This window comes from Streptomyces sp. CB01580, assembly GCF_001905795.1.
Classification (GTDB): domain Bacteria; phylum Actinomycetota; class Actinomycetes; order Streptomycetales; family Streptomycetaceae; genus Streptomyces.
Genome location: NZ_LIXJ01000001.1, coordinates 171,656 through 286,998, shown reverse-complemented (window position 1 = coordinate 286,998; position 115,343 = coordinate 171,656). Strand labels below are relative to the sequence as shown.

Sequence of the window (115,343 nt, the reverse complement as noted above, 5' to 3'; positions counted from 1 at the left end):
GAAGAACGCGTCGAGCGCGACGTGCGCCTCCCGGCCGCCGTCGAATCCCCGCCACAACGTGCGCAGCCGGCCGGCCAGTTCGTAACAGGCGTCGATCGGCACCAGGTGGCACGAGGACACGCCCTCACGACCACCCCCGTCGTTCCGGCGGACGAGGAGCGCCTCGACGTCGGGACGCACCGTCGACAACGCGGGGTCGGCCTCCACCAGTGCCGCCCAGGAGTCCAGCGGCAGTTCGGACTCCGTCGCCCCGGCCGGGCCGGGATAGAAGGCGACGGTGCGGTCCCGTGTCGAGTCGCGGAACAGGAAGGCCAGGCCCACCGGGATCCGCAACGCGTCCCACGCCCGCGCGTCCGGCGAGAGTCCCTCGAAGCGCAGATACCGGTCGGGGACCGCGCGATAGCGCTGCCGCGCCCCCTCGTCCGTGAACAGCAGATGGCAGGACCGGCAGCAGCACATCAGGGAGCGGCTCTCCAGGTCCACCACGTGCCGGTGCTCCTCCGCGGCCGGAGCCGCGCACATCTCGCAGCGCTCGCCGGTGACCGGCTCGGGACGGTCACGGCCGATCCGGAGCAGCACCGCGGCCGGGGATCCGGAACGGCCCCTGGGCGCGCTCACGGGGCGGCCACGGGTGCGGACGGCACGGCGACCGAGGCGGAGGCCCCGTCCACCAGCAGGGGCAACGGGTCCAGGTGTGCCCCGTCGGCGTCCGCGTCGAGGCAGGCGCCTGCCCGCCGGACGTCGTAGTGGGCACGGCAGGTGGCACAGCGCAGGACTCCGTCGTCCGGACCGCCGCCCAGGCGCCGGGCCAGCGTCGCGCCCTCCATGGGCCGCTCGCACCGGGCACACCGGTCGTGGAACGCGAACAGGTCGGTGCCGATCCGGCAGGCGATCAAGGGGAATCCGCCGGTGCTGAGCCGTTCGACCTCGCCGGAGCCCAGCGCGACCAGGGCCGGGACCGGTTCCCAGACCGCGCCGGCGTCCTCGCCGCTGCCGTCCGGCGGCCCCGCCTCGCGCAGCCGGGAGTACAGCGAGTCCACCGCCACCAACGGCCCCGGAGCCGCGGTGGTCCCCGTGCTGCCGCTCGCGGGTTCGACCTCGATCATGGTGATCTCCGGTGCCGCCGCCTCGACCGCGCCGCGCACGGCGAGCGCGAGCGTGGCGGAGGACGACGGGCAGCCGTCGCAGGTGCCCAGCAGCCGCAGCCGTACGGCACCGTCGTCCGTGACCCCGAGCAGTTCCACATCGCCGCCGTGCGAGCCGAGATACGGACGCACGCTCGCCAGCGCGCTCTCGACCCGGTCCTCCACACCGTAGGGGTGCAGCCCGTGCACCAGGAGCATGCCGGCCACCAGGTCGTCGGCGGCGAGGGCGGCCAGGAGCGGGTCGTCCAGCCGGCCGTGCGCGTGGACCAGGTCGAGGAGCCGTTCGAGTCCGGCGCCGTAGAAGTCGGTCACGAGCCGGACCAGTTCCTCGCCGCGTTCACGGGCCGCGGTCCCTCCCGCCGCACAGGCGGTGAGCAGGCTCTCGATGCGCTCGCCGGTCGTCCGCCAGGGCTCGGAGGCCGGGGGAGGGGACGTCTGCGGCTCCGCCACGTCACTCACTGCCCGCGGACTGGGTGGGGGAGTGCAGCAGCTCCAGCTTCTTGCCCTGGCCGAGGTACATGTGCACGCCGCACGGCAGACAGGGGTCGAAACTGCGCACCGTGCGCATGATGTCGATGCCCTTGAAGTTCTCCCGGTCGTTCTCCTCGAAGATCGGCTGGCCCTGCACCGCGTCCTCGTAGGGCCCGGGCGTCCCGAACGTGTCGCGCGGACTCGCGTTCCACGGGGTCGGCGGGTACGGGTGGTAGTTGGCGATCTTGCCGTCCCTGATCACCATGTGGTGCGACAGCACTCCGCGCACGGCCTCGGTGAAGCCGCAGCCGATGCCCTCCTCCGGCACCTCGAACTTCTCCCACGTCCGGGTCCGGCCGGCCCGGATCTCCGTGAGCGCCTTCTCCGCGAAGTGCAGCGCGCAGGCGGCGGCGTACGCCTGGAAGTAGGTGCGCGCCCGGTTGCGTTCGATGGTGTTGCTCCATCGCGGGATGTGCCACTCCAGCTCGACCGGGCCCTTGAGCGCGGTCTTCGGGAGGTTGATCTTCACACTGCTGCCGGTGGCCCGGACGTATCCGATGTCGACGAGGCCCGCGAGGGCGGTGACCCAGAGCCGGGCCAGGGGACCGCCGCCGGTGTCGAGCGCGAGGTAGTCCTTGCCGTCGAACCAGCGCGGCGACATGACCCAGCTGTACTTGCCGTCCAGATCGCGCTTCTGGGGCTGCGGGTTGGTGTGCTGGTTCCAGGGGTGGCGCCGGTCGACCGGATTGCCGAGCGGGTCGTTCGTCACGAACATCTCCTGCTCCTCCCAGTCCCGGTAGTACGAGGAGCCGAGCAGGATGCGGATGCCGAGGTTGATCTTCACCAGGTCGGTGGTGACGAGCTTCCCGTCGACGACGACACCGGGGGTCACGTACATCTTCCGGCCCCAGGAAGTCATGTCCCCGTACGAGAAGTTGCAGTGCTCCGGGTCCTGGAACGAGCCCCAGCAGCCGAGCATGACACGGCGGTTGCCCACCTGCTCGTACCCCGGCAGGGCCTCGTAGAAGAAGTCGAAGAGGTCGTCGTGCATGGGCACGACCTTCTTCATGAACTCCACGTACCGCTGGAGCCGGGTCATGTAGTCCGTCATCAGCTGGACGGTCGCGACCGTGCCCACACCGCCCGGGTAGAGCGTGGACGGATGGACGTGACGCCCCTCCATCAGGCAGAACATCTCACGGGTCATCCGGCTGACCTGGAGGGCCTCGCGGTAGAACTCACCGGTGAAGGGGTTCAGCGAGCGCATGATGTCGCCGATGGTCCGGTACCCGTGGTCCCCAGCGTGCGGGGAAGGCGTGCGGTTGGCCTGTTCGAGCACGCCGGGATTGGTCTCGGCGACCATCTTCTCGCAGTAGTCGACCCCGACCAGGTTCTCCTGGAAGATGTTGTGATCGAACATGTACTCGGCGGCCTCGCCGAGATTCACGATCCACTCGCCGAGGTGCGGCGGCTTCACCCCGTACGCCATGTTCTGCGTGTAGCAGGAACACGTGGCGTGGTTGTCGCCGCAGATTCCGCAGATCCGACTCGTGATGAAGTGGGCGTCGCGCGGGTCCTTGCCCTTCATGAAGACCGAATAGCCGCGGAAGATCGAGCTGGTGCTGTGGCACTCGGCAACGATCTTCTGCTTGAAGTCGATCTTCGTGTAGATGCCCAGACTTCCGACGATCCGGGTGATGGGATCCCACGCCATCTCCACCAGTTCGTCCTTGCCCTGGCTGATCGCCGTCATGGGGCCGCCTCTTCTTCCGTGTCGGTGCGTTTCCGGCCGGGCCGGTTCATGGATACGCGGTCACCAGGTGCGCGTGGCCCCGGTCGTCAGTTTTTTGCCGCGCTTGCGCCACTTGGGTTCGCGGTCGAGCGTGTGCGTGGTGATGCCCCGCAGTCGCCGCATCGTCGTGCCGTACGGCTTCACCGCATTCGACGAGAGCCGGGCTCCCGGCGGCTCGTCCATGAACGGCATGAATTTGTCGGGGAATCCCGGCATGGTGCAGCCGATGCAGATTCCACCGACATTGGGGCAGCCGCCGATGCCGTTCATCCAGCCCCGCTTGGGCACATTGCATTTCACGGCGGGGCCCCAGCAGCCGAGTTTCACGATGCATTCGGGTGAGCCGTATTCCGTCGTGAAATCGCCCTGCTCGTAGTAGCCGGCCCGGTCGCATCCCTCGTGCACCGTGCTGCTGAACAGCCAGACCGGGCGCAGCGCCTCGTCGAGGGGGATCATGGGGGCCTGGTCGGTGGCCATGTAGAGCAGGTAGGTGAGCGTCTCCGAGAGGTTGTCCGGCTGGATGGGGCAACCCGGGACGCACACGATCGGCACCCCGGCCCGGGACTTCCAGTCCCAGCCCAGGTAGTCCGGCACCCCCATCGCGCCGGTCGGATTGCCCGCCATGGCGTGGATCCCGCCGTACGTGGCGCAGGTGCCGGCCGCCACGATCGCGGTGGCCTTGGGGGCCAGCCGGTCGAGCCATTCACTGGTGGTCACGGGCTGACCGGTGTCCGGGTCGTTGCCGAAGCCGCACCAGTACCCCTCGTCGTGCAGCCGCTCGTTGGGGATCGACCCCTCGACCACCAGGACGAACGGGTCCAGTTCGCCGCGATCGGCCTTGAAGAACCACTCCATGAAGTCGTCGGCGCCCCCGTGCGGCCCGCTCTCGAAGTCGATGAGTGGCCAGTGCACCGCGATCTGCGGCAGCCCGGGCAGTGCGCCGAGCGCGATCTCCTCGATGCTGGGCTGCGTGGCGGCGGTCAGGGCGACGGAATCCCCGTCACAACTCAGCCCCGCGTTGATCCACAGCACATGGATGAGAGTGTTCTCCGCTTTTATCGCTGCTTCTGTCGGCATGGCCCGCTGCCTTCCGGTCTCGAACCGCTTGCTGTCGGACGTGAGGAATGAGGTGTCGGACGTGGGGATGGTGCTGCCACCTGTGGTGAATGCGGCGTCACGCGAATTGTTACCATCTAGGATCAGCCGTGATCTCCTGTCAACATAAGATTCTCCGGCGGGGAATCGCTTTCCTCTCGGTGGTCGCGTCCACGTGAGTGAATTCCGGAGAGTGAGGCAGAGTGAGGCGCTGATGCATGAATTGTCAATCACTCAGGGCATCGTCGAAGCGGTGTGCGAGCGCGCCGACGGAAGGCCGGTACGGGCAGTCAGGGTGCGGGTGGGGATACTGACCGCCGTGGTGCCCGAAGCGATGCGGTTCTGTTTCGACCTGACGACCGCGGGAACGGCCGCGGAGGACGCGCTCCTGGAGATCGATCACGTGCCCGGAAGGGCGCACTGCCGGGCGTGTGAGACCGACTTCCTCCTGAACGATCTTGTATTGCTGTGTCCGTGCGGCAGTTCCGACGTGGACGTCACGTCGGGCCGGGAGTTGCAGATCGTCTCTATGAGAGTGGGCTGACGGCATGTGCGGTACTTGCGGTTGTGCGGACGGTGGCGGCGAGGGCGGCGGAGGTACCCGGATCACCGGATTCACCCGACCGCACGCGCACCCGAACGGCGGGCACGCTCAGGGCGGTCATGACGGCCACGGTCATGACCACGAGGCACACGGCCATGACGGCCACGACCACGGCCATGACCACGGCGGGCACGGCCACGGCCACGTCGGGCACGGCCACGACCTCGCGCGGGGACCCGCGCCGCTCACTCCGTCGGCCGCCGCCCACGGGGCGACCGGGGGAGGCGGGACCACCACGCCCGACGGGGAGACCGTCACGCTCGAAGAGAGGGTGCTCGCCAAGAACGAGAAACTGGCCGCGCGGAACCGTGGCTGGCTCGCCGAACGGGACATCGTGGCAGTGAACATGATGAGCTCGCCCGGTGCGGGCAAGACCACCCTCCTCGAACGCACCGTCAGGGAGCTGACCGGTCGGGGCCGTTCGGTCGCGGTGATCGAGGGGGACCAGGAGACGACGCTCGACGCGGAGCGCATCGGGGGCGCGGGCGGTGACGTCGTACAGATCAACACCGGTGCGGGCTGTCACCTCGACGCGGAGATGACGCGGGACGCGCTCACGGCCCTCGCCCCGCGGCCCGGATCGCTGGTCCTCGTCGAGAACGTGGGCAACCTGGTCTGTCCCGCACTCTTCGACCTCGGGGAGGACGGCCGGGTCGTGATCATCTCGGTCACGGAGGGTACGGACAAGCCGATCAAGTACCCCCATATGTTCGCGGTCGCGGACCTCTTGATCATCAACAAGATCGACCTGCTCCCGTACGTCGACTTCGACCCCGACCAGTGCGAGAAGTACGCCACGTCCGTCAACCCGGGCCTGCGGGTGCTCAGGGTCTCGGCGACCACGGGAGAGGGGGTGCCGGACTGGTACGACTGGCTGGACGAGCGGCATCGTCGGGCAGTGCGCTGACCCGGCCTCGGTCGGACCCCGCTCCCGCGGTGGCCCGTTCTCATGAGTCTCGAAGCGAGGCGGACGGGCGCTCCGCGATCTCCGAGACCGGGGCGGTGGACGAAGCCGACGGCCGGGCGGCGGAAGGCGGACGGGACGGCCGACGCTGCCGCCGCGGAGGGTCGGCTGTACGGGGTGCTCGGTGGGGCGGGGCGTGGACGGCACCGGGGTCGCCGTGCGAACCCACCCCTTGAGCCGGTCCTTTCCCGGGGTGGCGCGAAGTCCCCTGCCGTGCAGGCTGGTTGTGGCAAGGCATCGGCAGAGCGCGGTCCCGTGACGAGCGGGACACGCTCGGGCAACGGACGCTTCTTCAACTCTTGACACCAGCCCCTTGGAGGCAGGAACCTTCCGACATCGGGTGTGGGAGCGCTCCCACGCCCGGCGCTCCCCACGCCGTGCAGTCCCCGTGCCGTGCGGTCCGCGCACCATGTGCTCCCCACGCCGTGTGGTCTGCGCACCACGTGATCCCCGCATGAACGGCTCGTCCGCGTTCTTCCCGTACCCCCTTGTGCGCCCGGCACCACGCCCGCACCCGTCGGCGCACAGACACTCGCACCGTCACGCGTACGCGTCCTGCACATCGCCCGTACGTCCGAGCACGCATCGCACGCACACCGGGAGGCGCACCCCGGAACGCACGCCTGGCGCCACCTGTATGACGACCCCTCAGTCGTCCTCACGCCCCAGAGCAAGGAGTAGCGGAATGCGCATCACCCGTACCGCCGTGGGCCGGAGCCGCAGGGCCGCGGTTCTCGTCACCACGGGGCTGACGGCCCCGGCCCTGCTGCTGACCGGTTGCGGCAGCGGCTCGGACTCATCGGGCAGCAAGGGTCCCGACGAGAACGGGAACGTCACACTGATCGTCGCCGACTACGGACAGTTCGGCTACAAGGAGGCCGGGCTCTTCGAGAAGTACCACGAGCTGCACCCGAACATCACGGTCAAGGAGGACGTCACCACCGACGAGAAGGTCTACTACCCGAAACTCCCGCAGCAGTTGAACGCGGGCAGCGGCCTCGCCGACGTCCAGGGCATAGAGGTCGGCCGCATCAAGGAGATCGTGGACACCCAGGCGGACGCCTTCGTCGATCTCGGCGATGCGATCGACGTCGGTGACTGGGTCTCCTGGAAGGAGAAACAGGCCACCACGCCCGACGGCGCCGTGATCGGGGCGGGCACCGACATCGGGCCGATGTCCCTCTGCTACAACACCGAACTCTTCGGGAAGGCCGGCCTGCCGACCGACCGGGCGAAGGTCGCCGAGCGGGTCGCCGGCGGCTGGAAGGACTACCTCCAACTTGGGGAGGAGTACCGGAAGAAGGCACCCGAGGGCACATTCTTCATGGACTCCGCGAGCGCCATGTTCAACGCCGTGGTGAGTTCCAGCGCGGAGCAGTACTACGACGAGGGCGGCAAGCCGGTCTACAAGGACAGCCCCAGTGTCGAGCAGGGCTGGAACCTCGCCGCCGAGGCCGCGTCGAAGAAACTCACCCAGGGGCTCGCCCAGTTCAGCGACCCGTGGGTCGCCGCCCTGCGCAAGGGCACCGTCGCCACCGTCGCCTGCCCCGCGTGGATGGCCGGGCAGATCTCGGCCAACGCCGGTGAGGCCAACAAGGGCAGGTGGGACATCACCACCGCGCCCGGTTCGACCGCCGCCAACTGGGGCGGCTCCTTCCTCGCCGTTCCCAAGCAGGGCAAGAACATCGACGAGGCCACCGAGCTGGTGAAGTGGCTGACCGCCCCCGAACAGCAGGCCGCCGTCTTCAAGGCCATCGGTGTCTTCCCGTCCAACGCGCGCGCGTACGAACTGCCCGAGGTGAAGGACGCCCGGCTCCCGTACTTCAACGACGCGCCCATCGGCCGGATCTACGCCGACGAGGCCAAGTCGATCCCCGAGGCGGTGCTCGGCCCGAAGGACGGCGTCATCAAGGACACCATCTCCACCCAGATCAACAACATGGAGCAGCGCGGCACGGGTCCCGACGACGCATGGAAGGCGGCGACCGACGCCATCGACAAGGCACTCGGCTGACGTCGTCGACAAGGCGCTCGGCCGACCGTGCCGGGTCGCATCGGGGCACCACATCGCCGTGACGCGCCGACCCGGCACGCGGCGACACGACATCGGAACACCGCAGCAACGCAGGGAAGGACTCCCGCCCGTGGCCACCTCGACTCCCCACCGGAACGCGTACGCCCCGCCCCCGGGCGGCCCCCGGCGGACCGCCGCGGACCCGGTCCCGCGACCGTCCTGGCGGAGCCGGCTGTGGCGATTCGACGACAAGGCTTCGCCGTACGCCTACATCGCCCCGTTCTTCCTCGTCTTCGGCGCCTTCGGGCTCTACCCGCTGCTGTACACCGGGTGGATCGCCCTGCACCGGGTGGAGATGACCGGCCTGGACCGGATGGAGTGGGTCGGCTGGGACAACTTCGACCGGATCCTGCACGATCCGGAGTTCTGGACGGCCGTCGGCAACACGTTCCTGATCGGCGTCATGTCGACGGTGCCGCAACTGCTGGTCGCGCTCGGGCTGGCCCATCTGCTGAACTACCGGCTGCGCGCCAGCGCGTTCTGGCGCACGATCGTGCTCACCCCGTACGCCACATCGGTTGCCTCCGCCGCACTCGTCTTCGCCCTGGTCTTCCGGGCCGACGGCGGGCTGCTGAACTGGCTGCTGCACTTCGTCGGCCTCGGCGACACCAACTGGGCCAATGGTCACTGGACCTCGAAGATCGCCATCTCGATCATCGTGATCTGGCGCTGGACCGGCTACAACGCGCTGATCTACCTGGCCGCCATGCAGGCCGTGCCCACCGACCTGTACGAGGCCGCCGCGCTGGACGGCGCCTCGCGCTGGCAGCAGTTCCGCAAGGTGACCATCCCCTCGTTGCGGCCGACGATCCTCTTCACGATCGTCGTCTCGACCATCGGTTCCATGCAACTGTTCGGGGAGCCACTGCTGTTGGAGGGTGGCAGGCTCGGGGCGACCGGCGGCAACGAGAATCAGTACGAGACCCTGAGCGTCTATCTCTACAACTACGGCTGGAACCTGGGGCATCTCGGCCCGGCCGCCGCAGTGGCCTGGGCGATGCTCGCCCTCCTGCTGATCATTGCCGCGGTCAACTGGCTCGTCGGCCGCTTCGTACGCACATCCGCGGTCTGACCGGGAGCGATTTCCATGACCATGTCCACGTCCTCGATCACGTCCACGACCGGAAGCGATGCCGCCCCGGCCAAGGGCCCGGCCCTCCGGGACAGGGCACGGACGGCCGGGCGGCGCCCGATGCGCTTGCGGCCCGGTGCGGGCGAACAACTCCGCGGCGGCCCGTTCGCCTACGTCGCGCTGGTGCTCGTCGGCATCGGCTCGCTGCTGCCGCTCTACTGGACACTGGTGGCCGCGTCCCACACCCAGGACGAAGTGCTCGCCACCACACCGCCGTTGCTGCCCGGCGGGAGGCTGCCGCACAACCTCGAAGCGGCCTGGACCCAGGCGAACCTCGGCAAGGCGATCGTCAACAGCGTCGTCGTCGCCGGCTGCGTCACGGCGGCGACGCTCTTCTTCTGCACACTCGCCGGGTACGCCTTCGCCAAGATGCGCTTCCGGGGCCGCGGCGCACTGATGACCGCGGTCGTAGCCACGCTCACCATCCCGCCCCAACTCGGCGTGGTGCCCCTGTTCATGGTGATGTCCGGCCTCGGCTGGGGCGGCAGGCTGGAGTCGGTGATCTTCCCGACCCTGGTGAGCGCCTTCGGTGTCTTCTTCATGCGCCAGTACCTGAGCGAGGCGCTGCCCTACGAACTCGTCGAGGCGGCCAAGGTCGACGGCGCGAACAACTTCCGCATCGTGCGCAGTGTGGTGCTCCCGGTGGCCCGCCCCGCGATGATGGTGCTGGGCATGCTCACCTTCGTGCAGGCGTGGAACGACTTCTTCTGGCCCTACCTCGCCCTCAATCAGCAGAATCCCACACTCCAGGTGGCCCTCGGCCGACTGAGCGCCTCCTACACGCCGGACCAGAGCATTGTGATGGCTGGTGCGTTGATCAGCACACTGCCGCTGCTCGTGGTCTTCGTGATCTTCGGCAAGCGGATCGTCGGAGGCATCATGTCCGGCGCGGTCAAGGGGTGATGGAGCGTCATATGGGCGTCGGTGAGGGCCGGTCGGCCCGTCGGCCACCCGCCGCTCCCTCTGACCGACCTCCCGGGCCCGACCCCGTACCCACCTCGTGACTCCATCGTGAAGCCGCGCCCCGAGATCCCGCGCCGAAGTCACACCCCCGAAGTCCCACCTCGAAGCCCCACCCGATCCGGGCCCATGCGATCCGGGCCCTGCTCGCGCAGGGGCACCACCACCCCCCGTCCGACCAATTCTGGGAGCGCTCCCTATGCCTGTCGCACGCCCCGGCACCGGCCCGAAGCAGGCCGCCGAGACCCAGCAGTTCCCGCCCGGTTTCCTCTGGGGGGCGGCCACCTCGGCCTACCAGGTCGAGGGCGCCGTCGCCGAGGGCGGTCGTACCCCGTCCATCTGGGACACCTTCAGCCACACCCCCGGCAGGGTCCTTGACGGGGACACCGGTGACATCGCCGTGGATCACTACCACCGCTACCGGGACGACGTGGCCCTCATGAAGCGGCTCGGTCTGACGGCCTACCGCTTTTCCGTCTCCTGGTCCCGGGTACAGCCCACCGGCCGCGGCCCGGCCGTGGAGCGCGGGCTGGACTTCTACCGCGCGCTCGTCGACGAACTGCTCGAAGCGGGCATCACGCCTGTCGCCACCCTGTACCACTGGGACCTGCCCCAGGAACTGGAGGACGCGGGCGGCTGGCCCCGGCGGGCGACCGCCGAGCGTTTCGCCGACTACGCCGCCCTCGTGGTCCGCGTCCTCGGCGACCGCGTCCCCACCTGGACCACCCTGAACGAGCCGTGGTGCTCGGCCTTCCTCGGCTACGGCTCGGGCGTGCACGCCCCTGGGCGCACCGAACCGGCCGCCGCCCTGAGTGCCGCACACCACCTCAACCTCGCGCACGGCCGCGCGGTCGATGTGCTGCGCGAACACCTCCCCGCCACCGCGCGGACCTCGGTCTCCCTCAACCTCCACCAGGTCCGCCCGCTGACCGGCAGCGCGGCCGACGCGGACGCCGCCCGCCGGATCGACGCGGTGGGCAACCGGATCTTCACCGGCCCGATGCTGCACGGGGCGTACCCCGAGGACCTGATCGCGGACACCGCGCACCTGGTGGACTGGTCGGCGCTCGTCCGCGACGGTGACCTGCCCGTCATCTCCCGCCCCGTCGACGTCCTCGGCGTCAACTACTACACGCCGACCGTGGTCTCCACGCCCGCCGACGGTCGCGGCGACGCGCGCGACGACGGACACGGCCACAGCGACCACTCCCCGTGGCCCGGCTCCGAGCACATCGCCTTCCACCTCGCCGACGGCCCGCGCACCGCGATGAACTGGGCGATCGACCCGGACGGGCTGTACCGCCTGCTCCTCGACGTCGCCCGGGACCACCCCGGGCTGCCGCTGATGGTCACCGAGAACGGCGCCGCCTTCGACGACCACGTCTCGCCCGAGGGCCGGGTCGACGACCCCGAGCGCATCGCCTACCTGCACGATCACCTCGACGCGGTGCGACGCGCCGCCGCCGACGGCGCGGACGTCCGGGGCTACTTCCTGTGGTCCCTGATGGACAACTTCGAGTGGGCGTACGGGTACCGGAAGCGGTTCGGCACCATCCACGTCGACTACGCCACCCAGCGCCGCGTCCCCAAGGCGAGCGCCCACTGGTACGCCGACGTCATCCGCCACCACTCCCTGCCGCCGCGCCCCGACGCCGACTGACCGCTGCCGCACCGGTGGGCGGGACCCGGTAGGCCGCGCCGGGCTCTCGTCCATTAGCGCGAACCGGCGCGAACCGGCGCGGACCGTCCGGCCTAGGCACGCGGAACCAGCACACCCGCACCCACTGCGGCCGCCCGGTGCAGCGACGTCCGTCTCCGCCGTTCCCGCCTCGTTCCGGCCGGACTTGGACCGGTCATCACGGCTGTGAGAAATTGACCGCGAACGGGAGGCAGCCATGGCGGCAGCGCGAGTACGGAGCGGCGGGCGGCCCACGCTCGAAGAGGTCGCGGCGCGGGCGGGGGTGGGGCGTGGCACGGTCTCACGGGTCATCAACGGCTCCCCGCGGGTCAGCGCACGCACCCGGGAGGCCGTCGAGGCGGCCGTCGCCGAGCTGGGCTACGTACCCAACCGCGCCGCTCGCGCACTCGCCGGGAACCGCACCGACGCCATCGCGCTCGTCGTGCCCGAGCCGGAGGCCCGGTTCTTCACCGAGCCGTACTTCTCCGACATCGTGCGCGGGGTCGGAGCGGCGCTCGCCGACACCGACATGCAACTGCTGCTCACCTTCGTCGGCAACGACCGCGAGCGTCGGCGGCTGGCCCAGTACCTGACCGCGCACCGGGTCGACGGCGTGCTGCTGGTCTCCGTCCATGCCGACGACCCGCTGCCGGATCTGCTGGAGCAGCTCGGCATGCCCGCCGTGACCAGTGGCCCCCGGTCCGCCGCGGAACCGCTCGCCTCGGTCGACTCGGACAACTTCGCGGGCGCCCGCGCCGCCGTCGGCCATCTGGTCGCACGAGGGCGTCGCACCATCGCCACGATCACCGGCCGACTGGACGTCTACGGGGCCCGGCGGCGTCTCGACGGTTACCACGAGGCGGTCGGCGCGGCCGGTCTCGCCCCCGACGAGGATCTGGTCGCCGCGGCGGACTTCACCGAGGAAGGCGGTGCCCGCGCCATGCGCGCGCTGCTCGCCCGGCGCCCCGGCGTCGACGCGGTGTTCGCCGCCTCCGACGTCATGGCCGCGGGCGCCCGTCAGGTGCTGCGCGAGGCCGGGCGGCGCATCCCGGACGACGTGGCCCTCGTCGGCTTCGACGACTCGGCGGTGGCGCGCCACATGGACCCGGCGCTCACCAGCGTGCGCCAGCCGATCGAGGAGATGGGCCGCACCATGGCCCGTGTACTGCTCCAGGAGGTCGCCGGCGGCAGCCCGGAGCGTCCGCACGTCGTGCTCCCCACCGAACTGATCGTCCGCGACTCCTCCTGAGTTCCCGCGGAGCCTCACGGCACCGTCGGCCCGGCGGGCGGACGTCAGGGGGAGTGAGAGGAACTCTGCCCCTGTTGTCGGCGGGCGAGCCGATGTGGCAAACCTGGAGGAGCCGACGGCCGGGACCCCGGCACTTCGGCCGACGATTCGCGAAGGGCTGGACGCATGGGAGACAGAGGCCCCCTCGCCGCAGACGACGGGGACGGAGCGGGATCCGGCCCGGCCGTCGCGGCAGACCCGCCGGTCATCATGAGCGACGAGCCCGGCTCGTTCGCCCGGGGTGTCCTTGCCGAGCGCCACCCTGCCATCATCCGGCAGGTACGAGCGGCCTTCCCGTACGAGCGCCGGCAGCACGAGGCCCTCGATGCCTTGCTGGACGAGATCACCGGTGGCGTCGTGGAGCCGCTCGGCCCCGAGGACCACGACCGCGAGCAGTGGGCGGAGTGGGGGCGAGGGCACTTCGGGCGCTCCTGGTACGACGTGCCCTTCCTGTGGGCCGAGAGCTACTTCTACCGGAGGCTCCTCGGCGCGGTCGGATACTTCGGCCCCGGGGCGTGGCAGGGAGTCGACCCTTTCGCGCCGTTCAAGCGGGCCGAACTGCGGGGCGAGGCGGTGGAGGAGGAACTGTGGGCCCTGGACGCGCTCGCGGACGCGCCGGCCGACGAGAGGGCCACGGCCCTGCTCCGCGCCTCGCTCTGGGGCAACCGCGCGGATCTCGGCTTCCGCGTCTCGGCGGGGGAGCCGACGGCCGGTGCGGCCGCCGCGTCCGATCTGGTCGCCGACGACAGCGCGTCGCTGTGGCAGCTCCTGCCCGCCGGAGGGTCTTCGACCACCGCCGTGGTGGCGGACAACGCGGGGCGCGAGCTGATCCCGGACCTGATCCTCGTCGACCACCTTCTCGAACACCGGCATGCCGAGCGGGTCGTGCTTCACGTCAAGCCCTACCCGTACTACGTGTCCGACGCGATGACGGCGGACGTGGTCGACTGCCTCCGACGGCTCACCGAGGCGCCGGGCGAAGCCGGCCGGATCGGCGGCCGACTGTGGAGGGCCATGGCGACGGGAGGTCTGGAGGTTCGCACCGACCCGTTCTTCTGTGCCCCTTTGCCGTACGACGAGATGCCCGAAGACCTCCGGAAGCAGTTCGCGGACGTCACGCTCACCATCCTCAAGGGCGACCTCAACTACCGCCGCCTGGTGGGCGATCGGCTGTGGGACGCCACCATGCCCTTCCCCGCCCGTACCGCGCACTTCCCGGGGGCCGTCGCGGCCTTGCGCACACTGAAGTCCGACGTGATCGTCGGTCTCGATCAGGCGACCTCGGACACCCTTGAGCGCTCCGGCGCCGCGTGGCGTACGAGCGGCACGCACGCGCTGGTTCAGGTGCGCGGGTAACCGCTGTTCTCGCGACATCGGGGTGGCCGATGCGCTGGTGCACGAAGTCACCCCGGCCGGCGCCGTGCAACGCAGGCCCCGGGACCTGCGTTGAGCCGATCCCCGTGACGGCACAGCGGGATCGCCCGCCCGAGCAGAGTGAGGACAGCCCGTGCGAGGGGCGCACCCCGGAGAGCCGAGCCCCCGCCGATGACGCAGCACGGCCCGGAGCGTCGGTCACCCCATCGGGCCAGTCGTGCCGGTCCGCTCGCGCCGACACTCGACCGGCGGGACGGCCCCCGCGCGCGGCGACCGCCCGCACCGCGCGGTGGGGCGCGGACGGTGCTGGGCCCCGTCGTCGAACTGCCACCTGCCGTGCGAAGCCTGCCACCTCCCCAGGTCTCGGCCTTGCCCGGCCAGGGGAGACCCCATGGCTCGCGGTGTTGTCGGAGGCGTCCCCGTACGTCCCGTACGAGAACGATCCTCCGCCTCCCGATCGCACGCACCGGACGCCGCACGGCCCGGCCTCCGGCCGACCGGCGGCACTTCGACGACAGGGCCCGGGAGTCCTTCGCCCGGAGTACTCCGGCAACGCGCCCCCGGGTCGTCTGAGGCAGCCTGATGACGCCCGGCACGTGCCGTCGGTTTCGGGGAGACCGCAGGGCCGGGCCGGGAGGACGACGGTGAAGAGGCCGGTCCGAGGCACACCGGAGGGTACGGATGGTCACGAGACGCAGGGTTGTCCAGGCGGCGGCCGGAGGAATGGCCGCGCTCCTTCCAGTCGGTACCGCTCGTCCGAAGCTGTGGACGGCGTCCCGAGGGAACGTCCTCGACCCTCGGAAGGTGGGCAAGTACGTCGAGCCTCTCGTCGTCCCGCCCGCCATGCCTTCGATGCGTGGCGCCCTCGGTGCTCCGGTCGAGAACTACGTCATCGGCGTGCGGCAGTTCCGGCAGCAGGTGCTGCCACCCGGTCTGCCCGCGACAACAGTGTGGGGATACGGCTCCACCGGGCATCCGGACACCTTCCACTACCCCGCTTTCACCATCGAGGCCCGGTCGGGAACGCCCGTGCGCGTGAGGTGGCAGAACCAGTTGCGGAGTCGTGACGGCCGGTACCTGCCGCATCTGCTGCCGATCGACCCCACGCTGCACTGGGCGAACCCTCCGGGTGGACTCCGGGGCCGGGACGCGAGTCCCGTGTTTCGCTCGACGCCCGGACCGTACACCGGCCCCGTGCCGATCGTGACGCATCTCCACGGCGGGCTGAACACCGAGGAGAGCGATGGCTACACCGAGGCCTGGTACCTTCCCGACGCACTCGACGTTCCTGCGGGGTACGCCGAGGTCGGCTCCTTCTACGAGGAGTTCAGGGGAAAGTTCGAAGACCGGTTCGGCGAGGTCTGGAACCGGGGCGAAGCCGTGTTCCAGTACGCCAATGAGGAGAGGGCCTCGACGTTCTGGTTCCACGATCACGCCCTGGGCGTCACACGCCTGAACGTCTACGCCGGGCTGGCCGGGTTCTACCTCCTGCGAGGGGGCCCCGCCGACCTTCCCGAAGGGGTGCTGCCCGGCCCCGCGCCCCGGCCCGGGGACCCACCCTGGCGGAAGTACTACGAGATCCCCGTCGTCGTCCAGGACCGCTCGTTCCATGCCGACGGCAGTCTCCACTACCCGGCCGGGCGCCGCGATTTCGACGGGTTCGGCGGACCCTACATCCCGGGCAGCGACATTCCCCCGATCTGGAATCCGGAGCTCTTCGGCAACACGATGGTGACCAACGGCAGAACCTGGCCTTTCCTCCGCGTCGAGCCCCGTCGGTACCGTTTCCGGATCCTCAACGGGTGCAACTCGCGGTACCTGATCCTGAAGATCACCACCCACGCGCTCGCCCACAGGCCCGCGCATGCCGCACTTCCGTTCTGGCAGATCGGCAGCGAAGGCGGCTTCCTCCCGGCACCCGTCCAGCTCGACCAGCTGCTCATCGCTCCCGCCGAACGCGCCGACGTCATTGTCGACTTCACGTCCCTCACGGCCGGGACGGAGCTGTACCTCATCAACGAGGGGCCCGACAAGGCGTTCCAGGGCGGGAAGGCGGGGACCGATTTCTCCCCCGCGGACCCGGCCACCACCGGGCAGATCATGAAGTTCGTGACGGGGACACTCACGGCGCCGGACAAGACCGTGCCTCCCGGCCGGCTGTCGCTTCCGCCGTTCGAGCCGCTGGGGGAGGCGAGCCGTGTCCGGCGGCTCTCCCTCAGCGAGCAGAACTCCGCCTCGCTGCCGCACATCGGTCCCCGGCAGATGCTGCTCGGCACCCTGGACCGAAAAGGCGCCGCCGTGCCGATGCACTGGGACGACCCCGTCACGGAGAACCCGGCGCTGGGGGCGACCGAGGTATGGGAGATCCACAACTTCACGAAGGACGCCCACCCGATCCATGTCCACGAGGTGCAGTTCCAGGTTCTCGGCCGACAGACGGCCGGCCGCCCCGCACAACCCGCCGAAGCGTGGGAGAGCGGCCTCAAGGACACGGTGGTCGCCTACCCAGGCGTCACGAGGCTGAAAGCGACGTTCGACCGGCCGGGCCGGTACGCCTGGCACTGCCACATGCTCGAACACGAGGACAACGAGATGATGCGCCCCTACACGATCGGGTGATGGCGGTGGCTCCGCTGCACTCCGATGCCTTCGCGCGTTTCGCCGGGACCGGCACGCTCCGGTCGGGGATCAGGTCGGGCGAAATGCGGGCGACGGCCGGGCGCGGCCCACCATGAGCGCGAACACACCCCAGCCGTCCATGACGCGGACCGCCGCCATCACCGGCCCGGGTCCGCCCGCCCCTTCCCGAGGACGGCCACGGTCCGCCGGCGGTCCCCACCGAGGACCGCCGGGGAGCCACGCCGCCCGACCTGCTCGGCGCATTCATGGACCGCTTTCACCTCCGACGACGTCGTCGCTGGTCATCGCCGAGTCACCCACGGCCTGGAGTCGCAACGAACGTTTCACGCCCCCGCCGGCGGAGCAGCGTGCATCGGAATTGTCCACAATGTACTTACCTTGAAGTAACTCCGCAGAGGCGAGGGCAGCGGGATGGGCGCATCCACTGATGACCCTTGGGGTCGGTCGTTCTCGTTCGACGACATCGCGACGGCCGTGCTCGACGACCGGGGCATCGTGCTGCGCTGGTCGCGGGCGGCCACAGACCTGCTCGAACGCACGGCCGAGGAGGTCTGCGGCTCCTCGGTGTGCGACCTGCTCGCCGCCCCCTCCCGAGGACGGTGCCAGGGCCGTCCCCGGCGCACCGGGATCCCGTCGACGGGCCGGGTGCCGCTTTGCAGCCGCTCCGGTCACCGATTCGAGGTCGTCTTTCGGACGGTTCCGATGGAAGGCTCGTCGGAGTGCCTCGTCCTGGCCCTCCCCGCCGAGCAGCTGGACATGTGGAATCAGGACACCGCCCTTGTGCGGGCACTGTTCGCCCAGAACCGGATCGAGGTCGCCATCCACGGTCCGGATCTGAGCACGGAGCGCAGCAATGTCGCCTCCGGGGTGCCCGGCGGGTCGTCCGGGCTCCTCGGAGGCCGACTGTGGGAGGTGCTCTCCCCGCAGAACGCGGACGAGGTCGAGTCGGCGCTGCGCCGGGTCCTGGACACCGGGGTGCCGCTGATCGAGTGGGAGCAGCGGGTGCGGGCCCCACGGGTTCCCGACAGACAGTGGTTCCTCTCCGCCTTCCGGCTGGAGGACGCGCAGGGGCGCCCGACAGGTGTCGCCACGATGCTCACGCCCACCACCGCCCGGCAGCGGGACCACCAACACCTGGACCTGCTCCACGAAGCGTCCGAGCGGATCGGTACGTCCCTGGACGTCCTCCGCACCTCCCAGGATCTGGCCGAGGTCCTCGTCCCGGCCTTCGGCGACATGGCCTGGGTGGAACTCGCGGACGCCATGTTCCAGGGCGACGAGCCGCCCAAGCTGGCCGGCGCCGGGCTGTGGTACCTGCGCCGCGCCGCAATCGTTTCGGCCACCGGCTCCGTGCCGAGCAGCCTCCTGCAACCGGGGAAGCCGGTTCCTCCGCTGCCCGACCCGCCTGTTCTGCGGAAGCTGCGGTGCGGCGAGACCGTCCTGGCCTCCGGGCAGGAGGCGAGGGAGCAATTGGGACCGGAACTGGCCCCGCTGTTCGTCCCCGAGCACGGCCACTCGGTCCTCTACGCTCCTCTGTTCGCGCGCGGTCTGCTGCTCGGCGCCGTGGTGGTCTGGCGAACCGAGTACCCCGATCCCTTCGTCGAGGAGGACCGGAAGCTGCTGACGGAGATCGCCTCCCGTGCCGCGCTGGGCGTGGACAACGCCCGCCGGTACACCCGGGAGCACCGCGCGGCCGTGGCACTGCAACAGCGCCTGCTTCCCCGTGCCACCAGCGACATCCCCGCGGTCGAGGCGGCGGGCAGCTATGTGCCGGCCGGGGGCGGGGCCGGCATCGGCGGCGACTGGTTCGATGTGATCCCGCTGCCGTCGCTGCGTGTGGCGCTCGTGGTGGGAGACGTCATCGGTCACGGTCTGCATGCCACCGCGACCATGGGGCGGTTGCGTACGGCGGTGCAGACCCTCGCGGATCTCGAACTGGAGCCCGACGAGCTGCTCACGCACGTGGACGGCCTGGTCCAGCAGCTCGCCGAGGAGGCGGGTCCCGCCCAGCGGGACGCCGTGGGCGCGACCTGTCTGTACGCGCTGTACGACCCGGTCACCCGCCAGTGCGCGGTGGCCAGCGCCGGACATCCACCCCCTGTACTGCTCCGCCCCGACGGTACGACCCGGGCGATCGAGATCGCCCCCGGCCCGCCACTCGGGGTGGGCGGAATGCCGTTCGAGGTCACGAACCTCCGGCTGGAGCCCGGCAGTGTCCTCGCCCTGTACACCGACGGGCTCGTGACCCTCGACGGACAGGACATCGAGGACGGGGTGTCGCGGTTGGCGGACGGTCTCGCGGCGCTGTGCGACGGCGGCGGATCACCGTCCCTGGACGGGGTCGGCCGGTCCTTGCTCTCCCGGGCCGCCGAGGCCCCGTCCCGCGACGACGTGGCCCTGCTGCTTGCTCGTACCAGGGCGCTGCCGGAGGACTCGACCGCCGTCTGGCAGTTCCCCGCCGACCCCGCCATCGTGACCGAGGCCCGGGAAGCCGTCACCGGGCAACTGGCTTCCTGGGGACTGGACCACCTCGCGTTCACCACCGAACTCGTCGTCAGCGAACTGGTCACCAACGCCATTCGTTACGCGGGCGGCCCGGTCGCCCTGCGGCTCATCCGCGACAACGTACTGATCTGCGAGGTGTCCGACCCCAGCAACACCCAGCCGCGGCTGTGCCGGGCCCGCTGGACCGACGAGGGCGGCCGCGGCCTGTACCTCGTGGCCCAGCTGACCACCCGCTGGGGCAGCCGCTACGGTCGGCGCGGCAAGACCATCTGGACCGAGCAGCCCCTCGTCCCGGCCGCGGAATAGCGGGCGCGACGGGTACGCGGCCGCGAGTCGCGCCGGGGAGAAGCCCCGCGAGCGGACGCGGCGCCGACGGGAGAAGGCCGCCGGGCCGGCACGCCTCGCAAGGGCGGCGGGTTCCGGCGACGATCACGTATCCGTCCACCACGACAACTCCGGTGACCGACACGGGGGCCGGTGGACCGTCAGCCGTTCCGGCTCACCGGGGCGGAACCGGTGGGATAGTTGGTGCCGGTCTCCACGGAGTTGGGGATCTCGCGGCTGCGCTGGCTGTCGCAGTACACGACGTTCCAGTGCAGATGCGGGCCCGACACGTTCCCCGTGGCGCCGGAGGTGCCGATCTGCTGGCCCTGGGCCACCCGGTTGCCCCTGTCGATGATCGTCGAGCTCAGGTGGGCGTACTGGGTGCACCGGTTGTTGCCGTGGTCGATCAGCGCCATGATGCCGCCGGCGCCGTTCCAGCCCTCGAAGTAGACGGTGCCCGCGGCCGAGGCCACGATGGGGGTGCCGGTGGGTGTGGCGAAGTCGACGGCGTGCCGGTTGTAGTCGTCGTTGTGCGAGTAGCCCGAACCCGGGGTCTGGGTCACGGTGTACGCCCGGCCGGCCGAGTAGGGCAGCTTGAACGGCGCGCCGCCGGAACAGGGAGGCACCACCGGGTTGTTGGAGCCGGTCTCCAGGAAGCCGTCGCTGACCCAGCCGCCGCTCGACACCTTGTTCCAGACGTTGGTGGCACCGCCGATGCCCTGCACGCTGTCGCCCCGGCCGTAGCAAGTGATCGTCACCTTGCTGCCGTTGGCGAGGCTGCCGACCACCTGGGCGCCGAGGCGCGGCTCGGATCGTACGTTGAGCGGCAGACCACTGGGGACGGACACCCTCACCACGGTGTCGGCCTGTGCCGATCCGACCGGGACCATGACCGCCAGTCCGGCGAGGGAGAGGGCCAGCACGGCCCGGACACTGCGACGCATCGTTGACTCCGAAAGCGGGGGGCAAGGGGACAGGCCGGATCTTGTCATGTCTGCGGCGATTGCAGTACCCGTCGGTACGACTTCTTGGGCGACGGTTGCTGAGCTCCAACTCCCTTTCGTATGGCCCTCGTTGACTTCACCTCCACCGAGAGAGGGTGAGCGCCTCGCGTGGGGCGCGAGGGCCCGTGCGAAGTCGAGCGAAGGCCGTACGGACGGCATCCGGGCAGGCGACCGCCCGCGCCGCACGGGCTTCGCGTCGCGGTCGTCGGCGCCGGCCTCGGCGGCCTCGCCCCGAACCGGCCTCCACGGCTGCGATACCCGCCATCCCGCTCTCGCCCGCATGGTCGGCAACGGCACCCTGCCGGCGGCGGCCGACAGCGACAACCTCATTCCTCCGACAAGCTCCTGAGTCTGCGTCACCACTCCACAGGACACGGTCTTGCAGCGGCTACGCCGACGTAGGGCCGACCGTGCGTGGCAAGCTGACTCCGACTCATGTTGACGCGGTCTTCGGCGACTTGTCAGCCGATCGCGCGTGTCGTCGATCGATGGAATCGGGGGACTCGTCGTGGTCACAGTCACGCTGTCGGTGTCGGACCAGGCCGAAACCAGCTCGGCTACTCCCGCACTGGACTGGCTGCCCGGCAGCCTCGTCGGCGGAATCACCGTGGGCGTCGTCGCCTGGCTCCACCCCTTCATCCGACGGCTGCTCGCCGGGTTTCGACCACCGCTGGTGCTGTCGGACGCGGGTGTGACGTACGTCCGTTTCGGCTTCTTCTCCTGGGCGGACATCACGGGCGTACGGCCGAGCGCCCCCGGCCACCCCTGGGTCACCGTCGTACTCCGCCGCACCACCCATCTGACGACAGGTCAGCCGAATCCGCTGGTCCTCCCGGCGATCACGCTCTCGGATCTGCGGGGCCGCCCGGAGGACGTGCCGGATGCGATGCGCGCCCACTGCCCCGGCCTCGTCGTCGCGTCGAGGGTGTGATGCCCCGGAGGAGCGGGGTGGTCCACGAACAGCGAGGGCCCGCCGCTCCGCCGGTGTCGAACTCGCTTGTGGTCAGGGCGTCGTAGCCCTCACCGAGCCCGCGACGGTGCTCGCCCGACGACGACATTCCCACCGGCGACCGTACCGAACTCCCGGTACGCAGAGGCCGAGTTCGTCATTCCGCCACGATCTTGCCCAAAGCCCTTCTAAGATCGCTCGCAAGGCGGTTCTCCGCATCTCTATGTACTTCCTCACGAGCAGGGCATCAGGCCCTACTGAACGCTGAGAGCAGGGGATGAGATCTAAGAATGAACAAGCGAAGGGAGCCGCGCCCCAGCCGCGTCGGCTGCGGCCAGGTGTGCTCGGTCGCCGCACCGTCGGCTGTCTGGCCGTGCTCGCCTTGGGCATCGGTAGTGGCTCGTTAGCCGCGGCGCCTGCGGCGTACTCGCAGGCGGGGGACGGATCTGTGACGGTCCGGGTGATCCGGGCCGTGGACACCAGCGGCGTATGGACGCCCGCGCTGGAACCGGGCATCGCGGGCGTCAAGGTGACCCTCACCGACGACAACGGGGTGGGCACCGAGGGGGTCACGGCGGCCGACGGCACCGTGACACTGACTCCGGCGGCGGGCGAGGCCACCAGCGGCAAGTACCGGGTGCAGGTGGTGAATCCGAAGCCGGGTGTGCTGTTCCCGGCCTTCGCCTCGCGCCAGGGTCTGGACGGTGCGCCCAACCAGTTGAGCAGCAACGAGGAGTTCGTCGACCTCTCCGGCGGGAAGAGCGTGGCGTTCACCACCGGACTGTGGAACCCGGGAGACTACTGCCAGAAGAACGCACCACTGATGACGACCTGTCAGCCGACCACGCGCGAGGGTGGGGCTCAGCGTACGCTGGTCTCCTTCCCCTATGACGCGCGCGGCCAGGACGGTGTCGACGTCGACGTCACGAACATCGCCACCAACGCCGAGACCGGCACGCTGTTCGGCATCGCGTGGAACAAGGCCGACAAGCGGGTGTTCTCCTCGGCGGTGGCCAAGCGCACCACGGACTACGGTCCGGGTGACGCCGGGGGCATCTACGTGACCGACCCCGCGCGGAAGAAGACCTCCCTGTTCACCGTCGTCCCGGACGCGGGGACGACGGCCCACGGCCCGGGTACCGATGACGCGTTCCTCGCCGTGCCCGGCAAGGAGAGTCTGGGCGGCATCAAGATCACGGATGACGGCAAGGACCTGTTCGTCGTCAACCTCAACAACCGCAAGCTCTACCGCTACGACGCCACCGTGCCGACCGCCGCGGCGCCGAAGGCCGTCCACGCGATCCCGGACCCGGGCTGCCCGGCGCCCGGGGACTGGCGTCCCTTCGGCCTGGGAATGCAGGACGGCACCGGCTACCTCGGCGGGGTCTGCTCGGGCGAGTCCACCGGGAAGGTCTCGGACCTGCGCGCGGTGGTTCTCCCCTTCGACCTGGGCACCGGCGCCTTCCAACAGGCCGTGCTGAACCAGCCGCTGGACTACCCGCGCGGCTCGACGGTCGGCGGTGGCCCGTGCGACGGCGCGGGCTGGTTCCCGTGGACGAGCACCTACCCCGGCTCGCAGAACGGCCGTCCGTGCGGCAACTCCACCATGGCCAACCCCGAACCGGAGCTGGGCGAGATCGCCTTCGAGGCCGACGGCTCGATGCTGCTGGCCTTCCGCGACCGCTTCGGCGACCGCGCGCCTGCCGGTCCCACGCCGAACTCCGCCGCCGTCGTCATGTCGGGCGGTGACCTGAACAAGGCATGCGCGGCGAACGGCATGTATGTGATGGACACCAACAACGGCTGCGGGCTGTCCCCTCGGGGCACCCGGTTCTTCGACACCAGCTGGGGTGGTCACCGCAACACGGCGTTCGCCGGCATGGCGCTCTCCAAGGCAGAGAACACCATCGCGACCTCCTCCTTCGACCCCAACCACACCGCCTACGGCTACGGCACGTCGTTCCTCCAGCATGATGGCGCGCAGGACCCGGGGTTCGGCCTCCGCCTCAACCCGCCCGGCAACGTCGCCCCGTTCGGCAAGGGCGCCTCGATGGGCGACCTGGAGGTGCTCTGCGACCAGGCCCCGCTCCAGATCGGCAACCGGGTCTGGTACGACCCCGAGCGCAAGGGCATCCAGAACCCGGGCCAGCGCCCGGTCGTGGACGCGACCGTCAACCTGTACGACGAGTCGGGCAAGCTCGTGGGAACGACCAGGACGACGGCGCGCGGCGAGTACTACTTCGACGACTCCAATGTCACCGGCGGCCTCCATCCAAGGACCAAGTACACCATCCGCCTCGACAATCCGGCCGACTACGCCAAGGACGGCCCGCTGTACCAGTGGGTGCCCACGGACGCGGATGTCGGGGACAACCACTTCATCGACTCCAAGGGCATCGTCCCGCGCGACGCGAAGTTCCCGGAGCGGGCGCTGACCACCGGCGGGCCGGGGGAGAACGACCACACCTACGACTTCGGTTTCCGACAACAGGAGGGCGTGCTGCGCCTGGTCAAGCACGACCAGGACGGCAAACCGCTGGCCCGGGCGAAGTTCCAGCTGTGGAAGGAGACGAACGGCTCCGACGGCTTGCAGACCACCGGGGAGGAACCGGACACGCGGGTCGACAAGCCCTGCACGACCGGGACCGACGGAGTCTGCCAGGGCACCGGCGCACCGGGTACGTACTACTGGCAGGAAGTCAGCCCGCCCGCAGGCTACGCCGCACCCGACGTGGCGGTGTTCGGACCGCTGGTGCTGACCCCCGACAATCTCGACGCCGGGGTCTCGGTGACAGCGGTCAACCACCGGCTGCCCGGCACCACCCCGTCGCCGACGCCGACGCCGACGACGCCGGTACCGGGCAAACCGGGTTCACCGGGGGCGCCGGGCGCACCGGGTGTACCGGGGCCACCGGGCCACGCACCCAACTCGGGTCTGGCATCCACCGGCATGAGCCAAATGGTTCCGCTGGCCCTGGCCGGCTGTGCCGCGCTCACCGTCCTCGGCGCGGCGCTGGTCGTCCTGGTGCGCAGGCGAAGGGCGCAGTACAGCTAGTGCCGCTCCCGGCAACGTTTGCCCCGTCGCACCGCCCGGCACGCACTCCCCCAAGGCCTTAAGGGCCAGGGGGGACCCCCTTCGGCGTTGGCCGAAAGCCCACGTAGCCCTTCCCCAAGCTCTCGACTTCGTTCGAGCAGGGGAGACCCCATCCGAGGGCTTTCGGCCGCCTTGCGATCGCACGCACCGCACGACGCGCGGCCCGGCCTCCGGCCGAACGAAGGCAGTTGGAAGACAGGGCCTGGCCCCCGAGAGGGGCAGCCGGTACCGGTAACCCTCCGCGCCGGATCGGGCGGGTTCGCGGACCAACGGTTCGCGGACCCGCCCTCCTGCGTGACCGACCGACGAAGAGAAAGCGACTGCATGGCTCGGAAGAGGAAGACCAGCGGGTGTACGCCGCGTCGGACCCGCTGGTTCAGAACACTGATCGCGCTCGCGGTGTGCGGCGTCGCGGCGGGGGGCCTGGCCGCCTACCGGAGCCTCTCCGCCGACACCACCGAGCGGCCGGTGACGATGGAGGAGGCGTCCAGGCTGGCGCTGTCGCGGCTGAACCTGTACCAGGCCAGTCCCGTGGCGGTGACCCTCACCGCCACCGAGGGCGGCGGAGTGGTGGTGCGGGTCAAGGGGGTCGTGGACTACCGGACCCACAGGGCCGTGGGGAGTTACCAGGTCACCGGTTCCACCGGGTCCTCCGGATCCTCCGGGCCCGCGGCCGGGCGGCTCGACCACGGCCTGATCGTCTGGGACACCGGCGGCCTCGGCCTGGCCCCCGCGCGGGAGGGCGACAACAGCCCGCCCTGGCAGCAGGCCGAGCACGTCCCGCGCTCGGGCTGGTCCGCGCGTTCCTACACGACCGATCCCCTGGACGCCGGGCTCCGGTTGCTGGTCGGGCTCGGCGCGGACCGTCCCGACAACCCGCTGCTGCTCGCGCAGTCCGGAGCCCGCTGGCTGGAGAGCGAGCGCATCGACGGCCGCAGCTACGACCGGTTCGCCGGGCCGCGCGCCCAGGGTGCCACGCCCGGTGCGGGGCCGGACGGCGAACGGTCTCCGCTGACGTACTGGGTCGACGCCGACGGCGGCCTGCGGCGGGTGACGATGCGGATCTCGGGCCTGGGAACTCCGACCACCGTGGAGTTCTCCGGACGCGACGGCCGCGCGAAGCTCCCCGAGACGCCGTGGAAGACCGGCTGACATCTCCGTGCCCAAGAGCTCAGCCTTCCGCGGCCGCCGACGGCCCGCCTCGACCCGCCCTCCGGGGCACCGTGCTCAGTTCGAGTGCGGCACGGCGTCCACGCTCTTCGGCAGCGGGTACGCGGCCGCGTCGACGGCCCCCGGCAGTCCGGTGGCTGGGCTGCCCGGGGCCGTCGGGTCCGGCATGGACGGCTGGGCGGGCGGGGCCGGCACCTGGCTGAACGGCATGCCGGGCGGCGCCTGCACCGGCGCCGTCCGGCCGGTGGGCAGCCCGCCCCGGCCGCGGGTGCCGCAGCCCGCGCGACGCTCCAGGCCGTCCGGGCTCTGGGTGGCCGGCCGGTTGCCCGCGAAACAGTTGCCGGGATCGGCCGAGGCCAGCACGAGGTCGATACCGTTGCCGGTGGCGCGGTTGTCCTCGACACGATTGCCGCTCGCCGGATGCCCCGGCGGGTCGGTGACGACCACTCCGGCCGCCCGATTGCCCTGAACCAGGTTGCGGTGGACGCGGTTCCCGGTGCCACCGCCGATGCCGATGCCGATGCCGAAGCCCCCGTCCGCCTGCTGAGGCGTGTCGGCGGCGTTGTTGTCGGCGACCACATTGCCCGCGATCACCGCGCCGCGCTGCGGGGCGAGGGCCTCCAGGTCATTGGAGTTGATCGTGACGCCGACTCGGTTGCGGGCGACGAGATTGCCCAGCACCGACAGATCGTCCGAGGCATTGGTCATTTCGATGCCGACCGCGTTGCGCTCCACCGTGTTGCCCCGGACGACGGTGTTGCAGGGCTTGCACTGGCCGACGTAGATACCCGAGTCGGCGTGCCCGGAGGCGTAGGAGTCCTCGATCACGCCGTCGCGCGCGTCAAAGGCGTAGATGCCGTACAGACCGTTGTTGTACGCCGTCACCCGGGTCGCGCGGAAGCCCCGGACGGCGGGGAAGCGGGCGGTGTCCAGCGGGTCGTAGGCGGAGCCGCCGGCGCCGCGCCGTTGCAACCGCTCGTCGGTGACGCCGGTGAACAGCACGCCGTTGGCGAGGTAGCCGTGCACGGTGAGGTTCTCGACCACCGAGCCGGCGCCGGTCACGGTGATGCCGTTGGCCAGACGCACACCGCCGTCGAAGACCACCTTGTTGCGGTCCGTTCCGCGCAGCACCACGCGGGGTTTGGTGACGCGCACGCTCTCCCGGTACACACCCGGGCCGACCAGTACCGTCTCGCCCTCGCGAGCGACGTCCACCGCCTGCTGCACCGAGGGGAAGTCCTGCGGAACGCGCAACACGCTCCCCGCCGGATGCCGCGCATCGCCGGACGTCGACCCCGTACCGGAGCACCCGGTGGCCGCCATCGCGACCGAGGCGACCAGCACCGACAGACGCAGTGCCGCCCGGGACATCGCCGACGGGACCGCCCAACGCATCAACAGGCCTTCTGCAGACAGGATTTGCATGGCAGTTGTTTTATCGTCTCCAATAGGCGTATGCCCACCGAACAGGGAAATGCGCAGGATTCATCCCGGCCCGCGGCAACCCGTTTCGGGCGGCGCCGGGCACTGCTCGCCGGCGGAGCGGTGCTCGCCGCCGGGATCGGCGCGGCGGCCGACGAACTGGCGAGGGGCGACCGGACAGCCGACCGTGCCACCCTCGGCGCCCCGCCGACCGAGTCCGCGATTCCCTTCCATGGCGCCCGACAGGCGGGCGTCATGGCACCCCAGCAACCGGCGACGCACCTGCTCTCCTTCGACCTCCCGCAGACCTCCGCCGCGACCGACCGGAAGACCCTGCGAGGCGTCCTCGGCGCGCTGACCCGCACGCTCGCCGCCGCGGCCTCCGACACCCCGCCGGACCCGCGACTCCAGGGCGGCGGCGCGTCCCGGCTCACCTCCCTGGTCGGCATCGGCCCCGCCCTCGCCGCCCGGCTCGGCCTCAACGTACCTGCCTCGCTCGGCGAGTTGCCGTCCTTCCCCGGCGACCGTCTCGACCCGCGCCGCAGCGGCGGCGATCTCCTGGTCCAACTGTGCGCGGCCGACCGCTGGACCCTCACCGTCGTCGCCGAACTCGCGGACCGGGCCGCGCACGCGGCCGGCGCCGTACCGCGCTGGACCCAGTCCGGCTTCATGCCCCACACGGCCCCGGGCACCACCCCGCGCAACCTGTTCGGCTCCAAGGACGGCACCGCCAACCCCGATCGCGCGGCGGCCGAGCAGTGGGTCTGGGGCCCGTCCGGAGCCCACCGCGACGGCACCGTTCTGGTCTACCGCAGGATCCGCATGGACGTCACCGGCTTCGCGGCCCTCCCCGAGAACCAGCGGGACCAGGTGATCGGCCGCCGCGCCCGCGACGGCGTCCCCCTCGGCGGTACCGCAGAGCACGACGAGCCGGACATCTTCGCCAAGAACCCCGACGGTTCCTACGTCATCCCCGCCACCGCCCACGTGCGTCTCGCCAGCCCCCGCTTCGACGGCGGCGCCCGTATGCTCCGCCGCAGCTACAGCTACGACGACGGCCCGACCGATCGCGGCCTGCTCTTCTGCGCCTTCATGCGCGACCCCGCCCGGTTCACCCGCGTCCAGAACCGTCTGGCCGCCCGCGACGCCCTCAACCCCTTCCTCCAGCACCGGGCCTCGGCCGTGGCCTACGTCCTGCCCGGTGCCGCACCCGCCGGGATTCTCGGCGAACAGCTCTGGACATGAGGTCCGCCTCGCCGCCGTACGGCTCACCCGGCTGCTCGCCACGAGCACGCGCGCTCCGGTGACCGCCGCGCTCGGCAGCGGCCACCGGAGTCCCGAAAACGCGAGCGGTACGGCGACGGCATCGGCCGACGGACGGCGGAGCCGTCGCCGACCGCCTCACGGCGTGGTGTCGGGCGTCACCGAGGGCAGGTACCGCGGTGCCCGCCAGGCATCCAGCCGCTGCTCCACCGCCGCCCCCAGCGACAGCAGACCGGCGTCCTGGTGGTCGCCGGCCATCAGGAGCAGGCCGACCGGCAACTCGCCGACGAACCCGGCGGGCATGGACAGCGAGGGGTACCCGGCGACGGCGGCCGGGGTGGAGGACGGGATCACGTCGTTGTCGCCCCGCGCGCAGTCGGTCGTCCAGGCGGGCGGGTTCGCCGGGGAGGCGATGGCGTCCAGGTCATGGGCGGCCATGGTCTCGTCGATGGACCGCCGGGACAGGTCCTTCAGTTCGGCGCGCATCGTTCGGTGGCGCGGGTCCGTGGTCGGCGGCGCGACCAGGGCCTGCTCGAACAACTCCTGGCCGGCGAAACAGGTCCGCTCGGCCGGGTGCGTGCGGTTGAACTCGATCAGCCCGGCGAGGTCGCGAGGCCCGTTGCGGGTGGACAGGTAGGTGTCGATGTCCCGGCGGAACTCGCTCAGCAGGGCCGGGAACTCGAGGTCGGCGAGCCTGTTCTGGTACGGGGGCGTCACCTCGACGACCTGGGCCCCGGCGGCACGCAGTCGTGCCGCGGTCCGGGTCATCAGGGCGTCCACCTCGGCGCCGAGCGAAGGGAGCCGCCACAGGCCGATCCGCTTCCCGCGCAGGCCGTCGGGGCGAGTGGCCGCGTCCGTGGGGCCGAAGGCACCGTCGGCGCCCGTGGCGTCGTGACCGCTGAGCACCGAGAGGGTGATCGCGGTGTCGACGACGTTGCGTGCCATGGGGCCGGCCGTGTCCTGTTCGGCGGAGATCGGGACGATGCCGGACCGGCTGACCAGTCCGAGGCTGGGCTTGTGGCCGACGACCCCGTTCATCCCGGCCGGGCACACGATGGAGCCGTCCGTCTCGGTGCCGATCGCCACCTGCGCCAACGACGCGGCGAGCGCCGCGGCCGACCCGGAGGACGATCCGCACGGATTCCGGTCCAGGACGTACGGGCTGTTCGTCTGCCCGCCCACCGCCGACCAGCCCGACGTCGGCTTCGCCGCGCGGAAGTTGGCCCATTCGGAGAGGTTGGCCTTGCCGAGGATCACCGCGCCTGCCGCGCGCAGCCTTGCGACCAGGTCCGCGTCCGTGGCCGGCGGTCTTCCGGCCAGTGCCAGGGACCCGGCCGTCGTCGGCATGTCTCGGGTGTTCACGTTGTCCTTCAGCAGGACAGGGATGCCGTCGAGCGGACCGCGGACCTTTCCGAGGCGATGCCTGACATCGCTGGCGGCCGCCTGGCGCAGGGCCGTCGGGCTGGTGCGCAGCACCGCGTTGATCTTCGGGTCGACGGCCTTGATCCGCCGCAGGTACGACAGGGTCAGTTCCGACGAGGTCAGGGATCCGCGCTTCATGCGCGCCTGTAACTCGGGGATCGTCACCGTCTCCAGGTCCACTCCGCGCAGGAGCGTCGACTCGGTGGGGGACGAGGGGCCGTCGGTACCGGAGTCCGCGGCCACCGCACGCTGCCCCGGCGCACCCGCCATCAGAAGGGGCGCCACGGTCAGGGCCGCGGTCAGTGCCGCGATGCTTCTCTTCTTCATGAGGGACAGCCCACTCCAGGAGGATCGCCGGGCGCAAGAGACTTCTGCGCCTCCCTGCGCCGTCGACCGCCGTGGCACGGGCGGCGCAGGGCGCCGGTCCTGAGGACGGCCGGCGCGGGGGTGCGTGTGATGGAGCTGTTCCGCACCCGCACCCCTGCCTCTCCGGAACGTCCTCAGACCCGGCCGTCGAGCCATCGGTGGATGGCGAGTGCGGTGGTACGGGCGTGTTCCTCCAGCACGGTGAAGTGGTCCCCGGGCACGGTGACCTCGGCGTGCGGCAGGCTCCAGTCCGGAGCGCATCCGGTGCCGGGCAGAGGGTCCCGGGCCCGTACGTACAGGGTGGGACAGGCGAGCGGCGCGGGCTTCCAGTCATTGAAGAGCTCGAAGTACCGGGCCATGGCGGTGAGCCGGTCGGGCTCCGCGGAGGCGAATTCCGCCGCCCGGCGCAGCATGTCCGACGTCATCGCCGAGTGCGCCTGCCCCCGGTCGGCGTGGACGGGGGGATAGGTGTCCACGAGGACGACGGCCGCCGGGGCGGCGCCCTCGGACTGCAGACGCTCGGCCACGGCATGGGCCACCCAGCCGCCGGCCGACCGTCCCAGCAGCACCGGACGGCCTTCGGCGGAGGCTGCGCGGACGGCGGTGGTCTGGGCGGTGACGAGGGCGGCCAGCGTGGCCGGTAGAGCCTCTCGGGGCTCGAACCCCGGGTGCCGCAGCGCGGAAACCGGCCGCAGCCCCCGCAGCCCGGCACCGAGGCGCGCGTACTCCTGCGGTCCGGAGAGCGCGCTGAGCGCGGGGGAGCAGACCAGCCGCGCCCCCGCACCGCCCGCCGCCAGCATGACGGGTCCGCGCGTCGCACCGGGCGCCCCGGTCCCGTCGAAGACCGGGCGCAGGCGCGCGGCGACGGTGAGGAGCGCCATGCCGTCCCAGTTCTGTCCCCGGGCGCACGCCGTACGGAAGAGCGCGCCCAGGGAGTCCGGAGCTTCCCCTGCGTGCGGTGCGTCGGCGGCCTGCGCCCGGACGTGCGGCCGAGCGTCCGCCCGCGGACCGCCCCCCGCGCCGTCGTCCGCCGGTCGGTCCGGGGAGCCCGGGGCGTCGGCGGCCTCGGGCGGTACCGGGTCGCCGGACGCGGCGCCCACAGGGAGTGCCTCGGCGGCATACCGCCGCGTCAGCTCGGTGGCGAGCGCGCGCGGCGTGGGGAAGTCGAACAGCAGCGTGGACGGCAGTGCCAGCCCCGTCCACGCCGCGAGTTCATTGCGCAGATCGACCGCGGCCAAGGAGTCCAGCCCCAGGTCCGCCAACAGCGTGTCCTCGTCGATCTCGCTCGCCACCTCCTGGTGGCCCAGGACGCGGGCGGCCAGGGTCCGGACCTTGGTGAGCAGCAGTCCGCTCTGCTCGCCGGGGGGAGCAGCCGCCGGCGCCCGGCCGGGTCGGTCCCCGCCCCCGTCGCCCCTGTCGGCATCGGGCGTTCGGAGCCGGTCCGCCGTCGGGCCGCCGCGGAGGGCGGACGGGGCGAGGCGGGCCGCCACCACCACGGGTTCGTCACCGGCCACGGCGGCGTCGAAGAGGGCCAGGCCTTCTTCCGGCCCGAGCGGGCCGAACCCGGTGCGGGCCATCCGTCGCCGATCCGCGTCGCCGAGGTGCGCCATCATGCCGTCGTTCTGCCTCCAGGGGCCCCAGGCGATCGACGTACCGGGCAGTCCGAGTCGCCTCCGGTGCCGTGCCAGGGCATCCAGTACGCAGTTGGCCGCGGCGTAGTTGGCCTGGCCGGCGGAGCCGAAGGTACCCGCGATCGAGGAGAACAGCGCGAACACGGCCAGGTCGTGACCGCGGGTCAGTTCGTGCAGAGCGAGGGCGGCGTCCGCCTTGGGGTGCAGCACCCGCCTCAGACGGTCGGCGGTGAGCGCCGTGACGACGCCGTCGTCCAGCACCCCCGCCGAGTGCACGACACCGGTCAGCGGGTGGGCCGCCGGTACCGTGTCGAGCAGCGCGGCGAGCGCGTTCCGGTCCGCGACGTCACAGGCGCGAACGGCCACCTGGGCGCCCGCCCCACGCAGCTCCGCGACGAGTTCGCGGGCCCCGGGAGCGTCCGGCCCGCGCCGGCCGGCGAGCAGCAGATGCCGGACGCCGTGGGCGGTGACCAGGTGCCGCGCCACCAGCATGCCCAGGGAACCGGTGCCGCCGGTGACCAGGACGGTGCCCTCCGGGTCGAGCGGCCGTCGCTTCCGCGGCTCCGGTGCGGCCTCGGCCACCGGCACCAGCCTCGGCAGGTACGCAGTCCCCCGGCGTACGGCCGCCTCCGGCACCGCGGCGGCCAGCAGGGCGGGCAGGGCACTCCAGGAGTCGGGGTGTTCGTCCACGTCGATCAGGGCGAAACGGCCCGGGTTCTCCCGCAGGGCCGAGCGGACCAGCCCCCACACCGGTGTGTGCAACGGCACGGACGTCGTTTCGCCGGACCGGCCGTCGTTCCCACGACCGGTGCCGTCCGCGGGGAGACCGTCGTCGGCCGAATGGACGGCACCGGACGTCACGAGGACGAGACGGGAGCGGGACAGGTGCGGCGCGGCGAGCCACTCCTGCACGAGCCCCAGCGCCCAGTCCGCCGCCCGCAGCAATCCGGCGGCCTGGTCCTGCGTCCCGCCGCCTGTGCCGGGCGGCGGCGGGCACGGAGCCACGACGACGGCCGACGACGCGTCGCACGCCGCGGGGCCCGGGTACACCTCAACGCCGGAACCCGGGGGCGCGAGGGCGTCCACCAGCCGTGTGCCCGCCGTGCCCAGAACGCCCCAGCGGGGCATCGCCACGGGGGCGGGCGGCTCGGGCAGCGGCACCCAGTCCGTGCGGTGGAGAGCACCGGCGACCGCGTCCGCCGTCGCCGCGCCGGTACGCGGAAGGGGCCGGAGCGTCAGCGAACGGACCGTCGCCACCGGTGAGCCCGTCGCGTCGGTGAGCTCCACTCCGGCCTGCCCGTCGGGCCCGGGAGCCATCCGCACCCTCAAGCGCCGTACGCGGCCGGTGTGCACGCGCACCCCGCCGAAGGCGAACGGCAGGGACAACCCGCGGGCCGCCGGACCGGCTGTCCCGGAACCGTTCGCGACAAGACTGTCCAGGGCCAGGGCGTGCAGCGCCGCGTCGAGCAGTGCGGGATGCAGGACGAACTGAGGGCCGTCCGCCTCCGGGCGCGGGGCCCGGGCCGCTTCGGGCAGCGTGACATCGGCGTACAACTCCTCCCCGCGCCTCCAGGCGGCGCGCATGCCCTGGAAGGCGGGGCCGTACCGCAGCCCGTCGGCGGCCAGCCGCTCGTACGGTCCGGTCCCCGGCCCGTCGGCGTGCAGCGGCGTCGACGCCTCCGGCGGCCAGGACGCGCCGTTGGTCCCGTCGGAGGCCGCCTCCCGGTCCGCGGGCGGCCGCGCAGGAGAAAGAGTGCCGGCGGCGTTCCGGAGCCAGGGCCGGTCGCCCGCCGGAGTGTGCGGCCGGGAGTGGAAGAGCACGGTCCGCCGTCCCGCCTCGTCCGCCCCCGCCACCTTCACCTGCAAGGCGACCGCACCGTCCGGGGGCAAGGGCAGCGGCGCGGTGAGGACGAGCTCGTCGAGGACGTCCGCCCCCGCCAACCCACCTGCGTGGAGGGCCATTTCGACGAAAGCGGTCGCCGGCAGCAGGATCTCCCCGGCCACCACATGGTCGGCCAGCCACGGCTGGTCGCGCACCGAGAGCACCCCGCTCAGCAGCAACTCGTCGTCGGCCGTGCGGGTGTCCGACCGCAGGAACGGATGGCTCGGCTCGGACGGCGGGGACACGGGCGGACGCCCCGGAGCGGGCTCCAGCCAGTACCGGCGGCGCTGGAAGGCGTACGTGGGCAGTGCGACGCGCCGCCCGCCGCGCCCGGTGAGGACGGCCCGCCAGTCGACGGGCACGCCGTGGGCGTGCAGCGCGGCCAGCGTGCCGAGCAGGGCGTCCGCTTCCGGCCGCGCCCCGCGCAGGGTCGGCAGGACCAGCGGTGCCGGGCCCCGTCCGCCGCCGCCCGCTCCGCCCGTGTCCGGGTCGGCCGGGGCCGGTCCAAACGAGGCGAGGCAATCCCGTACCAGGCCGGTGAGCACCCCGTCCGGCCCCAGTTCGACCGTAGTGTGCCGCGCCCCGCTCACCCAGGTGCGCCACCGAATCGGCGAAGCGGACCGGGCGGCGGACATGGTCCACCCAGAACTCCGGTGTGCACAGCTCCTCGTCGGTGGCCGCCCGGCCCGCGACGGCGGTGATCAGGGGCAGCCGCGGCGCGGCGAAGGACAGACGCCGGACCACGTCCGCGAAGTCGGCCAGCACGGGCTCCATCCGAGCGGAGTGGAAGGCATGGCCGACCCGCAACGGGGTCACCGAACGGCCGCGCTCCCGGAAGTGCGCGGCGACCTCCCGCACCGCGTCCTCGGCGCCGGAGACGACCACCGACGCGGGCCCGTTGATTGCGGCGATCTCCACCGCACACCCGGTCCCGGCGAGATGGGCGGCCACCTCGTCGGCTCCGGCGGCCACGGCCGCCATCGCGCCGCCCGGAGGCAGCGCGTCCATCAGCCGGCCCCGGGCCGCCACCAGCGTGCAGGCGTCCGCGAGGGACAACACCCCGGCGACATGGGCCGCCGTCACCTCGCCCACCGAGTGCCCGGCCACCAGGCCGGGGCGTACCCCCCAGGCCTCGAACTGCCGGAACAAGGCCGTCTCCAGGGCGAAGAGTGCGGGCTGCGCGAACCGCGTCGTACGCAGCAGCGCGCCCCTCTCCGTACCGGGCCCGGCGAACACCACGTCCCTCAGGGGCACCGGCAGCAGCGTGTCGAACAGCGCACAGCACTCGTCCAACGCACCGGCGAAGGCCGGATGCAGTTCCCGCGACTCGTACAGTTCACGGCCCATGCCGACGCGTTGGCTGCCCTGGCCGGTGAACAGCAGGGCCACTGGGCCGTGGTGACGGGACGTGCCCATGTGCGTTCCGGGCCGGTCGCCACCCTCCGTGTTCTCCGCCACGGCCCGCAGGGATCCGAGCAGCTCGGCACGGTCCCGGGCCACCACCACGGCCCGGTGCTCGAAGACCGCACGCGTGGTGGCGAGCGAGTGCCCGATGTCCACCAGGGACGCATCAGGGGCGGCGACCACGTGGTCGTACAGCCGTCGTGCCTGGGCCCGCAGCCCGGGCGCGTTCCTGGCCGACACCGGAAAGGCCACCGCGACCGGTCCGGGACGTGCGGCACCCTCAAGCGCAGCCCCGGCATCCGGCGCTGCGGCCTCCCCGCAGTCCGGAGCCTCTTCGAGCACCACATGGGCGTTGGTGCCGCTGATGCCGAACGAGGACACCCCGGCCCGGCGCGGACGCTCCGCCGCGGGCCACTCCACCGCCCGGGTCAGCAACGCGATCCGCCCCGTCGACCAGTCGATGCGGGGGGACGGCTCGTCGGCGTGCAGCGTACGCGGCAGCACCCCGTGCCGCATCGCCTGCACCATCTTGATCACGCCGGCCACTCCGGCGGCGGCCTGGGTGTGACCGATGTTCGACTTCACCGAGCCCAGCCGGAGGGGACGCTGCCGCGCGTGGCTCCCGTACGTCGCGAAGAAGGCCTCCGCCTCGATGACGTCCCCCAGCCGGGTGCCGGTGCCGTGCGCCTCCACCGCGTCGATGTCCCCGGGAGTCAGCCCCGCGTCCGCGAGGGCCTGCCGGATCACCCGCTGCTGCGCCGGCCCGTGCGGTGCGGTCAGCCCGTTGCTGGCCCCGTCCTGGTTCACCGCCGAGCCGCGCACCACGGCCAGGACCGGAAGTCCCGCGCGGCGCGCCTCGGACAATCGGCTCAGCAGCAGCATGCCGGCGCCCTCGGCCCACCCCGTGCCGTCGGCGGACGCACCGAACGCCTTGCAACGGCCGTCCGGAGCCAGCGCCCGCTGGCGACTGAACTCCACGAACGACGAGGGCCCCGACATCACCGTGGCGCCGCCGGCCAACGCGAAGGCGCACTCCCCCCGGCGCAGCGCCTGGGCCGCCAGGTGCAGGGCCACCAGGGACGAGGAACACGCCGTGTCCACGGTGAGGGCCGGGCCTTCCAGGCCGAAGGTGTAGGCGATACGGCCCGAGGCGACGCTACCGGCGTTGCCGAGGCCCAGGTACCCCTCGACGTGCTCGGGCGTCCTTGTCAGGTGGCGGGCGTAGTCGCTGTACATCAGCCCGACATACACCCCGGTCGCTGAGCCGCGCAGGGTGCCGGGGACGAGACCGGCGTGCTCGAAGGCCTCCCACGCCACTTCGAGCAGCAGCCGGTGCTGCGGGTCCATGGCCAATGCCTCGCGGGGAGAGATGCCGAAGAAGCCGGGGTCGAAGCGGTCCGCGCCGGAGAGGAAACCGCCCTCGCGCACATACGTCCGTCCCGGCCGCCCGGGGGCGGGGTCGTACAGCGCCCGGGTGTCCCAGCCGCGGTCGGTGGGGAAGGGACCGATGGCGTCCCTCCCGTCGGCCACCAGCCGCCACAGTTCCTCGGGAGAGGTCACGTCTCCGGGACAGCGGCATGCCATCCCCACGATCACCACGGGGTCGTCGTCCGTCCGGGCCGCGCCCCGGTCCACGGGTCCGGTGCCGGCCGGGGCCGCGGCGTTCCGTTCCCCGAGGTGGGCGGCGAGGGCGGCGGCCGTGGGGAAGTCGAAGGCGACGGCCTCGGAGAGCGGCAGGCCGGTCGCCGCAGACAACCGCTCCCGCAGCACCGTCGCCGTCAGGGAGTCCATGCCCAGGTCCCGCAGCGCCGTGCTCGGCTCCACCTCCTGAGCCGTACGGCCGAGCACGGCCGCCACCTCGCTCCGCACCAGGGCCAGCAGGTCCTCCGACGGCTTGTCGGCGGCTTCCGCGCCCAGCGCCCGCGCCGGCAGGCCGGCGAGATCCCGTCGCAGGGTCTTCCCGGAGGCGGTACGGGGAATGCCCTCCACCTCGAACAGTTCGACGGGCACCTTGGAACTGGACAGTTCCGCACGGCAGGCGGCGAGGACGCGCCCCCTGTCCAGCACTTCGCCACCGGGCCCGGGGACCAGATAGCCGACCGGCACCTCGCCGAAGACGGGGTGCGGGCGTCCGGCCACGGCGGCGTCCGCCACCCCCGGCAGCCGCCGCAGCACCGCCTCCACTTCCGAGGGATGGATGTTCACCCCGCCTCGAACGATCAGCTCACTCGCCCGGCCGGTGATGGCCAGGCCACCGGAGACATCGATCCTGGCCAGGTCACCCGTGCGGAACCAGCCTTCGCGCAGTACCTCCGCGGTCGCCTCCGGCCTGCCGTGGTAACCGGCCATGATCCCGGGCCCGTTGACCCACAGCTCGCCCTCGCCCGCGTCCCGCCCGTCGGGGCCCCCGCCGACCCGGACCCGGGTGCCGGGCAGCACCCGGCCGCACGCCCCGGACGTCGTCGCCCCGCCCGGCGCCGGCATGGTGACCGGGCCCGCCTCCGTGCTGCCGTAGTGCTCCAGATAGGGGACACGACAGATCGCCTCGAAGGACTCACGGAACCCGGGTCCCGCCGCGGCGCCACCGCTGACGCAACCCCGCAGCGCGAGGGCGCCGAGACCGCCGCCGTCCGCGCCGCTCTCCTCGCCCCCGACCGCGTCGAGCAGCGCCGAATACGTGGTCGGTACCCCACCGAGCAAGGTGAACGAGGCGTCCCCACGGCGCAGTTCGCCGAGCACTCCCGCCACCGAGAACCGGGGGAGCAGCACCGCGCTCGCCCCCACCGCCGTGACCCCGAGGAAGCACACCACCTGGCTCATCGCGTGATGGAGGGGCAACGGCCAGAGCACATGGTCCCGTTCGGACAGGCCCAGGACGCCGACGAGGCCCGTCGCGACCGGCGCGAGGCGGTTGCGCTGGGTGGACAGGACACCCTTGGGAACACCGGAGGAGCCCGACGTATAGAGCAGCCAGGCCACTTCGTCCAGCGCGAGATCGTCCCGGGCCGGCGTATGCGGCTCCGTCCCCGCCAACTCCTCGTACCGCAGAACGCCGCCCGCGACCGCGGCGGGCCGGCCCCCGGCCTTGCCGGTCCGGTCCGCAGGTTCCTCGAAGTCCGCGTACGACGGCGACTTCCCGGCCGCGTCCTCGTCGCCGCCCTCGGCCACCACCACGGTCAGTCCGTGGCGCAGCGACAGCGTTCGCCGCCGCGTCAGGCAGGCGTCATCGGTGATGAGCACGCGTGCCCCGCTGTCGTCCAGCAAGCGGGTCAGCTCCTGCTCCGAGTTCCCCGGGTCCAGGGGCACGCCCACGCCGCTCGCCCGGGTGACGGCGAGCAGGCTCTCGACCGCCTCGACACGGTTGCCGAGCAGAACGGCCACCCGGTCACCGCGCGCCAGGCCGAGTCCTGCCAGGTGACCGGCCAGCCGTGCGGTCCTCCGTTCCAGTTCCCGGTAGGTCACACGCGTGAACCGGTCCTGGAAACAGACCTTGTCCCCGATGCGCCGGGCGTGGTTCCCGAGCAGTTCCGGCAGCGGTGTGACGATGTCGGCGTGCGTACCCACCGCATGACCTCCTTGAGACGACCTGCCGTTGAGGACGACGGCACGGTTCACCGGGTTCCCCACTAGTGCTGTGGCCGGGAAGGTTTGCCGGGTGGCTCGCGGCGTCCGGTGCGGTGCATCGCAAGGCGGAGCATCGTCCGCGTACTGGACGTACGCGGGTGATGCGACAACACCGCGAGGTGCCGTGCCGGGCGTCGCGAGCCGGTGAACCTTCCCGGCCACAGCACTAGCGACGGGCGGACCGCCGCGGGCCCCCAGCCACCCGAAAGGCTCTCGGCGGCGGCCCTTTCGGGTCGATGCCACGCCGGTGGGCCCCAGGTGGGACGGGTCGCGCGCGAGCACCGGGTAGCGCGCCGCCGCCTCGACGCGCTACCGAGATGCGTCCTCGCGGCGCGCTTCCTGGGGGAACCTGTTCACTCGCGGGGCTGATCCGGGCCCGGTCCGCGCCAGGAACCGGGGGAGGGGCGCCGACTATCGGGACGGCCGCCCGGGGCGCCCGGAGCGCCACGAGGGTCCTGCGCGGCCGGTACGAACGGGAGGTTCTGGCCGGTCGAGGAAGAGACGGGAAGAGGTGCCGATGACGGACCACGGGCAGCAGTGCGGGCGGGAGGAGTTCCTCCGGTACGGCCGGGACACGCAGCAGCTGTGGCAGCGAGAGCTCGCCTTCCCGGGCGGGCCGCTGCCGGGAGCGGTGCTCGACGTGCCGGAGCACCACGACGGCGGGGCCGGACGCGCGCAGCCGGGGACCGGCGGCCCGGTCGGCGACATCGACCGGGCCGCAGCCGCAGCCGCAGCCGCAGCCGCAGCCGAGGACGAGTGGAGTCCCGATCGGCCGTTGGCGGAAGTCGCCGAAGCCCCGGATGGTGCCGACGCGATCGGCCTGCGGAGATCCGGCGGATCTTCCGGAGGCCGGGACTGATGGCGGTCGCGGATGTCTGGGTGGAACTGCGCAGCGAGGCTCTCGGCGTACGGCTGGTGCGGGCCGACACCATCGTGCAGGTGTGGTGGGACGTGAAGCAGCCGTCGTTCCTGAACGTGACCCTCAGCAGCCCGGAGGTGGTCCGCCAGGACGTGCGGGCCGGGCTCCCTGCCCACGGCATCGCGGAGGGGGAGGCCTCGGACCGCTGCGAAGAACTGGTGCAGCGCATCGCCCGGGCCGCGCACGCGGGCGGCGGCCACCTGGTGTGGATGAGGCGCGACGAGGGGGCCAGGGGGGCCCGGTGGACACACCGGCCTCTCGTCGAGGCTCGGCACGCCTTCTGACAGCCCGTCGGGCACCTGCGCCCGGCCCCTCACGGAAGGGCCGGGCCCGGCAGCCCGTTCGGCGCAGGGTCGTGGCGACACCCTCCGACGACGCCGCCGGGCGCCCCGGGCGTCGAGCCTGCCCGGTCACACGGGCACGGGCCGTCACATGGGAACGGGCCGGAATCAGAGCTGAACGGGCAGGTGCCGAGGACCGCGAAGCATGGCGTTCTGCCGGTAGGGAGGCGGGTCCTGGACCAGGCGCGCCGCGCCCAGGTGGGGAAGCAGCGCTCCGAGTGCGGCCTGGGCCTCGATGCGGGCCAGGGGACCGCCGTAACACAGGTGAATGCCGCTGCCGAAGCCGAGATGCTGGTTGTCCGGGCGGGTGGGGTCGAACCGGTCGGGCTCGTGGAACCTCATGGGATCGCGGCTGCCCGAGGCCAGAGCGAGGACGACGGACGCGCCTTCGGGGATCGTGGTGCCGGCGACGTCGATGTCGGAGTGGGGGATGCGTTCGCGCATGTGGACGGGGGGTTCGTAGCGCAGCAGTTCCTCCACGGCTCGAGGCAGCAGGCCGGGGTCGCGGCGCAGGTGGTCCAGGTGCTCGGGCTGGCGCAGCAGGGTGAGCACCCCGTTGGTGATCAGGTTGACGGTGGTCTCGTGTCCGGCGATGAGGAGCAGTACGGCTGTTTCCGCGAGTTCTTCCTGGGTGAGCCGCAGCTCGGGATCCGGCTCGTTGACGAAGGCGGAGAGCATGTCGTCGCCCGGACTGCCGCGGCGCTGTTCGGCGAGGCCGACCAGGTATCCGCCCATCTCGATCCGTGCCTGGTCGCCGGCCTTGTCCGCCTCGGTGGTGTCCTGGCCGGGGCGGACGTCGGCTGCTGTGACCAGAGCGTCGGACCAGGCCCGGAACAACGGCTCGTCCTCGTGGGGGACGCCGAGGAGACGGCAGATCACCGTGACGGGCAGCGGGTAGGCGAAGTCGTCGACGACATCGATCTGTCGTCCTGCCTCGAAGGACGCCACCAGGTCCTTGGTGAGCCGGTCGATCTCGTCGCGCATGGCGTCGACCCGGCCCGGGCTGTGCGGTGGCCCGAAGGGCCGCATGGCCAGCGTGCGCAGCCTGTGGTGCTCCGGGTCGTCGAGCCGCAGGAACGGCGGCTTGTGCGTCACTTCGCCACGGGTACGGGGGTCGACACTCATGCGTGGGTCGTGAAGCAGTGCGGCGACCTCGTGGTACGTGCCGATCAGGTAGCTGTCGTCCGCCTGCCGTACGACGGGACCGGCCGCGCGGAGTTCCGCGTACAGCGGGTAGGGGTCGGGGCGGCTGGCGTAGTCGGTTATCCGTGCCAGCAGGGTCTCGGAGGCCATGGTGGCTCCTCGTCATGGGACGGGACGTGGGTCAGCTCGTGGGCCGCAGCACGGTCAGCCGACGGTCGGGCAGGTATCCGGTGAGCGCGACGGTGGGGCCGTGGGACAGCCCCTTCGGATCCGGTACGTCGGACGGAATCGGGACGTCGGCCGCGAGCGCGCGGTCCAGCGCGCCGGGCGGGGGCGGGAACGGGGCCGCGGTCTCGATCAGGTGCCGGTAGTAGTCGAGCGACTTGGCCATGTCGACGGTGACCGCGGCGGTGACCCGCCCCTGGTAGCCGTAGACCATCGCCAGACGGCGCGCCTCCAGAGAGCCCTGGGCGATGACGACGTGGTCGGAGAAGGTCGGTACGCCCACGGACTTGATGTTGAGCCCGAACTGGGTCGACCAGAATGTCGGGATGGTCAGGTGCGGGCGCTGCCTGGGCCCCGGGTTGATCATGTTGTGGGCCGCCACTTCGGCCTGCTCGACCGCGTTGCCCCAGTGCTCCAGGGAGAGCATCTGATAGCCGAAGAGCGGGTGGGGGAAGCGGGAGACGTCGCCGGCCACGAAGACGTCGTCGGTGACGATGCCGTACATGTTGAAGGCGCGGCACCCGGCGTCGCAGGCGATCCCGCGCGGGCCCGCCGCCAGTCCGGAGTCGGCCAGCCATTCGACGTTGCGTACCGCCCCCAGCGCCACGACGCACACGTCCGCGTCGACACGCGTGCCGTCGGACAGGTCCGCGCCGGTGAAGCCGCCGTTCCCGCGCAGGGCGGTGACGGTGACCCCGCAGCGCAGGTCCACGCCGTGGTTGCGCTGCATGACGGCCGCGAGTTTCGACAGGGTGCCGCCGAGTGCGCCCACCAGGGGCGCGGGGCCGCGTTCGGCGACCGTGACGTCCAGTCCGCGCTCCCGGCAGGCCGAGGCGATCTCCGAGCCGGTGAAACCGGCACCGATCACCAGCACCCGCCTCGGCCCGGCGTCCAGTCGCTCGGCCAGTCCTGCGGCGTCCTCACGCGTGCGCAGGGTGAACACCCCGTCCAGGGCGCCCTCCGCCGGGTTGGGCCAGGGCCGCGCCCGGGTCCCCGTGGTGATCAGCAGCCGGTCGTACGGCAGCGACTCTCCGTCCGCCAGCAGGACCCGCTTCTCCAGAGGGTCCAGCCCGGTGGCGGCCGTTCCCAGCCGCCAATCGGCGTCCGGATCCCGGCGCACAGGCAGTTCGGTGGTGTCCGCCGTCGCCTGGCCGAGCAGTACCTGCTTGGACAGCGGCGGCCGGTCGTAGGGCGCATGGGGCTCGTCCCCGACCACCGTGAGGGAGCCGGTGAAGCCCTCCTCGCGCAGCGTCTCCGCGGCCCTCAGCCCGGCCAGGGACGCACCGACGACCACGATCCGGCCCTCCCGAAGATCACCGGCGGCCATCGGGATTCACCTCTTCACCGACGAGGATGGCCTGGACCGGACAGGCCGCCGCAGCCTGGCGCACGTGTTCGGCCTGGTCGTCGGGGACAGCTGTTGCGTACAGCAATCCTTCTTCGCCGTGCAGTTCGAACATCTTTGGTGCGAGGAAAACGCACTGTGCATAGCCCTGACAGCGCGTGAGGTCCACAACGGTTCGCATCCCCACCACTTCCTCTGTCGCCGCACCCCCCTTTTCCTCCAGCATGAGCCGAGCACCGCGGGCTCGCACGGTGACTGCTCGTGGGGCGCTGCCGGGGCGGTCGTCAGCCCACTACCCGGTCGAGGTCGAACGCGGTGTCGGTGAGGCTCGGGGGTGTGAACGCCTCGGGGAAAATGTTCGGTTGCTCCGCGGTGAGGCCGGTCCCTTCGGCGCACAGGCCGAGGGCGTCGGCGCGGCTGAGCATCTTCTCGCAAGGTCGGGCTGGCTTCGTCAGGTGGCGAGGATGCTGACACCGTCGCCGAACAGCTTGAGTCCGAGGACGAAGAAGAGGGCGGCCATGACGGCGGCGTTGTGCTGGGCGGCCCAGTTCCGCCAGGTGCCGAGAATGCTCTTGGCGCGCTCTCCCGCGAACAAATAGACGCTCAGCGGTGCGAGGACTCCTAGTGAGGCGATGAACACGAAGATGGCGAGTGCCCCGATTTGTTGCGGTACGGGGATTCCGGTGGCGCTGATCGAGGCGCTTGCGGCGATGGTCAGGGGGCCGTTCTTCGCGTTGGCTGCCGACAGCAGCAGCCCCAGCCCGAGCACTTTGGGCGGAGTGAAACGGTCGATCGCCGCCATCCACTTCGGCAGACGGGCCTCTGTGGGGTCGGTGGGGCGGTGTCGCCACTGATGTGCGGCGAACAGGACGAGCAACACGCCCAGGGCGAGTTTCAGGGCCCCCACCCAGGTGGCCGGGTGCTTGTTCGTGGAGGCTTCGCCCGGGCCGCCCACCACGAGCATGATCGCCCCCAGCAGTGCCAGACCCAGGATCCAGCCGACCGAGAACAGGGAGCCGTTCAGGCGCCCCCGTGGGGTGGTGAGAAGGAGGATGACGGCCACGACAGGGAGTGGGCTGATCGTGACACCGGCCGCGAGGCCGAGCACGTCGCCGACCGCATGTCCCAAGGCGGCCTCCTCACGGATAGGGGGATCGGGTAGGGGATCGGGCGGCCGAGGCAGCGGGCCGCTCGCCGAACCCAGGGACCACGGCCATCGTCACGCGGCGTCGCCCTTCGCGCGCGATATCGGCATCGATCGGGTTAGGCCGTGCCCTCGAAGTGCCGTCGTTCGGCCGGAGGCCGGGCCGAGCGTCCTCGCCCCGATCGGAGCGTCCTCGCCCCGATCGGAGGAAAGGGGCATCCCGTGGCGACGCGGCGGCCCGGACCTCTTGAGCCAGGGCATCGGCGACCCCGCGTCCTGAGCGCCGCTCGCGTACCCGGTCCGTGCGGTGCCACCCCTGGCATCCCTGGCAGACCAGGGCGACAGTGGAAAAGGGACCCCGGAAAGGGGACAGGACGATGGATCGTTACCCGCCCATCGCCGACCACGGCATCGTCGGCGACCTTGAGAGCGCTGCCCTGGTTTCTTCGCAGGGGGTCGTCGACTGGTTCGCGGCCCCCCGGTTCGACTCGCCCAGCATCTTCGCCGCCCTGCTCGATCATGATCGCGGCGGCCATTTCCTGTTCGCTCCGGAGGCCAGGAACGCCACGTGCAAGCAGCTCTACTATCCCGACACCGCGGTCCTGGTGACGCGTTTCCTGTCGCCCGACGGGGTCGGGGAGATATTCGACTGCATGCTGCCGGGCCGAACCGGCAGGGCCACCGACCGGCATACGCTGATCCGCGGAGTGCGGGCAGTACGTGGCAGCATGCGCTTCGTGTTGGAGTGCCGACCGCGGTTCGACTACGGCCGGGCCGACCACGAGCTGGACCTCCGCGACGGCACCGCCACCTTTCGGGCCCCGGGTGTCACCGCGTACGCGCAGAGCACATTCCCCCTGCAGCCGGACGGCAAGGACGTGCGGGGCGTCGTCACCTTGAACGCGGGGGAGGTGGCCGCCGCGGTGTTCACCGTCGACACCGTGGACAGCCGGCCTCCGGTTCCTCCGACACCGGACGGCGTGATCAGGCAGTTCTGGGACGTGGTGGAATTCTGGCAGCGCTGGGTCCGCGCCTCCCGGTACCGCGGGCGCTGGCCGGGTGTCGTGAACCGATCGGCCATCACTCTCAAACTGCTCACCTATGCTCCGACGGGCGCTCCGATCGCCGCAGCCACCATGGGTCTGCCCGAGCAGATCGGCGGGGAACGCAACTGGGACTACCGGTACACCTGGATCCGCGACGGCTCCTTGTCGGTGCGGGCCCTGCTCGACCTCGGGTACGTCGAAGAAGCGGCGCACTTCACCCGTTGGCTGGGAGACCGCTTCCGCGCTCGTGAGGGCGCCGGAGGCGAACCGCTGCAGATCATGTACCGCATCGACGGAGATCCTCGGCTGCCGGAGGAGGAGCTCACGCACTTCGAGGGCTATCGCGGCTCGTATCCGGTGAGAGCCGGGAACGGCGCCGCCGATCAGTTGCAGCTGGATATTTACGGCGAGGCACTCTACGCCTTGGCCGAGGGCGGCGAGATCACCATGCGGACCGGCTATCACGGCTGGAAGAACGTCGCCCGGACACTGGACTGGCTTGCCGACTCCTGGGACCGGCCCGACGAGGGCGTGTGGGAGACCCGAGGCGGGCGCAAGGACTTCACCTTCAGCCGAGTGATGTCCTGGGTGGCCTTCGACCGGGGGCTGCGCCTGGCGGCCGAGTACAGCCGTCCTGCCGACACGGCGCGATGGACCGCCTCTCGTGATGCCATTCTCGAACAGGTGATGGAACACGGCTGGAACGAGAAGGAGCAGGCTCTCGTGCAGCACTACGGAGGCGAAGTCCTCGATGCCGCGCTGCTGCTCATCCCCCGGGTCGGCTTCCTGACTCCGAAGACGGAGAGCTGGCTGTCCACGCTCGACGCCATGGAACGCACCCTCGTGTCGGACAGCCTTGTCCACCGCTACGACCCCAAGGCGTCCCCCGACGGACTGCGTGGCTCCGAAGGCACCTTCAGCCTGTGCACCTTCCTCTACGTGGACGCCCTCGCCCGCGCCGGGCGCTTGCGTCCGGCGCGTTACGCCTTCGAGAAGATGCAGACCTACGCCAACCACGTCGGTCTGTTCGCCGAGGAGATAGGCCCCAGCGGTGAGCAACTGGGCAATTTCCCGCAGGCGTTCACCCATCTGTCGTTGATCATGGCCGCCACTACGCTGGACGATGCCCTCGACCGGCAGCGCACCGAAGCCTTGGACGCCCCCTGGGAAGAACGGTGAGCCACCGGGCCCGTCCTCGCGTTCGGCCCGGTCCCCGAAGCCGTTGACGATGACGTGCAGGCGGCGGGAAGGGCTGAGCCGTTGGCCTGACAATTGTGCTGCAGACGGGCCAGGTGCGGGCGCCGTCTCCCGTCCCGATCCTGATGCCGGTGCTTCCGTTCCGTGAGATCAGTACGGAGAGGGAGAAGCCGGTGGGCAGCAGTGTCGGTGAAGGGGGCCGGAGCAGCACGCATACGCTGCTCAAGGGACAGAAGGCGCTGGTCACCGGGGCGAACTCCGGCATCGGCAGGGCCACCGCCATCGGCCTGGGGAGAATGGGTGCCGATGTCGTGGTCAACTATGTCTCCGGTGCCGAAGCGGCCCAGGACGTGGTGCGGCAGATCGAGGACCTCGGTGTGCGGTCCTACGCGCACGAGGCGGACGTCTCCCAAGAGGACCAAGTGGTCGAGATGGTCTCCAGGATGGTCGATCGACTCGGCACGATCGACATCCTCGTGGCCAATGCCGGCCTGCAACGCGATGCCGCCGCGATCGACATGACCATGTCGCAGTGGCAGAAGGTCCTCGACGTCAACCTGACCGGCCAGTTCCTGTGCGCCCGCGAGGCGGCAAAGGAGTTCCTGCGCCGTGGCGTCGTACCAGAGGTGTCCAAGTCCGCAGGGAAGATCATCTGCATGAGCTCGGTCCACCAGATGATTCCCTGGGCCGGACACGTCAACTACGCGGCGTCCAAGGGCGGTGTCATGCTGATGATGGAAACCCTGGCTCAGGAACTCGCACCCCACAAGATCAGGGTCAACGCCGTAGCCCCCGGGGCGATCCGCACCCCGATCAATCGCAGCGCCTGGGATTCTCCCGAGGCCGAAGCCGACCTGCTTCGTTTCATCCCCTACGACCGCGTCGGCGATCCGGAGGACATTGCCACGGCCGTGGCGGCGCTGGCCTCCGACCTCTTCGACTACGTCGTGGGTGCGACGCTCTACGTCGACGGCGGCATGACACTCTTTCCCGGCTTCGCCACGGGCGGGTGAGCCCGGTTCCGCTGCCGACGGGCTCTGTGGCCGGGGCGGGGTCCATGGCGGCGCGCGGCGGCGCCGGCAGGCTTCGGCGCCATGAGTTCCGGGGTGTTCCGGACAGCCGTGGTCTTGGCGGCAGACGCCGAATCGACCGGACCGGGCGCGGTGTGCGTGCGGCCATCAGGGGCGTACGGATGGCCGCTGTCCGTTCGGTCGCCGCGCGTTCCAGCGCCGCCATGTTGTGCTGCGGCTCGCCGAGCGGGACGTTTCGGACGCGGACGGCAGGCCCGCCGGGCTCCGGTTGCGCCGTGGTCGTGCGCATCGCAGGCTGCGGCTATGAATCGCACCCGAGAAGCCGGCGTGCCGCCGATTCTGGTGACGGGCGCGGCGGGCAGTGTCGGCGCGGTCGGACGATCCGTGGTCGAGGGACTTCGACGACGTGACCTGCCCGTCCGGGCCATGGTGCGTCGCGACGACGAGCGGGCGCAGGCGCTGCGTGCGACCGGCGCCGAGGTCGTCGTGGGAGACCTGACACGCGCGGGCGACGTAGCCGATGCCCTGGCCGGCTGTGCACGCATGTACTTCGGTATGAGTGTGTCGGCGCAGTATCTGCAGGCTGCCTTGACGGCGACGGCCGTCGCGCGTGCGCACGGGGGCCTGGAAGCATTCGTGAACATGTCGCAGTTGACTGTCTCCGAGATGGATCTCACCAGCAGCTCCGAGTCCGTGCAGCAGCGGCAGCAGTGGCTGGTGGAGCAGGTTCTCGACTGGTCGGGCCTGCCGGTTGTCCAGCTCAGACCCACCGTGTTCTTGGAAAACCCTCTGTTCCGTGCCGGCTTCTCCTCGATCGCGAGGTACGGAACCATCAGACTGCCCTTCGGCCGGGCGAAAACCTCCCCTGTGGCAGCCAGTGATGTCGCCGCGGTCGTGGAGGAGATCCTGGCCGACCCGGCCCCGCACATCGGCAGGATCTACGAGCTGACCGGCCCGCGCTCGGAGGACATCGCCGCCATGGCGGCGGAGGTCTCGACAGTTCTGGGACGACCGGTCGAGTACGCCGACATTCCCCTGCAGGAATGGATCGACGACGATCTCGGACCGCTGGGGTTGCCCGAGCATGCCTTCCAGCACATCACCACCATGGCTCGCCTTCATGCGGAGAATCGATACGACCGGAAGGCAGAAGGGGTCGAGCAGGTCACCAGGCGACCTCCTACAGGGGTGGCCGAATACGTCCGTGAGAATCCCAGCTTGTTCAGCTCCTGAAGCCGAGCTCAACCGCATGTCTCACCCACCGGGCCGCTTCGCCGAGGGAAGGACGACACCCCCGCGGGGGTGACCCTCTGCGCATGCGAGACATGTGTGGGAAGCGCTCCACACGAAGGTGGTTCGGCGAAGTCTCCGTTCTCGGGCGTCGCCTCGCAGGTGGCGCAGGCGTTCCGCTGTCGGATCGCTGCCTCGTCCCCCCAGGGGGATGCCATCCGCGCGAGGGGGGAGGGGCGACCGGTACACGCGTCCGCGGCGGTCGCCGACGTGCCCGGCGCGGCACCCCCTCCTCGCGCCGCCGCGGTTCGACCATGCCCAAAACTCCTTGAAGGGGTGTGGTGGCGTGGCTGGAATTGGGGGCGGAAGCCAGCCACCTCACGGAGGGAGAGCCAGTGACCCATTCCGGCGCACGGGCGCCGTTCGCGCCGCTCGCGGTCAGGACGGTGGCCTCCTACCTTCCCCCGGTCTCGCTGAAAGTGGCAGAGCTGCCCATGCTCTCCGCACTGCCCCCCGAACAACGGGCGGCCTGTACGCAGTTGGGCATCGACACCGTCGGGGTGGACGAAGCCGACGCGACCACCCTGGCCGAACGGGCCGCGCGCCGGGCACTGGAGGACACCGGGGTCGCGGCCGCCGACCTGGGCGCGCTGCTGGTGGTCGAGCAGCGTGCGCCGGGGACGCTGCTCAGTTCCGAGGCCACCCGTCTCCAGGAGCTGCTGGGCGCCACCGGCGCGCTCACCTTCACCGTGGGCGGACTGGGCTGCGTCTCGGTGACCCCGGCCCTGCTCACCGCCCGGGGGCTGCTGGCCGCCGATCCGCAGATGGGACCGGTGCTGGTCGCCCACGGCAGCAAGCCCGTCTCCGAGCATCGCTACCGGCACCCGGTCACCGTCAACGGCGACGGCGGGCAGGCCCTGCTGCTGGGCCGCGAGGGGCGGATCCGGCTCCGCGACCAGGTGCAGGAGACCGACGGACGGTACTGGGACCTCTTCCACGTCGACCACCGGGACCGGCACCCGTCGCAGTGGCGCGAGGAGTGCACGGACCGGCGCACCTACTCCTTCCGGCTCGCCGTCGAGACCCGCAACAGACTCAGATCCCTGCTGGACCGGCTGCTGCGGCGCAACGGGCTCACCCGCGCGGACATACGCGGATTCGTGAGCCAGAACCTGTCCGTCGGCGGGCACACCTTCACCGAGGAATCCCTCGACCTCGCACTTCTCCCCTCCTGCCGGGAGAACCTGCGCACCCACGGTCACCTCGGCCCCAACGACGTCTTCCTCAACCTCTGGTCGGCCCTGGAGGACGGCCGGCTCTCCGACGGCGACCACGCCGTGCTGATCAACGTCAGTCCGGTGGCGGCCTGGAGCCTGCTACTGGTCCAGATAGGCCCCCAGGAGTCCACGGCGTGAACGAGATCACCGACCAGGTCACCGAGTTCCTCACCCAGGCCCTGCGGCGGCCTGTCGAGCCGGACGACGACTACTTCGCCCTCGGACTGGCGGACTCACTGTTCGCGCTCGAACTCGTCACCTTCGTCGAGGAGCGTTTCGCGGTCACCGTCGAGGTGGAGGACCTGGACCTCGACAGCTTCCGCACCGCGGCGCGGATCGCCCGGTTCGTACGGGCCAAGAAGGGCCACTTCGAGCTGGTGCCCGGCGATGACTCCTTCGCCTGAGACCGCGACGGCCCTGGAGAGGGAGGCCGAGGAGCTGGCCGGGCGCTGGGCGCTTCCGGCGGCGGAGTGGGACCGGTCCGAAGGGCTGCCGGCCGAGGTGGCGCGCGACCTGGCCCGGTCCGGGCTGCTCGCTCCGGACGTACCGGTGGAGTACGGCGGTGCCGGTGCGGACCCGCGTCAAGTGGGGGAGATCTGCGCCCGGTTGGGCGGCGTGTGCAGCTCGGTCCGGGGACTGGTCACCGTGCAGGGCATGGTCGCCGCGGGGCTTCGCCGCTGGGGCACCGCCCAGCAGCGGAAGAACTGGCTTCCCGCACTGGCCTCCGGGGAAGTGGTCGCCGGGTTCGCGGCCACGGAGCAGGAGGCGGGCAGCGCCCTGGCACACCTGGGCACCACGGTCGAGGAGGACGGCGACCACCTCGTGGTGAGTGGCCGCAAGAGGTGGGTGACCTGCGGGCAGTTCGCCGACGTCTTCCTGGTGCTGGGCCGGGCTCCGGGGGGCCTGGCAGCGGTGCTGGTGGAGGGCGACCTGCCGGGAGTGACCAGGGAGCCCGTCACCGGACAGCTCGGTATGCGGGCCGCGCGGATCGCGCACCTGGCCTTCGACGCGGTGCGCGTACCCCGCGACCACCTCGTCGCCCCGGTCGGTCTGGGGCTGTCCCACGTCGCCGCCACCGTCCTGGACCACGGGCGCCACACGGTCGCCTGGGGCTGCGTCGGAATGGCGGAGGCCGGTCTGCGGGACGCGGTCGCCCACGCCGGCACCCGCGTACAAGGGGGAACGCCCCTCGCCGACCACCAACTGGTGCGCTCCTGCCTGGCCCGCTCGGCGGTCGCCGCCGCCGGTGCGCGCGAGCTGTGCCTGCGGGCGGCGCGGGCCCGGACGGGCGAGCCGAGCCGTGCCGTGCACGAGACCATCCTCGCCAAGTACGCCGCCGCCGACGCGGCCGCGACGGTCACCCGCGACGCCGTGCAGATCCTCGGTTCCGCCGGGTGCGCCCCGGACAGCAGGGTCGGGAGACTGTTCCGCGACGCCAAGGTGATGGAGATCATCGAAGGAGCACAGCACGTGGCCGAGATGCACATCGCCGACCGGCTGCTGAGGGACCTCGGCGTCCCCGCGGCGCCCCGCACGAACGGAGCGAGGCCATGACGGCGGACACCCACGGGGCCACGGTCAAGTGCCTGGTGTGGGACCTGGACGACACCCTGTGGACCGGCACCCTGCTGGAGGGGGACGACCCCCGGCCCGCCGAGGCCACCCTGAGCACCTTGCGCACCCTCGACGAGCGGGGTGTGCTGCACGCGGTGGCGAGCCGGGGCGATCACGCCACCGCCACCGCCCACCTGGCGCGCCTCGGGCTGGCGGAGCTGTTCACGGCGGTGGAGATCGGCTGGGGCGCCAAGTCCGCCTCGGTGCACCGGATCAGCGAGGTGCTCGGCATCGGCATCGACAGCCTCGCCTTCGTCGACAACGACCCCGTGGAGCGCGCCGAGGTCGCCTCCGCCCACCCCCGCGTGCGCTGCTACGAACCGGAGCGGATCCCGGCCCTCCCCGAACTGCCGGAGTTCCGCCCCGGGCACCTCACGGAGGAGTCCCGCAGGCGTCGGGAGATGTACCGCGCGGAGAGCAGCCGCCGCCGGGCCCAGGAGACGTACGAGGGGGCGCCGGGGGACTTCCTCGCCTCCCTCGCTCTGGAACTGACCGTGCGGGAGGCCACCGAGGGGGACTTCGCCCGGGCGCACGAACTGACGGTCCGCACCCACCAGCTCAACACCACGGGCCGCACCTACGACCTGGCGGAGCTGCGGCAGCTCAGCCGCTCACCGGACCACCGGGTCATGGTGGCGCAGCTCCAGGACGTCTACGGCTCCTACGGCACCGTCGGCCTGGTGGTCACCGAACAGGTGGGAGACCGGACCGTGCTGCGCCTGCTGCTGCTCTCCTGCCGGGTGATGTCCCGGGGCATCGGCCCGGCCCTGATCGGCCATGTGGTGCGCGGGGCCCTGGACGAAGGACGGCGGCCCGAGGCCGAGTTCGTCCCCACGGCCGTGAACCGGGCGATGCTCGTCAACCTGCGCTTCGCGGGGTTCCGGCCGCAGGCGGGCTCCGGCCCGGCCGCGGAGGGTGAGCCCCTGGTGCTGGAGTTCCCGCCCGGCGCGGCTCCGCCCGCCGTTCCCGACCACGTACGGCTCGTCATCCCGTCTGGAGGCTCCGATGAGTAGCACCGACCGCCGCGGCGACCGTGCCGTCGCCGACGAGCGGGGCGGGCCGGCCCCGGCCGCACCGCCCCGGGTGCCGATCGGCGTGGTCGGCGCGGGCACCATGGGGGCCGGGGTCGCGCAGAGCTTCGCCGAGGCCGGCCACCCGGTCACGCTCCACGATCCGGACCCGGCGGCCCTGGCGGACGGCGAGCGCCGGCTGCGGGCCGGCATCCGGGCCGCCCGGCTGCTGCGCCGGCCCGCGCCCGAGGCTCCGCCCGCCGCGGTCCTCGGACGGGTGCGGTGGGTGACGGAAGCGGCCGAACTCGCCGACGTGGCCCTGGTGGTGGAGTGCGGGCCCGAACGGATGGCCGTCAAGGAGCAGATCCTGCGGACGCTCGACGCCACCTGCGCCCCGCACACCGTCATCGCCTCCTGCACCTCCGCCATCCCCGTGGAGATCCTCGCCGGTCACACCGGGCGCCACGACCGGGTCCTGGCCACCCACTTCATGAACCCCGCCCACCTCAAGGACGCGGTCGAGGTGGTACGCGGAGCCCGCACCTCCGAGGAGACCCTGAAGACCGTCCTCGGCCTGCTGGAAGGCATCGGCAAACGCGCCCATCTGGTGCGCGACGCCCCGGGCTTCGTCTCCAACCGGGTGCTGATGCCCATGATCAACGACGCCGCCGCGCGGGTGGAGGAGGGCACCGCCGACGCCGAGACCGTGGACCGCGTCTTCACCGACTGCTTCGGACACGCCATGGGGCCGCTGAGGACCGCCGACCTGATCGGTCTGGACACCGTGCTGGACTCCCTCGTCGTCCTGCGGGACACCACCGGCGACCCCCGCTTCGAGCCCACCGCCCTGTTGCGGGACCTCGTCGACCGGGGGCACCGCGGACGCAAGAGCGGCCGCGGCTTCCACTCCTACGAGACCCGGTGATCGCCATGACCGGCCACGACGTGGCGGACCAGCTGCGCGGCTCCCTGCGGCGCCACTTCGAGCGCACCGCGGTGGTGGTGGGCCGGGAGCAGCTCAGCTACCGGGAGCTGGATTTGGCCACCGACAGGCTGGCCGCACGGTTGCGGGAGCTCGGGGTGCGCCCGGGGCAGACCGTCCTGCTCCATCTGCGGCAGAGCGCGGACACCCTGGTCGGCATGGTGGCCGCGCTGCGGGCGGGCGCGGCCTGGTGCGTCACCGAGCCCGGCCATCCGGCGGAGCGCCTCGCCGCGCTGACCCGCGATCTGGAGTGCGGGGCGGTGGTCTGGGACCGGGCGGCGGACCCCGACGTACGGGAGGCGGTGGCGCGGCTGGCCGACGAGGCGCCCGCGCCGTTGGCCGTGCTCGACCTGGCGGAGCTCGGGCGGTCCGTCTCGCAGGGCGGGGCCACCGGATCCGGGCCCTGGACGGAGGTACCGCCGGGCGCCCCGGCGTACGCCATCACCACCTCCGGGTCCACCGGGGCGCCCAAGGCGGTCGTCGTGGGGCGGGACAACCTCTCCGCGATGGTGGCCGCCCGCGGTGACGAGCCGGGCGGGATCCGCTTCTCGGCCTGCCGGTTCGCCTGGGACGGCGCGCTGATGCTGACCTTCGGCGCGTTGTGCACGGGCGGCACCGCCGTGCTGCCGGACCACGCCGCCCTGCGCGACGCCCGGGCCTCCGCCGAACTGGTCCTTCTGCGGCAGGCCACGCAGATGGTCTGTCCGCCCTCGTACTACCGGCTGATGCTGCCCCACCTCGCGGGCGCCGGCGCCCATCTGCGGGAGGTCGTCGTCGCCGGCGAGGTGGTGCCCCCGGCGCTCGTCGCACAGCACCGCGCCGCACTTCCCACCACCCGGCTCCGCAACGAGTACGGCCCGACCGAGACCACCGTGTCGGTCCTCGGGCACACCCTGCGCGACGACTCCCCCCGGACGGTGCCCGTCGGCCGCGTCTCCGGGGCCACCTCGGTCCACGTGCTCGACGAGCGGCTGGAGCCCTGCCCTCCCGGCACCGTCGGCGAACTGTACGTGGGCGGACCGCAGGTCACCCGCGGATACGCCCGCAGGCCCGCACGGACCGCGGACAGCTTCGTCGCCGATCCCTTCTCCTCGCGGCCGGGCGCGCGCATGTACCGCACCGGGGACCTCGTCCTGATCGGGGAGGACGGCGAGATCGAGTTCCGCGGGCGGGCCGACGGCCAGATCAAGGTGCGCGGAATCCGCGTGGAGCGGCACGGTGTCCAGGCCGTCCTGGAGACCCACCCGGCGGTCCGTCAGGCGGGCGTGCTGGGGGTCCCGGGAGACGACGGCGCCCTGCGGCTGGTCGCGTTCTGGACCCCGGCCGAGGACGCGGTGGCACTGCCCGGACCACGGGAACTGATCGCCCACTGCCGCACGAGCCTCGTCGCCGACGCCGTACCGGAGGAGTACATCACCCTCGGCTCGATGCCGCTGGCCCCCTCCGGCAAGGCCGACGAGGCCGCGCTGCTCGCCCTTCTCACGCCGCGCAGCGGCGGTGGTTCGGCCTCGGGCCCGGGCGGGGACGAGCGGGAAGCCCTGTCCCGCGAGGTCGCGAAGATGTGGGCCCGGGTCCTGCGGCACGAGGACTTCGGGCCCGAGGACAGCTTCTTCGACGCGGGCGGCAACTCCCGCAGCGTGGTGGAACTGCACCTGTGCCTCGAGACGCGCTGGCCCGGCGCGCTGCGCGTGGGCCAGCTCTTCGACCTGGACCGCGTACCGGAGCAGGCGGACGCGCTCCTCGCGGCGGGCGCCCGCCCGACATCTCAGTGAGACGGCCCGACACCGAAGCAGAGCGGACCCCACCTCCGGTGGGCGAGACAGCGAGGGACACAGTGCCGAACAACGGCGGCTCGACAGCACGACGGACGCGGCAGGACGGCGACGCAACCGGCCGGGACGCCACCCACGTCCCCGACGACGCGATCGCCGTGGTGGGACTGGCCGTGCGTTTTCCCGACGCCGACGACCTGGAGGAGTTCCGCGCCAACCTGCGCGCGGGCCGCGACAGCGTCGGCCCCCTGCCCGAGGGCCGCGCCGAGGCGACGGGACTCGACCCGGAGGCGGCCTACCTGCCCATGGGCCACCTGCGGGACATCCACACCTTCGACCACGGCCTGTTCCGGCTCTCCCGCCGGGAAGCCGCCGTGATGGACCCGCAGCAGCGCCTCGCCCTGCTGCTGGCCCACCAGGCGGTGGAGGACGCCGGATACTCCGCCCGCCACCTCGGCGCGAACGACACCGCCGTCGTCCTCACCTCCTCCCCGTCGTCCTACCGTGCCGCCGCCGCGGACCCGGGCACGCTCGCCGCCCTGGGCAACATGGCCTTCGGGACACCGGCCCGGGTCGCGCACGTGCTGGGGCTGACCGGCCCCTGCTACACGGTCGACGCGGGCTGCAACAGCTCCCTGCTCGCGGTCCACCACGCCTGCCGCGAGATCGCCTCGGGCGATGCCCGGTACGCGCTCGCCGGTGGGGTGAGCCTGCGTCCCGGCGGCCTTCCGGCCGAGGAGGCCGACGCGATGCCGGAGCTGGTGTCCGACAGCGGGCGGTGCCGGGCCTACGATGCGGACGCCGACGGCGCCGTCCCCGGAGAGGGCGGGGCCGTGCTGCTGCTCACCACGGTTGCCCGGGCCCGGGCCGACGGCGCCCCGGTCCACGCGGTGCTGCGCGGCAGCGCGGTCCTGCACAACGGTGGCGCCGTGGCCACGATCAGCTCGCCCAGCGCCGTCGTGCAGAGCAGGACCATCCGCAAGGCGTGGGCCGCGGCGGGGGTGGACCCCGCCCACGCGGGCTACCTGGAGGGGCACGGATCGGGCACCCCGCTCGGCGACGCCGTCGAACTGGAGGGCCTGGCCGCGGTGTTCGGCACCCGGGACACCCCCGTGCCGATCGGCTCGGTCAAGGCCAACATCGGCCACCTGGACCACGCGGCGGGCGTCGCCGGACTGGTCAGGGCCATCCTCGGCGTGAAGCACGGCGAGCTGTACCCCTCGGTCCACTTCCGCCGGGCGACCGGCGGCGTCGACCCCGCCGATTTCGGGGTGGAGGTCGTCGGCGCCCACCGCCCCTGGGGCGACGCCCCTCGCCTGGCCGGTGTCAGCTCGTTCAGCCTCGGCGGCGTCAACGCACACTGCGTCGTACAGCGGCCGCCTGCCGAGGACGGCGCGGAGGAGCCCGACGACCCGGCGCCGCACCTGGTGGGCGTCTCCGCCCGCACCCCCGAGGCGCTGGCGGCGCTGTGCGCCCGCCTCTCCACCGTGCTGCGCGCGGGACGTCTGCCGCTGGCCGATGTCGCGTTCACCCTCAACCAGGGGCGCGACCACTACGCGCACCGCGTCGCCGTACGGGCCCGGGACACCGAGGAGCTCGCGGTACGCCTGGCCGCCGAGGCGACCTGGCTCGCCCAGGACGGGACCCGTGACGCCCCCGGGCGGCCGCCCCGCGTCGTCCTGCTGCCCGACGCCGAGGGCAGGGCCGCCACCGGAACGGCCGCCGAACTCCGCCGCTGCGGGGTGAGCCTGGCGGCCGTGCTGGGCGCCGACGGCGGTACGCCGCCCGAGCGGACCGCCGCCGAGGTCGCGAAGCTGCGCTCCCGGGGCCGCCCGGTGCTGTGCGTGGCGCCCGACCCGGCCGCCGGGCAGGCGGACGCCCTGGTGGAGCCCGGCTCCGAAGAGCGGGGCACCGTCGAGGTGATCCCTCTGGACGCGCGCCACGGAGTGCCGGGCGTCCTCGGCGCCCTGTACCGCCTCGGCGTCGACCTGGACTGGCAGGCGGTCGCCCCGGCCGACGCCACCCGCCCGCCGCGACGCCACCGGCTGCCGGGCCACCCCGTCCTCGGCATCCCCTGCTGGGCGACGCCCGCCGCCGCACCGGCCCGGGCGCTCACCGCCGCCCCGCCCGCCGCGACGGCGCCGGACGTCCCGGAGACTTCCACCGCCACGCCTGCCGACCGACCGGCGTCCGGGACCGGACCGCTCCCGGCCGGTGCAGCGCCCCCGCCCGTCGAACGGTTGACGGCGGAGCCCGAGGACACCACCGCGTGGCTGTGCCGCACCCTGGAGGAACTCCTCGGCGCGGGCACGCCCGTCACCCCCGAGGCCGACTACTTCTCCCTGGGCGGCAACTCGATCATCGCCATGCAGCTCGCCCAGCGCGTGGACGAGCGGTTCGGCCACCGCCTCAAGCTCATCGACACCTACGACCACCCCCGCGTCGCCGATCTCGCCCGCTTCGTCGACGCGCTCTCCCGCGGCCGCCGGACGGCCGTCCCCCCGGTGACCCCCACCGACGAGCGGGTCCTGTCCTTCGGGCAGGAGCGCATGTGGTTCCACCACCAGCTCGACCCCGACACGACCCTCTACAACCTCCCGATGGTCAGCCGGATCAGCGGAGACCTGGACGTCGACGCGGTGCGGGGCATGTGGGAGGGGCTGGCGCGGCGGCACGAGGCGCTCCGCTCCAACCTCGTCGACGACGACGGCGTACCCACCCTGCGCGTCCGGCCCGAACTGGGCCCGGAGTTCTTCCGCTTCTCGGACGTCAGCGACCGCCCCGACCCGCAGGCCGCCGCCCGTGAACTGGTGCGCCGTGCCGCGGACCACCGCTTCGACGTGGAGAACGACCCCCTCGTACGGCTGCAGGTCATCCGCACCGGTCCGCGGGAACACGTGGTCCACGTGACCATGCACCACGCCGTCAACGACGGCGGTTCGCCCAAGATCTTCGAGCGGGAACTGCCCGAGCTGTACGCCGCGCACCGGGAGAACCGCGAACCCCGCCTCGACCCGCTGCCGGTCCAGTACCGCGACTGGGCCCACTGGCAGCGGCAGCTCCTGGACTCCGCCGCCCTCGACGGCGAACTGGAGTACTGGAAGCAGCGGCTGGCGGGGATCGAGCCGCTGCGGCTGCCCACCGACCACCCCCGGCCCGCCCGCAAGAGCTACACCGGCAGGCTGCGCACCTTCACCGTGCCGGCGGACCTGGTGCGGCGCCTGCGCCGGATCGCCGCGCAGGAGTCCGCGACCCTCTTCACGGTGCTGCTCTCCTGCCTCTACCTGCTGCTCGCCCGCCACACCGACCAGCGCGACCTGGTCATCGGCAGCCCCACCACCGGGCGCACCCGCCCCGAGGTCCAAGGCCTCATCGGCTTCTTCAACAGCACCGTCGCCCTCCGCGCCGACCTGGGGTCCGCCGTCTCGTTCGGGGACTTCGTCAAGCAGGTGCGCAGCGTCGTCCTGGAGGCGCTGGAACACCAGGAGGTGCCCTTCGACCGGGTGGTCAACGCGCTGGTGGGCGAACGCGACCTGGGCAGGGAACCGCTGTTCGACGTCTTCTACGTGCACCAGGAACTCCCGCCCGTGCAGCACGTGGGCGATGCCCGCACCGACTTCTTCGACACCCGCCACACCCAGGAGAACCTCTTCAGCGGGATGCCCCCCGGCACCGCCAAGTTCGACCTGACCCTCGTCACCGAGGACCGCGAGGGCCAGGACGAGATGACGGCCTGCCTGGAGTACAGCGACGACCTGTTCACCGAGCGGACCGCCGCCACGCTCACCGCCGACTATCTGGACGTGCTGCGCGCCGTCGCCGCCGAGGGCAGCCGGGAGACCCCGCTGACCGCCCTGCTGGCCCCGGGCGACCCGCACCCGCACACGACCGTTCCCGGCCGCCACGACGAGCGGGCGGGGGCGGCGCCCGGGGCGCCCGCCACCGTGCACCGGGCGATCGAGGACCGGGCCGCCGCCACTCCCGACCTCGTCGCGGTGCGCGCGGGCGAGGAACGGCTCACCTACCGGGAGCTGGACCTGCGCGCCGAGCGGCTGGCGCGGACCCTGCGGGCGCGGGGCGTGGGTGCGGAGGACCGGGTCGCGCTGTGGCTGGACCGGGGCGTGGAGCTGGCCGTCGCGGTGCTCGGGGTGCTCAAGTCCGGCGCCTGCTACGTGGCGGTGGAGCCCTCCCTCCCGCCGGAGCGGGCCCGTTTCCTCCTCACCGACAGCCGCCCGGCACACGTGGTGACCACCATCGCGTCGGCGGCCCGGCTGCCCTCGGGAGCCCCCGACGTGGTGCTGGTGGACGCCCCGTCCGCCCCCGGGGAGGGCGCCGGGACCGAGCGGGCGACGTCGCCGGGGGCCCGCCCGGCGGCCGGCGGCAACGCCGCGTACGTCTGCTACACCTCCGGCTCCACCGGACGGCCGAAGGGCGTCGTGGTCACCCACCGCAACGTCCTCGGCTTCATCGCGTGGATGCGACGCGAGCTGGGCGGCGACGCCTCGTCACGCGTGCTCGGCGCCGCCTCGGCGAGCTTCGACGTCTCGGTCGTGGAACTGCTGGCCACCCTGGTGGCCGGCGGCACCGTCGACCTGGTGCGCAACCTGCTGGCCCTCACCGAACGGAAGGACTGGTCCGGCTCCCTCATCGTCGCCATTCCGTCCGTCTACGGCCGGGTGCGGCAGGCGGAGTGGGTCGACGAGCGGGCCGACCACTACGTGCTGTGCGGGGAACGGGTCCCCGTCGACCTGGTGCGGGACATCCACCGCCGCCACCCCGGGGCCACCGTCTGGAACGCCTACGGCCCCACCGAGTGCACCGTCTACGCCACGGCCTGGCGCTGCGACCCCGACGCGCAGGACGACCCTCCGATCGGCACACCGGTGGACGGCCACCGCTGCCACGTGCTGGACCGCGAGATGCGTCCGGTGGCCCCCGGCACGGTCGGTGAGCTGTACGTGGCCGGTGACGGCGTGGCCCGGGGCTACGCCGGCCGTCCCGGGCACACCGCCGAGCGTTTCGTGGCCGACCCCTTCGCCGCCGACGGCACCCGCATGTACCGGACCGGGGACCTGGTGGTCCAGGACCGGGACGGGGTGCTGACCTACCGGGGCCGTGCCGACGACCAGGTGAAGGTCCGGGGCCACCGGGTGGAGCCCGGGGAGCTGGAGGCACGCCTGTGCGCCCTGCCCCGGGTGGCCTCGGCCGCCGTGGTCGCCGTGCCCGCGACCGACGGCGCCGACGTGGGGGACCACACTCTCGCCGCCTTCCTCCAGCCCGACCCCGGTGCGCGGCTGGACCCCGACACCGTACGAACCGCCCTGGCCCGCGAGGTCCCGGCGGCACTGGTCCCCACCACCTTCGAGGTGCTGGACAGCCTTCCCCTCACCCCCAACGGGAAGGCCGACCGGAAGGCGCTGCGCCGGCGGGTGGCTGCCGCGCCGCAGCGGCGGCCCGTGATGCGGGCAGGCCGGCCGGATGCGGTCGACGTGCTGCGCGAGGTGTTCGCCGAGGTGCTGAACCGCACCGACGTCGGCGCCGACGACAGCTTCTTCGCGCTGGGCGGCGACAGCATCCGCTCCATCCGGCTGGTACGCAAGGCGCGTCGGCGGGGCCTGGCGCTGTCCACGGAGGACGTGTTCGTCAGCCCCACCCCCGCCGGGCTGGCCGCGGGTCTCACCGGCGGCCCCCGGGGCGACGCCACCGGCCCGTCCGCGCCGCCCACGTCCGAAGCGGGGGAGCCCTCGCCGCGGGAAGCGGTGGCCGTCGCGCCCCGGCCCCGCCCGTCCGAGGCCACCGGGACCGGACCTGTGCCCCTGACCGAGGAAGGACGTCGCTGGCTCGCCACGGCCTACCCCGGCCACCGGGACGTGCTGCCGCTGTCCCCCCTCCAGGAGGGGCTGCTGTTCCCGCGCGGGTCCGAGCGGGACGGTGAGGACGCCTTCGTCATGCGTCTGGCCCTGGACCTGACCGGCGACCTCGACGTACCGGCACTCCGGCGCGCGATCCGCGAGCTGGGCCGCCGCCACCCCAACCTGTGCGCCGCCTTCGTCCGGCCGCCCTCCGGGCCCGCCGTACAGGTGCTGAGCGGCCGCGAGCTGGCCCTGGACGAGCTGGACCTCTCCACGTCCAGCCCCGAGGCCCGGCGCGAGCGCGGCGAGCGGCTGACCGCCGCGGAGCGGGCCACCCGCCTGGACCCGGCCGACCCCCCGCTGCTGCGGTTCACCCTGGTGCGGCTCGGGTCGAAGCGCTTCCAGCTCCGTGTCGTCAGCCACCACCTGCTGCTCGACGGCTGGTCCAACCAACTGCTGCTGCCCGTGCTGTTCGCGCTGTACAACGGGGACGCGCTGCCCGAACCCACCCCCTACCGCGACTACCTGGCCTGGCTCGGCGGGCTCGACCGGGAGCGGGCCCTGACCGCCTGGCGCGAGCACCTGACCGGCGTCGAACCCACCCTGCTGGCCCCTTCCGGCAGCGGCGCCGCCGCCACCTGGCCGAACCGGCTCATCCACCGGCTGGATCCCGCGGAGACCGACCGACTCGCGGCCACCGCCGCCCGTCTGGGCGTCACCGTCAACACCGTCGTCCAGTGCTGCTGGGCGCTGCTGCTCGCCGAGCGGACCGGCCGCGGCGACGTGGTGTTCGGGGCGATCACCTCGGGGCGGTCCCCGGACCTTCCGGGGGTGGAGTCCGTCGTCGGCTTCCTCATCAACACCTTCCCGGTACGGGTGCGGCTGCGGCCCGAGGAGACGGTGGCCGCGCTGCTGAGCCGCGTCCAGGCCGAGCAGGCCCGCCTGATGCCGCACGGCCACCTCGGACTGTCCCGCCTGCTCGACGCCGTCGGCCTGGACGAACTCTTCGACACGGCCGTGGTCTACGAGAACTTCCCGGCGGCGGACCCGGAGGCGGCGCGGGCCCTGCCGGGCGTGCGCGTCGACGGGGCCACCACCGAGTCCGCCGGACACCACCCGCTCTCCCTGATGGTGCTGCCCCGCGACGGGGGCACCGACGTCAACCTCCTGCACCGCACCGAGGCGTTCACCCCCGACGAGGTCCGGACGCTGATGGACCGCCTGCTGACGATCCTGCGTACGGTCGTCGCCGCCCCCGACACCCCGGTGACCGACCTGGGGGCGGCCGCCGAGGCCGCCACCGGCACCGCGTCGGGCAGGGACCGGCCGGCCGCCCTGATCGGCGCGCAGGACATGCACCCGGCGTTCGACACCGTGCTGCCCCTGCGGGGAGAGGGCGGACGGACCCCGATGTTCTGCGTCCACCCGGCCGGCGGCGTGGGCTGGATGTACGCGGCGCTGACCCAGCACCTCGGCCCCGAGCAGCCCCTCTACGCCTTGCAGGACCGAGGGCTGAACGGGGCGGACCTGCTCGCCGGGAGCGTGGAGGAGATGGCCGCCGACTACGTGGCCGAGATCCGCCGGATCCGGCCGCACGGCCCGTACCAACTGCTCGGCTGGTCCTTCGGCGGGCTGGTCGCCCACGCGATGGCCACCGAACTCCAGTGCCTGGGTGAGCGGGTGGAGCGCCTGGTCCTGCTGGATTCCTACGTCGTCGCCGACCTGCCCGACCTGCCCGCCGTGTCCGACAGGGCGGGGGAGCGGATGATGTACGGGGCCCTGCTGGACTTCGCGGGCATCCGGCCCGACGGCGTGCGCGACGAGGAGCTGACCGACGAGCGGTTCCTGAAGATCGTCCGGGACGAGGACAGCCTGCTGTCCGACATCTCCGAGCGCCATCTGATCGCCATGGGCGGGGCGTACGACAACAACCTCCGCCTGGCGCGCTCCTTCCACCCCGGCCGGTACGCGGGGGACGTCTCCCTCGTACGGGCCCGTCCCGACCAGGGGCCCGAGGCGATCGCCTTCGATCCCTCGACGTGGCGCCCCTACGTCCAGGGGCGGATCGACGTGCACGCCAGCGACTTCGGTCACGGTGACCTGGCCTGCCCCGAGTCGCTGGCCCGTATCGCCCGCATCCTGGACCCGGAAGCGGCCCCCCGAGCGAAGGACGACGACCATGGCTGACCGGGGTACGCCGCTGACGGCCGCGCAGGCCGGCATCTGGTACGGCGAAGCCCTCGACCGGTCGGGGCTGCGCTACGTGGTCGCACAGTACGTGCACCTGAACGGCCCGCTCCGCCAGGACCTGTTCGTCCGGGCGGTGCGCGCGGTCGTCGCGGGCAGCGAGACCCTGCGGGTGCGCTTCGGCGACGACGGCGGCGAACCGGCGCAGTTCCTGGAGCCGGTGGACGACTGGACGGTACGCCGACTGGACCTGCGCGGGGCCGATCAACCGCACGCGGAGGCGCTGCGGCTGATCGAGGAGACGTGCACGCGCCCCTACGACCTCTCCCGGGCGCCGCTCTTCGACCACCATCTGCTGCGGGTGGCGGAACACGAGTACCTGTGGTGCCTGCGGATGCACCACCTCATCTGCGACGGCACGGCCGCCGCCAACTTCGTCCGGCGGGTCGCCGCCACCTACACCGAACTGGTGGCCGCCCCCGCCATCACGCCGGACCCGGGCGACATCGAGGTGTTCGACACGCTGGCCGGCATGGTGCGGCGGGACGCCGACCACCGGGCCTCCGCTCGCTTCGAACGGGACGCCGCCTGGTGGGCGGAGCAGTTGGACGGGGTGGACGAGGCGCCGCAGTTGGCCACGGGCCCGGCCTTCGCCGGGGCCACCGGCCATGTCCGCCACTCCCGGTGGCTGCCGGCCGACCGCTGGCGGGACGTGGGGGCGGCGGCCGACCGCCACGGGGTGCGCTGGCCCGCACTGTTCGCGGCCGCCACGGCCCTGGCGGTGCACGCCGACACCGGGGAGCGGGAGGTCGTGCTCGGGCTGAGCGTTCCCGGACGTACCGGCCGGGCCGCCCGCGAGGCACTCGGCACCGCCGCCGGCGTCGTGCCGCTCCGCCTCGCCGTGGACCCCGCCGCGCCCCTGTCGGAACTGGTCTCCGCCGTCTCCGCCGCCACACTCGGCGCCCTGCGCCACCAGGGCCACCGCTTCGAGGACATGCTGCGCGACCAGGGCGCGGTACGAGGCGGGCGACAGCTCGTGGGACCGGTCCTGAACGCCATGACGCTGCCCCGGGACCTGGACTTCGCCGGTACCCCGGCGACCGTCCACATGGTCACCCAGGGCCGCGGCGACCATCTGGCGCTCGGTGTCTACGACAACGGCGCCCCCGAGGTGCGGGTCGACATCGACGTACCGGAGGCCCGCTGCTCCGGCACGGCCGCCCGGGCCCAACTGGACCGCCTCGTCGACCTGGTGCTGGCCCTCGGCGACGCGGACCCCGCCACTTTGCAGGGACGGGTGGGCGCCGGGGAGCCGGCGGCCGGGCCCGCACCGGTCGCCGCCGGGACGGAGACCGGCACGCTCACCGACTGGTTCGCCGCCACGGCCGCCAAGGTCCCGGGCGCCGTCGCCGTGGTGTCCGGGAGTGACCGGCTCACGTACGCCGGACTCGACGAGCGGGCCGAGGAGCTGGCGCGCCACCTCACCGCACGAGGGGTCGGCCCCGGGGACCGGGTGGCGGTCTCCCTGCCCCGGTCCACCGGACTGGTCGTCGCCCTGCTCGCGGTCCTGAAGGCGGGAGCCGCCTATGTGCCGCTGGACCCCGGCTATCCGGTCGAGCGGCTGCGGGGCATCTTCGCCGACGTCGACCCCGCGCTCACCCTCACCCACCCGGGCGCCGCCGTGACCGGGATGCTGGAGGAGCACCGGGCCCCCCACCTGACCCTGGACCCGCGCCACGGTGTGCCCACCGGGCCGCCGACCGCCCTCCCCCCGGCGGCCCCGCGCCGCCCGACACCCGGCTGCCCCGCCTATCTGATCCACACCTCCGGCTCCACCGGGACGCCCAAGGGCGTGGTGGTCACCCACCGCAACGTCACCCGGCTGCTGTCCACCACGGCACACCACTTCGCCTTCGGCCCCGACGACGTCTGGACCCTCTTCCACTCCTACGCCTTCGACTTCTCGGTGTGGGAGTTGTGGGGCGCCCTGCTGCACGGCGGGCGGCTGGTCGTCGTCCCGGAGGACATCGCCCGCTCGCCCGAGGACTTCCTGGACCTGCTGGTGGAGGAGCGGGTCACCGTTCTCAACCAGACCCCCTCGGCCTTCGCCCAACTCGCCGCGGCCGACGCGGACCACCCCGCCACGGGCGACCGGCTGGCCCTTCGCCACGTCATCTTCGGCGGCGAGGCACTCGAACCCTGGCGGCTGTCCACCTGGTACGCGCGGCACCCCGACCACACACCCCGCCTGGTCAACATGTACGGGATCACCGAGACCACCGTGCACGTCACCCACCACCGGGTCGGCCACGCCGCCGACCCCGCCGCGGACGGGAGCGGGGGCGTCATCGGCGAGGCCCTTCCGGACCTCCGGGTGCGGCTGCTGGACGCCGCGCTGCGCCCCGTCCCCGACGGTGTACCGGGGGAGATGTACGTCTCCGGCCCCGGCGTGGCCGACGGCTACTGGCGTCGCCCCGCCCTCACCGCCGGACGGTTCGTCGCCGACCCCGACGGAGCCCCGGGCAGCCGCGCGTACCGCAGCGGCGATCTGGCCCGGCGCCGGCCCGACGGCACGCTGGAGTACCTGGGACGGGCCGACCGGCAGGTGAAGGTGCGCGGCCACCGGGTGGAGCCCGGAGAGGTCGAGGCCGCGCTCGTCCGGCTGCCGGGGGTACGAGCCGCCGCCGTCCTGCTGACCGAGTACGGGCCGGGCGACCGGCGCCTCGTCGCCCACCTGGTGGCCGACCCGCAGAGCGCGGCCCGCGCTCCCGAACGGGCCGCCGCGGTCCTGCCCGCCCACCTGCTGCCGTCCGTCTGGGTCACCCTCGACTCCCTGCCCCTGACGCCCAACGGCAAGCTGGACCGGCGCGCGCTGCGGGAGGCGGGCTCCGAGCACCCGGGACACGTCCGCGCGCCCCGGAACGCCACCGAGACCACGCTGCGGGACCTCTTCGCCGAGGTGCTCCGCCTCGGCCCGGACCGGGTCGGCGTGGACCGGGACTTCTTCGCCCTCGGCGGCGACTCCCTGCTCGCCAACCGGCTGGCCACCCGGGTCCGTGCCGTACTGTCCCGGGACCTCGGGGTGCGGGACGTCTTCGAGTACCCGTCGGTGGCCGAACTGGCGGCACGGCTCGGCGAGGTGGGCGGCGAAGGAGCGGCACGGCCGGGACCCCTGCCCCGGCCCGCGAGGGTGCCGGTCTCCTACGCCCAGCGCGGGCTGTGGTTCCTGCACCGCCTGGAACGGCACAGCCCCGCCTACCACGTCCCCCTCCTGGCCCGTCTGGAGGGGCCGCTGGACGTCGACGCGCTCCGCGCGGCCGCCCGGGACGTACAACACCGGCACGAGATCCTGCGGACGACCTTCCCCCACGACGGCGACGAACCGCACCAGTGCGTCCAGGCCGCGACCGGGGACGACGCGGCCGGTTTGCTGACCGTCGTCCCGGTGACCGAGGACACGCGCGAGGACACGTACGAGGAGGAACTGCGCAGGCCCTTCGACCTGGCGACCTCCCCGCCCTGGCGGCTGACGCTGCTGCGCCGTTCCCCGTCCGACCACACCCTGCTGGTCGTCCTCCACCACATCGCCGCCGACCAGCACGCGCTGGGCCCCCTGACCCGCGACCTCGCCACCGCCTACGAGAGCCGCCTGCGCGGCCGGGAACCGCAGTGGGCGCCGCTGCCCCTCCAGTACGCCGACTTCACCCTCTGGCAGCGCGCCCGGCTCGGCGACCCCGGCGACCCGGACAGCCTCCTGGCCCGCGAGCTCGACCACTGGCGGCAGACCCTGCAAGGCGCGCCCGTCGAGATCCCGCTCCCGGCCGACCGCCCCGGCCTGCCGGAAGCGGACCGGCCCGGCGACGCCGTCGGCTTCCACTGGGCGCCGCGACTGGGCCGGCGCCTCAAGGAGCTGGCCGCCGCGCGGGGCGCCACGACCTTCATGGCGCTGCACGCCGCCCTCGCGTGCGCGCTCAGCCGGTGGGGCGCGGGCACGGACGTCGTGGTGGGCACCGTCGGCGCGGGACGGGAGGACCCAGCGCTGGACCCGCTGGTGGGCTACTTCGCCCAGGCCCTGCCACTGCGCCTGGACCTGTCCGGCCGACCGGGGTTCGCCGCCGCGGTGGACCGGGCCCGTGCCGCGGACCTGACCGCCTTCGCCCACGCCCGGGCCCCCTTCGACCGGATCGTGGAAGCAGTGGGCCCGCCCCGGGAGCCCGGGCGGCACCCGCTGTTCCAGGTCATGCTGAACCACCAGTCCGGGCACCGGCCCGTACTGGCGCTCGCCGGTACCGAGGCCACCGAGCTGCCGCCGCGCCGCTCCCGGGCCAAGTTCCCGCTCCTCTGGGACGTCATGGAGGAGACCGACGGTACGCTGCGCGGCTGCCTGGAGTACGCCACCGACCGGTTCGACCGCCACACCGCCGAGGCACTGCTGGACTCCCTGCGCCTCTTCCTGGAGGCCGCCCTCGACGGGCCCGAGGCGCCCTTCACCGACCTGCCCTGCCCCTGCCCCGGGGACGGGGGGACCTACCGACGGACCCCGCCTCCCGCCGACCGTCCGCAACCCGCGCCCCGGGAGGAGACCCCGGCGGCGGCACAGTCGGCGGCCGAGGAACTCCTCCGCTCCCTGACGGCCGCCCTGCTCGACCTGCCCTCCGTCGCCCCGGACGCCAACTTCTTCGGCCTCGGCGGGGACAGCATCCTCGCGGTCCAACTGGCCGCCCGCGCGCAGGGCGCGGGGGTGCTGATCGGCCCCAAGGACGTCTTCGCCCACCAGACGCCCCGCGCTCTGGCCCAGGTCGTCCAGGGCCGGGTACGCCCCCTCACCGCCCCGTCCGCGCCCTCCCACGACCCCGGACCGCTGGAGCCCACCCCGGTGGTGGACTGGCTGGCCTCGCTCGGCGGCGGCGCCGAGGGCTTCGCCCAGTCCGTGGTGTGCCCGCTGCCCGACACGGTCACCACCGCCACCCTGCGCGACGCCCTCCAGCAGGTCGTCGACCACCACGACGCCCTGCGGCTGCGGCGCACCGCCGTGCGGGACGGGCAGTGGGCCCTGGAGGTGCGCCCACCCGGCACCGTCCACGCCGGTGAGATGCTGCGCCGCGTCGACCTCGCCCGGGAGGGGGCCGACCGCCAGGAGGACCTGGACGCACTGATCGAGCACGAGCGCCGCAGCGCCCGTCGGCACCTCGACCCCGACCGGGGAGACGTGGTGCGCGCGGTGTGGTTCCAGGGCGCGGGCACCAACCTCCTGCTGCTGGTGATCCACCACCTCGCCGTCGACGGGGTCTCCTGGCGCGTCCTCCTGCCCGACCTGGAACGGGCCCACCAGCACGCGCTGCGGGACGAGCGGGCCCCGCTCCCCCCGGTACGGACTGCGCTGCGCGCCTGGACCCGGGCCCTGCGCGAGGCCGCCGCGTCCGAACCGGTACGTGCCGACGAGACCTGGTGGCGGCAGCGGCTCGACCGGCCCCACGCCCGCCTGGGCACACGGGCCCTGGACCCCGCGCGCGACACCGTGGACCGGGCCGGGCGGCTCAGCACCACCTGGGACGAGACGTGGGTGGAGGGCCTGCTGACGGCCGTACCGGCGGGCTTCGGTGCCCGCGTCCCCGAGGTGCTGCTCGCTGCCCTGTCCCTCGCGCTGCGCCGCTGGCGGGGCAACCCGGACGGCGCCCCGGTCCTCGTCGACATCGAAGGACACGGGCGTCGCACCGCGCTGGAGGGGCTGGCCGACCTCGACCTGTCCCGCACCGTCGGCTGGTTCACCACCCTCCACCCCGTGCTGCTGGACCCGCCGCTGAGCGGGGGAGCCGAGGGCGACGAGCTGTCCCGGGCGGTCAAACACGTCAAGGAGAGCCTGCGCGAGGTGCCCCACGACGGGCTCACCCACGGGCTGCTGCGTCAGGCCGGCCGACTGCCGACGGCCCGGGCCCCGCTGGCCTTCAACTACCTCGGCCGTTTCGACACCGAGGAACCCGCCCCCTTCAGCGCCCTGCCCGGTTCGCTGCGCGGCGAGGCCGACCCCCGCCAGCCCCTGGGCCACACCCTGACGCTCGACGTCTTCGCCGAGCGGGGCCCCGACGGGCCACGGCTGCGCGCCGAGTGGACCTGGCCGTCCGAGGTGCTGACCGCCGACGAGGTGCGGGAACTGACCGACCTGTGGCACACCGCGCTGGGACGGCTGGTCCACCACCACCCCGGCACCGGCCCTGTCCGGTCCACCCCCTCCGACTTCCCCCTGGTCCGGGTCGACCAGGGCCGGATCGAGGAGTGGGAACGGCGGTACGGGCCGCTCTGCGACCTGCTGCCGGCCGCACCGCTCCAGCAGGGGCTGCTCTTCCACGCCCTGTACGGCGCCGACGCACCGCGGGCGGACGAGCCGCGGGCCGACGCACCGCGGGCGGACGAGCCGCGGCAGGACCCCTACCTCGTCCAGCTCGGCCTGGAGCTCACCGGCGACGTGCGGCCGGAGCGGCTTCGCGCGGCCGCCCGGTCACTGCTCCGCCGCCACCCCCACCTGTCCGGCTGCTTCCCCGCGGACGCGGGGGACCGGCCGCTGTACCTGATACCGGCGGCCGAAGGCCCGCTGCCCTGGCGCACCGCGGACCTCACCGTCGTGCCCGGTGACGGACTCGCCGACCGGATTCGCCAGGAGGAGCAGCGGGAACGCGAGCCGTTCGACCCCGGACACCCGCCGCTGCTCCGGTTCGCCCTGCTGCGTACCGGAGAACGGCGTTGGCGGCTGGTCTTCACCCACCACCACCTGCTGCTGGACGGCTGGTCCGTGCCGCTCGTCCTCGGCGAACTGCTGGACGCCGCCACGGTCTCCGCGGCCGGGCGGCACACCCCCGCCTACCGGGAGTACGCCCGGTGGCTGGCCACCCGCGACCGGGCCGCCGCCGCCGAGGCGTGGCGCGCGGAGCTGGCGGGCATCGAACCCACCAGGGTGGCCGACCGCGCTCCGGGCACCCCCGCCGCCCTGAGCCACCGGTTCGAACTGCCCGAGCGGCTCGGCCACGCGCTCACCGCTCGCGCCGCCCACTGGGGCGTGACCGTCAACGCCCTCGTCGAGTCCGCCTGGGGCATCCTGCTGAACCACCTGACAGGCGAGGAGGATGTCGTCTTCGGCGTCACCGTCGCCCAACGCCCCCCGGAGGTGGCCGGGGTGGAGCGGCTCGTCGGGCTGCTGCTGAACACCGTGCCCACCCGCGTCACCGTCCGGCCCGGACAGTCGGCCGGGCAACTGGCCCGGCGTGTCCACGCGCGCCGGGCCGACCTGCTGGACCACCAGCATCTCGGCCTCACCGCCATCGAGGAGGCCGTGGGCACCACCGGCCTGTTCGACACGTCGGTGGTCTTCGAGAACTATCCCCTGGACGAGGACGCCTGGACCCGCCTGCCCGACGGCGTTCAGGTGACCGGGACCGAGGTGCGGGACGGCACCCACTACCCGCTCAGCCTCGTGGTCCTGCCCCGGGCCGGCCGGGTGGAGTGCCGGCTGTACAGCAGGCCGGGAGCGCTGGACGACCGCGCCACACCCACCGAACTGGCGGACCTCTTCGTCGCCGCCTGCCACGCCCTCGTGGAGGACGAGCGACAGCCCCTGGCACACGTCCGGCTCCTCCCGGCCCACCGGCGGGCCGGCCTGCTCGCCGCCGGTCAGGGGCCGTTGTCACCGGTGGCGGACGACGACCTCCAGCTGGCCCGGGTCTTCGAGGACCGGGCCGCCGCACATCCCACCCGCATTGCGCTGTGCCACGGCACGCGGAGCCTCACCTACGGTCAACTCAACGAACGGGCGAACCAGTTGGCCCACCACCTCGCCGAGCGGGTCCCTCCCGGCACCCCGGTCGCCGTCGCCCTGGACCGCTCACCCGACGTCGCCGTCTGCTTCCTGGCCCTGGCGAAACTGGGCGCCCTCTGCGTCCCCCTCCACTCCGGATTCCCGCCCGAGAGGGTCCGGGCCATCCGCGAACTGACCGGCGCCCGGCTGCTGTTGGACTCCCTGCCGGACGAGGAGTCCCTCGCGGCCCAGCCCTCCGCCGACCTGGGACGCACCCTGCCCGGGAACCTCGCGGCCTGTGTGATGTTCACCTCCGGTTCGTCCGGCGAGCCCAAGGGCGTACGGCTGACCCACCGCAACATCCTCAGCCGTGCCCTCGACCCGGCATGGCGGGGCGATGACCAGCAGTGCGTCCTCCAGCACTCCCCGCACTCGTGGGACGCCGTCGTCTACGAGCTGTGGATGCCCCTGCTCACCGGCCGACGGGTACGGGTGGCCCCGCCCGGCGAGATGGACGGCGCGGCCCTGCGCCGGGCCGTGCGGGAGGGCGGCGTGACCGCGGCCTTCCTGACCGCCGGACTGTTGGACGTCCTCGCCGAGCAGGACCCCGGAGCACTCGAAGGACTGCGGCGGCTGGTCACGGGCGGCGACGTCGTCTCACCCGCCTCGGTGGAACGGGTGCGCCGGCACCACCCGGAGCTGGAGGTCAGCCACCTCTACGGGCCGGTGGAGAACACCACCTTCTCCCTCGGCCACGAGGTCCCCCTCGACGGCTCCGGCGCCGCACCCCTGCCGGTCGGCACCCCGGTGCCCGGCTGCCGGGTCACCGTCCTGGACACGGCCCTGCGACCGGTGCCGCCCGGAGTGCCGGGAGAGATCCACCTGGCCGGCGACGGCCTGGCCGAGGGGTACCACGGCGCCCCGGCCGCCACCTGCCTGCGCTTCGTCGCCGACCCGTACGGCCCCGACGGATCCCGCACCTACCGCACGGGAGACCTGGGCCGCTGGGACCGGGAGGGGCGCCTGCACTTCCTGGGCCGCGCCGACCGGCAGGTCAAGGTGAACGGCTTCCGCATCGAACCGGGCGAGGTCGAGGCCGCGCTGCGCGCCGAACCCGGGGTCGGCGCCGCCTGGGTGATCGCCCGCGGCGAGGGCGCCGCCGAACGCTCCCTGGTCGCCTATGTGATGGGCGCGGACGGCGCCGTGGACCCCACGTCGCTCCGGACCCGCCTGGCCGCGCGGCTGCCCCGCCACATGGTGCCCGCCGTGGTGGTACCGGTGGCCGAGCCGCCCCTGAGCGCCAACGGGAAGGTCGACCGGGACGCGCTGCCCGCGCCGGAGCGTCCGGCCGCCGCCGACGCCCGCACACCCCGCGCCGAGGTGGTGGCCGCCGCCTTCGCGGCCACCCTCGGCCTGCCGTCGGTCTCCGTCGACGAGGACTTCTTCGCCCTCGGCGGCAACTCGCTCACCGCCATCCGGCTGGCCGGCCGCATCCGCGCGGCCCTGGGCCTCCCCGTCTCGGTACGGGACCTGTTCGAGGCACCCACCGTCGCCGAACTCGACAGGCGGCTGCCCGACGGCGCCACCCCGGCCCGGCACCCCGAGGACGGGACGGCTCCCGAACGCCCGGAACACGTCCCCCTCTCCCCGGCCCAGCTACGCCTGTGGACCGCCAACTACCTGGGGGAGCAACGTCCCACCTATCTCACCTCCCTCGCCCTGGAACTGCGCGGCCCTCTTCGGCGGACGGCGCTGGAGGAGGCGCTGGGCGACGTGGTGGCCCGGCACGAGGTGCTCCGGACGGTACTGCCCTACGGTCCGCAGGGCCCCGAACAGCGGGTGCTGCCCCGCGAGGACGCGACGCCCGCCCTCCGCCACCTCGACGTCACCCCCGGCGAGGAGCGGTCCGTCGTCGAGGCCGAACTGTCCCGCGGCTTCGACCTGCTGACCGAGACGCCGCTGCGTGCCCTGCTGCTGAGCACCGGCCCGGAACGCCATCTGCTGCTGCTCGTGGTGCACCACGTGGCCGTCGACGGCCACTCCCTGGGCGTCCTGCGCGACGACTTGCGGCACGCCTACGCCGCCCGTCTGGACGGCGCGGCCCCCCGGTGGGCGGCCCCCGCCCCGCAGTACGCCGACCACACGCTCCGGCTGGCCCGGCGCCGGGGGGACGAGAGCGACCCCGACAGCCCCGCCGCCCGCCAGGCACGCTACTGGTCGGCCGAACTGAAGGGCGTACCCGACCAGTTGATCCTGCCCGGCGCGCCCCCTCGGACAGGACGCTCCGACGGCCGCGCCGGCCGCGTCCCCCTCTCCTGGGGGCCAGGTGAGCACCGCCTCCTGGAGGAGGCCGCCACCCGCTACGCCGCGAGCCCCTACATGGTGCTGCACTCCGCCCTGGTCGCCGCCCTCAGCGAGCTCGGCGCCGGGGAGGACGTACCCGTGGTGGTCGCCCTGAGCGGGCGGGACGACGACGGGGTGGACGGCCTGGTGGGATGCGTCACCAACCCCGTGGTGCTCCGTGTCCCCACCGACGGGACCCCCGACGGCGAGGAGCTGACCGGCAGGGTCCGCCGACGCCTGCTGTCCGCCCACGCCCACCAGGACCACCCCTACGAACAGGTGGTGGAGGGTCTGGCGCGGGACCGCGCCCACCAGGGACGGGGCCTGTTCACCGTGGCCTTCTCCTACCTGCGCGTCGACCCCCCGGACCGCTGCGACGGCCGGTGGGCGGGCGGCCTCCGGGTGGACCACCGCGTCCTCCCGGTCACCCACACCGACCAGGACCTGCTGCTGCAACTACGCGACACGCGCGACGCCGACGGCGGCCCAGCCGGCCTGGACGGCGAACTGATCCACTCACTCGACTACTGCGCCCCGGACACCGCCACCGGACTCGCCCGGCTCTTCGGCGAGAAACTGACGACACTCCTGACCGATCCGGGGGCGCCGCTGATCAGCGGGTGAACTGCGGCCCCGCGGCCGGCAGCCCTACCCTGTCGCCGGCGAGGGGGCGGCTGCCAAGGAATCGGCGGCCCCCTTGCCGGAGTCGAGTACGTCCTCGCCGTAGATGTCCCGCAGCCAGTTGGCCTGGTAGACGGTGTCGAGGTAGCGCTCGCCGAGGTCCGGGCCGATGGCCACCGCGGTGAGTTCGTGTGCGTCATGCCGGGCCAACCAGTCCGTCGCGCCGCTGATCACCGTGCCGGTGGAGCCGCCGAACAGGAATCCGCGCCTGGCCAGACGATGGCAGGAACGTATGGTGTCCGCCTCTTTGACACAAATCACCTCGTCGACATAGGACTCGTCGAGCAGCGGCGGGCGCATGCTCATGCCCAGACCGGGAATCATCCGGCGGCCCGGCGAACCGCCGAAGGAAACCGAGCCGACGCTGTCCACCGCGATGATCCGCACCCGCCGGTGCCATCTCCGGAAGTAGCGCGCACAGCCCATCAGGGTCCCGGTGGTGCCGGCTCCGACGAACAGCACGTCCAGCCGCGGGAACTGACGGGCGATCTCCGGCGCGGTCGTGCGGTAGTGCGCCTTCCAGTTGCTCGGATTGGTGTACTGGCTGAGCCACACGTACCGGTCGTCGGAGGCGCACAGCGCGCGGACGTAGTCGAGCCGTGCGCCGAGAAAACCGCCGTTGGCCTCCTGTTCGGCGATCACGTGCACCTGGCTGCCCAACGCCTCCATCATCATTCTGTTCGACAGATTGCCGCGGGAGTCCGTCACACACAGAAACCGGTAGCCCTTGCTCGCCGCGATCACGCTCAGCGCCACGCCGAGGTTTCCGGACGAGGACTCGACCAGGATCGATTCCGGCGTCAGGATTCCATCCCGCTCAGCGGCCTCCACCATCTCGGTCGCGGCCTTCAACTTGATCGAGCCGGCGAAGTTGAAGCCCTCACACTTCAGGAAGAGCGAGTGCCCGAAGATCGACCGGAGGTCGACATAGAGATCCTCCTCGTTGAAGGCGTAGGGAGCGGAAATGACGGGCACGATGGTCTCCTCTGTCTGGAGCAGAGCACTATCGGAACTTCCATCCGGTCGTGGGCGCGTTCCTCGCTTGTGAGGGCGAGACTCCCGTTTCCGACCGGGCGGTACGGGGCCCTGCGCCAGTGGCCGCTGTCTCATGCATCGGGGCCTGCGCGACGTGACCGGTGGTCTCTCCCGGGATCAGCCCTGAAGAGGCCTCCTGGACTCCCGGCCTGCTCATCCGTACCGGCTCAGTTCATGGAAGAAGTCGTCGACGACGTGCAATTCTCCGGAGCGGGCCACTTCGGTGTACACGTACTTGCCCACCGCGAGGTCGAGCACCCCGAGGCCGAAGGGCGAGAACACCACCGGCCGGTCCGCCGGCACCGTCACCCGCCCGGCCATCACGTCGTCCAACGTGCCGAGCAGGAAGTCCCGGCTGCCGGTGAGTTGCTCGGCCAGATGCGGCGAGGTGTCGGCCTTGAGGCAGTGCTCGACGTCATCGACGATGTTGGTGGAGGCGAGCAGGATCTCCGGCGCGAGGTCGCGCAGCGACACATGCAGCACCAGAGGATTGTGTGCGAACCATGACGGCTCACTGACGTGCGGCTGACCGGCGACCGTGGCGAAGACCACCAGGTCGCTGTTTCGGATCAGCTGCTCGGCACTGTCGTGCACGGTGATTCGGCCGGGGGTGCCCGACTGCTCCAGGTAGCAGCGGAAGCCCGCCGCGCTGTCGGCGGACAGGTCGTGTACGCCGATCTCGTCGAACGTCCAGCCGGTGCCGACCAGGAAGGTGTGGATGTAGCGGGCGATCAGGCCCACCCCGAAGAACCCGACGCGCGTCGGGCGCGGCCTCCCTCGGCTGAGCCAGTCGGCCGCCGACGCCGCCGACGCGGCCGTCCGGGTGGCGCTGATGATCGAACTCTCCAGACAGGCGAACGGGTAGCCGGTGTCATGGTCGTTGAGGATCAGCACGGCCGATGCCCTTGGAACTCCGGCCGTCACGTTCTTCGGGAAGCTGGAGATCCACTTCAGGCCGTCCACCCGTGTGTCCCCACCGATCGAGGCGGGCAGCGCGATGATCCGGGAGGACGGGCGGTCGGGGAAACGCAGGAAGTACGACGGCGGGTTCACCGAATCACCGGCCCCGTGCACCCGGTAGGTGGTCTCGACCAACTCCGTGATCCGCTTCTCGCAGCCGTGCAGCGTGCGCCGGACCTGGGCACCGGAGATCACCGCGAACGGTGGCACGGTGACCGTTGCGACGCGTGCGGGCTCTCTCGCGGTGGAATCGACGGTGGTCATCGCGTGGTCACCTCCACGGTCGGCGAGCAGTCGGCCAGACGCACCGGTTCGGCCATGGCGACGAGCACCTCGCGCGGTCCCTCGAAGGGCTCCCTGCTGTGCGCGGTGCGGACGTTGTCGACGAGCATCAGGTCGCCGGCCTGCCACGGTTCGCGTGCGGTGTTCGCCTCGTAGACGCTGTTGAGCAGTTGGACGACGTCCTCGCCGATCGGGTCGCCGTTGCCGAAGCGGGTGTTGAACGGCAACCCGTCGGCGCCGTAGACGTCCACCAAGTACTCGTGCACCTCGGGGGCCATCGTCCACTCGTTGAGGAACGCGATCTGGTTGAACCAGCAGCGTCGGCCGGTGACCGGGTGGCGCACCACGGCGCTGCGGCGCTGTCTGGTGCGCAGTCCGCCGTCGGGCTGCCACTCGAACGCGATGGCGTTGGCGTTGCAGTAGCGCTCGACGGCGCCCCGGTCGTCGGTGCCGAAGGCCTCGGCGACGGACGCGCCGATCTCGTCGTTGTAGCTGCGGGTGAGCAGCCAGCCCTCGCGCTCGAACCGCTCGGTCAACTCGGTGGGCAGTGCGTCCAGCACGGTCGGTGAGTCGGCCACCGCGGTCGCCCCGCCGGTGGTGGGCGCACCGAGACAGGCGAACATCATCAAGCCGGGGAACTCAAGCGTGTAGCTCAGTTCATGGTGCATACACATGGGCTGGTTCGGCGGCCACTTCGATGAGGAGTACACCCCGTCGGAGTAGGTCTGCCGGGGCGCGAAGGCCTCCTGCTCGGTCATCAGACCGGTGGCGAGCTTCGAGAAGACGGCTCCGGTCCCGACCGCATCGCGCAGCCCGAGACCGCGGACCAGGACCGAACCGTGCTCGGCGACGACTGCGCGCAGCGCGTCGCGGTGCTCGGCCGCCCAGGCCGGCGCGTCGCCGGTGGCCTCGGCCCGCACCCGTGGGGGTGCGCCGGAATTCAGTTCCACGTCGACCAGCAACGCCGTGGATGTGAACGACATCTCGTTTTCCTTTCAGCTGACACTCAGGAAGAAGCGGACAATTCGGCGGCGTGCAGCACGGCCTTTGCTGCCTCGACCGGACGGGTACGCAGGAAGTAGTGGCCGCCGTCGGCGAGCTCGTGCAGGTCGACCTGTTCGGCCAGAAGCTGCCAGTCGAGGTACCGGCGCGGGTACTCCGCCGTGCTCGGGTCGTCCGCGGCGACGACCACGGTGACCGGCACGGAGAGCTTCTGCGCCGGCGGGCGCTCCAGGGCATCGGCGAAGTAGTGGTGTGCGGACATGCAGTCGTGTCGGTAGGCGGCGCCGACGTGCTCGGCGTGCTGCGCACCCAGCTCACCGAGCGAGGTGTGGCCGCCGTGCGTGCTCAGGCTCGCGGCGATCTCGGCGTTGCTCCGTCCGGTCAGCTCGGTGATGGTGGCGCGCCGGTCGTCGGCGTCACCGAGCAGTTGCGCGCCGAGGAACACCCGTGGGACGTCCACCCCGCGCTCCCGCAGCCTTCTGGCCGTCTCCACGGCCGGTGCTGTTCCCGAGGAGTGGCCCCACAGCAGGACCCTGGTCAGGCCACGCCCGGTGATCTCGTCGACGACCTGCTCGACCACCTGCGTCATCGGCGCGAGCGGCTCGGTCTCGGCGGCCACGTCGTGACCGGGCAGCTCGACGGCGTAGACCGCCGGCCCACCGTCCGGCAGCGCTGCGGCCATCGGCTGGAAGTTCACCGCGTTGCCGCCGGCGTACGGGAAGCACACCAGGGCTGTGGTCTGCGCACCGGCCGCTTCCGACAGCGGCTGGAGCAGCCCGGCACGCCGCACGGACCTGCCGTCGATCAGCCCGGCCAGATCGGCGAGGATCGGGTGACCGGTGACATCCTTGAGGGACACCGCACGGTCCAGGACGATGGCCAGCTTCACTGCCGACAGCGACGTGCCGCCCCGGTCGAAGAAGTGGTCCCGCCGTCCGATCTGGTCCTGCGGGATGCCGAGGACCTTCGCCCATGCGGCCGCCAACTGCTGTTCGGTCGGCGTGTCCGGCGCGCGGTAGTCGTCCCGGACGACGTCGAGTTCTCCGGCGAGTGCCTGCAGGGTCCTTCTGTCGATCTTGCTGTTGGCCGTCAGCGGCAGAGTCTTCCGCCAGTGAAAGGCCGACGGGACCATGTACGCGGGCAGCGACTCACCGAGCCGGTCCAGCAGGACGTCGGCCTCGAGCGGCCGCCGACCGGAATAGAACGCCACCAGGTGCTTGCTCCGGTCGGCCCGCTCGGCGACCACGACCGCACCGTCGCGAACACCGGGCACCTGCAACAGGGTGTTCTCGATCTCGCCGATCTCGATCCGGAAGCCACGGATCTTCACCTGGGTGTCGCGGCGGCCGAGGAACTCCAGCTTTCCCGCGGGCGTCCAGCGGCCGTAGTCGCCGCCCCGGTAGAGGCGGGCGTTCTCACGGTGTGGATCGGCCAGGTAGGCCTGCCGGGTGCGCTCGGGGTCGTTGACGTATCCCCGGCCGACGCAGACGCCGGAGAAGACGATCAGGCCGGGGGCACCGAGCGGCACCGGGATCAGGTGCTCGTCGACGACGTAGACGTGCACGTTGTTGACCGCGGGGCCCAGCAGGACCCGGTCTCCGTCGGGCACGCGGTCCATGACCTCGTGGTTGGTGTCGTCCGAGGTCTCGGTCAGCCCGTAGGCGTTGACCAGCTTGATCCCGGGCTGGGCGGCGAACCAGCGCTGCACGAGCTCCTTTTTCAGCGCCTCGCCCGTGACCGACACGCACCGCAGGTCCGGCAGCTCGCGGGGGTGCTGCTTCAGCCAGGACACGACCACGTCCAGGTAGGAGGGGACTACCTGGAGGACGGCGACCCGGCCGTCGACGATCTTGTCGACGAACCGCTGGACGTTCAGGATCACCTCCTGCTCCACGAGGAGGGTCCGTCCCCCGACCAGGAGCCCGGACACCAACTGCCACAGCGAGATGTCGAAGCATTGGGGTGCGGTCTGGGCGACCACCTGTCCCTCGCTGATCTCCAGGTCGTCGATCTTGGCGTAGAGGTGGTTCAGCATGCCCGCGTGCTCGCACATCGCGCCCTTGGGCTCACCTGTGGAGCCGGAGGTGAAGTAGATGTAGGCGAGCCGGTCCGGTGCGATGTGGAGGCCCAGATCGTCGTCGTCGTGGTCTTCCTCGTAGGCTGCGCCGACGAAGAGCTTCTGGACCCCGGACAGCGAGTCGAGGGCCTGGTCGAGCGCGGAGGTGCTGCCGGGTTCGGTCAGCACGAGCCCGCATGCGGCACGGGAGAGCATGGTCGCGAGACGGTCGGCCGGGAAATGCGGCTCGATGGGCAGATACACACCGCCGGCCTTGAAGACCGCGAGGACGGCGGCCATCCAGTCCAGGTTGCGCTCGGTCACCACTGCGACGACACCTTCGGGGCGCAGCCCCCGCGCCAGCAGGGCTCGTCCCACCCGGTTGGCGCGCGCGTTGAGTTCCCGATAGGTCAGTTGCTGCTTCCCATGCACCGCGGCGACGGCGTCCGGGTGTGCCGCCACCCGCTGCTCGAACAGTTCGTGGAACCGGTGGTCCGGCAGTTCCCGGCGTGGACCGGCGAGTGATTCGAGCTGGAAATGGAGTTCCTCGGCGGAGAGCAGGTTCTGCCGCCCGTGCTCGGCGTCCGGATCGGCGGCGATCAGTGCGAGTGCGGTGAGGTGATAGCCGGCGATCCTGACGGCGCAGTCCTCGTCGAGCGCGTCGGTCCGATGGCGCAGCCGCAGCACGAGGTGGCCGTCGCGTTGGGAGAATCCCACCCACAGCAGGGTGCTGTCGGCGACTTCACCGCCCACGCCGTGCGGATCGAACACGGCCTCGATCGACGGCTCCGCCAGGCCCAGCTCGCACCTGAGCTCATCGACCGGGCAGTCCTTGTGCGACAGCAGGTCCGACGCGACTCGATGAGTGTCCAGCAGCAGTGCCCGCCACGAGTCGGGCTCGGTCGTCAGCCGGCAGAGCAGCGGTCGGCCCCCCTCCTCGGTGACGTATCCGGTGGCGACCTCGCGCTCGCCGGACAGCGCGGCGAGCACCTTGGAGTGCGCTGCCAACAACACCGAGCCGAGCGGTAGCGCCAGGTCCTCGGCCAGTCGGCCCAACGCCGCGACGACGTCGTCCGGGATCGGCGCCTCGTGTTCGCCGATGCCCTTCACCGGATCGAGCGTCCACCGCGGGATTTCGGTGAATCCACCGGCGACGAGCACATCGCGCCAGTACTCCCGGTCGGCCCGGGCTTGCATTCCCATCTGGTCGTCCCTCTCCGTTCGCCTTCGTCACCGTGCTGTTCAGCGCCGACAAGGGCGGAGCCGCTATCCCGTCCGCGTCACCGCCTCGGGCTGATCAGGGGCATCTCGCATCTCCGCGGCGGGGTTTCCTCCCCAGCGCGCGTGCTGCGGGACCTCCTCGCCCTTCATGAGGAAGGAGTCGGGTGCGAGCACCGCGCCCGTGCCCATCGTCACGCCGTAATGGACGTGGGCGCCCACGCCGATGGTGCAACCGGCGCCGAGGGTGCTGCGATCGGATTTGAAGGTGCCGTCCTCCTGCGAGTGGCACTGGATCTTGCTTCCCGCATTGAGCGTGCAGTCGTTCCCGATGGCGGTGAGCGTCCGCTCCGTCAGATAGCAGCCGTCGTCGAAGACCCTGCTGCCGATCCGAACCCCCAGCATCCGCCAGATCACGTTCTTGAAGGGGGTCCCGTTGAAGATGTCGAGGTAGTTGTCGGGCACCTTCCAGAGGCGCTCGTGCCACCAGAAGTAGGGGTCGTAGATGGAGCACACCTGCGGTTGCAGCGCGCGGAATGCCGCGATGCCGCGCTCCACCAGTACGAGGTAGACGGCGGTGAACCCGAGGCTGAGCACCAGGAACGCGGCGATCAGCACATGCCCGTAGGAGTCGTACAGCTCGGCGCTCGCCAGGCCGAGCATCGTGAGCACGAAGAAGTGCAGCCACCGCACGAGCAGGAAGAAGATCATCGAGCGGATGTTGTAGTGGTTCTTCGCAGCGAGGTTGTGGCGCAACGTGTCGCCGGCGCGCAGATGGTCGAACCGGGAATCGCGCTCGACGGAGCGGGGAATGTCGAAGCACGGCGAACCGAGCAGGCCCACCCCCTCGCGCACCTCGCCTTCGAGCGGAACCATCACCTTCGTCGCGAGGAGACAGTTCTCACCCGTCCTGGCCCCCGAGGGATAGGCGATGTTGTTCCCGAGGAAGTTGTGTGACCCGATCGAGGCCCGGGACACCCGGAAGGACGTGCTCGAATAGTCGGCGTTGATGATGGAGAGCCCGTCGGCGACCATCGTTCCGCTCCCGACCGAGCACAGGAACGGGGTCTCGTGCTGCACTTCCGTGCCGAAGTTCGACCCCGTCTGCTCGACCCGGGACAAGTCGTATCCGATGCCGCGCAAGTAGTGGACGATGTAGGAGCTGTCCCCCAACAGCCATGCGAAGAACTTGATGTTGGTCATGCGCCCGATCGCCCGGTGAGCCGAGTAGTGAAACCCGTACAGCGGATAGATCTTGTCCGGCTTGACGACGAGGTTGATCAGGCGCGGAACGGTGAACATCACGGCCAGGCCCACGACGACGAAGCCGAAGAACAGCAGCAGGGAAAGGACCAGCGCGTCGATGCAGAGGTCCAGTGCCGTGAGCTCCGCCGTGCCGGGGCTCAGCCGGTTGTGCAGCGCCGGGACCAGGGTCACCAGCATGTACGTGCCCCCGACGGACAGTGGCACGTAGAGGAGCAACAGCTGGAGCACGGTGATGAGGCCGAAGCCGGCCCGGCGCAGCGTGCCGCATGGGGCCGGCCCGATCCTCAGGTAGTCGTGCTGCGTGAGCTGTGCCGGGGACCCGTGCCAGTGCTGACCGTCCGGGACCGCCTGGCCGCTGTACAGCGTGGACGTGTGTCCGAGTTGGGCCCCGTCGCCCATCGACGTGTCGATGTCGAGCACGGTCTTCTCTCCGATGAACACGTCCCGGCCGAGCGTGACCCGGCCGGTCTGGATACGCCCGGCGTGTGCCCGGTAGCAGAGGAAGAACGAGTCTTTGCGGATCACGGTGCCGGCGCCGACCGTGAAGAGGTCGGTGCACACCGGAACGCTGTGGGAGAGGATCGTGACCCCTTTGCCGATCCGTGCGCCCAGCGCTCGCAGGTACAGCACGTACAGGGGATTGCCGACGAAGAAGATCATCGGGTTGGCGTGGATCAGCACTTTGACGGTCCAGAAGCGCAGATAGGTCAGACCCCAGACCGGGAAGTCTCGTGGTGTCCACCGGCCGATGAGGAGCCATTTGGCTGCGATGGGGAAGGTGCACAGACCGACGAAGACGATGCCTCCGAAGACGAACGATCGCAGGTAGACATCGATCACACCCGACCCGGCGGAGACCCATGCGTAGCCTCGGGCGGCAACAAGTCCGGCGAGGAAGGAGTATCCCAGGAAAAGCAGGAACTGCAGGGTTCCGCAGAGGGCGTACCGCACCGTGCCGATGGGGGTCACCACCTCGGACGGCGCCGGGACCGACGGCTCGACGGGGGCGGCGTTCGCGAGCCCCGTCGCCAGACTGCGGATCGTCGGGTGCCGGTAGATGTCCTTCATCGACGCCGAGGGAAGGTCCGCCCGCTTCCTGACTCGTGCGCAGAAATGTGCCATCACCAATGAGTTGGCGCCGAGGTCGTCGAAGAAATGGCTGTCGATCGACACCCGTTCGACGCACATGACGTCGGCCAGCACCTCGGCGAGGTCTTTCTCGATGCCGGTCTCCGGACTGGTGAACCTGCTTGTATCGATTGCGGATTCATCAGGTCCGGGCGTCAAGACATCGAGGGATTTCTCCTCCATGCGAGCTCCTTGAGGAACTTTCGAGCGCCGTCGCCATTACGGTGGGCGCTCCGTACTCGCGCTTTTCGATGGCTGGAGCGAGTGGTCCGGGAATCACGAGGTCGGGGTCTGCTGTCCGGATCCCGAACCGCTGCCTCAGTCTTAGCTGTCCACCGGCGGGCTGCCACTCGAACTCGGTCGCATTGGCCCAGCAGTGGCCCTTCCGGTTCACTCCTTGCCCGGGGTCCTGCCCGGCGGGACGGCGATGAGTTGCGCGTGCGTCTCGCCGTGCTGCATGCGAGTGGTCCGTTCCTGATCCGGGAGGAGTTGCGCCGGGGTGCGGGGCGGTGGCGGTACCCCGGCCGTGCCGGTGCCCGAGGGGGAGACCGCCGTGACCTGGGGCGGGGATATCCGGGTGATGTCGGTGGTCGGGTTGCTGCCGAATGTCACTTTGGTCGTGGGGGCGGGTTCGTTCCTGTGATGGTCACCAGGGTTCCGCCACCGGTGGAGCCCTGGTTGGGAAAGAGGCATGTACAACGCTCCTTGTTCTCCGATGGAACATACGGGGACCGGTGGAACGCGCCCGGCCCAAGCGTTCGGCTTCCGCAGGAAAGGTCGGTTGTCGACGACGTGAATTGACGCCGTGCGGAGCGCGCAGTTGTTGGAATTGCCGAGAGTCCGGGGAGGCGGGCGTATAAGGCCGCGGCCCGGGCCCCGGCTGCCGGAACTTCTTCTCGGGCACGGAGAAGAACCGGCAAGCGCTGTCTGTTTTCAACTTCCTCGGCTGGGGATGGGCGGCCCGCCCGTTCACCATTTCAGTGACCCACAGGGGGATTTGAGCGGCAAGGCTCGTAACCTCGTATCACTCGAAGGTGGTAGTTGTCCGTCTTGTGCGAGCGGATTTCACGTTCGGGCGAATTGGCACCGCCGGATGGCCACGGGCCTGCGCCATCTCGATGTGGATTCAAGCCGAACGGGCTGGTCACGTCCGGCCGGGGCCGATGCAGCGGCTGCTGCGCCACGCCCGCCGGGACCCGGATGCCGTCCGTGACGACATCCGCATCCACGCTGTCGAACACCTCGGCACGGAGACAGGTGTCCAGCAGCAGTACACCGGCGTCGCGGGACGCATCGAGAACGCCCGGGTCGGCGTGTTCCTCGCCTGCGCCACCAGCGGGTGACGGGCACTGATCGACCGTCGACTCGACCTGCCCGAGCACTCCTGGTGCACCGGTCCCGAGCGCCGCCGGGCGGCCGGGATGTCCGAGACGGTGCGGTTCGCGACCGAGCCCCGTCCGGCCCGGGAGATGATCGCCGCCGCGCTGGATGCCGGGGTGGAGGCGCCGTGAGTGACCGGCGACGAAGCCTACGCAGTCACTACCGACGACGCTGCGCCGACGAACCTGCTGGACAGGCCGCGAAACCGCACTGGAGTACTGAGGGCTGTCCCGTCCTTGGGCGCTCCCGGGAAGTGGCTCGCCCTACGCCTCTCATATTCCTGATATGTCGCCAGGTAAGTCGGCATCTGATCTCCGGGTCCGACACGTGCCAGTGTAAGGTGAAGAACGCCCCTGACCTGCAGAAAGCTGGCAGGGAGCCGTCTTCCAGGAGTCCAAAATGCTGCGTACTCTGTTCAAGTCCAAGATCCACCGGGCCACCGTGACCCACGCCGACCTCCACTATGTCGGCTCCGTCACCGTCGACGCCGATCTGATGGAGGCGGCGGACCTGCTGCCGGGCGAGTTGGTGCACATCGTCGACATCGACAACGGCGCCCGGCTGGAGACGTACGTCATCGAGGGCGAGCGGGGTTCCGGCGTCATCGGCGTCAACGGTGCCGCCGCGCATCTCGTGCACCCCGGCGACCTGGTCATTCTCATCAGCTACGCGCAGGTCGACGACGTCGAGGCGCGTACGCTGACGCCGCGCGTCGTGCACGTGGACGCGGACAACCGTATCGTCGGGCTCGGTGCCGACGCCGCCGAGCCCGTACCGGACGCCGCCACCGGGCGGAGTCCGTACGCCGTTCCCGCGGGGCGCCGGTCGTAACCGTCCCACCAGCGAGGAGCACCCACCGTGGCAGAAGAGACCGGCCGGACCGAGGTCGACATCGAGATCCGTGACGACCGCGCGGGTGGCAACCTGCTCGCGTACGAGAACGGCGGGGCCGCCGGAGTCATCGCGTACTTCGTGATGGAGGGCGAGCCCGCCGCGCTCGTCGCCGTGCACACCGTCGTCGAGCCCGGCCACGAGGGCAAGGGCATCGCGGGCGCCCTCGTCCGGGAGTTCTACGCCATGGCCGACAGGGAAGGGGTTCCCGTCGTCCCGCTCTGCCCGTACGCGGCGAAGTGGGCGCTGCGCCACCCCGATCTGGCGCCCGTGCCCCCGGCCGAACTCGTGGAGCGGGCGAAGGAGCAGCTCAAGTCGCACCCCGAGCTGTAGCGAAGGCCGTCGGTCACCGGCCCGTGACGGTTGCCGCCCCGCTCACGCGGGCCGTACCGTTCGGTCGGTGACGCTCGCGCTTCTGCACACCTCCCCGGTCCACGTCCCGGTCTTCGACGCGCTCCGCGACGCGGACCATCCCGGACTCGTCCTGCGGCATCTCGTGGACGAGGACCTGCTGCGCCGGGCCGGGGACCGTGGACCCGGCGCGGTGTCGGGCGAGATACGGGAACGGCTCACGGACGCCGTCGGCGCGGGCGCCACGGCCGTGCTCTGCACCTGCTCGACGATCGGCGGGGTGGCGGAGTCGACGGCGCAGGAGGTCGGCGCCCCGGTGCTGCGGGTCGACCGGCCGATGGCGGCGGCCGCCGTACGGCACGAGCGGGTGGTGGTGCTCGCCGCGCTGGCCGCCACGCTGGCGCCGACCCTCGCGCTGCTCGCCGAGGAGGCGGGGGAGCGGTCCGTCGACGTGCGTCCCGTCCTGGTGGAGGGGGCCTGGGAGCGCTTCATGGCCGGTGACCGTGACGGCTTCCTGGACCTCGTCGCGGCAGCGGCCGACGCGGTGACGGACGCCGATGCGATCGTGCTGGCCCAGGCGTCCATGGCCGACGCCGCCGAACGCGCGAACACCCCGGTCCCGGTGCTGTCCAGCCCTCGATCCGGCCTGGCCGCGGCGGCGGCCGTCGCGCGCTGACCCGTCGGTGTCCGGGCGGCGGAGCCGTGGCAGCCGTCGACCCGGACGGATCATTCGGAACCCGTCCGCATGGGCTCACCGGGCGCCGGTGGCCGCTCCGGGGGACGGTGGAAGGAGATCCACCACGAAGCGCTCGGAGACCCGTGATGACCAACCCGTACCCCGACCCCGTGCCACCGGCGCCCACCCCCGGGCCGATGCCCGAGCCGCCGCCGATGCCGCAGCCACCACCGGTACCGCCCGGACCCGTACCGCCCGGTCCGGCACCCGACCCCATTCCGCAGCCACCCGCTCCGAACCCCGAGCCCGTGCCGGAGCCGGAGCCGTCGCCGCACCCGCCCGGCTGATCGCCGCCGGACGCGGCGCAGCGGGCGCGCACCGGCCCGTCCGGTCGGTGCGCGCCCGCCGTGTGCCGGGTCCGCGCGCGCCGCTCGCACGGGTGCGCGTCGGCCGACCGGTGTCCTGGGCCCGGCTGCCCCGGGCGAGGCCCGCGGTCGCGGGACGGTCCGTCAGGCGATGATCGGGACCACGGCCTCGGGGGTGAGCATCCGGAACACGAACGACTGGTGGAAGTAGAGGTGGATGCCGTTCGCGTCGTGGTCCTGGTAGCCGATCGACAGGTCCTGGCCCAGACGCAGTTCGAAGTCGCCGCCCCGGGTCGACAGCAACACACCGCCCTTGACGGCGGGCGCCCACAGGATCTGGTCGTCGAGCAGCCGGGCCAGATGGGTGGCCACCGGGTACCCGTGGTCGGACGTCTCGGTCGCCTCGGTGAAGGCGTCGGCGCCGAGCAGCAGCCGGTACGGCCCGTCGACACCGGCCAGGCGCAGCTGGGTCAGTGCCTGGCTCACGGTGGCCGGGTAGTCGCGAGCATCGGCCGGCAGGGCCAGCGGCGGGTGCGAGGAGCCGTCCCGGAGTCCGGTGACGCCCGCCGACGCGTATCCGTCGATGATCGTCATGTCCTCGGCGAACGCGCACGTGCGGGCCGCTTCCTTGACGGGCTGCCAGTCGCTGTCGTCGGAACCGCGCTCGACGTCGTCCACGGCAGCCCGCGTCACGGTGAAGGGCACCCGCCACTCGATCACGGGCATCGAGGTACGGGCCCGCGCGATCACATCGGGCGTCGGCGGGTCGATGCCGCGCAGATGACCGTCGCCGACGGCCGCCAGCTCCGGTCCGGCCGGTGCGGTGACGTCGACGACGCGGCGCCCCGCCACATGGCGCCTGAAGGTGCGCCGGGCCTCTTCCTCGATCTGGGCCCAGGCGGCTTCGGTGACGGGGGCGAGTTCGCGGTGGAGGTTGTTCATCACTGGGCGCTTTCGTGCAGGCTGCCGATGTGCAGCGATCCGTCGTCCGGCCGGATCGCGGCCGGGTCCTGTGCCGGCACGGGCACCGGTTCGGACGGGGTCCCGGCCGCGGCGGGCGACGGCGGCGGGTCGGCGAAGAACCCGGCGCCGGGGGCGTAGAACAGCGTGCCGGTGACCGCCGTCGAGAAGTCGAGGATGCGGTCGTGCGTACCGGGCGGATCGCCCAGGAACATGTTGCGGAGCATCCGCTCGGTCACGTCCGGGTCGGCCGCGTAGCCGATGAAGTACGTGCCGAACTCGCCCTGCCCGAAGCTGCCGAACGGCATGTTGGCACGGAGGATCTCGCGGGCGGTGCCGTCCGGATCGGTGATCGTGTTGAGGGCGACATGGGAGTCGGCGGGTTTGACGTCGTCGGGGAGCTCGACATCGGTGAACTTGGTACGGCCGATGACGCGTTCCTGTTCCTCGGTGCTCAGTGCGTTCCAGGCCGCGAGGTCGTGCACGTACTTCTGCACGACGACGTAACTCCCGCCGGCGAAGTCGGGATCCTCGGCGCCCACCAGGGCCGCCGACCGGGCGTCCGCGCCGACGGGGTTCTCGGTGCCGTCGACGAAACCGAGCAGATCCCGGTGGTCGAAGTAGCGGAACCCCTGTGTCTCGTCCACCACGCGCACCGCGGGGCCGAGCCGGTCGAGCAGCTGGGCCGCCCATTCGTAGCACACGTCCATGCGCTCGGCCCGGACGTGGAACAGCAGATCCCCGGGGGTGGACGGGGCATGGTGCCGGGTGCCGCGCAGTTCCCGGAACGGATGCAGATCGGCGGGGCGTGGCCCCGCGAACAGCCGGTCCCACACATCGGAACCGAAACCGGTGACGGTGGCCGGAGAGGCGTCCGGGAACCGGAACCCGATGGAGCGGGCGATCGTCGGCAGATCCGGCAGCACCTCGCGCACGACGCTCTCACCACCGGGTTCGACCGTGGCGACCAGGATCAGCGCGGCGCTGGTCAACGGTGCGACCACGGGCTGGGCGGCGACGGGTTCGGATTCCGGTGGGGCGTCGGGCATGCGGGGGCTCCAGGAGGGGCGGTGGACGCGGCTTCGGGTGCGCGGACGTGCACACGCACTGCTTCGAGGGCGTGCGCGTGGAGGCGTCCGCTGCCACTTACCCACACCTTCGGCACCTCCGCATCCCGGGAGTGCCCGGACGAGTGGCGCCGGTCCGGGCCCGCCGCGTCCGCGGGTCCCGCCGTGCCCCAGTTCCGCCGTCCGCAGGTCCCGCCGTAATACCGTGACGTCGTGATGCCGCGCCGCCGCGCTGTTGCGCGGATCCGCGGCGGGGCATCCCGGTCAGCCTGCTTCGACCTCCGAACGGTCCCCGCCCCAGAGCGTGTGGAAAGAGCCCGGGCGGTCCGCGCGCCGGTACGTGTGCGCGCCGAAGAAGTCGCGCTGTCCCTGCGTCAGCGCGGCGGGCAGCCGGTCCGCGCGCAGCCCGTCGTAGTACGCGAGCGCGGCGGCGAACCCGGGGGTCGGCACGCCCTGCCGGGCCGCCTCGGCGACGACCGCGCGCCAGTCGTCCTGCGCCGCGCCGATCTCCTGGGCGAACCGCTCGTCGGAGAGCAGGCTCAGCAGTTCGGGGCGGGCGTCGTACGCCGCCCGGATCCGGTCCAGGAACGCGGCCCGGATGATGCACCCGGCCCGCCAGATGCCCGCCACCGCACCGAGATCGATGTTCCAGTCGTAGGTCTCGCTGCCCATCCTGATCTGGTGGAAGCCCTGCGTGTACGAGACGATCTTGGACGCGTACAGCGCCTGTTCCACGCGGTCGGCGAAGGCTGCTGCCGGGGCCTCGTCGAGCGGTGCGGCGGTCGGCCCGCTCAGGTCCTTCGCCGCCTCGCGCAGATCCGTGTGCCCCGACAGCGAGCGGGCGAAGACGGCCTCCGCGATACCGGAGACGGGGACCCCGAGGTCGAGTGCGATCTGCACCGTCCAGCGGCCGGTGCCCTTCTGTTCCGCCCGGTCCTGCACGATGTCGACGAACGGCTTCCCGGTGACCGCGTCGGTGTGGGCGAGGACCTCCGCCGTGATCTCGATCAGATAGGAGTCGAGACGGCCGGTGTTCCAGCGGCGGAAGGTCTCGGCGATCCGCTCCGGGGAGTAACCGGCCACCTGGCGCAGCAGGTCGTACGCCTCCGCGATCAGTTGCATGTCGGCGTACTCGATGCCGTTGTGGACCATCTTCACGAAGTGCCCGGCGCCGTCCGGGCCGATGTGAGTGGTGCACGGTGTGCCGTCCTTCGCCTTGGCGGCGATCCTCTCCAGCATCGGCCCCAGCGACTCGTACGACTGCGCGGAACCACCGGGCATGATGCTCGGCCCGTGCAGCGCGCCCTCCTCGCCGCCGGAGATGCCCACGCCCACGAAGTGGATGCCCCGCCCGCGCAGTTGCCTCTCCCGGCGGCGGGTGTCCTCGAAGTGCGCGTTGCCGCCGTCGATGACGACGTCGCCCTCTTCGAGGAGCGGGGCGAACTCCTGGATGACGGCGTCCGTCGGATCGCCCGCCTTCACCATGATGAACACCCGGCGCGGACGTTCCAGCGCCGCGACGAACTCCTGCGGCGTGCGCGCGGCCACGAAGGAACCCTCGTTCCCGAACTCCTCGACCAGGGCGTCCGTCTTCGACGTCGTCCGGTTGTGCACGGCGACCTGGAAGCCGTTGCGGGCGAAGTTGCGAGCGAGGTTGCGGCCCATGACCGCCAGCCCCGTGACGCCGATCTGTGCGGTACCGCTCATCAGTGTGTGCTCCGCAATCCGTGTCGGGAACCGGGTTCTTCAGTATGGGCGCGGATGGGCGGGAGGGGCTGTTCTGCGTGGGCCGTCCGGGGTTACCTATGTATATTAGGCAACTGCCTAGAGGGCCTAGGTAAGCATGCATGGACTGCATGGTGCTCCGGTGGGGTGGCGGATGGTGCGCGCGGGTCTCACGACCGAACGTGTGGTGGAGGCGGCGGCGAATCTGGCGGACTCCGTCGGCTTCGACCAGGTCACGATCTCCGCGCTGGCCCGAGGCTTCGGAGTGAAGGACGCCAGCCTGTACTCCCATGTGCGAAACCTCCACGACCTGCGGACCCGGGTGGCCCTGTTCGCCGCGGGGGAGTTCATCGACCGCATCAACACCGCGGTCGCGGGCAGAGCCGGCAAGGACGCCCTGATCGCGTTCGCCGACGCCTACCGGTCCTTCGCGCTGGAGCGGCCCGGGCGGTACGAGGCGACGCAGATGCGGATCGACCCGGCCGTCGCGGTCCGGACCTCGGCATACCGGCGGACGGTCGAGACCATCGGCGCGGTGCTGCGCGCCTACGGACTGACCGAGCCCGATCTCACGGACGCGGTACGGCTGTTGCGCAGCACCCTGCACGGCTACTGCGCCCTGGAGGCGAACGGGGGGTTCGGCGCGCCCCGCGACGTGCGCAGGTCCTGGGACCGGGCCGTCGAGGCGCTGCACTTCCTCCTGGAGCACTGGTCGTCCGCCGTGAGCGAGGAGGAACGCGATGACTGACCGCACGGCCCGTACGACGCACACCGCCTCCGGGGCCGCTCCGCCCGACCGCGAGGCATCCGGCCCCGTGCTGCCCGACCGCACCGGACTGCTGCAAGTGCCGGGAGCGACCCTGCGCTACGAAGTGCGCGGGCAGGGGCTGCTGTTGCTCATGATGCCCGGTGGGAGCGCCGGGCGCGTGGATCCATTCCACCTTCGGACAGCAGCTGTTGGATCCGATTCGGATGCCGGAAGCAGCCGTCGGCCCTCGCGCTCCCGCATCGGGTACGAGGGCCGACGAAGGCGCGGGCACGGGTTCGGGCCGACCGGTGGCACGGCCAACGGACCGTGACGGTTGGGGCGTTCCGGGCGCTCTTGTCATCTTGCTTTGTCTGCACATAAGTTGGCGCTTGCGACGTGTCCTACTGTCAGTGGGGGAGCCACATCATGGCCGCGAACGGACGGCACCGCAGATATCGGCCCAGTCGGCTGAACCGTGCCTCGCTCACCGTCACCGCCGGTGGTGCCGGCCTGGCGCTACCGCTCATCGCGGCCGCCCCGGCGGGCGCCGCGTCGCCGGACGTCTGGGAGAAGGTCGCCGCCTGCGAGTCCACCGGCGACTGGCACATCAACAGCGGCAACGGCTACTTCGGCGGTTTGCAGTTCTCCCGGTCGACCTGGGCGGCCTACGGCGGCACGGTCTACGCCCCGCGGGCGGACCTGGCCACCAGGAACGAACAGATCGCCGTCGCCGAGAAGGTGCTCGAAGGACAGGGGCCCGGTGCCTGGCCGCGCTGCTCGACGCGGGCCGGGCTGGCCAAGGGCGGGAAGTCTCCCGACATCGCCCCGCAGTCGGAGCGCATCAGCCATGTCCGGAGCGACGATGAGCGGCCCTCCGGGCAGTCGTCGGCGGGGAAGACCACGGCGAAGCGGACCTCCGCCCCCGTGACGCCGACCACCGTGCCCGGCAAGCACGAGTCGTACACCGTGGCCCGAGGCGATTCGCTCTCCGCGATCGCGCAGAGCGAGCGACTGGCGGGCGGCTGGCAGCGTCTCTACGCGGCGAACCGCGAGGTGGTGGGCGACGATCCGGATCTCATCCTCCCCGGACAGCGTCTGAACCTCGATACGGGCCGGGCACCGAGGACGGGCTCCGCCGCGAGCCCGGCACCGGCGGCGCGGGCGAAGAAGGCGGAGACGAAGCCGTCGGCCGAGTCGCACACGAGGACGGAGCCGCGGCGCCAGGAGGCCAGGCCCCATGACGGGGCCGCGAAGCCCGACGCCCGGCCCGCGAAGTCCCAGGTCCAGGCGGCGAAGTCCCAGGACGGGGCCGCCGTCCCGCCGCACCGGCGGGCCACGGATCCGCGGGACCGTGCCGACGCGTCGACGGACCGCGCCGCGGCGGCCCCGAGCCGAGCCACCGAGCCCCGGCGCCAGGCCGCGGAGCGGCACGAGACGGCGAAGTCCCCGCACCCGGCCGCGAAACCGAAACCGAAGCCGAAGACGCCCTCAAGGGGCACCGAGGCCCGCCACCCGGCGCGGTCCGAGACGCGCCAGGGCCTCGTCGCGCCCGTGGCGGCGGGCGTCGGCACGCCGTACCACCGGGCCGGTGCCTGGGCCAGCGGCTACCACACGGGTGTCGACTTCCCCGTCCCGACCGGCACATCGGTGAAGGCGATCGGCTCCGGCACCGTCGTCTCGGCCGGCTGGGCGGGCGCGTACGGGTACCAGGTCGTCATCCGGCACGCCGACGGCAAGTACAGCCAGTACGCGCACCTGTCCGCACTCCACGTACGGGAGGGGCGGCACGTCTCGGCGGGGCAGCGGATCGCGCGCTCGGGTTCCACCGGGAACGTCACCGGGCCGCACCTGCACTTCGAGATCCGCACCGGCCCCGGCTACGGATCGGACGTGGACCCGCTGGCCTACCTCAGGGCGGGCGGGGCGAGCGTCTGACGGCCCCGGGCCGGGCGTCCGCGCCCTTCCCGCGCCGCCGCCGGACCCTCCGTGCCCGGCCGCTCCACCGTGAGCAGCGCGATCCCACCCGCGGCGATCGCGCCGCAGACGGACGCGAGCACGGTGCCCGTCGTGCCGTGCAGGAACCGCTCGTCGAACAGGGTGATGCCGACCAGCGCGGCCGTCACCGGGTTCACCACGGTCACCGTGGCCAGCGGCGCAGTCAGCCCGGCTCCCCGGTACGCGGCCTGGGACAGCAGCAGCCCCGCCCCGGCGAAGGCCACGATCGCCGCCAGCGACGGCACGCCGGCCGTCATCGCGCCCGAACTCCACCGCACCGCCACCTCCTTCGTGAACACCGACGCCATGCCGAACGCGATGCCCGCGCCGACCGCGAGGACCACGCCGCGCGTCACCGGCCGGGGCACCGCCCCGGAGACGAGGAGGAGCGCCGCGAGCGCTCCGAGCGTCACAACCGCGAGCCCCAGCCGGTCCGGTCCCTCCAGCGTGTGCGCCCCACCGTCCCCGGTGAGGGCGAGCAGGCCCGCCAGTCCGACGGTCGCCAGGACCGCCCCGCGCCGGGCCGCGGCGCCCGGCCGACGCCGTACGAACACCGCCGCCATCGGCAGGGCGAAGACGATGGTGAGCGCCCCGAGCGGCTGGACGAGGCTGAGCGGACCGTACGCCAGCGCCACCACGTGGAGCACCGCTCCTGTCGCGTTCAGCGTCACGGCGCCCCACCAGACGCGCTCGCGCGCGAGCGCGAGCGCTCGGCCGTCCCCGGCCGCGGCCACGTGCTCCTGGAGGATCGCCCCGGCCGCGTAGGCGACCGCGGAGATCAGTGACAGGAGCACGGACAGCGCGAGGGAACTCATGTGCACCACCCTGTCGTCCCGAAGCCGCCGCGTCGTCGTACCTGAGTCGGCGATCACGTGTACTGCTTTGGTTGTACGGCGCACGGCCCGGTGTCCCTCTCACGTCGACGGTCCAACTCGCGCGGGACCCCGGGGCGTCGGTCCCGAGAGGTACGGTGAACGCGGTCATGGTCGACGCGGGCCGTACGGCGCCGGCGGCGGCGACGGAGAAGTGGGGGAGGACGGCGTGACGGACGAGTCGGCCGCGGCCTCGTTGGGCGGGTTCTTCGCCCTGCGCGCCACCGCGCCGCCCGAGGGCGCGCACCGGCCGCTGGCACTGCTGTACGCGGGCGAGACGGCACCGCTGTCCTCCCGCATCGACCTGGTCGCGGCGCGGCACCGGACGCACGAGCGCAGAGTCGCCGCCTCCATCGCGCAGTTGGGGCTCGCGGCGCGGCTCTGGTCGATCGCACTCGGCCCGGCGGCACTGACCGGGCGCTTCCCCGATCTGTCGCCCGACGCCCTGCGCTGGGACCCCCGGGCGAGCAGCCCCGACGACCTGTGGTTGAGCACCGCCGAAACGCTGCCCGGCACCGCCGAGCGGATACGGGAGGTGGTCCAGTACGGTCATCTCGCGCCGTTGGCCGAGGCGATCCACCGGGACGGCCCGCTGGCGGACCGGTTGTTGTGGGGCAACGCGGGATCGGCCCTGGCGGGTGCGCTGAGTCAGCTCGTCGACCGGGCGCGCGCGAACCACCGCCCCGATGTGGCCGCGAGGGCCCGCGCGCTGACCGCCGAGCTCTTCGACCACCCGGATCTGCGGAACACCGGAACCCCGCACGACACGGCGTTCCGGCGCCGCAGTTGTTGCCTCTACTACCGCTGCCCGGCCGGAGGGCTGTGCGGTGACTGCGTCTTCAAACGCACCTGACACGCCTGACAAGGTCAGACATACCTGACACGCCCGACGCGTTCGGCGCGACCGCCACACCTGACAGGGCCTGACACGTGTGTGACGGACCGGAACGGGCCGGCCCGGTCGGGGGAGTGGTCGTGGGGCGGGCGGCGTCCCGCCCGCCCCACAGCTCAGCTGCTCAGCTCGAACTCGGCGCGGATGCGCTTGCCCACCGGCACGCGCTCGGCGGTCAGCCGGTCGCACAGCGCCACGACGATCTCCATGCCATGGCCTCCGGGGCGGGCCGGATCGGGCGAGAAGAACAAGGGGAGCGCCGTGCTGCTGTCGTACACCGTGACGCTGACGCGCTCCGCCGTTCCCTCCAGCTCCAGCAGATACGGTCCCTGCGTGTAGCGGTCCGCGTTGGTGACCAGTTCGCTCACGGCCAGCATCAGATCGCCGCGGGTGCGCTCGCCGAACACCGCGAGCCACTCGGCGGCCAGCCGGGCCAGGAAGCGGTCGGCAAGGGCACGGGCCCGCGCGATGCAGCCCGGCTCGCCGTCGAACACCTCGGCGCTGTGCAGAACCTCGGTGGGGCCTTGGCCGGCGGGACGGTCCGGGCGGGGACGGTCGGCCGGCCGTGCGGTGACCTGTTCGTTCATGTGCTCCAGCCAGGGCGACGCAGGGGTGTTCGGTGTCGGCTTCTCGACGTTCGCCTACCCGCGACGAACGGTCTCACTCCGGGGAGCCGCCGCCCGCGTTCGCGGGCCCGGCGTCCTCCCCGACGGCGTGGAACTCCTCGACGGCATGACGGGCGTACGGCTTTCGCGGCCGTGGTCACCGAGCGTGGCCCCGGCCGCACCGGAGGGAAGCATATGTGACCCGTCCATGCCGGAATCATGGGGGCGGAGCAGGGAGGGCACGGCGATGCGACGGGCGCGCACCCGGACGGAACGGTCTCGGAGGCAGGCGGAGCGGGACCGGAACGGAACGGCTCGCCACGGGGCCCGCACGGTACCGGGGCCGGGGAGCGGAACGCCGGATGGGCGGGCCGCGGGGGACGGCGCGGTCGGCCGCCGCGCCCCGGCCCTCGCGCGCGGGGCACGCGAACGGAGCAGCATCCGGTGCATGGCAGACTTGACCGGGGCGTTTCCGCCCGGAAGAAGCAGGTGCGGCGGTCTCCGCCATGAGCGACGAGTGACAGAGGAATGGCAGTGACGGTGACACAGGACGGTCCGGAGCTCGTTTCCGGTGCGGAGGAGTTCGGTCCCGGCATCGATCCGGAGCGGCTGGCCGTCTGCCTGAGCGTGCTGGAAGAACTCGACGGCATCGAGATCGACCACCCCGACGCCATCGCCGTACGCCGCGCCACGGCCGGGATCTACCGGACCGTCAAGCAGCGCCGCCGTCAGGAGCGCCGCGCCGCGAAGACCGCCCACGACAAGACCGTCACCGAGGCGACCGCGACCGGTTCGGCCGACCGGATCGACGACGAGACCAACGGCGTCCTGCCGTCGTCCTCCACCGCGTCCGAGATCGCCGGCATCCTTCAGCGCCCCCGGTCCTGCTACATCTGCAAGACCCGGTACGTGGAGGTCGACGCGTTCTACCACCAGCTGTGCCAGCCGTGCGCCAGGGAGAACCGGGCGCGCCGCGACGCGCGCACGGACCTGACCGGGCGTCGCGCGCTCCTCACCGGTGGCCGCGCGAAGATCGGTATGTACATCGCGCTCCGGCTGCTGCGCGACGGCGCGCACACCACCATCACCACCCGCTTCCCCAACGACGCCATCCGACGCTTCAAGGCGATGCCGGACAGCGACGAGTGGATCCACCGGCTGAAGATCGTGGGCATAGACCTGCGCGACCCCGCCCAGGTCGTCGCGCTCGCCGACTCCGTCGCCGCCGAGGGCCCGCTGGACATCCTGATCAACAACGCGGCGCAGACCGTACGCCGTTCGGCCAACGCGTACAGCGAACTGGTCGGCGCGGAGTCGGCCCCGCTCCCCGCGGGCGAGCTGCCCGCCGCCGAGGTCATCGGCGCCTTCGGCAGCGGCTCCGTCGACCGTGTCGCGGCCCTCCCGGCCGCCCGCCAGGAGGGTCTGACCGCGCAGGACGTCACCGAACTCGCCCTGGTCAGCGGATCCGCCTCGCTGGAGCGAATCGCCGCGGGCCGGGCGATCGACGCGGGCGGTCTGGTGCCCGACCTGCACGACACCAACAGCTGGATCCAGACGGTCGACGAGGTCGGACCGATCGAGCTGCTGGAGGTCCAGCTCTGCAACTCCACCGCGCCGTTCATCCTCATCAGCCGGCTGCGCCCGGCCATGGCGGCGACCGCGGCCAAGCGCGCCTACGTGGTCAACGTCTCCGCCATGGAGGGCGTCTTCAGCCGCGGCTACAAGGGAGCGGGCCACCCGCACACCAACATGGCCAAGGCCGCGCTGAACATGCTCACCCGCACCAGCGCCCAGGAGATGTTCCAGAGGGACGGCATCCTGATGACCGCCGTCGACACCGGCTGGATCACCGACGAGCGTCCGCACCCCGACAAGATCCGCCTCGCGGAGGAGGGCTTCCACGCCCCGCTCGACCTGGTCGACGGAGCCGCCCGCGTCTACGACCCGATCGTGCGCGGTGAGGCGGGCGAGGACCTGTACGGCTGCTTCCTCAAGGACTACGCGCCCGCCAACTGGTAGCCGCAGGGGAGCGATCAGGCCCGTCGTCCGCCGATCGACGGGCGCGCGGGGCCACGGACCCGGCCGGGAGCATCCTCCTGGCCGGGTTTTTGCCGTATGGAGTGGCCAAAAGTGACCTATGGCACACGTTCCATCGAGCGGGATCATGCTCATTTGGTTACTCTGATGCGAACGGACGTCATCGGGGAGTTCACAAAATCCTCCCCGACCGTCCAGGGACAGGCTCGTCAACCGAGTCGCCGTCCCGCCCCGCATACGGCGCCACCGCGACCGAACGTTCATTTCCCTGCCCCTCACGGGTGGTCGACTCCCGGAAAGAGGCCGGGAAGTCGGCGGCGCCCCGGGTTACGCGACACGAAGGAGTGCGCGGTGACGACACCAGAGCTGACGAAGCAAGAGAAGCCACCGGCCGAACGGTACGGAGAGCGGGCGCGGCGGCCCGAGAAGCTCCGGAACATCGAGGTCTGGGCCAGGTCCGCGCCGATCAGGCTGGCCGGCTACGAGGACGACCTCGCCGAGCCGCACATCCTGCCGGGCATCGACTGACCGCTCCGCGCCGGGGCTCCGGGGCCGTCCTCCGAACGCGGGGACGGTCCCGGAGCCCCGGCGCGTGCCGTGCGGACCACCCCAGGGCGTGTTTCGAGAGTCCCGTCCGGCCTGCGACGTCTGGCACGGCGTCTCGCCGCGTTGTCGGGATCTTCCACGTACGCCCGGTACGAGGACGACCCTCCGCCTTGCGATGCACCGCGCCGGACGCCGCGGGCCCCGCCCTTCGGGCGGACGACGCCACTTTCGCAACACGCCCTGGGGCGCCTCAGAGCTGCCCGTCCGGCCGGAACCCTCCGGTCCGGCCGCGCAGGGAGGGCGCGAGCGCGACGGGCGGCATGAAGTCCCGTACGAAGGTCCGGTGCCACCACCGCCCGGTGGCCCGCAGCTCGCGCCACGTCGTGTACCGGTAGCGGTACAGCCGGGCGCGGACATGGGTGGGCGGGGCGTCCGGGAACGGGTTGTGGCGCAGGAGCCGCAGGGTGTCCCGGTCGTTCTCCAGCAGCCGCTCCACGAACGGACCGAACCAGGGGCCCGCGTAGGCGGGGGAGAGCGCCGCGAACCACATCAGCCAGTCGAGCCGCAGATGGTACGGGGCGAACTGCCGGGGCAGCCGGCGCGGGTCGCCCGGCTTGCCGCGGAACCCGTACTCCCGCCAGGCGGTGCCCTCGTGGAGCACCTCCTCGTCCGTGCCCTCGACCACGACCTCCAGCCGTACCCGGCTGATGCTGCCGAACGCGCCGTAGGTGTTGACCAGATGCAGCGGGTCGAACGAGCGGTTCATCACCTGGCGCCGGGAGACCAGATTGCGTGCCGGACGGTAGCTGAGGAACAGCACCAGCGCGGTGACGGCGATGACGACGATCTCGTACCAGAGCGGCGGCGCGGACTGCGCCGGCGGCTCGGCGAACAGGGACCAGTCGACGGCGGGCAGGGCCAGCGTGATCGTCAGCCAGTTCAGCCAGGCGAAGTTCCCCGAGACCACCAGCCACAGCTGGGTGACGATCATCAGCCCCGCGGCGGCGCTCGCCACCGGCTGCGGAGTGAAGAGGAACACCGGCACGAGGAGCTGGGTCACATGGTTCGCCGCCACCTCGGTCCGGTGCACCGGCTTCGGCAGCCGGTGGAAGAACCAGCTCAGCGGCCCCGGCATCGGCTGCGTCTCATGGTGGTAGTACAGGCATGTCAGCCTGCGCCAGCACTCGTCGCCCCGGATCTTGATCAGCCCGGCGCCGAACTCCACCCGGAACAGCACCCAGCGCAGCAGCCACAGCACCAGTACGGGCGGAGCCGTGTGCGCGTTGCCGAGGAACACGGCGAGGAAGCCGGTCTCCAGCAGCAGCGACTCCCAGCCGAAGGCGTACCAGGTCTGGCCGACCTGGACGATCGACAGGTACAGCGCCCACGCCAGCGCCCAGAGCGCCATCGCCGCCCAGAGCGGAACGTACGAGTCCGCGCCCGCGAGCAGAGCGACGGCGAGGGCACAGCCCGTCCAGGCGACGCACGCGAAGAAGCGGTCGGAATAGTGGAGCCGGAACAGACCGGGCGCGTCGCGCCAGTCCGTGCGCCGGAGGAAGTCCGGCACGGGCAGCATGCCGCGTTCACCGATCAGCGCCCGGAACTGGAGCGCGGCGGCGAGGAAGGCGAACAGGTAGACCCCGGCCAGGGCCCGCTGGAAGATCAGCCGGCTGAGCCAGTACCCGTCCGCGGTGAACCACTGCATCACCTCCAGTATCGGCCCGGCGGCGCGCCCCGGCCCTTCAACCCGGCGCGCCCCGTCCCCTCGTCCGCCTGGGCGGACCCGTCCCGCCCCTCAGTCCCGTGCGTCCCGGCCCTCGGCCACGAGGCGGCCCAGCGCGATGCCGAGCCGACGGGCGTACCACCGCTGGACGACCGGCACCAGTGGCCCGGCGAGGCGGCTGTACCACGCGGCCGGGCGGCTGAACGCCATGACGGTGAACCACACCGACCCGTCGTCCGCCAGGTCCACCACGAAGCACTCCTCGCCGCACTCCGGGTGCCCGGCCACCGTTCCGTAGCCGAAACCGACGCGCTCGCGCTCGTACGCCGTCCAGACGACGCGGCAGGGCGCGGTGAACCGGAACGGGCCGACGCCCAGGGACACCCGGACACCGGCCCCCGGCTCGGCGCGGGCGGCCGAGGCGTTGATCCGGGCCCCGCTGCGGCGGTGCATGCCCCAGCCGGTGACCGCCGCGCCCGCCACCTCGAAATCGGCCCGGCCGCGACCGACACGGGTCCGGTGGTGGAGGTGGTGGTACCCGTGGGGGAGCGGACCGAGGCGGGTGGCGCCGACCTCGGGGTAGGTGAGCGTGCTCATGCGGGCCTGCCTTCGTGGGGTACGGATCCGGACCAGCAGGTTTGAACGTGTTCAAGCCTGCTCGGCGTGACTCTACGATCCCTCTTGAACGCGTTCAAGAGGGATCGGGCCGAGCCGAGGGGCCGGGCGGCGGCATGGACCGGAGCGGCGCCACCGGGGACGGCCGGTGCCGCCACCCGGGACGCGCGCCCCGCCCCGCTCTCTCGGTCCCACGTCTCACAGAACGCCGCGGCGCCACTCCCGTACCAGCAGTCGGCCCAGGTACAGGCCCCCGATGGCCATCGTGTAGATGCCGACCGGCAGGCTGTCGAACAGCGGCAGCTGCTGGGCGCAGAGATCCGCGAGGACCAGCAGCAGCGCACCGGTCAGCGCCGACAGCATCAGATGCGGGCCGGAGACCCGGGTGAGCCGCTTGGCGATCTGAGGAGCCGTCAGCGAGATGAAGGCGATCGGCCCGGCGACGACGACGGCCCCCGCCGAGAGCACGATCGCCAGCACCACTCCTGCCGTCTTCGTGCCGCGGGGCTCCGAGCCGAGCGCGCCCGCGATGTCGTCGCCCATCTCCCCGATGTCCAGTCGTCGGGACACCAGGGCGGTGAACGGGGCGACCACCAGCAGCACGAGCCAGATGGTGGTGGCGTCGTCCCACGAACGCGCCGACAGACTGCCGTTGACATAGGCGGCCAGGACTGCGGCGCGGTCCCGCTCCATGGCGTGGACGACATACTGGGTGATCGCCGTACCGATCGCGGCCACCCCGATCCCCGCGATGACGAGCCGGGCGGGATTGCGGAATCCGGTGCCGGTCGACACATGGACCAGCGCCATGGCGAGCACGGCGCCGAGCAGCGCGCCGAGCCCCGCCGGGACGGAGCCCGGGAAGAGCAGGGCGGCGATCGCGGCACCCGCCCCGGCGCCGGAGGCCAGGCCGATCACGTCGGGGCTGCCGAGCGGATTGCGGGTGACGGACTGGAACAGCGCCCCGGACAGACCGAGTGCCGCGCCCGTTCCCACGGCGACGGTCAGCCGCGGTCCGCGGAGCCGTTCCAGGACGAAGGCGTTCTTCCCCTCGGCCCCGCCCGTCACCGCCCCGGCGAGATCGGCGAGCGGAATGCCGAGCCGTCCCAGCGACAGCGTGGCCACGGCGGCCACCACGAGCAGGACGAACAGGGCCAGGGCCGCCAGCGGCGAGACCCGCCGGACGGGCAGCGCCACGTTCCGGCCGACCCTGAGCAGCAGCCGCGGTGACACGGCGCGCGCGGCGGGCCGACACGATGTCATGCGAAGTCCGCTCATCCCGCGCCGCCCCTCATCCTGCGCACGGCGACGAGCAGCGCGGGCGCCCCGAGGAACGCCGTCACGACACCGACCATCAGCTCCTGCGGGCGCATCACCACCCGGCCCACGACGTCCGCGAGAAGCAGCAGCGCGGGACCGGCCAGGGCCGAGAGGACGATCCGGACACGGAAGTCGACACCGACGACGGCCCGCACCACATGGGGGACGGCCAGTCCGACGAAGGCGATCGGGCCGACCGCCGCCGTCGCCGCCGCGCTCAGCAGTGTCGCCGACAGCAGCCCGCCCGCCCGCACCAGGGCCGGGTTCGCCCCCAGGGACGCCGCCGTCGAGTCACCGAGCGCGAGCGTGTTGAGGGCGGGACCCGCCAGGGCCGCGAGCAGCAGACCGGCCGCGGTGAACGGCATCACCGACCAGAGGACGTCGAAGTCCCGGCCGCCGAGCGCCCCGACGACCCAGTACCGGTAGCTGTCGAAGACCTGCGGCCGGCTCAGCGTGATCGCCTGGATGTAGGCCATCAGCACGGCGGAGAGCACCGCGCCGGCGAGAACGAGGCGCACCGGTCCGCCGCCCGGGCCCATCGAGCCGATGGCGTGGACCAGCAGGCCCGCGAGCAGCGCGCCGGGCAGCGCCCACCACATGGTGTCCGCGATTCCCGAGGCGCCGAGGAAGGCCGTCGCGGTCACGATGCTCGCGGAGGCGCCCGCGTTGATCCCGAGAAGACCGGGTTCGGCCAGCGGATTGCGGGTCACGCCCTGCATGAGCGTGCCGGCGACGGCCAGGCAGAGACCGGTGAGCACGCCGAGTGCGGTCCTCGGCCAACGGCTTTCGACGACGGCGGTGACGTCCGGGCCGGCGGTGCCGGACAGGACGTGCAGCACCTCGTCGAACGAGGTGGTCCGGCTGCCGAACACGAGGCTCGCGAACACGGCGAGCAGGAGCACGGCGAGCGCGACGGCGACGGAGGTCACCTGCCGGGCGGCGGCGACCAGGCGCGAACACTTAGGGAAGCCTAAGCTAACGAATTTTTCGGCCGCAACCGACCCCGTTCGTGGATGTCGAATGTCGGTGACCGCCCCTGGTCCAGACCTCTTGACGGAAGGTCTGGACCAATCTACGGTGAGCGCACCGTGGCGCGTGGAGCTCACGGTCGATGCTTGTCGGGCGATTGTCAGGGTCATGACATTAATCGTTCGATTCGTCCGGAAGGGAATGGAAATGAGCGGTCGGACATCGCGCCTGCTGGGGCTCGGCCTCGCGGTGGCAGGCGTCGTGCAGATGGTGGTCGGGGCGACGCCCGCCGCCGCGCAGGAGGACACCTGCGCGGTCAAGTCGAAGCCCGCGGGCAAGGTGCTCCAGGGGTACTGGGAGAACTGGGACGGCGCGGCCAACGGTGTGCACCCGCCCCTCGGCTGGATCCCGATCACCGACAGCCGCATCACGGCGCACGGCTACAACGTGATCAACGCGGCCTTCCCCGTCATCCGCTCGGACGGCACCGTGCTGTGGGAGGACGGCATGGACGCGACGGTCAAAGTCCCGACCCCGGCCGAGATGTGCCAGGCGAAGGCCTCGGGACTCACCACCCTGATGTCCATCGGCGGCGCGACCGCCGGCATCGACCTCAGCTCCAGCGCGGTCGCCGACCGGTTCGTCGACACGGTCGTGCCAATCCTCAAGAAGTACAACTTCGACGGCATCGACATCGACATCGAGACCGGTCTGGCCGGCAGCGGCAACATCAACCAGCTGTCCGCCTCGCAGGCCAACCTCATCCGCATCATCGACGGCGTGCTCGACCGGATGCCCCCGAACTTCGGCCTCACCATGGCCCCGGAGACCGCCTACGTCACCGGCGGGAGTGTCGTCTACGGATCGATCTGGGGCGCGTACCTGCCGATCATCAAGAAGTACGCGGACAACGGCCGTCTGTGGTGGCTGAACATGCAGTACTACAACGGCAGCATGTACGGGTGCTCGGGCGACTCGTACGCGGCGGGCACGGTCCAGGGGTTCACCGCCCAGACGGACTGCCTGGACAAGGGGCTGGTCGTCCAGGGCACCACCATCAAGGTGCCCTACGACAAACAGGTTCCGGGACTGCCGGCCCAACCGGGTTCCGGTGGTGGGCACATGACGCCGAGTCAGGTCGGGCAGGTGTGGAACCACTACGGCAACGGGCTGAAGGGCCTGATGACCTGGTCGCTCAACTGGGACGGCTCCAGGAACTGGACCTTCGGCGACAACGTCAAGGCGCTCCAGGGCCGTTGAGCGCTCCATGAGCCGGGCGGCTCCGCCGAGACGGACGGAGCCGCCCGTCGACGTGCCGTGCGCAGCCGCCCCGTACGGTCAGGGTCGGGGCTCGGAGGCGTCCAGCATGGCCTCCCGCTCCACCACCTTGATCCGCTCGCGCCCCTGCGCCGCGCCCAGCGCCTGCTCGTGCGCGTCCAGGCGGTGCCAGCCCTCACGGGTGGTCCAGCGGACGCCGCGTTCCTCCAGGAAGGCGGTGACGGCCGCCGGGTCGGGGCTCGCCGGGGCCGGCAGCCGGCCGGACGCGTGGTCCTCCAACAGGCGGGCGACCGTCTCGTTGGCGTCACCCTTGGTGTGGCCGATGAGGCCGACCGGGCCGCGCTTGATCCAGCCCGTGACGTACACCGAGGCCATCGGCTCCTCGCCCTCGACGACGCGGCCCGCGACGTGCGGGACGGTGCCGGAGGCCACGTCGAACGGGAGCTTGGGGAGCTCGCGCGAGTAGTAGCCGACCGCACGGTAGACGCTCTGCACGTCCCAGTCGGTGAAGCGGCCGGTACCCCTGACGTTCCCCGTGCCGTCCAGCTCGGTCCGCTCGGTGCGCAGACCGACGACGCGGCCGTCCTCGCCGAGGATCTCCGCCGGGGACTCGAAGAAGTGCAGGAAGATCTTGTGCGGGCGGTCGCCCACGTCGCGGATGGCCCAGTTCTCCAGCGTGGAGGCGACCATGTTGGCCTGCTTGTTGGCGCGCCGGGTCTCGATCGACCCCTGGTCGTACTCGATGTCCTCGGGGGCGACGACGACCTCGATGTTCGGCGAGTGGTCCAGCTCCCGCAGCTCCATCGGGCTGAACTTGGCCTGTGCCGGGCCGCGTCGGCCGAAGACGTGCACTTCCAGGGCCTTGTTGGCCCGGAGCCCGTCGTGGACGTTCGCGGGTATCTCGGTCGGCAGCAGTTCGTCCGCCGTCTTGGCGAGGACGCGTGCCACGTCCAGGGCCACGTTGCCGACCCCGAGCACGGCGACCTTCTCCGCCTCCAGGGGCCAGGTGCGCGGCACGTCGGGGTGCCCGTCGTACCAGGAGACGAAGTCGGCCGCGCCGTGGGAGCCCTCCAGGGTGCTGCCCGGGATGTCGAGCGCGCGGTCCCGGTCGGCGCCGGTGGAGAAGATCACCGCGTCGTAGAACGCCCGCAGGTCGTCCAGGCCGATGTCGGAGGGGTAGTCGACGTTGCCGAACAGACGCAGCTGCGGTTTGTCGAGCACCTGGTGCAGCGCCTGCACGATGCCCTTGATCCGCGGGTGGTCGGGGGCCACCCCGTAGCGGATCAGGCCGAAGGGGGCGGGCATCCGCTCGAACAGGTCGATCGACACCCCCGGGTCCTGTGCGGCGTCGGATTTCAGCAGCGCGTCCGCCGCGTAGATTCCGGCGGGGCCGGCTCCGACTATGGCGACGCGGACGGGGCGGGTCATGGAGTGCAGGTCCTTAGAACGGGTGACGCGGGCAGTGCGGCGCAGGCGCAGGTAAGGCTGGACTTACCGTGCTCCACAGAACACGGTAACCGCTTCTGACCTGCGGCCTCGCGCCGGGCCGTGCTGCGCGCGGGGGGACGTGGGGGTGTCCGTGGCCCGGGGGAGGGGATGCGTCGGGGTCCGGGCGGCGCACTCCGGACTCGCCCGGCGGCACCGGCGTTCGCTCGAACAATCGGACAAATGATGGCAGAGTGACGGTCATGGATGATCGGGTAGCGGGTGCCCTGTCACTCCCGGACGACTGGCCCGCCCACCCGGATCTCAGTCTCGCCCTGAACCGAATGGGCGGCTTCGACTGGGACCTCGACAGTGGCCTCATGCACATGGACCGGCCCGCACTCGACGTGTTCGATCTGCGGGCCGAGGAATACGACGATCGGCCGGAGTCGCTCGCGGCCCGGGTGCCGCCGGACGAGGGCGTGCGCCTGGACGCCTTGGTCGCGCAGGCACTCAAGAGCGGGCGGAGCAATTACGGCGCCTACTTCCGGTTGCAGCGGCGTGACGGGACCCTGCGCTGGACCCACACCCAGGGCTGCATCCGGCGCGACGAGTCGGGCCGCCCCCGGCGCATCATCGGCATCGTCCGTGACGCGACCCAGGAACTGGCCGACTCCACCGCCCGCCACGAACTCGACCAGGAGCGCCGACGACGCACCAGCCTGGTGGACGGGGCCACGGCCGCGCTCGCCCACGCCCGCACGGTCCGTGACGTGATCGAGGTCCTGAAGAACTCGCAGGGGCTGGCGCACCTCGGCGCGACCAGCCTGGTCGTGGGGCTGATCGAGGCCGGGCGCATCCACCTGGTCGCGGACGGCCCGGAGGGCTCGTTCGTCCCCGGCACCCGGTACACCCGCACGGACGAGCCGTACCCGATGAGCGAGGTGGTGAGCACGCTCGCGCCCCGCTTCATCGAGTCCGCGACGGACTTCGCCGAGTCGTACCCGATCCTCTGGCCCCACATCAGCCACCTCGGCATCACGTCCGCCGCCTATCTGCCGCTGATCGCGCAGGCCCGGCCCATCGGTGCCCTCGGGCTGCTCTACAGCGAGAAGGACGGCTTCACCGCCGACGAGCGCAATCTGCTGGTCGCGCTCGGCAGCTCCATCGCCCAGAGTCTCCAGCGGGCCATGCTCTACGAGCAGGAGCACGATCTGGCCGAGGGGCTCCAGCAGGCCATGCTGCCGCGCCGGATCCCGGAGGTGCCCGGGGCACAGGTCGCCGTGCGCTACCGATCGGCCCGGCTGGGCCGGGACATCGGGGGCGACTGGTACGACGTCATCCCGCTGCCCGGCGGCCGGGTCGGCGCCGTCATCGGGGACGTCCAGGGACACGACACGCACGCCGCGGCCGTCATGGGACAGCTGCGCATCGTGCTGCGGGCGTACGCCGCCGAGGGACACAGCCCGGCCACGGTCATGGCCCGCGCCTCGGTCTTTCTCCACGAACTCGACACGGACCGCTTCGCGACGTGCACCTACGCCGAGGTGGACCTGACCACCGGGGTGGTGCAGCTGGTCCGGGCCGGGCACGTCGATCCACTCGTGCGCGACACCGACGGCGACTGCCGCAGACTGCCCGCGGAGGGCGGGCTGCCGCTGGGGCTCTCCGCGGAGTTCGGGCGGCTCGAATATCCGGTCGGCACGGTGGAGCTGGACCCGGGGCAGACATTGGTGCTCTTCACCGACGGGCTGGTGGAACTGCCCGGCGCCGACCTCGACGAGGGCATGCAGCTGCTGACGTCCATGGTGCGCGACGGTCCGCGCGACCTGCAGAAGCTGGCCGACCGGCTCTGCGAGGAGGTCGACGACCGGGGCGGCGAGGACGACGTGGCGGTGCTGCTGCTGGGCCGCAAGGCCGCCCACGCACCCCAGCCGGGCGGCCGGCTCCAGCAGCACGTCGCCCAGGGCGATCCGGAGGCGCTGAGCGCTGCCCGGCACATGATCCGCGCCGCCGTGCGGGCCTGGGGGGCCCGGGTGCGGGCCGACGAGGTCGAGCTGGCCGCCGACGAGCTGATGACCAATGCCCTGATACACACGGACGGCGGGGCCATCGTGACGATCCGGGTGCTCACCGGCCCCGAGCGGCGCCTGCGGATCGACGTCGAGGACCGGTCCAGCGCGCTGCCCCGCCGCCGCGACGCGGGGGAGACCGGGGTCTCCGGCCGGGGGCTGATGCTCGTGGACCGGCTCACCGACCTCTGGGGCGTGGAGTCGCGCGGCACCGGAAAGAGCGTGTGGTGCGAATTCGTGATTCCGGGGCGTGACTGACCGCCGATCAGGCGCTACCCGACAGTAACTGAGCGCGATGGGCTATTGAGTGATCGTGAGTGATCGGAGGCGACCGACCGGTCTGGTCGGTCTCCGTCCGATGGCTCGCGCCGTTCCGTTCCGCCCGTCGGGCGGCGTTCGTCCGTTCCTCGCCCTTCTCGATCTTCTTCGCCTCTTCCACTCCTTTCATCTCCTCCACTCCTTTCACCTCCTTTCCTTCGACTTCGACGACCTGGGGACGCGGTGGGTACTGAGCTGCTGGCACCTCTCGATCTGGCCTTCTGGCACCTGGAGTCCGACGCCCACCCCATGCACCTGGGCGCGCTCGCCGTCTTCTCACCGGCGCCCGGCACGGCGCGCGGCGGCGCCGAGGCCGTCCTGGAGCTGCTGCAGACCCGCGCCGCCGCGATCCCCCGGCTGCGGATGCGGGTCAGGGACGTACTGCTGCCGGTCGGCGGCGCGGCGTGGTTCGCCGACAAGGACTTCGACGTGAGCCGACACATCGAGCGGGTGCGGCTGACCGGGCAGGAGGCGCTGGGCGGGGACGCCGGGTTCATGACGGGCGCCACCCGGCTCGCCGGCGAGCTGATGGAACGGCCGCTTGAGCGGGGCCGTCCGCCGTGGCGGATGTACGTGATCGGCGGAGCGGACGGCGGCCCGTTCGCCGTCCTCGTCAAGCTCCATCACGCGCTCGCCGACGGAATGCGCGCGGTCGCCATCGGCGCCGGGATCTTCGACGAGATCGCCCCCCTCGCCGGACGCGCCCAGGGCGTCCCGCCGTCCGCCCGGGCGCGCGCGGTGCCGCCCCGTTCCTGGATGCCGGGCCCGCGCCAGGTGGCCGGCCTGGCCCTGGGCCGGATCGAGGATCTCGGCCGGGCGTTCGGCGTCGGTGCCTCCGTGGTGCGGGCCAGCCGACTGGACCTTCGGGGCGCGCCCGCGCTCACCGCGCGATCCAGCGGAACCCGGCGGCTGGCCACCGCGGACCTGGACCTCGCAGCCGTCCGGCGGATCCGCCGGGCCGCCGGGGGCACGGTCAACGACGTCCTGCTCGCGGTGGTCGCCGGGGCACTGCGCCGCTGGATGCGGGAACGGGGCGAGACACCGCCCGTCGACGACCCCCGCGCCCTGGTGCCCGTCTCCCGGCGCAGACCCGGTCAGCCCGCCGCGACCGGGAACAGGCTCTCCGCCTACCTGCTCGCCCTCCCCGTCGGTGAACCCGACCCCCGGCTACGACTGCACCGTGTGCGCACGGCCATGGACCGCAACAAGGCCGCCGGGCCGCTGCGCGGGGCCGGCGCCGTCGCCGTGCTCGCCGACCAACTGCCCTCGCTGGCCCACCGCTTCGGCGCACCGATCGCGGGCAGCGCGGCCCGGATGCTCTTCGACCTGCTGGTCACCAGCGTGCCGCTGCCGCGCTCGGCCCTCTCGCTCGGCGGCTGCCCGCTGCGCGCCGTCTACCCGATGGCGCCGCTGGCCCGCGGCCAGGCCCTCGCCGTCGCGCTGTCCACGTACGGGGGCCGGGTGCACGTCGGGCTGGTGGCCGACGGCAAGGCGCTGCCCGATCTGGACCGGCTCGCGCACTGCGCCGACGAGGAGGTGGCGGAACTGCTCGCCCTGCTGCCGGTGCCCTGACCGGTGGTCCGGACAGGCGCGCGGCCTCGGGTGGGCGCATGGCCCCTGACGGGCGTACGGGCCGCGCTTCCGGCACCCTGGAACCATGCCCGAACTGCCAGAGGTCGAAGCGCTTCGGATCTTCCTCGACGACCGCCTGGTCGGCAGGGAGATCACCCGGCTCCACACCGTGCTGCACGACACGCTCCGCGACGCGGTCGCACGCTCCGGCGGGCCGGCGGCCGGAGAACTCACGGCCGAGAAGAAGATCGGGATGCGCGTCCACGGACGCACCGGCGAGGCGTGCCCCGTCTGCGGAGACATCATCCGCGAGGTGTCGTTCAGCGATTCCTCGCTCCAGTACTGCCCGACCTGCCAGACCGGCGGTCGGCCATTGGCCGACCGCAGACTCTCCCGGCTCCTCAAGTAGCCCGCTTCGCCCCGGCGGCCGACAGCCCGCCGGAAGGGCCGTCGGCGGCAGAGGCCCGGCCCGTGGTCCCGGACACGTTCTACACTCCGCCCATGCTGCGCGTACTCGCCGTCGACGACGAAGAACCCGCACTGGAGGAACTCCTCTACCTCCTGCGTGCCGATACCCGCGTCCGCAGCGCCGAGGGCGCGTCGGGCGCCACCGAGGCGCTGCGCCGCATCGGGGCCGCCGTCGACGCCGGCCCCGACGACCCCGCCGCCATCGACGTCGTCTTCCTCGACATCCACATGGCCGGACTCACCGGTCTCGACGTCGCCCAGCTGCTGGCCGGGTTCGCCGCGCCCCCGCTCATCGTCTTCGTCACCGCCCACGAGGGCTTTGCCGTCCAGGCGTTCGACCTCAAGGCCGTCGACTACGTCCTCAAGCCCGTCCGGCGCGAACGCCTCGCCGAGGCGGTCCGCCGCGTCGCCGAGCAGGTGGGCGACCGCTCCGCACCCGTGCTCGACACCGCGGGCGACCAGATACCCGTGGAACTCGGCGGGGTGATCCGGTTCGTGCCGATCGACGACATCGCCTATGCCGAGGCCCAGGGCGACTACGCCCGGCTGCACACCGCCACCGGCAGCCACCTCGTCCGCGTCCCCCTCACCACCCTGGAGGAACGCTGGCGCTCCCGCGGTTTCGTGCGCATCCACCGCCGCCACCTCGTGGCGCTGGGCCGGATCGACGAACTCCGGCTGGACGCGGGCAGCATGAGTGTGCGCATCGGCACCGCGGAACTCGCCGTGAGCCGCCGCCACAGCCGTGCGCTGCGCGATCTGCTGATGCGCCGGACCGGCCGCTGACCAGCGGCTACCCGGACGTCATCCCCTTCCCAGGGCCGTCCCGCGCTGCGTACACTCCGGGCCCATGTCCGCAGAGCCAACACCCCGGCGCGAAGTGGTGACGGGGGAGCCCCGACGGGTGCGCCCGCTGCCGCGCTACCGCACCCAGTCGGAGATTGACGAACAGACCGCACTGGGCGGCGCGTACGTCCGGTCCCTGATACGCAGTCAGCTCAGGGCCGGGCTCACCGTGTTCGTGGTCCTCGCCGTCGTCGTCGGCACCCTGCCCCTGGTCTTCGAGGCCCTGCGCGGCGACGCCCCGGTCTGGGCCGTGCTCGGCTTCGCCGCCTACCCGCCGCTCACCCTGGCCGCCTGGTGGTACGTACGGCGGGCCGAGCGCAACGAACGCGACTTCGCCCGGCTCGTGGAAGGCCGCCCCGCGCAGTGAGCCGTACGTACGCGGTGACGGCCGTCGCCGTCGTCGTCGCCGCGACCGTCCTCGTCGGCGGCTTCGGGCTGCGCATCTCCCGCACCACCTCCGACTTCTACGTCGCCTCGCGCACCGTACGGCCCCGCCTCAACGCCGCCGCGATCAGCGGCGAATACCTCTCCGCCGCCTCCTTCCTGGGCATCGCCGGCCTGGTGCTCGTGCACGGGCCCGACATGCTCTGGTACCCGGTCGGATACACCGCTGGCTATCTGGTCCTGCTCGTCTTCGTCGCCGCGCCCCTGCGCCGCTCCGGGGCCTACACCCTGCCCGACTTCGCCGAAGGGCGGCTGGAGTCGCGGCAGGTGCGCCGGCTGGTGAGCGTCTTCGTCGTGGCCGCGGGCTGGCTGTACCTGGTGCCGCAGCTCCAGGGCGCCGGGCTCACCCTGAAGATCCTCACCGGGGCGCCCGGCCGGCTCGGCGATGTCCTCGTGGCGGCGGTCGTCGTCGTCGCCGTCGCCGCGGGCGGCATGCGCTCCATCACCTTCGTCCAGGCGTTCCAGTACTGGCTCAAGCTGACCGCGCTCCTCGTCCCCGCGATCTTCCTGGTCCTCGCCTGGCAGGGCGACGGCAGGCCCCGCGTCTCCTTCGACGACCAGCTCCCGGTCTTCCGCGCCGACCACCCGCTGTACGCCACCTACGGGCTGATCCTCGCCACGTTCCTCGGCACCATGGGCCTGCCCCACGTCGTCGTCCGCTTCTACACCAGCCCCAACGGGCGGGACGCCCGCCGCACGACCGTCGCCGTTCTCGCGCTCATCGGCGTCTTCTACCTCCTGCCACCGGTCTACGGGGCACTGGGCAGGCTCTACGCCCCCGACCTCGTCCGCGGCTCGGACGCGGACGCCGCTGTGCTGCTGCTGCCCGGACGGCTCATCGGCGGGGTCGGCGGGGATCTGCTCGGAGCGCTCATCGCGGGCGGCGCCTTCGCCGCGTTCCTGTCGACCGCGTCCGGCCTCACCATGGCCGTCGCCGGAGTCATCACCCAGGACGTGCTCCCCACCCGGGGCGTACGGCACTTCCGGCTGGCCACCGTGCTCGCCATGTCCGTGCCGCTGGCCGGTTCACTGCTGGTCAGCCGGGTGCCGGTGGCCGACTCGGTGGCCATGGCGTTCGCCGTCTCCGCCTCCTCCTTCTGCCCGCTGCTCGTCCTCGGCATCTGGTGGCGGCGGCTCACTCCGCCCGGCGCGATCGCCGGACTGCTGCTCGGCGGCGGCTCCGCCTTCCTGGCCGTCGCCATCACCGTCAGCGGCGCGGTGCGCCCGCCCGGCTGGACGCACGCCCTGCTCGCCTGGCCCGCCGTCTGGTCGGTACCGGTCGGATTCCTCGCGATGGTCCTGGTGTCCCTGGCCACGCCCGGCCGGATACCGCCCGGCACGAACGCCGCCATGACCCGCTTCCACCTGCCGGAGTCACTGACCTCGGGGAGACACCGATGACCGGGGCCGGATACGCCGTGCTCGTCGTGCTGGCCCTTGTGCTGCCCACCGCCGGATTCCTGCTCGGCCGCCGCGGGGCCCGCACCGTCCGTCCCAGCGACGTCGGAACCCCCGTCGAGCACGCCACCTTCGAGACCCTTCACACCGCCTCCCTCGCCGCGCCCCCGCTGCGCGCCGGGCTCACCGAGGAGAGCGCCCGCAAGGCGGCCCGCAGGCTCCGTTCCCTGCTCGGCACCGACGCGCTCTGCCTCACCGACCGCGACCGCGTCCTCGTCTGGGACGGTGCGGGCGAGCACCACGGCCGGCACGTCATGGAGCGGGTGCGGGGCCTGCTCGACAGCGGACGCGGCACCGCCTTCCCGAGCCAGTGCGACGATCTCGACTGCCCCCTGCGCTGGGCCGTCGCCGTCCCCCTCACCGTCGACCACCGGGTCCTCGGCACCCTGGTCGCCTACGCCCCGCGCGAGTCCGCCGTCCTGGCGAGGGCCGCGGGGGAAGTGGCCCGCTGGGTCTGTGTCCAGCTCGAACTCGCCGAACTGGACCGCTCCCGCACGCGTCTCATCGAGGCCGAGATCAGGGCACTGCGGGCCCAGATCTCCCCGCACTTCATCTTCAACTCCCTGGCCGCCATCGCCTCGTTCGTCCGCACCGATCCCGAGAAGGCCCGCGAACTCCTCCTGGAGTTCGCCGACTTCACCCGCTACTCGTTCCGCAGCAACGGCGACTTCACCACCCTCGCCGACGAACTGCACTCCATCGACCAGTACCTCGCGCTCGTCCGGGCCCGGTTCGGCGAACGGCTCTCGGTCACCCTCCAGGTCGCCCCCGAGGTGCTACCGGTCGCGCTGCCGTTCCTCTGTCTCCAGCCCCTGGTCGAGAACGCCGTCAAGCACGGCCTCGAAGGAGCCGCCGACCGGGGCGGAGAGGAGACCCCGACCCACATCACCATCCGCGCGCTCGACGCCGGATCCGAGGCCGAGGTCGTCATCGAGGACGACGGCGCCGGAATGGACCCGGAGCGCCTGCGCCGCATCCTGCGCGGTGAGGGCGGCAGGTCCACGGGTGTCGGTCTGCCGAACGTCGACGAACGGCTGCGCCAGGTGTACGGCGACGACTACGGGCTCGTCATCGAGACGGGCGTCGGCGCCGGAATGAAGATCACGGCACGGCTGCCGAAGTACCGCGCGGGGGTGCACGGTTCCTGATCACCGGGCGGGGGGTCGGTCAGTGGAGATGGATCGCCAGATGCCCCAGCGGCAGGCCCAGCTGCCAGGCCGGGATCCACACCCGGGCCCTCTCCTCGCTCTCCCCCGTGCCGTCGGCCGGATCCGGGAGCGGCGGGCCGATCGCGTCGAGGTCGGCGGCGAGCAGTTCGGTCTCCTCCAGCCACCGCCAGGCCGCGCGGGCCAGCGCCACGTCCGGGTCCGTGCCGCCCACCGGCCCCGACGCCGCCTCCCGCGCGTCGAGCCGTTCCCGGACCCAGTCGCGCCAGGCCGTGCCGTACGCCGTCAGCAGCCGCAGTTCGTCCATCCGCGCCGTGGGCAGCACCCCGGCCGCCCTGTCGTCGGGAGGACGGAGGCCATGGCCGGGGCCGCGGATGCCGGAGAGGAAGACGGTGAGCGCGAGCGCGTCGTGGCCCGCCCGGTACTCCAGCATGCCGGGCTCCATCAGATCGCCGGTCCGCAGCAGTTCGTCCGCGACGTATTCGGCGCACAGCCAAGCCATCGGGACCAGCAGCCCGCCCCCGCCGGTTCCGTCGCCGGTTCCGTCCTGACGTTCCGGGCGCATCCCGTCTCGCCTCTTTCCGTTCTCGGCAACGGGCTTCACGGAGCATTGAACCGGGGCGGCGCGGCCCGCGTGGCCAGAAGCACAGGATCCGTCACGAACGGACCCGCCCACGATCCGAGGACGCGATGACCGCAGATCCCCGCGAGAGCCCGCACGTGCGGCGACTGCTCGGTGCCTACGTCCTCGACGCGCTCGCCGTCGACGAGACGGACACGGTCACCCGCCACCTGCGGACCTGCGACGCCTGCGCCGCCGACTACGTGGAGATCGCTCAGGCCGCCTCGCTGCTCGCGCTGCTGACCGAGGACGATCTGCCGGAGTAGCCCGGCAGGCTGCGGGAGAGCCGGCGCAGCGCGTAGTAGGACCGCGACTTGACCGTGCCCGCCGGGATGCCGAGGACCTCCGCGGTCTCGTCGACGCTCAGCCCGCGGAAGTACATCTGGACGAGGACCGCGCGGTGCTCCGGGCTGAGCGCGCGCACCGCCTCGCGCACGTCCAGCGCCGCGACCGTGGCTTCGGCGGTGTCGTGCTCGCCCGCGGTGGCCTCCAGCACTACGTCGCTGACCTCGGCGGGCCGGGCCTGCCTGGACCGCCGCGCGTCGATCGCGAGGCGCCGGGCGACGGTGAACAGCCAGGGCCGCATCG

The 115,343-nt window shown here is 72.1% G+C and carries 76 protein-coding genes and 3 pseudogenes (2 of these 79 running past the window's edge); 46 read left to right on the top strand and 33 right to left on the bottom strand.

Going from position 1 to position 115,343, the window contains the following annotated elements; genetic code table 11:
* The 4 genes in view from AMK22_RS00985 to AMK22_RS00970 are tightly spaced (at most 60 nt apart) and all read right to left on the bottom strand, a layout consistent with a single transcriptional unit that may run on beyond the window.
* On the bottom strand, window positions 1-618 hold the 5' portion of the coding sequence (locus AMK22_RS00985) for a DUF5947 family protein (RefSeq protein ID WP_073781260.1). 81 nt of this gene lie to the left of the window's left edge; 618 of the gene's 699 nt are visible here — the first part of the coding sequence; it begins with the start codon at window positions 616-618; the stop codon falls past the left edge of the window.
* Window positions 615-1,595 (bottom strand): NifU family protein, encoded by a 981-nt coding sequence (locus AMK22_RS00980; RefSeq protein WP_199883089.1) that lies wholly within the window; start codon window positions 1,593-1,595, stop codon window positions 615-617. The genes AMK22_RS00985 and AMK22_RS00980 overlap by 4 nt, the downstream gene beginning before the upstream one ends.
* Before the next feature lies 1 nt (window position 1,596).
* Window positions 1,597-3,369, bottom strand: coding sequence for a nickel-dependent hydrogenase large subunit (locus AMK22_RS00975; RefSeq protein ID WP_073781258.1), 1,773 nt, complete (start codon window positions 3,367-3,369; stop codon window positions 1,597-1,599).
* A gap of 60 nt (window positions 3,370-3,429) precedes the next feature.
* Entirely contained in the window at window positions 3,430-4,485 is a 1,056-nt protein-coding gene (locus AMK22_RS00970; protein ID WP_073781257.1) for a hydrogenase expression protein HypE, read from the bottom strand.
* Between the two features lie 193 nt (window positions 4,486-4,678).
* On the opposite strand from AMK22_RS00970, the gene AMK22_RS00965 reads away from it, so the two are divergent.
* The 10 genes from AMK22_RS00965 to AMK22_RS00920 all read left to right on the top strand — a co-directional run bounded on the left by AMK22_RS00965 (window position 4,679) and on the right by AMK22_RS00920 (window position 20,028).
* Window positions 4,679-5,047, top strand: a complete 369-nt coding sequence (locus tag AMK22_RS00965; protein WP_199883088.1) for a hydrogenase maturation nickel metallochaperone HypA/HybF — start codon at window positions 4,679-4,681, stop codon at window positions 5,045-5,047.
* A gap of 4 nt (window positions 5,048-5,051) precedes the next feature.
* A complete protein-coding gene (gene hypB / locus AMK22_RS00960) occupies window positions 5,052-6,014 on the top strand; it encodes a hydrogenase nickel incorporation protein HypB (protein ID WP_073781256.1) in 963 nt (320 codons plus the stop codon).
* 742 nt (window positions 6,015-6,756) lie between these two features.
* On the top strand, window positions 6,757-8,085 hold the full coding sequence (locus AMK22_RS00955) for an ABC transporter substrate-binding protein (RefSeq protein WP_073781255.1): 1,329 nt from the start codon (window positions 6,757-6,759) through the stop codon (window positions 8,083-8,085).
* 130 nt (window positions 8,086-8,215) lie between these two features.
* Window positions 8,216-9,217, top strand: a complete 1,002-nt coding sequence (locus AMK22_RS00950; RefSeq protein WP_073781254.1) for a carbohydrate ABC transporter permease — start codon at window positions 8,216-8,218, stop codon at window positions 9,215-9,217.
* A gap of 21 nt (window positions 9,218-9,238) precedes the next feature.
* Complete coding sequence (locus AMK22_RS00945) at window positions 9,239-10,180, top strand: carbohydrate ABC transporter permease (RefSeq protein WP_073781524.1); 942 nt, start codon at window positions 9,239-9,241, stop codon at window positions 10,178-10,180.
* A 256-nt stretch (window positions 10,181-10,436) separates the two neighbouring features.
* On the top strand, window positions 10,437-11,897 hold the full coding sequence (locus tag AMK22_RS00940; RefSeq protein ID WP_073781253.1) for a GH1 family beta-glucosidase: 1,461 nt from the start codon (window positions 10,437-10,439) through the stop codon (window positions 11,895-11,897).
* 235 nt (window positions 11,898-12,132) lie between these two features.
* Window positions 12,133-13,164, top strand: coding sequence for a LacI family DNA-binding transcriptional regulator (locus AMK22_RS00935; protein WP_073781252.1), 1,032 nt, complete (start codon window positions 12,133-12,135; stop codon window positions 13,162-13,164).
* A gap of 165 nt (window positions 13,165-13,329) precedes the next feature.
* The gene (locus AMK22_RS00930) at window positions 13,330-14,559 is read left to right on the top strand and encodes a damage-control phosphatase ARMT1 family protein (protein ID WP_073781251.1); all 1,230 of its coding nucleotides are present in this window, start codon (window positions 13,330-13,332) and stop codon (window positions 14,557-14,559) included.
* Between the two features lie 822 nt (window positions 14,560-15,381).
* A complete protein-coding gene (locus AMK22_RS00925; RefSeq protein WP_199883087.1) occupies window positions 15,382-17,196 on the top strand; it encodes a multicopper oxidase family protein in 1,815 nt (604 codons plus the stop codon).
* A gap of 432 nt (window positions 17,197-17,628) precedes the next feature.
* Window positions 17,629-20,028: a SpoIIE family protein phosphatase gene (locus tag AMK22_RS00920; protein WP_079185846.1), complete on the top strand. Its 2,400-nt coding sequence runs from the start codon at window positions 17,629-17,631 to the stop codon at window positions 20,026-20,028.
* Window positions 20,029-20,207: 179 nt separating this feature from the next.
* Here AMK22_RS00920 and AMK22_RS39370 read toward each other — a convergent pair whose 3' ends face one another.
* On the bottom strand, window positions 20,208-20,990 hold the full coding sequence (locus AMK22_RS39370; RefSeq protein ID WP_242433781.1) for a peptidoglycan DD-metalloendopeptidase family protein: 783 nt from the start codon (window positions 20,988-20,990) through the stop codon (window positions 20,208-20,210).
* 568 nt (window positions 20,991-21,558) lie between these two features.
* Between AMK22_RS39370 and AMK22_RS38040 the strand changes: the two genes are divergently transcribed.
* The 3 genes from AMK22_RS38040 (at window position 21,559) to AMK22_RS00900 (ending at window position 26,245) form a co-directional block, all read left to right on the top strand.
* Entirely contained in the window at window positions 21,559-21,981 is a 423-nt protein-coding gene (locus tag AMK22_RS38040) for a PH domain-containing protein (protein WP_073781248.1), read from the top strand.
* A 466-nt stretch (window positions 21,982-22,447) separates the two neighbouring features.
* Window positions 22,448-25,054: an SdrD B-like domain-containing protein gene (locus tag AMK22_RS00905; protein ID WP_079185843.1), complete on the top strand. Its 2,607-nt coding sequence runs from the start codon at window positions 22,448-22,450 to the stop codon at window positions 25,052-25,054.
* Between the two features lie 363 nt (window positions 25,055-25,417).
* Window positions 25,418-26,245 (top strand): hypothetical protein, encoded by an 828-nt coding sequence (locus AMK22_RS00900; RefSeq protein ID WP_073781246.1) that lies wholly within the window; start codon window positions 25,418-25,420, stop codon window positions 26,243-26,245.
* Window positions 26,246-26,320: 75 nt separating this feature from the next.
* Here the strand turns inward: AMK22_RS00900 and AMK22_RS00895 are convergent, their stop codons facing one another.
* Window positions 26,321-27,688: a right-handed parallel beta-helix repeat-containing protein gene (locus AMK22_RS00895; RefSeq protein ID WP_242433780.1), complete on the bottom strand. Its 1,368-nt coding sequence runs from the start codon at window positions 27,686-27,688 to the stop codon at window positions 26,321-26,323.
* A gap of 30 nt (window positions 27,689-27,718) precedes the next feature.
* Here AMK22_RS00895 and AMK22_RS00890 point away from each other — a divergent pair, with 30 nt between their 5' ends.
* Complete coding sequence (locus AMK22_RS00890) at window positions 27,719-28,930, top strand: Dyp-type peroxidase (RefSeq protein ID WP_073781244.1); 1,212 nt, start codon at window positions 27,719-27,721, stop codon at window positions 28,928-28,930.
* Between the two features lie 156 nt (window positions 28,931-29,086).
* Here the strand turns inward: AMK22_RS00890 and AMK22_RS00885 are convergent, their stop codons facing one another.
* The 4 genes and pseudogenes from AMK22_RS00885 to AMK22_RS40455 all read right to left on the bottom strand — a co-directional run.
* Window positions 29,087-30,697 carry an amidase gene (locus tag AMK22_RS00885; RefSeq protein WP_073781243.1) on the bottom strand — a complete coding sequence of 537 codons (1,611 nt, stop codon included), beginning with the start codon at window positions 30,695-30,697 and terminating at the stop codon, window positions 29,087-29,089.
* Between the two features lie 173 nt (window positions 30,698-30,870).
* Window positions 30,871-33,528 carry a type I polyketide synthase gene (locus AMK22_RS40465; RefSeq protein ID WP_242433804.1) on the bottom strand — a complete coding sequence of 886 codons (2,658 nt, stop codon included), beginning with the start codon at window positions 33,526-33,528 and terminating at the stop codon, window positions 30,871-30,873.
* Between the two features lie 108 nt (window positions 33,529-33,636).
* Window positions 33,637-34,884 (bottom strand): annotated as a pseudogene (locus AMK22_RS40460) (polyketide synthase dehydratase domain-containing protein); the annotation flags it as partial.
* Window positions 34,885-34,894: 10 nt separating this feature from the next.
* A pseudogene (locus tag AMK22_RS40455) lies at window positions 34,895-39,115 on the bottom strand (beta-ketoacyl synthase N-terminal-like domain-containing protein); the annotation flags it as partial.
* 679 nt (window positions 39,116-39,794) lie between these two features.
* On the opposite strand from AMK22_RS40455, the gene AMK22_RS00875 reads away from it, so the two are divergent.
* Both AMK22_RS00875 and AMK22_RS00870 read left to right on the top strand, forming a co-directional pair.
* Complete coding sequence (locus AMK22_RS00875; protein ID WP_073781242.1) at window positions 39,795-40,136, top strand: hypothetical protein; 342 nt, start codon at window positions 39,795-39,797, stop codon at window positions 40,134-40,136.
* Window positions 40,136-40,480 carry a hypothetical protein gene (locus AMK22_RS00870; protein ID WP_073781241.1) on the top strand — a complete coding sequence of 115 codons (345 nt, stop codon included), beginning with the start codon at window positions 40,136-40,138 and terminating at the stop codon, window positions 40,478-40,480. The genes AMK22_RS00875 and AMK22_RS00870 overlap by 1 nt, the downstream gene beginning before the upstream one ends.
* Before the next feature lie 165 nt (window positions 40,481-40,645).
* Here AMK22_RS00870 and AMK22_RS00865 read toward each other — a convergent pair whose 3' ends face one another.
* The 5 genes from AMK22_RS00865 to AMK22_RS00850 all read right to left on the bottom strand — a co-directional run bounded on the left by AMK22_RS00865 (window position 40,646) and on the right by AMK22_RS00850 (window position 44,379).
* The gene (locus tag AMK22_RS00865) at window positions 40,646-41,830 is read right to left on the bottom strand and encodes a cytochrome P450 (RefSeq protein ID WP_073781240.1); all 1,185 of its coding nucleotides are present in this window, start codon (window positions 41,828-41,830) and stop codon (window positions 40,646-40,648) included.
* A 31-nt stretch (window positions 41,831-41,861) separates the two neighbouring features.
* Complete coding sequence (locus AMK22_RS00860; RefSeq protein ID WP_073781239.1) at window positions 41,862-43,232, bottom strand: NAD(P)/FAD-dependent oxidoreductase; 1,371 nt, start codon at window positions 43,230-43,232, stop codon at window positions 41,862-41,864.
* A complete protein-coding gene (locus AMK22_RS00855) occupies window positions 43,219-43,431 on the bottom strand; it encodes a ferredoxin (RefSeq protein WP_073781522.1) in 213 nt (70 codons plus the stop codon). The genes AMK22_RS00860 and AMK22_RS00855 overlap by 14 nt, the downstream gene beginning before the upstream one ends.
* Before the next feature lie 103 nt (window positions 43,432-43,534).
* Window positions 43,535-43,675, bottom strand: a complete 141-nt coding sequence (locus AMK22_RS39365; RefSeq protein ID WP_158072018.1) for a hypothetical protein — start codon at window positions 43,673-43,675, stop codon at window positions 43,535-43,537.
* Window positions 43,676-43,701: 26 nt separating this feature from the next.
* Complete coding sequence (locus tag AMK22_RS00850; RefSeq protein ID WP_073781238.1) at window positions 43,702-44,379, bottom strand: GAP family protein; 678 nt, start codon at window positions 44,377-44,379, stop codon at window positions 43,702-43,704.
* A gap of 392 nt (window positions 44,380-44,771) precedes the next feature.
* Between AMK22_RS00850 and AMK22_RS00845 the strand changes: the two genes are divergently transcribed.
* The 11 genes from AMK22_RS00845 (at window position 44,772) to AMK22_RS00775 (ending at window position 74,345) form a co-directional block, all read left to right on the top strand.
* Window positions 44,772-46,619, top strand: a complete 1,848-nt coding sequence (locus AMK22_RS00845) for a glycoside hydrolase family 15 protein (protein ID WP_073781237.1) — start codon at window positions 44,772-44,774, stop codon at window positions 46,617-46,619.
* Window positions 46,620-46,810: 191 nt separating this feature from the next.
* A complete protein-coding gene (locus AMK22_RS00840) occupies window positions 46,811-47,650 on the top strand; it encodes an SDR family oxidoreductase (protein WP_391667912.1) in 840 nt (279 codons plus the stop codon).
* Between the two features lie 321 nt (window positions 47,651-47,971).
* On the top strand, window positions 47,972-48,901 hold the full coding sequence (locus tag AMK22_RS00835) for an NmrA family NAD(P)-binding protein (RefSeq protein ID WP_073781236.1): 930 nt from the start codon (window positions 47,972-47,974) through the stop codon (window positions 48,899-48,901).
* A 476-nt stretch (window positions 48,902-49,377) separates the two neighbouring features.
* Window positions 49,378-50,313 carry a 3-oxoacyl-ACP synthase gene (locus tag AMK22_RS00830; protein ID WP_079185873.1) on the top strand — a complete coding sequence of 312 codons (936 nt, stop codon included), beginning with the start codon at window positions 49,378-49,380 and terminating at the stop codon, window positions 50,311-50,313.
* Complete coding sequence (locus AMK22_RS00825; RefSeq protein ID WP_073781235.1) at window positions 50,310-50,579, top strand: acyl carrier protein; 270 nt, start codon at window positions 50,310-50,312, stop codon at window positions 50,577-50,579. The genes AMK22_RS00830 and AMK22_RS00825 overlap by 4 nt, the downstream gene beginning before the upstream one ends.
* Entirely contained in the window at window positions 50,563-51,729 is a 1,167-nt protein-coding gene (locus tag AMK22_RS00820) for an acyl-CoA dehydrogenase family protein (RefSeq protein ID WP_073781234.1), read from the top strand. Before AMK22_RS00825 ends, AMK22_RS00820 begins: the two co-directional genes overlap by 17 nt.
* Complete coding sequence (locus tag AMK22_RS00815) at window positions 51,726-52,802, top strand: HAD-IIIC family phosphatase (RefSeq protein WP_073781233.1); 1,077 nt, start codon at window positions 51,726-51,728, stop codon at window positions 52,800-52,802. Before AMK22_RS00820 ends, AMK22_RS00815 begins: the two co-directional genes overlap by 4 nt.
* Window positions 52,795-53,724 carry a 3-hydroxyacyl-CoA dehydrogenase family protein gene (locus tag AMK22_RS00810; RefSeq protein ID WP_079185842.1) on the top strand — a complete coding sequence of 310 codons (930 nt, stop codon included), beginning with the start codon at window positions 52,795-52,797 and terminating at the stop codon, window positions 53,722-53,724. Before AMK22_RS00815 ends, AMK22_RS00810 begins: the two co-directional genes overlap by 8 nt.
* Before the next feature lie 5 nt (window positions 53,725-53,729).
* Window positions 53,730-55,553: a non-ribosomal peptide synthetase gene (locus AMK22_RS00805; protein WP_242433779.1), complete on the top strand. Its 1,824-nt coding sequence runs from the start codon at window positions 53,730-53,732 to the stop codon at window positions 55,551-55,553.
* A 38-nt stretch (window positions 55,554-55,591) separates the two neighbouring features.
* Window positions 55,592-63,592: a non-ribosomal peptide synthetase gene (locus AMK22_RS00780; protein ID WP_242433778.1), complete on the top strand. Its 8,001-nt coding sequence runs from the start codon at window positions 55,592-55,594 to the stop codon at window positions 63,590-63,592.
* Window positions 63,585-74,345 (top strand): non-ribosomal peptide synthetase, encoded by a 10,761-nt coding sequence (locus tag AMK22_RS00775; RefSeq protein ID WP_079185840.1) that lies wholly within the window; start codon window positions 63,585-63,587, stop codon window positions 74,343-74,345. The genes AMK22_RS00780 and AMK22_RS00775 overlap by 8 nt, the downstream gene beginning before the upstream one ends.
* 24 nt (window positions 74,346-74,369) lie before the next feature.
* Here AMK22_RS00775 and sbnA read toward each other — a convergent pair whose 3' ends face one another.
* The 6 genes from sbnA to AMK22_RS39885 all read right to left on the bottom strand — a co-directional run bounded on the left by sbnA (window position 74,370) and on the right by AMK22_RS39885 (window position 83,961).
* Window positions 74,370-75,377 carry a 2,3-diaminopropionate biosynthesis protein SbnA gene (gene sbnA, locus AMK22_RS00770; RefSeq protein WP_073781231.1) on the bottom strand — a complete coding sequence of 336 codons (1,008 nt, stop codon included), beginning with the start codon at window positions 75,375-75,377 and terminating at the stop codon, window positions 74,370-74,372.
* 213 nt (window positions 75,378-75,590) lie between these two features.
* Window positions 75,591-76,661, bottom strand: a complete 1,071-nt coding sequence (gene sbnB, locus AMK22_RS00765; RefSeq protein WP_073781230.1) for a 2,3-diaminopropionate biosynthesis protein SbnB — start codon at window positions 76,659-76,661, stop codon at window positions 75,591-75,593.
* A complete protein-coding gene (locus tag AMK22_RS00760) occupies window positions 76,658-77,662 on the bottom strand; it encodes a TauD/TfdA family dioxygenase (protein WP_073781229.1) in 1,005 nt (334 codons plus the stop codon). The genes sbnB and AMK22_RS00760 overlap by 4 nt, the downstream gene beginning before the upstream one ends.
* Before the next feature lie 23 nt (window positions 77,663-77,685).
* Window positions 77,686-80,940, bottom strand: coding sequence for a non-ribosomal peptide synthetase (locus AMK22_RS00755; RefSeq protein ID WP_073781228.1), 3,255 nt, complete (start codon window positions 80,938-80,940; stop codon window positions 77,686-77,688).
* A 63-nt stretch (window positions 80,941-81,003) separates the two neighbouring features.
* Window positions 81,004-83,532, bottom strand: coding sequence for a Pls/PosA family non-ribosomal peptide synthetase (locus AMK22_RS00750; protein ID WP_073781227.1), 2,529 nt, complete (start codon window positions 83,530-83,532; stop codon window positions 81,004-81,006).
* Between the two features lie 207 nt (window positions 83,533-83,739).
* Entirely contained in the window at window positions 83,740-83,961 is a 222-nt protein-coding gene (locus AMK22_RS39885) for a hypothetical protein (RefSeq protein ID WP_073781226.1), read from the bottom strand.
* A 509-nt stretch (window positions 83,962-84,470) separates the two neighbouring features.
* Here AMK22_RS39885 and AMK22_RS42205 point away from each other — a divergent pair.
* From AMK22_RS42205 to AMK22_RS00725, 4 genes and pseudogenes are all read left to right on the top strand, one after another.
* A pseudogene (locus AMK22_RS42205) lies at window positions 84,471-84,857 on the top strand (transposase); the annotation flags it as partial.
* 271 nt (window positions 84,858-85,128) lie between these two features.
* Window positions 85,129-85,560 carry an aspartate 1-decarboxylase gene (panD, locus tag AMK22_RS00735; RefSeq protein ID WP_073781224.1) on the top strand — a complete coding sequence of 144 codons (432 nt, stop codon included), beginning with the start codon at window positions 85,129-85,131 and terminating at the stop codon, window positions 85,558-85,560.
* A 27-nt stretch (window positions 85,561-85,587) separates the two neighbouring features.
* Window positions 85,588-85,953 (top strand): GNAT family N-acetyltransferase, encoded by a 366-nt coding sequence (locus AMK22_RS00730; RefSeq protein ID WP_073781223.1) that lies wholly within the window; start codon window positions 85,588-85,590, stop codon window positions 85,951-85,953.
* Between the two features lie 67 nt (window positions 85,954-86,020).
* The gene (locus tag AMK22_RS00725) at window positions 86,021-86,647 is read left to right on the top strand and encodes an aspartate/glutamate racemase family protein (protein WP_073781222.1); all 627 of its coding nucleotides are present in this window, start codon (window positions 86,021-86,023) and stop codon (window positions 86,645-86,647) included.
* A gap of 509 nt (window positions 86,648-87,156) precedes the next feature.
* Here AMK22_RS00725 and AMK22_RS00715 read toward each other — a convergent pair.
* The 3 genes from AMK22_RS00715 to gndA form a co-directional block, all read right to left on the bottom strand.
* Entirely contained in the window at window positions 87,157-87,954 is a 798-nt protein-coding gene (locus AMK22_RS00715) for a family 1 encapsulin nanocompartment shell protein (RefSeq protein WP_073781220.1), read from the bottom strand.
* Window positions 87,954-89,021, bottom strand: coding sequence for a Dyp-type peroxidase (locus AMK22_RS00710; RefSeq protein ID WP_073781219.1), 1,068 nt, complete (start codon window positions 89,019-89,021; stop codon window positions 87,954-87,956). Before AMK22_RS00710 ends, AMK22_RS00715 begins: the two co-directional genes overlap by 1 nt.
* Before the next feature lie 282 nt (window positions 89,022-89,303).
* Window positions 89,304-90,746, bottom strand: a complete 1,443-nt coding sequence (gndA, locus tag AMK22_RS00705) for an NADP-dependent phosphogluconate dehydrogenase (RefSeq protein WP_073781218.1) — start codon at window positions 90,744-90,746, stop codon at window positions 89,304-89,306.
* A 172-nt stretch (window positions 90,747-90,918) separates the two neighbouring features.
* On the opposite strand from gndA, the gene AMK22_RS00700 reads away from it, so the two are divergent.
* From AMK22_RS00700 to AMK22_RS00690, 3 genes are all read left to right on the top strand, one after another.
* A complete protein-coding gene (locus AMK22_RS00700; protein ID WP_073781217.1) occupies window positions 90,919-91,512 on the top strand; it encodes a TetR/AcrR family transcriptional regulator in 594 nt (197 codons plus the stop codon).
* Window positions 91,505-91,843, top strand: coding sequence for a hypothetical protein (locus AMK22_RS42200; protein WP_073781216.1), 339 nt, complete (start codon window positions 91,505-91,507; stop codon window positions 91,841-91,843). Before AMK22_RS00700 ends, AMK22_RS42200 begins: the two co-directional genes overlap by 8 nt.
* Before the next feature lie 95 nt (window positions 91,844-91,938).
* A complete protein-coding gene (locus AMK22_RS00690) occupies window positions 91,939-93,447 on the top strand; it encodes a transglycosylase family protein (RefSeq protein ID WP_073781215.1) in 1,509 nt (502 codons plus the stop codon).
* On the opposite strand, the gene AMK22_RS00685 is transcribed toward AMK22_RS00690, so the two are convergent.
* A complete protein-coding gene (locus tag AMK22_RS00685; protein WP_199883085.1) occupies window positions 93,417-94,322 on the bottom strand; it encodes a DMT family transporter in 906 nt (301 codons plus the stop codon). The genes AMK22_RS00690 and AMK22_RS00685 overlap by 31 nt on opposite strands.
* Before the next feature lie 226 nt (window positions 94,323-94,548).
* Here AMK22_RS00685 and AMK22_RS00680 point away from each other — a divergent pair, with 226 nt between their 5' ends.
* Window positions 94,549-95,232, top strand: a complete 684-nt coding sequence (locus tag AMK22_RS00680) for a (2Fe-2S)-binding protein (protein WP_073781517.1) — start codon at window positions 94,549-94,551, stop codon at window positions 95,230-95,232.
* Window positions 95,233-95,387: 155 nt separating this feature from the next.
* Here the strand turns inward: AMK22_RS00680 and AMK22_RS00675 are convergent, their stop codons facing one another.
* Window positions 95,388-95,858: an ATP-binding protein gene (locus AMK22_RS00675; protein ID WP_073781214.1), complete on the bottom strand. Its 471-nt coding sequence runs from the start codon at window positions 95,856-95,858 to the stop codon at window positions 95,388-95,390.
* A gap of 552 nt (window positions 95,859-96,410) precedes the next feature.
* Here AMK22_RS00675 and AMK22_RS00670 point away from each other — a divergent pair.
* Both AMK22_RS00670 and AMK22_RS39875 read left to right on the top strand, forming a co-directional pair.
* Window positions 96,411-97,895 carry an SDR family NAD(P)-dependent oxidoreductase gene (locus AMK22_RS00670; protein ID WP_073781213.1) on the top strand — a complete coding sequence of 495 codons (1,485 nt, stop codon included), beginning with the start codon at window positions 96,411-96,413 and terminating at the stop codon, window positions 97,893-97,895.
* A 369-nt stretch (window positions 97,896-98,264) separates the two neighbouring features.
* Window positions 98,265-98,441, top strand: a complete 177-nt coding sequence (locus AMK22_RS39875) for a hypothetical protein (protein WP_199883084.1) — start codon at window positions 98,265-98,267, stop codon at window positions 98,439-98,441.
* A gap of 268 nt (window positions 98,442-98,709) precedes the next feature.
* Here AMK22_RS39875 and AMK22_RS00665 read toward each other — a convergent pair whose 3' ends face one another.
* From AMK22_RS00665 to AMK22_RS00650, 4 genes are all read right to left on the bottom strand, one after another.
* Window positions 98,710-100,164, bottom strand: a complete 1,455-nt coding sequence (locus AMK22_RS00665; protein WP_073781212.1) for a lipase maturation factor family protein — start codon at window positions 100,162-100,164, stop codon at window positions 98,710-98,712.
* 90 nt (window positions 100,165-100,254) lie between these two features.
* Window positions 100,255-100,779, bottom strand: coding sequence for a DUF1990 family protein (locus AMK22_RS00660; RefSeq protein WP_073781211.1), 525 nt, complete (start codon window positions 100,777-100,779; stop codon window positions 100,255-100,257).
* Window positions 100,780-100,995: 216 nt separating this feature from the next.
* The gene (locus AMK22_RS00655) at window positions 100,996-102,060 is read right to left on the bottom strand and encodes a FecCD family ABC transporter permease (RefSeq protein ID WP_073781210.1); all 1,065 of its coding nucleotides are present in this window, start codon (window positions 102,058-102,060) and stop codon (window positions 100,996-100,998) included.
* A gap of 11 nt (window positions 102,061-102,071) precedes the next feature.
* Window positions 102,072-103,046 carry a FecCD family ABC transporter permease gene (locus AMK22_RS00650; RefSeq protein WP_242433777.1) on the bottom strand — a complete coding sequence of 325 codons (975 nt, stop codon included), beginning with the start codon at window positions 103,044-103,046 and terminating at the stop codon, window positions 102,072-102,074.
* A 247-nt stretch (window positions 103,047-103,293) separates the two neighbouring features.
* On the opposite strand from AMK22_RS00650, the gene AMK22_RS00645 reads away from it, so the two are divergent.
* On the top strand, window positions 103,294-104,346 hold the full coding sequence (locus AMK22_RS00645; protein WP_073781209.1) for a chitinase: 1,053 nt from the start codon (window positions 103,294-103,296) through the stop codon (window positions 104,344-104,346).
* A gap of 78 nt (window positions 104,347-104,424) precedes the next feature.
* Here the strand turns inward: AMK22_RS00645 and AMK22_RS00640 are convergent, their stop codons facing one another.
* A complete protein-coding gene (locus tag AMK22_RS00640; RefSeq protein WP_073781208.1) occupies window positions 104,425-105,792 on the bottom strand; it encodes an FAD-dependent oxidoreductase in 1,368 nt (455 codons plus the stop codon).
* 260 nt (window positions 105,793-106,052) lie between these two features.
* Between AMK22_RS00640 and AMK22_RS00635 the strand changes: the two genes are divergently transcribed.
* The 7 genes from AMK22_RS00635 (at window position 106,053) to AMK22_RS00600 (ending at window position 114,115) form a co-directional block, all read left to right on the top strand.
* Window positions 106,053-108,119, top strand: a complete 2,067-nt coding sequence (locus AMK22_RS00635; RefSeq protein WP_073781515.1) for a SpoIIE family protein phosphatase — start codon at window positions 106,053-106,055, stop codon at window positions 108,117-108,119.
* A gap of 243 nt (window positions 108,120-108,362) precedes the next feature.
* A complete protein-coding gene (locus AMK22_RS00630) occupies window positions 108,363-109,751 on the top strand; it encodes a wax ester/triacylglycerol synthase family O-acyltransferase (RefSeq protein WP_073781207.1) in 1,389 nt (462 codons plus the stop codon).
* Window positions 109,752-109,836: 85 nt separating this feature from the next.
* A complete protein-coding gene (locus AMK22_RS00620) occupies window positions 109,837-110,160 on the top strand; it encodes a zinc finger domain-containing protein (RefSeq protein WP_143203511.1) in 324 nt (107 codons plus the stop codon).
* Between the two features lie 92 nt (window positions 110,161-110,252).
* Window positions 110,253-111,005, top strand: coding sequence for a LytR/AlgR family response regulator transcription factor (locus tag AMK22_RS00615; RefSeq protein ID WP_073781514.1), 753 nt, complete (start codon window positions 110,253-110,255; stop codon window positions 111,003-111,005).
* A gap of 64 nt (window positions 111,006-111,069) precedes the next feature.
* Window positions 111,070-111,432, top strand: a complete 363-nt coding sequence (locus tag AMK22_RS00610; protein WP_073781206.1) for a hypothetical protein — start codon at window positions 111,070-111,072, stop codon at window positions 111,430-111,432.
* Entirely contained in the window at window positions 111,429-112,910 is a 1,482-nt protein-coding gene (locus AMK22_RS00605) for a sodium/solute symporter (protein ID WP_073781205.1), read from the top strand. Before AMK22_RS00610 ends, AMK22_RS00605 begins: the two co-directional genes overlap by 4 nt.
* Window positions 112,907-114,115: a histidine kinase gene (locus AMK22_RS00600; protein ID WP_073781204.1), complete on the top strand. Its 1,209-nt coding sequence runs from the start codon at window positions 112,907-112,909 to the stop codon at window positions 114,113-114,115. The genes AMK22_RS00605 and AMK22_RS00600 overlap by 4 nt, the downstream gene beginning before the upstream one ends.
* A gap of 19 nt (window positions 114,116-114,134) precedes the next feature.
* Here AMK22_RS00600 and AMK22_RS00595 read toward each other — a convergent pair whose 3' ends face one another.
* Window positions 114,135-114,698 carry a hypothetical protein gene (locus AMK22_RS00595; RefSeq protein WP_073781203.1) on the bottom strand — a complete coding sequence of 188 codons (564 nt, stop codon included), beginning with the start codon at window positions 114,696-114,698 and terminating at the stop codon, window positions 114,135-114,137.
* Window positions 114,699-114,823: 125 nt separating this feature from the next.
* On the opposite strand from AMK22_RS00595, the gene AMK22_RS00590 reads away from it, so the two are divergent.
* Window positions 114,824-115,021, top strand: a complete 198-nt coding sequence (locus tag AMK22_RS00590; RefSeq protein ID WP_073781202.1) for a zf-HC2 domain-containing protein — start codon at window positions 114,824-114,826, stop codon at window positions 115,019-115,021.
* Here the strand turns inward: AMK22_RS00590 and AMK22_RS00585 are convergent.
* Window positions 114,970-115,343 carry the 3' portion of a sigma-70 family RNA polymerase sigma factor gene (locus AMK22_RS00585; RefSeq protein ID WP_073781513.1) on the bottom strand. Its footprint extends 181 nt past the window's final position, so the window shows 374 of its 555 coding nt (coding positions 182-555); its start codon lies beyond the right edge, outside the window; its stop codon occupies window positions 114,970-114,972. The genes AMK22_RS00590 and AMK22_RS00585 overlap by 52 nt on opposite strands.

Excerpts from the sequence above, each read along its gene's own strand:
- AMK22_RS00975 (WP_073781258.1), bottom strand. The coding sequence starts at position 3,369 with ATGACGGCGATCAGCCAGGGCAAGGACGAACTGGTGGAGATGGCGTGG.
- AMK22_RS00970 (WP_073781257.1), bottom strand. The coding sequence starts at position 4,485 with ATGCCGACAGAAGCAGCGATAAAAGCGGAGAACACTCTCATCCATGTG.
- hypB (WP_073781256.1), top strand. The coding sequence starts at position 5,052 with ATGTGCGGTACTTGCGGTTGTGCGGACGGTGGCGGCGAGGGCGGCGGA.
- AMK22_RS00955 (WP_073781255.1), top strand. The coding sequence starts at position 6,757 with ATGCGCATCACCCGTACCGCCGTGGGCCGGAGCCGCAGGGCCGCGGTT.
- AMK22_RS00945 (WP_073781524.1), top strand. The coding sequence starts at position 9,239 with ATGTCCACGTCCTCGATCACGTCCACGACCGGAAGCGATGCCGCCCCG.
- AMK22_RS00940 (WP_073781253.1), top strand. The coding sequence starts at position 10,437 with ATGCCTGTCGCACGCCCCGGCACCGGCCCGAAGCAGGCCGCCGAGACC.
- AMK22_RS00935 (WP_073781252.1), top strand. The coding sequence starts at position 12,133 with ATGGCGGCAGCGCGAGTACGGAGCGGCGGGCGGCCCACGCTCGAAGAG.
- AMK22_RS00930 (WP_073781251.1), top strand. The coding sequence starts at position 13,330 with ATGGGAGACAGAGGCCCCCTCGCCGCAGACGACGGGGACGGAGCGGGA.
- AMK22_RS00920 (WP_079185846.1), top strand. The coding sequence starts at position 17,629 with ATGGGCGCATCCACTGATGACCCTTGGGGTCGGTCGTTCTCGTTCGAC.
- AMK22_RS39370 (WP_242433781.1), bottom strand. The coding sequence starts at position 20,990 with ATGCGTCGCAGTGTCCGGGCCGTGCTGGCCCTCTCCCTCGCCGGACTG.
- AMK22_RS00900 (WP_073781246.1), top strand. The coding sequence starts at position 25,418 with ATGGCTCGGAAGAGGAAGACCAGCGGGTGTACGCCGCGTCGGACCCGC.
- AMK22_RS00895 (WP_242433780.1), bottom strand. The coding sequence starts at position 27,688 with ATGCAAATCCTGTCTGCAGAAGGCCTGTTGATGCGTTGGGCGGTCCCG.
- AMK22_RS00890 (WP_073781244.1), top strand. The coding sequence starts at position 27,719 with ATGCCCACCGAACAGGGAAATGCGCAGGATTCATCCCGGCCCGCGGCA.
- AMK22_RS00885 (WP_073781243.1), bottom strand. The coding sequence starts at position 30,697 with ATGAAGAAGAGAAGCATCGCGGCACTGACCGCGGCCCTGACCGTGGCG.
- AMK22_RS00875 (WP_073781242.1), top strand. The coding sequence starts at position 39,795 with ATGACGGACCACGGGCAGCAGTGCGGGCGGGAGGAGTTCCTCCGGTAC.
- AMK22_RS00870 (WP_073781241.1), top strand. The coding sequence starts at position 40,136 with ATGGCGGTCGCGGATGTCTGGGTGGAACTGCGCAGCGAGGCTCTCGGC.
- AMK22_RS00865 (WP_073781240.1), bottom strand. The coding sequence starts at position 41,830 with ATGGCCTCCGAGACCCTGCTGGCACGGATAACCGACTACGCCAGCCGC.
- AMK22_RS00860 (WP_073781239.1), bottom strand. The coding sequence starts at position 43,232 with ATGGCCGCCGGTGATCTTCGGGAGGGCCGGATCGTGGTCGTCGGTGCG.
- AMK22_RS00855 (WP_073781522.1), bottom strand. The coding sequence starts at position 43,431 with ATGCGAACCGTTGTGGACCTCACGCGCTGTCAGGGCTATGCACAGTGC.
- AMK22_RS39365 (WP_158072018.1), bottom strand. The coding sequence starts at position 43,675 with ATGCTCAGCCGCGCCGACGCCCTCGGCCTGTGCGCCGAAGGGACCGGC.
- AMK22_RS00845 (WP_073781237.1), top strand. The coding sequence starts at position 44,772 with ATGGATCGTTACCCGCCCATCGCCGACCACGGCATCGTCGGCGACCTT.
- AMK22_RS00835 (WP_073781236.1), top strand. The coding sequence starts at position 47,972 with ATGAATCGCACCCGAGAAGCCGGCGTGCCGCCGATTCTGGTGACGGGC.
- AMK22_RS00820 (WP_073781234.1), top strand. The coding sequence starts at position 50,563 with ATGACTCCTTCGCCTGAGACCGCGACGGCCCTGGAGAGGGAGGCCGAG.
- AMK22_RS00815 (WP_073781233.1), top strand. The coding sequence starts at position 51,726 with ATGACGGCGGACACCCACGGGGCCACGGTCAAGTGCCTGGTGTGGGAC.
- AMK22_RS00810 (WP_079185842.1), top strand. The coding sequence starts at position 52,795 with ATGAGTAGCACCGACCGCCGCGGCGACCGTGCCGTCGCCGACGAGCGG.
- AMK22_RS00805 (WP_242433779.1), top strand. The coding sequence starts at position 53,730 with ATGACCGGCCACGACGTGGCGGACCAGCTGCGCGGCTCCCTGCGGCGC.
- AMK22_RS00775 (WP_079185840.1), top strand. The coding sequence starts at position 63,585 with ATGGCTGACCGGGGTACGCCGCTGACGGCCGCGCAGGCCGGCATCTGG.
- sbnB (WP_073781230.1), bottom strand. The coding sequence starts at position 76,661 with ATGACCACCGTCGATTCCACCGCGAGAGAGCCCGCACGCGTCGCAACG.
- AMK22_RS00760 (WP_073781229.1), bottom strand. The coding sequence starts at position 77,662 with ATGTCGTTCACATCCACGGCGTTGCTGGTCGACGTGGAACTGAATTCC.
- AMK22_RS00755 (WP_073781228.1), bottom strand. The coding sequence starts at position 80,940 with ATGGGAATGCAAGCCCGGGCCGACCGGGAGTACTGGCGCGATGTGCTC.
- AMK22_RS00750 (WP_073781227.1), bottom strand. The coding sequence starts at position 83,532 with ATGGAGGAGAAATCCCTCGATGTCTTGACGCCCGGACCTGATGAATCC.
- panD (WP_073781224.1), top strand. The coding sequence starts at position 85,129 with ATGCTGCGTACTCTGTTCAAGTCCAAGATCCACCGGGCCACCGTGACC.
- AMK22_RS00715 (WP_073781220.1), bottom strand. The coding sequence starts at position 87,954 with ATGAACAACCTCCACCGCGAACTCGCCCCCGTCACCGAAGCCGCCTGG.
- AMK22_RS00710 (WP_073781219.1), bottom strand. The coding sequence starts at position 89,021 with ATGCCCGACGCCCCACCGGAATCCGAACCCGTCGCCGCCCAGCCCGTG.
- gndA (WP_073781218.1), bottom strand. The coding sequence starts at position 90,746 with ATGAGCGGTACCGCACAGATCGGCGTCACGGGGCTGGCGGTCATGGGC.
- AMK22_RS00700 (WP_073781217.1), top strand. The coding sequence starts at position 90,919 with ATGGTGCGCGCGGGTCTCACGACCGAACGTGTGGTGGAGGCGGCGGCG.
- AMK22_RS42200 (WP_073781216.1), top strand. The coding sequence starts at position 91,505 with ATGACTGACCGCACGGCCCGTACGACGCACACCGCCTCCGGGGCCGCT.
- AMK22_RS00690 (WP_073781215.1), top strand. The coding sequence starts at position 91,939 with ATGGCCGCGAACGGACGGCACCGCAGATATCGGCCCAGTCGGCTGAAC.
- AMK22_RS00685 (WP_199883085.1), bottom strand. The coding sequence starts at position 94,322 with ATGAGTTCCCTCGCGCTGTCCGTGCTCCTGTCACTGATCTCCGCGGTC.
- AMK22_RS00675 (WP_073781214.1), bottom strand. The coding sequence starts at position 95,858 with ATGAACGAACAGGTCACCGCACGGCCGGCCGACCGTCCCCGCCCGGAC.
- AMK22_RS00665 (WP_073781212.1), bottom strand. The coding sequence starts at position 100,164 with ATGCAGTGGTTCACCGCGGACGGGTACTGGCTCAGCCGGCTGATCTTC.
- AMK22_RS00660 (WP_073781211.1), bottom strand. The coding sequence starts at position 100,779 with ATGAGCACGCTCACCTACCCCGAGGTCGGCGCCACCCGCCTCGGTCCG.
- AMK22_RS00655 (WP_073781210.1), bottom strand. The coding sequence starts at position 102,060 with ATGACATCGTGTCGGCCCGCCGCGCGCGCCGTGTCACCGCGGCTGCTG.
- AMK22_RS00645 (WP_073781209.1), top strand. The coding sequence starts at position 103,294 with ATGAGCGGTCGGACATCGCGCCTGCTGGGGCTCGGCCTCGCGGTGGCA.
- AMK22_RS00640 (WP_073781208.1), bottom strand. The coding sequence starts at position 105,792 with ATGACCCGCCCCGTCCGCGTCGCCATAGTCGGAGCCGGCCCCGCCGGA.
- AMK22_RS00635 (WP_073781515.1), top strand. The coding sequence starts at position 106,053 with ATGGATGATCGGGTAGCGGGTGCCCTGTCACTCCCGGACGACTGGCCC.
- AMK22_RS00620 (WP_143203511.1), top strand. The coding sequence starts at position 109,837 with ATGCCCGAACTGCCAGAGGTCGAAGCGCTTCGGATCTTCCTCGACGAC.
- AMK22_RS00615 (WP_073781514.1), top strand. The coding sequence starts at position 110,253 with ATGCTGCGCGTACTCGCCGTCGACGACGAAGAACCCGCACTGGAGGAA.
- AMK22_RS00610 (WP_073781206.1), top strand. The coding sequence starts at position 111,070 with ATGTCCGCAGAGCCAACACCCCGGCGCGAAGTGGTGACGGGGGAGCCC.
- AMK22_RS00600 (WP_073781204.1), top strand. The coding sequence starts at position 112,907 with ATGACCGGGGCCGGATACGCCGTGCTCGTCGTGCTGGCCCTTGTGCTG.
- AMK22_RS00595 (WP_073781203.1), bottom strand. The coding sequence starts at position 114,698 with ATGCGCCCGGAACGTCAGGACGGAACCGGCGACGGAACCGGCGGGGGC.
- AMK22_RS00590 (WP_073781202.1), top strand. The coding sequence starts at position 114,824 with ATGACCGCAGATCCCCGCGAGAGCCCGCACGTGCGGCGACTGCTCGGT.